Below are 115,343 nucleotides of genomic sequence, written 5' to 3'. Positions count from 1 at the left end.
TGTCAAATAAGTTATTATAAAAAGGTATCATCCAGTAAAAAATCTATATACATATGAAGAAAATATTACTCACTTTAATGTTTGTAAGTTTTTTAAATGCTAATTCGCAAAATCCGGTTCAGGAATTTAATTTCAACGGAAACTTAAGTAGTGCAGATAATACAATTTCCTTTTTAGGTACTCCTGTTTTTGTAAATGACAGAATGGGTACCGCTAAAGGAGCTTTGCGACTTTCTAATAAAGCTTTTCAGGCTGTGGTAGGCGATCTTCCTCAAGGCAATAAACCAAGAACAATATCTGTTTGGATTAAATTCAATGCTGTAGCTACTGCGAACAATGTATTGGGGTATGGTACCGCTGCAAATGCCCAATATTTTGGATTAGTGCAGCAAGCATCAGCCGGAGGCAATTCTGAGATAAGTCTTGAAGGATGGGGATCTGGGAATGATGTGGCTGTTTCTGCACCGCTTACAAAAGATATCTGGTACATGTACAGCATTACTTACGATGGCAGTACTTCAAAAATTTATCGTAATGGTGAATTGCTAAAATCTGTTGAGGGAATTTCACGTTTAACGAAAGGTTATATTTTGAGTATCGGAAAAGTAAATACAGCTACAAGTATCAATGCCGATATTGACGACATTAAATTGTATACTGTTGCCATGACAGACGAGCAGGTTATGGAATCTTATAACAGTTCAAAACCGGCTAAAACAGTAGCAGCTCCGCCTGTGCCAATTTCAAGTACAGAAAAAAAAGCTGCGCCTGCGCCTGTAAAATTACCAGTACCTGCATCTTCTGCAGAAGCTGCTAAAAGTGGTAAAAATGTTGAGGTTTTCTCTCAGGGGCAAAAAATAATAGGGGCAAATGCTTCTAATATTGGTGATTTGCCCGAAGGAACGTATTTAATCAAAGTAACAAACACGCCAAAAAAATAATTTTTTATATTTTCTCATAAAAAGAAAGCCTTCTGAATTTCAGAAGGCTTTTCGTTTTTTATCAGCTTATTACACTAAGCACTACAAATAAGATTACCAGAATAATTACGGCAAATCTTGTGTATTTTGATGTTTGCATATTTGTTTTTGTTTAAAGGAATTATGATCTGATTGCGACAAATATAATAGTTTATTTTGCTTTTTATAATATTTTACTTTCTTCTGTATGAATTTTAACAAAACAAAAAAGCCCTGAAAAATTCAGAGCTTTTAAATTTTATAAAGAGAAGAATATTATTCCTCTTTCATAGTATGATAAACGTTCATTACGTCATCATCTTCTTCAATTTTTTCGATTAGCTTTTCAACATCAGCGATTTGAGCTTCGGTTAATTCTTTTGTAATTTGAGGAATACGCTCAAAACCAGAAGATAAAATTTCTAAACCTCTGTTTTCTAATTCTTTTTGTAAAGCACCAAAACTTCCAAAAGGAGCATAGATCAAGATTCCGTCTTCGTCTTCAAAAACTTCCTCAGCACCAAAATCAATTAATTCCAGTTCTAATTCCTCAGCGTCAAGGCCATTATTTGCAATTCTGAAATTACAAGTATGATCAAACATAAATTCAACAGAACCCTGAGTTCCCATTGTGCCGTTACATTTATTGAAATAACTGCGAATGTTTGCTACCGTTCTATTGTTATTATCTGATGCAGTTTCAATCAAAATCGCAATTCCGTGAGGAGCATATCCTTCAAATAAAATTTCTTTATAGTTGGCAGTATCCTTATTACTAGCATTTTTAATCGCGCGCTCAACATTATCTTTTGGCATGTTGGCCGCTTTTGCGTTTTGTATAACAGCTCTTAATCTAGAATTGGCGTCAGGGTTAGGACCGCCTTCTTTAACAGCCATAACGATGTCTTTACCAATTCTGGTAAAAGTTTTGGCCATTGCAGACCAACGTTTCATTTTTCTTCCTTTTCTAAATTCGAACGCTCTTCCCATTTCTAATTTTTAGTTTTGTGATGCAAAAATAAAGGTTATTCCTTATTTATCCAAAATCAAAATTTAAGTTTTTTTTTATTTTGTTTCAAGTTTTAAATTTCATGTTTCAAGTTAACCGCAAAGTGCGCAAAGTTTTACGCAGAGTTCGCAAAGCTGAGTCAACTTGAAACATGAAACAAAAATCTATTTCGAAAAATTGAAGTCATTGATAATGTTGACCGCTTCGTTCAGGTATGGATTTGTTTTTAAATTATCCATTTGGTATTGATTAATCGTTTTATCATTAGGATAAGCACCTAATAAAAACTGATTTACAGAAGAGTTGTAAACATCCAGCGGATTATTTTCGTCATTAAAAGTATTAATTTCTGTCCAAAGAGAATTTACGATTTTCTTTTGTTTAAAAATCGCATCCAAAGTCATCGGAATTTCTGCTTTTGGCGTATTGACCAATTGATATATTTTTAGATTGATCTTTTTAATATCATTAAAATAAAAATTATCAGCCAATCTCAAAGAACTGTTTTTGGCCAATTTATCAATTAAAGCGCGTTTTACATACGGCCTGAATTTTAAGAAAGGTTCAATACTGTCATTTTTCATAGCAGTAGGAAAATCACTTTCTTTTTGATAAACATCTTCATAAAATTCAGGAAGAACAACATCTGGTGTCACACCTATATATTGATGGCTTTTTCCTGTAACTCTGTAGAATTTATTGATTGTAATTTTAAGGAAATCAGTATTTTTATTTTCGTCAAGCGAAAGAATAGTCTGCATAGTAGCTTTTCCAAGCGTATTGCTTCCTAATAAAAGCGCGCGATTGTAATCCTGCATAATCGAAGAGAAAAATTCACTTGCAGAAGCTGTATTGCTATTCACTAAAACTACAATTGGGCCTCTGTAAATCATGCCTTTATAAGGATCATTAATAACAGATTTCTCTTTTGTATGATCAATAACAACCGAAATTGGGCCATAATCAACAAACATTCCAGCCAGTTTTATCGCTTCTTCCATCGAACCGCCGCCATTGTCAATCAAGTCAATCACTAAGCCTTTGATATTATCTCTTTCAAGTTTAATAACTTCTCTGGCCACATCATCGGCACATCCTTTTCGACTGTTTCCATCTAAATCAGCATAGAAACTAGGAATTTTTATATAGCCAATTTTACTTTCCTTCCCAATAATGAAACTGAAAACCGAATTTTCTTCGTCTTTCATTACTTGTTTTTCGATGTAAACGTCAAAATTTTTGCCAGAGTTTCTTTTCAGCGTAAGCGTGAGACTTCTATTGGCTTCAGATAAAATCATTGTGGATATAGACTCTAACGAAGCGCAGGAAACCTGAAGTGTTTCTTTATGGTTTGAAACAGAAATTATCTGATCGCCTTTTTTAATCTGTCCTGTTTGAAACGCCGGACCATTTGGATCTATTTCGTGAACAATAATTTCATTTTTTTCATTAAGATTCACTGTCATTCCCAGTGATAAATGTTCTTTTGATAATGAAGCAACAAAACTCGATTTAGAATCGTCGCTAAAATAAGCAGTATGCGGATCAAAATAAGTACAAAAGAAATTATAAAGATTCTCGTCCTGTTTTGTTTTAGTTTCTAAAAGCGTACTGATGCGACAAATTTCATTTGAAAGAATCAATTTTCTGGATTTAGCTTCGATAGAAGCAAAATTAGCTTTAATAGAATCCAGATTGTCACTGGTTTCAGCAATATCATCCAGAATTTGATAACGCAGTTTTTTGCGCCATACTTTCTCTAAATCTTCTTTCTTTAAATAAAAAGGAAATGATTTTTTGTAGAATCTAATGGTATCTTTCTTTGTATAATCAAATGCAGTTGCCTGAATTTTTTCAAGAACTTCTTTAGTTCTTATCAATCCGTTAATATATTTTGCGGTAATATCAGTTAAAAAAGTACAATCGTTACTTAAAATTAAATCGTCTAAATTTAAACGATATTCTGCCGCCAATTGATCGTATTCACTCTTAAAGAAGATATTACGGGAAGGATCTAATTCATTTATAAGGTTATCAAAAACAAAAACAGATAAGCTGTCATCAACAGGTTTTGGATGTAAATGTTCCGTTTGAACAACGGTATTTATTTTGTTGAGAATTTGGCATGTCTCGGCGCTATTTTGACTAAATAGGAAAGAGGTAATCAGTAAAAATAACGGCAAAAATTTGTTCATAGGTGAAATCTCAACATTCTATATTAAAGTTACGCTAATTTTTCTAAAACAGTTTACATTTTTTCTAAAAAATCTTACATATAAATAATAAATAAATACCGCAGATTAAATGATTTTAAAGGATTACTCCCTACAATTATTTAATCTGCGGCAAAAAAAATGCATTACCACTACAGTAATGCATCTTACAATATTTATAACTTTAATTATTTCTTGTAAAAAGGCAATTTTACCACTTTAGCAAGAACATCATTTTTTCTAATTCTAATAAAAACATCACTGTCAACAGCACTATTTGCTACAGTTACGTATCCTAAACCAATTCCCTTATTCATAGAAGGAGACATAGTTCCAGAAGTTACGATTCCAATTACTTCGCCCGAAGCATCAACAATTTCATAATCGTGTCTTGGTACTGCGCGCTCCTGCATTTCAAAAGCAACTAATTTTTTGGTAACACCCGCTTCTTTTTGTTTTTTAAGAGCTTCAGAATTGGTAAAATCCTTTGTGAATTTAGTAATCCATCCTAAACCGGCTTCAAGTGGAGAGGTCGTGTCATTAATATCATTTCCGTAAAGGCAGAATCCCATTTCAAGACGTAAAGTATCGCGCGCTGCAAGACCAATTGGTTTAATTCCGAAAGCTGCACCAGCTTCAAAAACTTTGTTCCAAATAGCTTCAGCATCAGCATTTTTGCAGTAAATTTCGAATCCTCCCGAACCAGTATAACCCGTTGCAGAAATAATTACATCATTAAAACCAGCAAAATCTGCTACTTCAAAATGGTAATAGGCAATTGCAGATAAATCTATAGAAGATAAAGCCTGCATAGCCTCAACCGCTTTTGGTCCCTGAATTGCCAATAATGAATAATCATCAGAAAGGTTTTTCATCTCAACTCCCAAATCATTGTACGATGAAATCCAGCTCCAGTCTTTTTCAATATTCGAAGCATTTACAACAAGTAAATACTCTTCTTCTTTCATTTTATAAACAATCAAATCGTCTACAATTCCGCCTTCATTATTTGGAAGACAAGAATATTGCGCTCTTCCAATAGTCAAAGCCGAAGCATCATTTGAAGTCACTTTTTGAATCAAAGACAAAGCATTTGGCCCCGTTAGCAAAAATTCTCCCATATGCGAAACGTCAAAAACGCCCACACTATTACGAACTGTTTCATGTTCAGCATTTACACCTTCATATGTAATAGGCATGTTGTAACCCGCAAAAGGCAGCATTTTCGCTCCCAAACTCTCATGTATGTGCGTAAGCGCAGTATTTTTCATTGTGTTGTTTTATAAAATTGAGTCGCAAATTTATTCAAAAAATATCAAATTTTAGTAGTCTAAATTATAAATTTCGCAATGATTAGGAGCTATTTCCTGCTATCCGCTATATCTTTTGCTTTTTAAAGAAAAAAGCAAAAGGATGCCGCTTCTATCAGGGCTAAGACTTAAGGTAAACAATAAACATTTAGGCTTTCGATTTTTTATGTAACTTTAATATATAAAAAATGCCAGATGAAATCTCCATATTTAATCACAAAAGAAGAAATCTTAAAAATATACAAACCCGTAAATCCTCATACACATAAAGGAATTCAGGGGCACGCTGTGATTATCGCCGGAAGTTATGGCAAAATTGGTGCAGCTGTTCTAGCTTCAAAATCATGTTTAAAATCCGGCTGCGGACTCGTAACGACTTTTATACCAAAATGTGGTTATCAGATCCTTCAAATCTCAATTCCCGAAGTGATGACCGTTACCGATGAAAACACCAATTTCATTACTAATATTCATTTGCCATTGATTCCGCAGGCAGTTGGAATTGGACCCGGAATAGGAAAGGAACTTGGAACACAAAAAGCTTTATTTGAGTTTTTAAGAGTAAATAAAGCACCTTTGGTTATTGATGCTGATGCTCTAAACATTATTTCCGAAAATTTATCCTGGCTGGAAATGGTTCCTGAAGATACTATTTTGACACCTCATCCAAAAGAATTAGAACGCTTGATCGGAAAATGGAGTTCAGAATCTGAAAAGTTTCAAAAAACAATTGCCTTTTCAGAAAAATATAAAGTTATTGTGGTCATGAAAGGCGCACCAACATTCATTATAAACAGAAATTCGATCTATGAAAATACAACCGGAAACGCAGCTTTAGCAACAGCAGGAAGCGGCGATACCTTAACAGGAATCCTCATAAGTCTTCTAGCACAAGGCTATGAACCAAAATATGCTTCAAAATTCGGAGTCTATCTCCACGGATTAACTGCAGATATTGCTTTGCGAAAAACTGGTTACGAATCTTTTATAGCCTCAGATATAATTAAGAATTTAGGGAAAGCGTTTTTGAGTTTGGCTTAACCGCAAAGAGCGCAAAGGTTTACGTAAAGGGCGCAAGGATTTTTTATGTTAATACAGAATTTGCTCGCAAAGGCGCAGAGTCGCAAAGTTTTATATTTGCGACTCTGCGCCTTTGCGAGATTAAAAAACTCTGCGAACCTTGCGTAAACCTTTGCGCTCTTTGCGGTTAAATTACTAAGTTTGTATCTATGAAAAACAACTTCGATCTCAGAACGGTAAACGTCATGCGTTATATAACGCCGCTGCGCGAAGGCGGTTCTTTACCCGCTTTGGCAGAAGCCGATGACGATTTTAAATACGTATTAAAATTTAGAGGTGCCGGACACGGCGTAAAAGCCCTTATAGCCGAATTAGTTGGCGGACAAATAGCAAAAGCTTTAAAACTGCAATTACCAGAATTAGTTTTCGCGAATCTCGACGAAGCCTTTGGAAGAACCGAAGCCGATGAAGAAATTCAGGATTTACTGCAGGGAAGTCAGGGATTGAATCTGGCACTTCATTTTTTATCTGGTGCCATAACTTTTGATCCCGTTGTAACTACTGTCGATGCAAAATTAGCTTCGCAGATTGTTTGGCTGGATGCTTATATTACAAATGTTGACAGAACTTTCAAAAATACAAATATGCTGATCTGGCATAAAGAATTATGGCTGATTGATCATGGAGCGTGTTTATATTTTCATCATTCCTGGAATAATTGGGAACAGCATGCCAAAAGTCCGTTTGCGTTGATTAAGGATCACGTTTTACTGCCGCAAGCTTCACTTTTAAAAGAAGTCGATGCCGAATTTAAAGCGATTTTAATGCCGGAAATTTTAGAAGAAATTGTAAATACAATTCCGTTAGACTGGCTGCAATGGGAAGATGCAGATGAAACGCCGGAAGGTTTACGAAATGTATATTTACAGTTTTTGCAAACCAGATTAAATAATTCTGAAATCTTTGTAAATCAGGCTCAAAATGCAAGATAATCACTTATACGAATATGCTGTGATTCGTGTTGTGCCAAGGGTAGAACGCGAAGAATTCCTGAATATCGGAATCATTTTGTTTTGCAAAAAAGCCAAATTTATAAAAATGAAATTTTATTTTACAAATCATAAAGTTCATTCTTTCTCTCCAGATTTTGACACGGAACAATTGTATAAAAATTTAATTTCATTTCAAAAAATAGCCGATGGAGATAAAGACGGCGGTCCAATTGCTGGATTTGATATTCCGGAGCGTTTTCGCTGGTTAACGGCAATTAGAAGTTCTGCAATCCAAACTTCAAGACCTCATCCGGGTTTATGTCAGGATTTGGAGAAAACAATTAATCGTTTGTTTGAAGAGCTCGTGTTGTAACTATTTTGAACCATATAAGTTATATAAGATAATTTAAGGTTTGGCTTAAAAAATCTCGCAAAGTCGCGAAGACGCAAAGAAATATAAGAAAAACTTTGTGCCTCTGCGACTTTGCGAGATTAAAAAAACTTAGCGTCTTCGTGCCTTCATGGCAAACAAAAAAAGCAAAACCATATAAACAATATAATATAATTTAAGACTAAAACTTAAATACCTTATATCACTTATATGGTTTAAAAAATAAAAACTAAACTAACTCATATTTTTAAAACGATCCGCAGATATTACCGCCTAAAGTTGCTCCGGCATTAGCCGAAATATCAGCTTTAACAGCAGTTTTATTAAGTTTTGCAATAGAATATGGCGGAGTAAAAGCAGTACCGCTTCCGACTTGATTTCCGGTTGTATTAGTAAAAACGTTATCAGTTGCCGTAACAGCCGTATAACCACTCATTAAATCGATAGGCGTTTTTACACCTTCAAAAACGTTGCTTTCTACACGAAGATCAGCTTCAAAACCTGCTGCAATACATTTATTGCTTACCGTACTATTAAAGAAGCTGTTTACCAAATGAACTTTTCCAAAACGAACTCTCGGCATTCTTTCTTTACATCCAGGCGCCCACCAGCATCTTGCAAAAGTGATTCTCAATTTGCCGCGATCTGCGGTAGCACCATCGCTTGAACCAATTAAGTTTGAATACCTGTGATCGTCAGATCCTCCGGAACCTCCAGCTTTTGGTGGTTTTAGGTAATGGAATTTAGAATACGTAACCGAAATGTAATCGGATTTGTTTTTGATGTCGAAGTTTCCGTCAACACCATCTCTAAATTCGCAGTGATCCACCCAAACATTGGTACATTCGTCCAAAATTGCATTGTCCCAGCCATCAGTATCGTAAGCTCCGGGGCCTTCGAAAATTAGATTTCGGATGATTAAATTTTTACATCTTTTAATGTTGATAATACCGGAAGCATCTTTAGTCTGATTAGTCGAAACTAGTTTTGCACCGCTTGTCCCATAAATGGTTTTACCAGTCTGATCCTGAAATGATAATCGTGTTGTAACTGTAATAGTGCCGGAAACTTTGATCACTTTTACAGAGGTGTTTTCAATAGCCGATTTTAATTGAGCGTAAGTTGTAACAGTAGTTTCAGCCGAAGAACCGCCGCCTGTTGTGCTTCCGTTTTGAGAAGCCCAGCCCGGAACTTCAGAACAGTTTCCAATTTTTGCTGTTACATTCGTCGCAGCCGGCTGAACTGTTGTTTCAATACTTGCTTCTGTATTTGGTGAAGCAATTTCTTCAGTATTACATGCCGTAAAACCGAGAGTCAATGTTAGTAAAAACATTGAGAGTGTTGATTGTAATTTCATAATTTAAGTTTGGTTATTTATAAAAGTTTAACAGCACAAATCTGATTATAATTTGCAGGAAAAAAGTTGAACAAGTTCAAACTTTTGTAAAAATTTCTATCAAATTCGTTTTTTTAACAGTTGTTAATTTACAAAAATGTATAAATAGTGTACTTTTACGTAATCGATTACATTTTCTAAACCCCTAATAGATAATGAATTGAAAAAACAAATTTATTTCCAACAAAAACCACAAACATGTACAACCTACTAAGAAAAAACATTGAGCGAAAGATTCCGCTCACTGATGAAGAATGGAATATTATTGTTTCAAAAGCTGAACTTATTAAACTCAAAAAAAATCAGTTTCTTCAAATCCAGGATTCGAATAACAGTTATGAGGGGTTTATTTTAAAAGGTTCATTTAAAACTTATATCTTAAACGAAAACGGAACCGAAAGTGTTATTTTCTTTTCTTTCGAAAACGAATGGATGTGTGATTTGGAAAGTTTTTATCACCAAAAGCCAACGACTTATAATATTAAAGCCATAGAAGACAGCGAAATTCTGGTAATAAATAAAGCTCAAAAAACGCAGTTATTTGCAGAAGTTCCCAAAATTATTCAGTTTCATGTTTTAATGATTGAACGTGCAAATGTGGCAATCCAGCAAAGACTTTTAGATGTTCTAAATAAAACATCAAAACAACGTTATTTAGATTTTAAAGATCGTTATCCGCAAAAAGTTCAGACCATAAACAACAAAAATCTTTCATCTTATTTGGGAGTTTCACACGAGTTTTTGTCAAAGATTAAGAGGATAGTTTCTTAGGTTTAAAGAGGCAAAGGTTCAAAGGTGCAGGGGACAAAGGTTCAAAGGTTTTCTGTAGAGACGCACTGCAGTGCGCCTAACATAAAATTTTTAGCCACAGATTTAAAAGGATTAAAATGATTTTTGTTTCACGCAGATTAATTCGCAATCTTGTCATTTCGACGAAGGAGAAATCTTCGTAAGTAACTCCGCAATGAGATTCCAATCTTTGTAGAGCTTCTAGCGAAGATTTCTCCTTCGTCGAAATGACAAACTGTATGTAAACTTTGTCTAAAACCTTTTGGACTCTGCTCCCGATGGCTATCGGGATTGCGAGATTAAAAAAAACTTAGTGCCTTCGTGGCAAAACTTCTTTTAAAAATCCAGTACCCCAAAAAGGCATTCATTAGAAAAATGAAGCAATATATTTTCCTTTTCTTGATTTTCAATGACTAATAAATCATAAGGTTCCAGATAATAGGACTTCTCATTAATTTTAATAGATGTAGTATTTAAAGAAAATAAAATTATTATTTGAGCATTACAATTCTGATTGCTATTTGTTATTTCCAGTTTATGACGGGAAATTTTTTCAGAAATCATCCAATTAAAATCCATACCATTTGTATAAGAAGTTACTTCATCATCCGAATTAAATTCCATGATTTCATGCTTCTCATATACTTTTTTTTCTTTGTTTACCTCAATTTCTAAGCCGTTATCAAGCATAACCAAGTATCGGTAATAGCCTTTAAATTTGGTAAACACTGAAGGCACTTCCTCTATTGTAGCACTGCTTATTCTGAATACAAAATCTCTATCAGTATAGTTTGCTGTTTTCGGATATATCATATATTCATAGGTCAATCCGCCACTCCAAATAGAGGCTTTACTGTCTTTTTTAGGTAAAAGATGTATGTTCATTTTTTATTTTTAAAAAAAGGTTCAAAGGGACAAAGGGACAAAGCAACAAAGGTTCAAAAAATAATCTCGCAAAGGCGCAAAGTCGCAAAGTTTCTTTTTTATATTTCTTTGCGACTTTGCGAGATTAAAAAAACCTTGGCGAATCTTTGCGCAAAATCTTCGTGTATCTCTGTGGTAGAACCCTCTTAAATCCTTTTCTCCAAATAAATAAACTCCAAAGGCGCATCAGAAACTGTAATATGAATTTCGCTTTGAGGGAAAGCTTCTCTTTCACCCGTATCCACATAACCATGACGTTTGTACCATGCAATAAGTTCCTCACGAACCGAAATAACCGTCATAATAATACCAGACAAACCAAGAGATTTAGCATGAATTTCGGCTTCAGCCAAAAGCTTTTTCCCGATTCCGCTATTTTGAAGTTCAGGTGAAACGGTTAACATTCCTAAATACAATTGATGCCCTTTTTCAACCAATAAAACCGAACCAATAATTTTATTATTCTCTGTAAATTTCAGAATCGTATTTTTAGGATCAAGGAAAATTTGGGTCATTTCCTGTTCATCGGTTCTTTTTCCTTCTAGTAAATGTGCTTCGGTTGTCCAGCCTTTTTTAGAAGATTCTCCTCTGTATGCGGAGTTTATTAAGACTGTTAATGCTGGAATGTCTTCGAGTAATGCTTTTGTAATCATGTTATTTAATATAAAAATAAATTGCCTACAGCTTTAGCTGAAGGGCAAAGTTATATTAGAAAATGGCTTTAGCCTAATCTTTTAAGTTTTTTGGCTAAAGCCAATTTAGTCTGCAAAATCAAAACCTCCAGCTAAAGCTGGAGGCAATTGAAATTTTTATATATGCTGTCTTTAGTTTAGCTTAAATAATTTATTGTACAGTTTTAGATTTTTTATTAATCAGATAACAATAAATGAAGTGGGTTGATAAAACGAGTCCAATACCAATATTCCAATAAACCTCAAAATAATCAAATGCATTATATAAGCACAAAACAGAATCTTTGTTTTCATTTACTTGAAAATAAACTGGAAAGACAATTAAAAAAAGCAATAAAAAGATTGACAGAATAATAAAACGGCCATATTTTATTTTATAATAATCAACTATTCCGTAAGACAACATTTGTATAATAAGTATTATCAGAAAAAATCTTTCCATGTTTTTTGGTTTATTTCGTAAATAGATTATTGTCAATGTTGGCGGAGAGGTCGTTTATTTTTAATTAATAACTTGGAGTATTTTGTTTGACTTTTTCAAGCAATTGATTTTCTTTTTCAATCACCTTTTCAAAAGGAGATTTTTTTGGTAAATGATCATTTTGATATTGTTCAATAAGTGGAAGGGTCAAAACAATTTTCAAAGCTGTATGATAGTTGGTTATTTCGGTTCTTTTTTTATTAATAGTTGTTACCAGACTTTCTATGTCAGCTTTTTTAGAATCGTATTTATCGGAACTTTTGATGATTAAATTTAGAATTTTGTTTTTCAGTATACTATCTCTAATGCCTGCAGTATTACTTTTGGCAGAAATGTAATAATTGATGGATTTATTGTCGTAATGATGAAAAATAGAAACCGTGTCTTTGGCATTTACTTCGTTCAATTCATCTTCTAAGGTTTTTAGTTCGGGAGATTTATTTACAAGTTCCTGATACAAATCATCAACTAAATCTTCTCTGCCTTTAAATCTGCCTATGTCAATGCTTTTCTCTTGTAGTGCTTTTGGTTCTTCCTTGTTTTCATTGTTACTTTCACTTTTTTGGCAAGAAATTAGAAGGAAGAATAAAAATAATGGTAATAGTTTTTTCATGGTTTAATTTTTTGGTGGGACAGATCATTCAAATATTCCCCAAATATACCTATCGTCTACAATTGCATTTGGATTTTCACTTACTTTTTCTAAGAAATGACTAAAGTTGGTATAAGTTCTTAGCTTAAAAATTAATTGCTGCCCTGCATTGTCTATAATTATTTTCCAGACTCTTCTTTTGTTAATGGTAACCGCAGTTCTTCTAACTTCAATAATTGTGGAGAGAGGATATTTAATTAAAGGCTCATTTGAATTTATTAGGTATAAATTATTTTCATCGAAGTAAAAAATAGTACTGTTAAAGATGAATTTTTCTAAACCCCAGAAAAAGGGCGCAAGTTCTGATAATCTATAAAGAGACCACAAATCAAGACCTGTTCTTTTTTTAAATTCTATTGCTCTTTGTTCTTTATAATAATCAACCCAAGATTGAATTTTTGGGTAACAGAGAAGAGAAATAATAATTAATGCTAAAAATACCAGAACAATGTTTGTGCCCATATTGAATTTTATTGTTTTTTTAATGAAACATAATAAACTTATTTAAAACTCAAAAAAAATCTGTATTAATCCGCGTCTTCGTGATAACGAATCCGTTAAATCTGCGTTCAAATATAAAATTGAAAAGCGTATCTTACAAAAATACTTTTGTTTTTTACCTAAATTTATTTTCGTTTAAGAACTTTAAATATCTTTGAATTATGAGTACAGCAATAAAACCAAAACATATCGGCAGAAATATAAGCCGTATCAGAGAGCTTAAAGATATGAAACAGGAAGCACTGGCACAGGCTTTAGGTACAAGTCAGCAGACTATTTAGGCTATTGAAAACAGCGAAACTGTAGATGAAGAAAAACTAATTGAAATAGCAAAAGTTCTTGGTGTTTCTGTGGAAGCAATTAAAAACTTTTCGGAAGAAGCGGTTTTTAATATTATTGGAAATACTTTTCAAGATCATAGTGCAATTGCTTCAGGTGATTACAATTGCAATTGTACTTTTAATCCTTTAGATAAAGTTGTTGAACTTTACGAACGTTTGGTGCAAGCTGAAAAAGATAAAGTTGAATATTTAGAGAAATTATTGAACGGGAAATAACCGTTTTAAAGATATATTTAATTCTAGAAAGAGGTCTTGATTAGATCTCTTTTTTTATTTATTTCAATTGCTGGCGCGAGCGTCTCGCCATAAGTGTTCGAAACCTTGAAATTATTATATTTGAGTATAAAACAAACTTATGAAATTAGAAGAAGTTTTAGACTACATTCCAAAAGAAGAATTAGAAAAACTATCCCTTAATTATAATGTTGATCATCAGGTAAAAAAGCTTCATGGGCAAACGATGTTTCAATTATTACTTTTCTCAATGTTAAATATCAAGCAGAATAGTTTGAGGGTAATGGAAGAGTTTTATCATTCACTGGCATTCAAAAGTATTGCAAATACAAGTTTTGACGGGGTGAAATATAATTCAATAAGAGATCGATTGGTTACAATTAATTCAGATTATTTTGAAGCAATTTTTAATAGCTGCCTAAAAAAGTATCAAAATAAATATTTAAAGAAAAAGCATAATATTATTTCTTTTGATTCAACTCTAGTTAGTATTTCTTCAAAATTATTAAAAGAAGGAATGATCATTAATCAGAACAGCACTAAGAAATCAGTAAAATTCAGTATAGCATTTTCAAATATCCCGATTCACTCAAAAATTTTCACAGAACAGGCATTTGTCTCAGAGGATTTTGCTCTAAAAGAATTAATAAAAGAATGCCCTTTAAGTATTGACAATATTTTAGTTTTTGATAGAGGAATTCAATCCAGAGCAACATTTGAAGAGTTCAACAAAGATAATTTAACCTTTGTGACACGACTTAATAATTATACTCGTTTCGAAAAAGTCCGAGAATTTGAAATTGATAAAAATCAAACAGAAAGATTGTTTTTAGAAAAGGATCTGGAAGTAATATTATACGATAGACGAAATAAAAAGACTCAAAGATTTTTACGGCTAATTATTGCTAAAGAAAAAGAAAATGCAGAAGTGTTTTACTTTTTAACAAACAGCAAAACCCTGACAGCAAAAGAGGTAGCTGATATTTACAAGCAGCGTTGGGAGATCGAAGTGTTTTTTAAATTCATTAAACAGAACTTGAATTTTAGTCATTTGATAAGTAGAAACATTAACGGAGTAAAGGTTATTATGTACATGACCTTGATCACAGCTATTTTATTGATTGTATATAAAAAACTTAATGATCTCAAAGGGTATAAAATTCCAAAATTAAAATTTGCCCAAGAGCTAGAAGTTTTAATTATTAAAGATATTGTAAAAAAATGCGGAGGAGACCCTAATAAAATAAATCAAATTTTAAATACTGAATAAGGTTTCGAACACTTATGGCGAGACGCTCGCGCTAGCGGAGAAATTATTGAACGGGAAGTAAACGTTTTTTGAAGATATATTAATTGAAAAGAGACCTTTGATGGGTCTCTTTTTGTTTGTATTAGTCAGCTAGTATGAGTGTCTCGCTTATGCATTCCAATTGTTTTTTATTTCTTTGCATTCATATGAGGGACGCTTGTAATAGTAAAAAAAGTACGACGTTAAGAGTTAAAAGGTTAAAAATAAAAATCCCGCTCACATTGAGCGGGATTTTTATTTTACAGTTTGTATTCTGGAAAATAATTTGAAATGTCAACATCGTCTACAAAAACATTGCAGATAATTTTGGCATCTGTTATATTAGAACGATCTATTACCTGAGGATTTTTCAGAATCAATTCTTTGTTTGTTAATAATTTATTTAATTTATCTACCGCATAATTTTTATTAGAAGAATTTGATAAATTATATCCTCTTATCTTAAGTGTTTCACCTATTAATTTTGTTCCATCCTGAGTAGTTAATGACCATTTTGGTGCAACCTTAATAGTTTCACCGTCTACTATTTGTAAAATTTTAAATGCTGCCATGATGTTTATATTTTATTCTCTGGAGGCAATGCTTCTCCAATTTCTTCTTCTTTTTCTTGTTTAACAACCTTATCATTTTTATCCTTAATAAGAATTTGTTTCGCTTCTATTACCATGTTTAATATTTGCCAAAGAGCAAACAAACAATAACTAAAACAAATACCACTTATAATTATCGCTACACATTTTAAAACAATAATGAAAGGTAAGTCTAGTAAACAATAATTGGTACGTGCAAAGTAATATAAGCTTATAAAGAATAATGATAAAATCAGTGGTATAAAAACTCTCTTTATTTGTCTTTTTGGATTTAATAGATTTGATTCCTTAATAATTTGTTTTTTATGTTTTTTATTTTCTTTTATAATTTTTGTCATTTCTTCCTCGATGTTATCTTTATTTTTTACATACGCATCGTCATATAATGATTTAATTGTTTCTAGTTGTTGGTCATTTTTGATTCTAGCTTTTTCAATTGCATCAATAAAAATGGATATTAGCAACGTAAATGAAGGTCCAATAAACCCAAAAGTTGCAACAACTATTTTAGAATAAATTTCAATTATTTCTTTCATTAAAATTATGGATATCTTAATAACTGAAAATTTGACTTTACATATCAAATTTTCAGTAAATATAAATATTAAATCTTATTTACAAATAACCCTATTAATGAATATAATAATTGTAGCGTAAAAAATATTTTTTAAACGTCGATTTAATGTTAAAAAGATTTTACAATTTTATAAACTATAGATTGAAGAACAAATACTCTGCAAGACAAGTGAACACATGTGTTCGAAGTTAGGAAATGTTAATTTTAATTTCTTATAAAATTTTCATAAAACATTCAATAATAACAATACAAAGTGTGTATTTGGCATTTCGTACTAGCACGAGTGTTTCGCTCATACGTGCGAAGGGAAAGGAATTTTATTTGAACAAATGTTATTAGATATATAACTGTAAACTATTCCCATACTACTTGGATAACAAAATAATTTTGGATAAATATTTTTACATGTGTTGACTTTTTATTTTGAATTATACAATATTGATAAACTTCACTTTGAACATCTTCCCAAGTAGCATAAGGGACATCATCATAGAAATTTAAAATCATTGTTCCTCTACTTCCTACTTCAGGAGCTATTTCTAATTCTTTAGTTTTAAAGAAAGAGTTTATTTCTTGCTCTGACATTGATCCAATTGTTGTTATACCAATATGTGAAGGATTATCAAATTTCGGCTCACTAGTTTCAAATTTAATATGACCTTTAGCAAGTTTAGTTATTACATTTTTAAATCTATCTTCCTCATATTTAAAAACTTTTATATTGTCTCCATATATAAAAGAATTTTCAATCCGTTGTTGTAATTTTTTATTTTTTAAAAGAGTTTCTTTAATTTTTTTACGGTTCAATTTATCAATATCTGTAGTTCCATGAATTATGCATTCTAGGGAACAAGCAAAATATTGTTCATCTAATGAAAAACTTTGATTACAATTATCACAACAATAAACAATTGGTAGATTTTCGGGAAAAGGTTCGTTTAAGAGAATTTTAGAAGGCACATGATCCCGTGTTCCGTGTTTGTCTCCACAATATGTACACATTTTATCTAATCTTTCGTCATTAAATGTTCTTACAGCTCTCATACTATACAAGTTTAAAATGATGAAGTTTATTAATATTTAAATATACTAAAAAAGATATAACGGCACTTAAAATAATAAGTGCCGTTATATCTTTTGAAAGAAACAGTGAAACTCTTAATTCAAGAAATCCTTCAACTCCTCATAACTAGAAATCCTAACACTAACTTTCTCCTCATTAATAACACTCTCAATTTGAGTAGGAATAGGAAGCGTAATTCCTAAAGCAGGTTCAACAACATCTAAAAACTTAATTGGGTGTGCCGTTTCTAAGAAAATACCAATTGCATTACTATGTTTTTCCAATTCTTTTTTCAAACCTAAATAACCCACAGCGCCGTGAGGTTCTGCAATGTATCCGTCGGTTTTGTAAATTTTCTTTAGCGCTTCAAGCGTTTCTTCGTCGGTATAACTATAAGAAGAAAAGTCTTTTTCGAAAGCTTTTAAGTCATTATTGTATAATTCCTGAATTCTAATAAAGTTACTTGGGTTTCCAACATCCATTGCGTTAGAGATTGTTGCTTTAGAAGGTTTTGGATCGTATTTTCCGTTTTCTAAGAATCTTGGCACGGTGTCGTTTACGTTTGTAGACGCTACAAAATGCTCAATTGGCAAACCTAATTTCTTTGCCATAATTCCGGCACAGATATTTCCGAAGTTTCCGCTTGGGCAAGAGAAAACTAAAGGTTTGTTTTGGCTTTTCAATGCTTTGTAAGCAAAGAAGAAATAAAACATTTGCGGTAACCAGCGCGCAATATTAATAGAATTCGCCGAAGTCAGGTTTTTATGTGCTAAAGTTTCATCTAAAAACGCTTTTTTCACCATATCCTGACAATCATCAAAAACACCGTCAACTTCAAGCGCTTTAATGTTTTGACCTAAAGTAGTCAATTGTCTTTCCTGAATATCACTCACTTTTCCTGATGGATATAAAATCACAACATCAACGCCGTCAGCGCCTAAAAATCCGCTTGCAACGGCTCCGCCTGTATCTCCGGAAGTTGCTACTAAAACGGTGTTTTTAGCGTCTTTTTTATCTTTATTGAAATAGCCCAGACAACGTGACATAAAACGTGCTCCAACGTCTTTAAATGCCATTGTTGGGCCGTGAAATAATTCTAATGAATAAATTCCGTTTTCAACTTTCACAACAGGAAAATCAAAAACTAAAGTATCAGCGATGATTTCTTTTAGTTTTTCTGCCGGAATTTCATCGCCAACAAATTGTTTTATTGCTTCAAAAGCAATTTCTTCATTACTTAAACTTTCGATTTTATCAAAAAAAGAAGAATCAAGCTGTGTTATGCTTTCTGGGAAATATAATCCTTTGTCAGTTGCTAATCCTTGTATAACAGCTTCTTGAAAAGAAACTTTTGGGGCATTGTGGTTTAAACTGTAGTATTTCATTTTTTTGTGGCTTTAAGCTTTAGGCTTTAGGCATTAGGCTTTTTCTGAATGCGTTTAGCTTTTAGCTTTCATTTTTTTTCTTGATTTTATATTATGCGCAAAGTTTTAAGCTTATTGCCTAAAGCCTATTGCTTACAGCGTCCCATCCTAAAGGATGCGGACACCATCTGGATTAATTTTCGAAACGTGAATTTCATACGGCAAATTCATTTTTTCGTAAACGTCGCTCATGGCTTTTGCGATTTGGTCTGCTGTGTTTTTTCCTTTGCTTAAAGCGAAAATCGATGGGCCAGAACCTGAAATTCCAGAACCTAATGCACCGTTTTCAAGAGCGGTTTGTTTGATTTGATCGAATCCAGGAATTAAAACACTTCTTAAAGGTTCTACGATTTCATCATGAAGCGAACGTCCAATCAAATCGTAATCTTTTGTGTAAAGACCCGCTATAAGTCCGCCCACATTTCCCCATTGCATAATCGCGCTTTTTAGGGAAACGGTTTGTTTTAATACCGAACGTGCATCAGAAGTTTTTAATTCAATTTGTGGGTGAACCACCGTTGCAAACAATTCTTCCGGACTATCAATTCGGATAATATCAAGCGGCGCATAACTTCTTACCAAAGTAAATCCGCCTAAAAGGGCAGGAGCAACGTTGTCAGCATGCGCGTTGCCACTGGCTAATTTTTCGCCCTGCATCGCAAACTGTACCAAATCTTTACGAGAATACGGTCTTCCTAATAATTCATTAATTCCGAAAACAGCTCCGGCAGAACTTGCGGCGCTGCTTCCGATCCCGCTTCCGGCTTTGATGTTTTTGTAAATTTCGATTTCGAATCCAAAATCCAATTCGTCTAAAGTTTCAAGCATTGCCAAAGCAGCAACTCCAGAAACGTTTTTCTCCGTTTCTAAAGGTAAATCGGCACCCACAATTTTAGTGATTCGAACTCCTTTTTGATCGACTTTTCGAACAATCATTTCATCGCCCGCATTGTCTAAGCAAAGTCCCAATACGTCAAATCCGCAGGAGAGGTTTGCGATAGTTGCCGGGCAAAATAGTTTTATTTCCATTTTTAAGGTTCTGAGGTTTTAAGGTGCTAAGATTCTAAGGCTTCTTTTGCAGCTTTTTATTTTTAGTTCTAAGGTTTTGAGATTCTAAGATGCCAAGATTAGGTTTAAAAAAAACTCAGAACCTTAGCATCTTAGAACCTTAGAACCTTTATATATTCCCTATTCTAATAACGTCGGCAAAAATTCCTGAAGCCGTAACAGCAGCTCCGGCCCCGGCGCCTTTTATCAATAAAGGCTGATCTATGTAACGATCTGTGTAGAAAAGTACGATATTGTCTTTTCCTTCTAAATTATAAAAAGGATGATCTTTTGGGATGAATTGCAGGCCTACGCTTGCTTTTCCGTTTTCGAATTGTGCTACGTATTTCAATCTTGAATCTTTGGCTAAAGCTTCGTTGTAAATACCTTCAAAATGAGAAGCGTGTTTGATTAACGATGCAAAAAAGTCTTCGTTGTTTGTTGTTGCTAAACATTCTGCAGGTAAAAACGATTCGTTTGCAATGGCGTCAATATCCATTTCGTAACCGCTTTCGCGAATCAAAATCAGGATTTTACGAGCCACATCGATTCCGCTTAAGTCGATTTTTGGATCTGGTTCTGTAAATCCCTGAACTCCGGCTTCTTTCACCACATCGTGAAAAGAATTGTTTTTATCGAAATTGTTGAAAATGAAATTCAAACTTCCCGATAAAACCGCCTGGATTTTATGTACTTTATCACCAGAAGCAATAAGGTTTTTTACTGTATCGATAATTGGTAATCCCGCGCCAACATTCGTTTCAAACAAAAACGGAGCGTTGTATTGACGAGATAAACTTTTTAGTTTTTTATAATTGTCGTAAGCAGATGAACACGCAATTTTATTACAAGTTACAACGGCAATACTTTCTTTTAAGAATTTCTCATACATATCAGAAACGCTTGCATTTGCTGTAATATCTACAAAAATGCTGTTGCGTAAATTTAATTCTCTCGCACGAGCGATGAATTCTGTTGGAATTGCTGCTTCGCCTTTGTCTAAAGTCGACTGCCAGTCTTTTAAAGAAATTCCGTCTTCATCAAAAAGCATTTTTCTTGAGTTTGACAACGCAATTACGCGAACGTTAATCTTTAAATTATCTTTTAAGAACTTCTTTTGGCTGTGAATTTGTTCGATGAATTTTTCTCCCACATTCCCAACTCCCATCACAAATAAATTCAGCTGTTTTGTGTTTTCTTCAAAGAAATTTTCGTGTAAAGTATTCAACGCTTTTTTAACGTCTCTTTCGTTAATTACAGTCGAGATATTTCTTTCAGACGCACCTTGCGCAATGGCACGAATGTTTACGTTGTTTTTTCCCAAAGTACTGAACATTCTTCCGCTTAAGCCTTGGTGATTTTTCATGTTTTCACCAACCAAAGCAATAATGCAAAGGTCTTTTTCTACATAACAAGGATCGATTTTGTTTTGTGCAATTTCGATTTCAAAAGCTCTGTTGATCGCAGCTTCGGCATTATCAGCATCCGAATTTAGAATTCCGATGCAAATTGAATGTTCAGAAGAAGCCTGAGTAATGAAAATTACGTTGATTTTTTCCTGAGACAAAACTTCAAACAAACGTCTTGAAGAACCTGCAACTCCAATCATTCCCGGACCTTCAAGTGTAAGAAGCGAAATATGATCAATATGACTGATTCCTTTTACAACAGTATCTTTTGTTAAAACAGTATCAGAAATCAAAGTTCCTTCGGCTTCCGGTTCAAAAGTATTTTTGATTAAAATTGGAATGTTTTTTCTTAAAACGGGCTGAATTGTTGGCGGATACAAAACTTTGGCACCAAAATGCGACAATTCCATCGCTTCCTGATACGAAATGTTTGCAATTGGCTGCGCTTGTTTTACGATTTTTGGGTTAGCAGTAAACATTCCGTTTACGTCTGTCCAAATTTCTAATTGCGATGCGTCAAGTGCTCCGGCAATAATGGCCGCAGTATAATCAGATCCGCCGCGACCTAAAGTCGAAGTGATTCCGTCTAAAGTCTGTGCGATAAAACCTGGAAGAATATTGATTTTTGATTCATTCGAAGCAAAATATTCCTGAATTAATTGGTTGGAGATTTCGAAGTTAACAGCTGCTTTTCCGAAATCAGCATTAGTTTTAATCAATTCGCGACTATCTTTATAAACGGCATTTTTTTCTGTTTGCTGAAACGCCTGCGCGATGATATAGGACGAAAGCAATTCTCCAAAACTTAAAATAGTATCGGCAGTTCTTGGAGATAATTCACCCAAAAGGAAACAACCGTCTAATAAAGTTTCTAAATGATTAATGATTCTTTTTACATGACTTAACAAACTGCTTTGTTCACTAACCGGAATAAGTTCTTTAAGTGTGTCAAGGTGTTTTTTCTCGATTTCTGCAACGATATCTCTAAAGCCTTCATCGTTTGCTGCCGCTTTTGCCGCTGCTAATTGCAATAAATCAGTTACTTTACTAAGTGCAGAAACTACAACTACTAATTTATCCTGCTTCGCTTTTTGATTGACAATTTCGAGAACGAGTTTTATATTTTGAGCATTGGCAACCGAAGTTCCGCCAAATTTTAATACTTTCATTGTGATATTTTTTTTCTTTGAATGCAATAGTTTTTATGTACCCATTACCTTTCTTCTTTTGCGAAAAAAGTATAGATAATCTGGATTATATGTAAAAATGTATACCCCTAAGGGGTAGTAGTTGTTGTAGTAGAAATAATTGTAGCAGCAATTGCAACTCCTGTTTGAGTTGTCATTGTAGATTGATATTTTGTGCTGTTACTTTTCATTTTTGATTTTTCAAAAGTACAGATTTTTATACGAGTTAAAAATTTTGAAGGTCTTTTTACGAATATTTTAATAATTTAAACCCTTAGAATTCAATATTGAGCTTTTGTTAAAATTAAAGATGTTAAGTTAGCGTTTTAATATATTTCTGATAATATGAAACAGAAATACAGATCCTTTCCCGATGAGATTTTTACTAAAAAACGAGTAAAAGACCATGATAATCTACATTTTACTATTATCAAATAAATAAAAGTAAAGAATTCGTCTTATTGAAATTTTAATTATTGTGATAAAATGTTGCTTTTTAATATTGATTTGTTGAATTTTGACATCTTAAATTGAAAAACATCATGAGAGAGATCCATTATATAAGTACTGAAACGATAACGCTGGAAACTTTACAAGAAATTTTAATAAATGATAAAGCACTTGAGTTATCTGAGGAAGCTAAGGTAAATGTTCAAAAATGCCGTGATTATTTAGATAAAAAAATGGCATCACATACTGCACCAATTTACGGAATCAACACAGGTTTTGGCTCGCTTTATAGTGTGAAAATCTCGAATGAAAACTTATCCAAACTTCAGGAAAATTTAGTGAAATCTCACGCTTGCGGAACTGGTGAAGAAGTTCCTGCTGAAATTGTAAAAATGATGCTTTTGCTTAAAATCCAATCTTTAAGCTACGGACATTCTGGAATACAATTGATTACTTTAAGCCGTTTGGTTGATTTTTACAACAATGATATTTTACCTGTAATTTATACACAGGGTTCACTTGGGGCTTCTGGAGATTTAGCTCCTTTGGCGCATTTATCTTTGCCTTTATTAGGAGAAGGAGAAGTTTATTTTGAAGGTAAAAAAATGGCTTCTGCCGAAGTTTTAAAACATTTTAACTGGGAGCCAATTGTTTTACAGTCAAAAGAAGGTTTGGCTTTATTAAACGGAACTCAGTTTATGAGTGCTTATGGAGCTCATATTTTAATTAAAGCTTATAAATATTCTTATTTGGCAGATTTAATCGGAACTATTTCTTTAGAAGGTTTTGATGGAAGAATTGAGCCATTCAATGAATTGATACATTATATACGTCCGCATAAAGGACAAATCGTAACGGCGCAGCGTATTACTGAATTTTTAGATGGAAGCGAAATTATTGCTCAGGAAAAGAAACATGTTCAGGATCCGTATTCTTTCCGTTGTATGCCACAAGTTCATGGTGCTTCAAAAGATGCAATTGATTATGTTCGAAAAGTATTTAAAACCGAAATAAATTCGGTTACAGATAATCCAAATATATTTATAGAAGCGGATCAGATTATTTCGGGAGGAAATTTCCACGGACAGCCTTTAGCTTTGGCTTTAGATTTTATGGCAATTGCTTTGGCAGAATTAGGAAGTATTTCTGAGAGAAGAACATATCAGTTAATTTCTGGTTTACGTAATCTTCCGGCATTTTTGGTTGATAATCCGGGATTAAATTCAGGTTTCATGATTCCACAATATACTGCGGCAAGTATTGCCAGTCAAAACAAACAATTGGCGACTCCGTCTAGTGTTGACAGCATTGTTTCAAGCAATGGGCAAGAGGATCATGTGAGCATGGGAGCAAACGGAGCGACAAAAGCCTTACGTGTTTTAGATAATTTAGGGCGTATTTTGGCGATTGAATTGTTGAATGCATCTCAGGCAATTGCTTATAGAGAGCCTTTAAAATCAAGCGATTTCATCGAAATGTTCTTAAGCAGTTATAGAGAAGTTGTACCGTTGGTTAAGGAAGACAGAATCTTACATTATGATATTGAAAACACAGTTTCGTTTCTGGAGAGTTTCCAAATAGAAAACGATTTGTTAACAATGGCTTAACATTGTAAAATATTATTGAAGTAATTTTGCACTATCAAAAATATAAAAATGTCAATAAACAGTATTTTCCAATTTTTAGTGCCGAAAGACAAAAAATTCTTTCCACTTTTTGAAGAAGCTTCAAGCAATTTAATTGAATTAGCTTCTAACTTACACGAAGCGGTAAACCTTCCATTAAAAGAAAGAGAAGTTCTTTTTCAAAAAATTGACGAATTAGAACAAAAAGGGGAGGACATTACACGTCAAACCAATTTGGAATTAAGCAGAAACTTTATCACTCCATTTGACAGAGAGGATATTCATACATTAATTACTTCTATCGACAACGTTGCTGATTACCTTCATGGTGCAGCAAGCCGTATGAGATTGTATCAGGTTGATAAGATTACAAAATCTATCAGAAAGATGACAGAAATTAATCTTGAGGCTTGTCAAAATATCGACAGTGCTGTAAAAGAATTAAGAAATTTAAAGAATTTTAAAGTCATTAAAGATGCTTGTGCCAGAATTAATAAACTGGAAAACAAATCTGATAACGTTTATAATAAAGCAGTTTTTGAAATTTTTGAAAACGAAACAGACGCTAAAAATATTATTAAATATAAAGAAGTGTTATCTGTTTTAGAATCAGCAACAGACAAATGTAAGAGTGTTGCTAATATACTAGAATCTATTTCTGTAAAACATTCTTAATTCAATCTTTCATTCTGAAGTTATAATTTTATGACGCTACTTTTATTAATTATAGTATTAGCTTTAATTTTTGATTACATCAATGGTTTTCATGATGCGGCAAATGCTATAGCGACTGTTGTTGCCACAAAGGTTTTAACGCCTTTTCAGGCCGTTCTTTGGGCAGCATTTTTTAACTTTTTAGCTTATTGGGTTTTCGGATTTGGTGTTGCAGATACTGTTGCAAAAACAGCGCACACAATGGAAATTAATCTTGTTGTAATTCTTGCAGGGGTTATTGCGGCAATTTGCTGGAATTTGTTGACTTGGTGGTTAGGAATTCCGTCAAGTTCTTCTCATACATTAATTGGAGGTTTTGCCGGAGCAGCGGTTGCGCATGCTATTGCAGTTCATGGTTTTTCTGGTTATGTTGGAGAGGATGGAACGACACACTATTGGTATCAAATTGTAAGCTGGTATAAGGCCGGAAAAGATGGCGGAATGCCTTCGGGGGTTCTTATCATTATTGCGTTTATTGTTTTAGCGCCTTTATTAGGAGCCTTAGCATCGTATTTAATTTCTATTTGGTTATTAAATGCTTCTCGTAAAAGTATTTGGCCTAAAGTATTTACTGTAGCTTTAATGCTTGGAACTATTTGGTTTGTATATGCTCAAATGGTTTCTTATGAAGAAATTTTAGAGCATGGAAAACCTCGTTTCGATTCTCATTTTTGGAGTATAGCTTTTGATCCTCATAATATTAAATGGTTTTTAGTAGCCTTTATTATTTTAACTGTAAGTGCATTTTGTTTGATATTTAGCAGTTTAAATCTTCATCAGGCTGATGCTGCTTTGAAAAAAATGCAGTTATTATCTTCTGCGGCTTTCAGTTTAGGTCATGGAGGGAATGATTCTCAAAAAGTAATGGGTATCATCGCTGCTGCGGTAGCGGTATATATCAATACAAACCCTGGGGTTCACATGGCTTCTTGGTTAGATGTTGTTCTGCCAAATGATGATTTGGGAGTAAAAGGAGTAATGCCGGGATGGATTCCGTTAGCTTGTTATTCTGCAATTGCAGCGGGAACATTAAGTGGTGGATGGAAAATTGTAAAAACAATGGGTTCTAAAATCACAAAAGTAAGTTCATTTGAAGGAGTTGCTGCTGAAACTGCCGGAGCTTTAACGCTTTATTTTACAGAGCATTTAAAAATTCCGGTAAGTACAACGCATACTATTACAGGATCTATTATTGGTGTTGGATTAACAAAACGTGTTTCTGCAGTTCGCTGGGGAGTTACGGTAAGTTTAGTTTGGGCTTGGATTCTAACTATTCCAATTTCAGCAATATTAGCAGGTTTGGTTTATTTTATACTAAGTGTATTTATTAAATAAAATGATTGATGTGGAAATGTGAGATGTAAATGCATTTTGTCAACATAATAAAAAAAAGCCGATTTCAAATTTGAAATCGGCTTTTTTTTGTTTTGAATTTCCTTTGCAAGAATAAGAAAGTGATATATTTGAAGCTAATTTAGTAGGTATTTATGACAGATCAAAAAACTTTAAATCAAATAGAAAGAATAAAGGTAAAACTGATTTTAGCAAAAGAAATAGATAAAGATTTTGAAGTATTTGCTGCAGATAGTCATGAGTATGCGATAGGAGAGACGATTAGCAACGAAGAAATTTTAAAATTTGAAAACAGTTACGCTATTTCTCTTCCGGAATCTTATAAAGCGTTTTTACAGTATATTGGCAACAGTGGAATATCTTATGAAAAATCTGCTGCAGGGCCTGGGTATGGAATATTTCCTTTTTGGAAAAATACTGCAGAATTTGTTTATAGTAATCCTGAAAATTTTTTAAAACAAGATTGCAAAATTCATCCTGAAATGAGTGATGATTTTTGGAAGGAACTAAATAAGAAAATTGATGGAGATATTTCTGATGAGAATTTTGAAGACGAATTAGGTAAAATTTTCGCAGGGATTTTGCCTATTGGAACAGAAGGTTGTACTTACTATTATGGTTTTATTTTAAATGGGGAATTTAAGGGGAGGGTTGTTAATATTGATGTCGATCGACGTAAACCATACTTTGCTTTTGAATCTGATTTTTTAGAATGGTATGAACGCTGGCTTGATGAAATTACAGCAGAAAATGCAAATGATGATAATGATCTATTTAATCATACATTGGGTGGCGTTGTAACTCATATTTTAGAGGTGTACAAATCTGCGGATGATGAGGAAATTAAATTAGAATGTTTGTTTGCAATTTTAAAAAAGAAAAAGATAGCTTCGCAAACATTAGATATTTTAGAAAAAGAGTATAAATCAAGTAAAGATAAAATCCAGAAAAAGCTGCTTCAAATACTTACAAAATTTGATTATAGTAGGGCGTATCCCTATTTAATGGCTTTTGCTAAAGAGGATATTCTGTCTGTGTTTCAATTTGTATTTTGGTATGCAAAAGATAGAAGTACCGACTGGCTTGAATTTATACAAGAAAATATTGAAAGAATAAATGATGAAGAAACATTTCAATTCTGTACTTATCTGCTAAAAGAAATGAAGTTGGATTATGGAGTTTTGATTGTTCCATTTGCATTAAATGAAAATAAAGAAATAAGAAGACAGCTTTATTATTCGCTTGGACAATTAGAAAATAAAAGAGATTATCTTGATACGTTTATATTAGGGTTAAAAGATAAATCTAATTGGGTTGTGCATGCTGCATTACAGGCTTTAAATGGAATTAAAGAAGAAAAACTTTTGCAATATTATAAAATGATTGCGGAGCGATATCCAAAAGAAGAGGATTACATCTTATCAAATTTAAACCGCAATCTTGAAGTTTTCGGATTGTCTTCTACACAAATAAAAACTATCGATATAAATAAATTGAAAACGACTGTATTAAGTAGAAGAAAATGGTTCCAATTTTGGAAATAAGCAAAAAAGCCGATTTCAATTTGAAATCGGCTTTTTTTTTGTTTTTCTTTAATTAAAATTTTGAAGACTTTTATGATTGTGTTTTCGTTTATAATGCGTTTGTTTTAGTTTTTCCTGATCTTCAGAAATTATACTGATTGTACCGTCAATTTCCAGCATTGCTAATTTTACATTCTTAAAGAATTCGATTCCGTGCTCTCTCATGGCTTCTTTTAGTTCTTCATCTGAAATATCTAATTTGCTTAAAGCTTTAAAATCGAGTTTTCCATCGTGAATTAAGACTTCGGGTTTATCTAATAACAGATCACCGAAAATTTTATATTTATGGGTCAATTTTTTAATAATAAAATTGATTACAAATAAAACTAATGCAGCAACTAAACCTCCAACAAGACTTGTATCTGGTCCTACCATTGCATTTTGAACGGAGTTACTAATCAATAAGATTAAAATTATGTCAGCAGTATTTAATTGCGAAAGTTCTTTTTTACCAAAAATTCTAAGAGCAATTGTCATAAAAAAATAGACAGCAACACTTCTTAAAATAATATCTAAATAAGGGAAAAGCATGTTTTTTATTTTTAAAGTTAAAAAAAAGCTTTGACAAAGTTTTAAACTTTGACAAAGCTGCTAAATTATTTATTCAGTATTAAGTTTAAATGAACTTAACTAAGCTTAAAATTCTTTTCAATTGCTTTTATCATTTCTCCGGCAACATCTTTATTTGTTGCTCCTTCAATTCCTTCAAGTCCAGGAGAAGAGTTCACTTCAAGTAATAAAGGGCCTTTTGAAGAACGAATAATATCAACACCGGCAACTTTCAAATCCATTGCTTTTGCGGCCTTAATAGCAATCTTTTTTTCTTCGGAAGTTACTTTTATTACAGATGCTGTTCCGCCAAGGTGAATATTAGCTCTAAATTCGCCAGGCATAGCTTCACGCTGAATAGCGGCAACCACTTTTCCGTCAATTACAAAACAACGGATATCTTTTCCATTTGCTTCTTTAATAAATTCCTGAACTAATATATTGGCATTTAAACTTTTAAAAGCATTGATAACACTTTCTGCAGCTTTTTTGGTTTCGGCTAAAACAACCCCTTTTCCTTGCGTTCCTTCTAATAACTTGACAATTAAAGGAGAACCTCCAACCATCTTAATTAAATTGTCTGTATCCAGCGGAGAATTGGCAAAGCCAGTTGTTGGAATATCAATGCCGCTGTTTAAAAGCAATTGAAGTGAGTATAGTTTATCTCTTGATTGTGTTATAGCTGTAGCCGAGTTTAAAACGAAAACTTTTAATGCTTCAAACTGACGCGTTAACGCACATCCGTAAAAAGTAATGCTTGGTCGAATTCGGGGAATAATGGCGTCAAACTGATTTAAGATTTTCCCGCCTCTGTAATGAATCTCGGGAGTTTTGGCATCGAGTTTCATGTAACATTCTTTGATGTTCAAAAAATGCATTTCATGGCCTCGCATTTCGCCGGCTTCCATGATTCTTTTATTACTGTATAATTCCGGATTACTGGCTAAAAGACCAATTCGTAAACCAGAACTTGCTTTTTCTGAGTTTTGGTATAATTCTTTTAAAGCTTCACTTGTAGGCTGTCCAAGTAAGTATTTTTCTTCAGGATCAACCAATACACGCCCGCTCATGGCTTCACGTCCTAAAAGCATACGAAAACCCATTGAATCACGATTGGTTAAAGTCATTTCGATTGGCCATTTTGCATCGCCAATTTTTAAATGTGTCTGAATAACATAACGATGTTCTCTGTAACCGCTCGAACTTTTTACAATTCGTTTATCAACCAGTGGAGCTTCACAATGAATAATGGTTTTAATGTTATTCTGAATTGGATTAATATCAAACTTAACCCAATTAGCATCATTTTTTATAAAAGGAGCTATGTTGATAGCGTGCATTGCCGAAGTTTTGGCACCAGAATCGACACGAGCCTTAATTGTCGGGATCCCAAGTTCTGGAAATGAGCACCATTCTTCGCTGCCTAAAATGACTTTGTTTTGAAGCATACTTTATTTTTTTGTTATAAAATTTAAATTCAAAAATAGCTATTTGCTTTTACTAAAGATAGTAAATTATCCAAAAAAAATACCCGTTAAGTTATGAAAACGTAACGGGTAGATTATTTTTGTTATAAATTTTGACTAATTTATTGATTTGTCGGCTCTTCGGCTTTGTGAATTTCTACCGAAAGTTCTTGTGAATCATCTTTTAAATCCATCATGATTTCATCGCCCGAATGTATTTTCGAAGTAATGATTTCTTCGGCTAACAAATCTTCAACATATTTCTGAATTGCTCTTTTTAGAGGTCTTGCACCAAATTGTCTGTCAAAGCCTTTTTCTGCAATAAATGCTTTTGCTTTGTCTGTTAAGCTTAATTTGTAACCTAACTCAGCAATGCGAGAATAAAGTTTTTTCAATTCGATTTCGATAATCAAATCAATATCAGCTTTTTCTAAACTGTTGAATACAATTACGTCGTCAATTCTGTTTAAGAACTCAGGAGCAAAAGTTTTTTTCAATGCATTTTCGATAATGCTTTTTGAGTTTTCATCGGCCTGAGCCACTTTAGCAGCAGTTCCAAATCCTACACCTTGTCCGAAGTCTTTTAACTGACGCGCTCCAACGTTAGATGTCATGATAATAATAGTGTTTTTAAAGTCAATTTTGCGACCTAAACTATCTGTTAAGTATCCGTCATCTAAAACTTGCAGCATCATATTAAATACATCTGGATGCGCTTTTTCGATCTCATCTAAAAGTACAACGCAATATGGTTTTCTACGAACTTTTTCAGTCAATTGACCACCTTCTTCGTAACCTACGTATCCCGGAGGCGCTCCAACTAAACGAGAAATAGCAAATTTTTCCATGTATTCGCTCATATCGATACGAACTAATGCATCTTCAGAATCGAATAATTCTTTTGCTAAAACTTTTGCTAATTGTGTTTTACCAACTCCAGTCTGACCTAAGAAAATGAATGAACCAATTGGTTTATTCGGATCTTTAAGTCCGGCTCTGTTACGTTGAATAGAACGGGCAATTTTAAGAACGGCTTCATTTTGACCAATTACTTTATTCTGAATCAATTCAGGTAATTTTGCCAGTTTATTGCTTTCCGTCTGTGCAATCCTGTTAACAGGAATTCCGGTCATCATTGAAACAACATCGGCTACATTATCTTCTGTAACTTCAATTCGGTTGTTTTTAGAATCTTCTTCCCATTGTTCTTGTGCTACAGCTAGATCTTTTTCGATGCGTTTTTCATCGTCGCGAAGTTTGGCAGCTTCTTCATATTTTTGTTTTTTAACTACCATGTTTTTCATTTCGCGAACTTCTTCTAACTGACGCTCTAAATCCAAAATTTGTTTCGGAACATCAATATTAGTAATGTGAACGCGAGATCCGGCCTCATCCATAGCGTCAATAGCTTTGTCTGGTAAGAAACGCTCAGACATATATCTGTTTGTTAATTTAACACAAGCTTCAATTGCTTCCTGTGTATAAGTAACGTTGTGGTGGTCTTCATACTTGTCTTTTACGTTGTTTAAAATTGCGATTGTTTCCTCAACAGAAGTTGGTTCAACAATTACTTTTTGAAAACGTCTTTCTAAAGCACCATCTTTTTCAATATATTGTCTGTATTCGTCAAGAGTTGTAGCACCAATACATTGGATTTCTCCTCTTGCTAATGCAGGTTTGAACATGTTTGAAGCATCAAGTGAACCTGTTGCTCCTCCAGCTCCTACAATAGTATGGATTTCATCAATAAAAAGAATAATGTCATCGTTTTTTTCAAGCTCGTTCATTACGGCTTTCATTCTTTCTTCAAACTGGCCTCTGTATTTTGTTCCGGCAACTAAACTTGCCAAATCCAATGTTACAACACGTTTGTGAAAAAGAATACGTGACACTTTCTTCTGGATAATGCGTAGGGCAAGTCCTTCTGCAATAGCAGATTTACCAACTCCAGGCTCTCCAATAAGAAGCGGGTTGTTCTTTTTTCTTCGGCTTAAAATTTGAGAAACACGTTCAATTTCTTTTTCGCGTCCTACTACAGGATCTAGTTTTCCTTCTTCTGCCATTTCTGTTAAATCTCTCCCAAAATTATCTAAAACCGGCGTTTTAGATTTTTTGTTTGACTTATTGGCTGGATTATTGAAACTACTTTCCTTTAGACTGTCATCTTGTCCTGAATCGTCATTGTACGATTCGTTTCTTGGCAAGTTTTCTAAGAATTCTTCTTCGTTTGGCGTCATGTTTAAATATTGTTCTTTAGCTATGTCATAATCTATTTTTAGCTTATTCAACAGCTTGGTTGTTGGATCGTTTTCGTTTCGTAAGATACATAAAAGCAAGTGAGCTGTGCTAATCGACGAACTTTGAAATACTTTAGCTTCAAGAAAAGTGGTCTTCAGCGCCCTTTCGGCCTGTCGGGTCAGATGAAGGTTTTTCTTTTCGGCATTTACTTCAACGCTCTGGTTGGCTGGACTCAGTATTTCTACCTTCCTGCGTAAATGATCTAAATCGACTGCTAGGTTATTAAGTATATGAATAGCTTTTCCGTTACCATCTCTTAAAATGCCCAGCATTAGATGCTCAGTACCAATAAAGTCGTGTCCTAAACGAAGGGCTTCTTCCTTACTGTATGTAATAACATCTTTTACTCTTGGTGAAAAATTATCATCCATAATATATAATTGGTATTGTAAATTTAATGAATTACAGTTTGAAAAACAAAAACCATACCCATCGAGAACTACTGTCAGCTAATTGACAAAAAAAATAACAATAAAAGCGTTAAAAAACGCTTAATTTATTAACTAAAAACTAAAATAAAGTTGTTAATAAATCATTTAAATAAGTGTAAGGAAATAGCTGAAAAAATTTTAAAAAAACGTATCTTGGCACGCTTTGAAACTAAATAATTATTTAAACATAACAACTTATGTCTGAAGGAGAAAAGTTAATTCCTATTAACATTGAAGATGAAATGAAATCAGCTTACATCGATTATTCGATGTCAGTAATTGTATCGAGAGCGCTTCCTGATGTTAGAGATGGCTTGAAACCAGTACATCGAAGAGTTCTTTACGGAATGTATGATTTAGGTGTAACTTCAAGATCTGCCCACAAAAAATCTGCGAGAATCGTAGGAGAGGTTCTGGGTAAGTATCACCCACACGGAGATACTTCAGTTTATGATGCAATGGTGCGTATGGCTCAGGAGTGGAGTATGCGTTATTTATTAGTTGATGGTCAGGGTAACTTTGGTTCTGTTGATGGTGACAGTCCGGCAGCAATGCGTTATACTGAGGCGAGAATGCGCAAGATATCTGAAGATATTATGGCAGACATCGAAAAAGAAACAGTTGATTTTCAATTAAACTTTGACGATACTTTATATGAGCCAAAAGTAATGCCTACGAGAGTTCCTACCTTATTAGTTAATGGAGCAACTGGTATTGCAGTAGGTATGGCAACTAATATGCCGCCGCACAATTTAACAGAAGTTATCAACGGAACATTAGCGTATCTTGATAATAACGATATCGAAGTTGACGAATTAATGACACACATTAAAGCTCCGGATTTTCCAACCGGTGGGGTAATATATGGTTATGAAGGCGTTCGCGAAGCTTTTAAAACGGGTAGAGGACGTATTGTTATGCGTGCTAAAGTTGGTTTTGAAGAAGTTGACGGAAGAGAATGTATTATTGTTACCGAGATTCCATATCAGGTTAACAAAGCCGAAATGATCAAACGTACGGCTGATTTGGTTAACGATAAAAAAATTGAAGGTATTGCCAATATTCGTGACGAGTCTGATAGAAACGGTATGCGTATCGTTTATATCTTAAAACGTGATGCTACGCCAAATGTAGTTTTGAATACCTTATATAAATTCACATCATTACAATCCTCTTTTAGTGTAAACAATATTGCACTTGTAAAAGGACGTCCTCAAATGTTGAATCTAAAAGATATGATTCACTACTTTATTGAGCACCGTCATGATGTTGTAGTTCGTAGAACACAATTTGAATTACGTAAAGCTGAAGAAAGAGCGCATATCTTAGAAGGATTAATTATTGCTTCTGATAATATTGATGAAGTTATTGCTATCATCAGAGGCTCTAAAAATACAGAAGAAGCTCGTGAGAAATTAATCGAAAGATTCAAATTATCAGATATTCAGGCTCGTGCCATTGTTGAGATGCGTCTGCGTCAGTTAACAGGTCTGGAGCAGGATAAACTAAGAGCTGAGTTTGACGAATTGATGAAATTAATAGAGCACTTAAAAGCTTTATTAGCAGATGTTAATTTAAGAACTGCTTTAATAAAAGAAGAACTGGAAGAAATTCGTGAAAAATACGGAGATGCCCGCCGTTCTCAAATTGAATATTCTGGAGGAGATGTGAGTATCGAAGATTTAATTGCTGATGAAAATGTGGTTATTACAATTTCGCACGCAGGTTATATCAAACGTACAAACTTAACAGAATATAAAACTCAAAATAGAGGAGGAGTTGGACAAAAAAGCGCCGGAACAAGAGATCAGGATTTCCTTGAACATATGTTCGTTGCGACCAACCACCAATATATGATGTTCTTTACGCAAAAAGGAAAATGTTTCTGGATGCGTGTTTACGAAATTCCGGAAGGAAGTAAAACGGCTAAAGGTAGAGCAATTCAAAACTTGGTAAACATTGAAAGTGACGATAAAGTAAAAGCTTTCATTTGTACACAAGATTTAAAAGACAAAGATTATATCAATACACATAATCTTGTAATGGTTACGAAACAAGGACAGGTTAAGAAAACTTCATTGGAGAAATATTCTAAACCTCGTGTAAATGGAGTTGCTGCTATTACAATTAAAGAAGGTGATGAATTACTTGAAGCTAAATTAACTGACGGAGAAAGCCAAATTATTCTGGCAGTTAAGTCTGGTAAATTAGTTCGTTTTGAAGAAACCAAAACACGTCCGATGGGAAGAACAGCTTCTGGAGTTCGTGGAATTTCTTTAAAAGATGATACTGATGAAGTAATTGGTATGGTTACTGTTGGTAAAAATGATGTTGCAGATTCTCAGATATTAGTTGTGACTGAAAATGGATACGGAAAACGTACCAAATTAGTGGATGACGATGGAGAAGATGTATACAGAATTACAAACCGTGGAGGAAAAGGAGTTAAAACTCTTAATATCACGGAGAAAACAGGGAAATTAATTTCGATTAATGCCGTAACAGATTCTGATGATTTAATGATCATCAACAAATCTGGATTGACAATTAGAATGGCAATTGAGGATTTACGTGTTATGGGACGTGCTACTCAAGGAGTTAGATTGATTAACCTAAAAGGAAAAGATTCTATCGCTGCTGTTACAAAAGTTATGAAAGACGATGTAGAAGAAGTTGTTGTAGATGAAGATGGTAACGTTATAGAATCTGTTATTGAAAGAGTTAAGCCGGATTTAGAAGTTCTTGAAGATGACGGAACTGCTGAAGATGACGACGATGACGCTGATGATGTAGTGGAAGATGAAGACGACTCTGAAGAGGAAGAATCTGAAGAATAAAAATAAAACCACAAGAAAATTAATAAATATACAAATTGAACATTATGAAAAGTAAATATGTTATACTAGCGTCAGCATTACTGATTTCTGTAGCTACATTTGCTCAAAAAGATCAGATTAAAAATGCTGAAAAAGCATTAAAAAGCGGTGATGCACAAGGAGCACTTACTCAACTAAAAGATGCAGAGAATTTAATCGTGAATGCAAAAGATACTGAGCAGGCTCAATATTATTTTGTACAAGGAAATGCTTACTTAGACCTTGCAACTAAAAAAGTTGAAGAAAGTAAAAACCTAACTGCAGCTGCTGATAGTTACAAAAAATTAATTGATGTTGAAAATGCATCTGGAAAACAGAAATATTCAACTCAGGCAGCAGCTTCAATTACAAATATCAAAGGTTTGTTAATTAACTCAGCGATCGCAGATACTCAGGCAAATAAACATGCTGACGGTGCTAAAAAACTATATGATGCTTATCAGTTAGATAAAAAAGATACTATTAATCTTTACTATGCAGCATCTACAGCAGTAAATGCTCAGGATTTTGATACGGCACTTCCAATGTACGAAGAGTTAAAAAAATTAAACTTTTCTGGAAAAGGGACTTTATATTTAGCTACAAACAAAGCGAATAATAATGAAGATAACTTTGCTAATGCAAAAGAAAGAGATTTAGCTGTAAAATTAGGAACTCACGAAAAACCTAAAACAGAAGCTATTCCTTCAAAAAGAGGAGAAATCTACAAAAACTTAGCATTGATATTAGTTCAAAAAGGAAAAATTGAAGATGCTAAGAAAGCAATTGCAGATGCTAGAAAAACAAATCCGGATGATAGCTCTTTAATTCTTACAGAAGCTAACTTATACCTTGAAACAAAAGATTACGATCAGTACAAAAAATTAGTTGGAGAAGCATTACAAAAAGATCCAAACAATGCTGATTTAGTATTTAACTTAGGAGTATTAAGTGCAAATTCAAAAAATGCTGCTGATGCTGAGAAATACTATTTAAAAGCTATTGAAATTAATCCAAACTACACTAATGCATATCTTAACCTTGCTGCATTAAAATTAGATGCTGAAAAACCAATTATTGACGAAATGAATAAATTGGGTACTTCTGCAAAAGATATGAAACGTTACGATATTTTAAAAGCACAGAGAGAAGGTGTTTTTAAAGGTGTAATTCCTTACCTTAAAAAAGCAAATGAATTAGATCCTAAAAACGAAGATGTTGCTAAAACATTATTAGGAGTTTATAAAGCATTAGAAATGACTGCTGAAGCAAAAGCTTTAAAAGCGACAATGAACTAATATTAGTCATTTCATTATATAATAAAAAAGCCATCAGTTTTGAACTGATGGCTTTTTTATGCTTAAAAAAAATATTAACTTACTAATGATGCTGATAAAGTTATAGTTGTATTTAAAAGTTTTGAAATCGGGCAGATTTCTTTTGCTTTTGCAGCCGTTTTTTCAAATTCTTCTGCGGATATAGATGGTACTTTTCCTTTTAAATCTAAATGAATTAAAGTTATAGAACCATCCTCAAAAGTTACGGTAGCTTCTGTAGATAAATCATCTGCGGTAAAACCACCTTCGTTAAGTAAAAAACTTAACTGCATTGTAAAACAGCCAGAATGGGCCGCTGCGACTAATTCTTCAGGGTTTGTTCCAACTCCATCTGCAAATCTTGTTTTAAAAGACAATTGTGCGTTATCTAATGTTGTACTTTGTGTACTTATAGTTCCTTTTCCTTCCATGCCGGTTCCTTTCCAGTTGGCATTTGCTTTTCTTGTAAATTTCATGTTCTTCTTATTTAAAAATTAGTATTAAATGTTATTTGTTTGATTGTTAATTATAGTGGTAACTCAAATATAATCAATATTTTGCAGAATAGTTTTACGAAATTTAATGAGAATGTTAAGTTTTGGGTTCGTTATGATGATTTTACCGCAAAGCACGCAAAGGTTTATGTAAAGTTCGCAAAGTTTTTAAGTAAAGCTTTGCGAACTTTACGCTTTTATAAATCCTCTATAAATAAAATCTTTGCGTGCTTTGCGGTAAAAAAATAAGTACAAAAAAAAGATGCAATGAATTTCATTACACCTTTTGTATTAAATGGTTTTGACTTCGCTCAACCTGAGATTATTCCGGCTGATTTAAGTTTCTTAATTGTTTCAATTTGTCTTTCCATACATCAAGGCTTTCTTTGTGAATTGCAATGTTTTTGCGCACTTCCGTAACTATTGAATTCTCTTTTTTAGCATTTTTAGTATTGGCAAAGAACTGGATGTTATTTTCTAATTGGAAAATTTCATTCTGAACTTCTTCAATTTTACGCATAATGAAAATCTTTTCATTGTCTAACTTTCTTGTGTCGTTACTGTCTGATAACGAATCGATTCTATTAGAAAAACGCATCATTTCAGATTCTTTTTTGCTTAAACTTAGTTTTTCAAAAAGGGCATCTAAAATTTTATTGAATTTACCTTCAATATGACGTCTTGAAAAAGGCACTTTTCCGTAACTTTTCCAAATTTCAATATGCTGTTTTATAGCGTCAAGGTCTGTTTTGTGATCTCCTGTTAGCTGATAAGCTCTCAAAATATCCAGATACGCTTTTTTATTATCAAATGCAGCAACCTCATCAGCATTTTCTTCTGATTTGTGTTCTTTTAATTTATCAAAATAATGATTGCATGCATCTTTAAATTCTTTCCAAATCTTATCTGAGTATTTTTTAGGAACATGACCAATCTGTTTCCATTCTTCCTGAATTTGCTTCATGATTGGAGTAGTAGCACCAAAATCGGTACTTTCCTGTAATTCTTTGGCTTTGGCTACAAGAGCCATTTTTTTATTTAAATTATCGTTTTGATCTTTCTTGATGTCTTTGTAAAACGAATTTTTAAAGGCATTGAAATTTCTAACAGCTGTTTTAAACGAAGCCCAGGTTTCTTCATTTATTTCAGAAGGAACTTTTCCGGCAGCAAAAAACTCATTTCTTAAAGCCTCTACTTTTTGAATCTGAACAAGCCATTGCGAGTGCGAGTTTACTTTTTCAGTTCCTAAAACTTCAATTTTAGAAATAATTTCTTTTTTAGCTTCAAGATTTTGATGTTCATTTGCTCTTTGGCTTTCGAATAAAACTTCTCTTTTATCGTGAATTTTTTTAGTCAGTTCACTAAATTTATTCCAGATAGTATCACGGTGTTCTTTAGAAACGGGGCCGATATCTTCTTTCCAAAGGCGGTGTAAATCCTGTAATTCACGAAATGCTTTACTTATATCGCTTTCATTTACAAGCTCTTCAACTCTTGCTATAATTTTTTGCTTTTGCTCAAGATTATGTTTAAAATCTAAATCGCGTGCTTCACGATCTAAATGCAGATAATCATAAAAATTTTCTACATGAAAATGGTAGTTGTTCCAAACGTGATTGTATTTGTCTTTTGGAATTGCTCCGGCATTTTTCCATCTTTCTCTTAAATCATTAAAATGCTTAAGAGTGTCTTTTATATTTGCCTGCGGATTTATAAGTTCTTTTAATTCCTCAACTATTGCAAGTCGGTTTTCTAAATTAGATTTTAGATTAGTCTGCAAATGTTTAAAGTGAGCATTTCTTTTCTCTCTAAAAATATTATAATATTCATCAAACTTAGATTTTAGAGGAGAATGATATTCAAATTCTTCATTTGGATCTTCTTTTGAAGCATTAAATTCTTCTCTTTTCTCTTCTAAAAGATGGTTATATTGTAGTAAAAATGATTTTTTAATTTCCTCAATGTGATCTTTTACAGACATTGTTTTATCTGTATTAACCAATTTTTTAAGTTCGTCTACCAGTGCATCCAAAGAAAAAGTCTCATAATCCTTCATAGGAATGTCATGACGCTCTTTTAGCGTTTCATCTTCACTTTCTTCGGCGTTTGAATTTGTTATTGCATCTAATGCACTTTGATGATCAGTTTCTTCAATTTCAACCGTTTCTTCAACTTCATTTTCAGGACTTGAAACAGTACTTTCAGTTACCGTTTCAGTTTCTGCAGTTTCTACTGTATCATCAGGTGTAGAATCGCTAATATCGATTCCTAACTTTCCGTCTGCTTCTTGCAGGTTATCATTCTTTTCTTCTAACATTTTAAATGTATAAGGTTTTTACTTTAAACAGAGCGAAAGATAGTAAAGGTGTTCCTAACTACAAAATAAATCGTTTGTTTATGCTGTATTTTACGATGAAATTCTTATTCTTTATACTCTTTTACGCCTCTGATATGTTAATTTTTATAAATTACTTAAAGGAAATAAAAATTTCGATTTCTTATTATTTTTGAAAAAATGAAATTAAACTAATGATTTTAAATAGAAATTTTTGTCGATTTCTGATTAAAATAATATCAGCATTCCAACTTCAAGCCCCCAATTATAAGACTTATGATTTCCAAAAGCAACACTTGGATGTATGTATGCCATATCATTTGCTGTTATTTTACGTCCAAATTCTACAAAAGCATTATTTGGGAAACCTTTATTTGTAGCATTATATCTAAAAGCAGCGTCGGCAGCAACCCAGTTTTTCCCAAAAATATACATAAAGTAATTTTCAAAAGATGTTGTATTGATGTCGCTTCTGTTACTTGATCCGGCAAAACTAACTTGATTTTCCAGCGAACTTATCCATAAAAATTTATTCATGACCAAATATTTTCCATAGAAAACTGCAGGAGCAAAGACCCATTTTCCTGATCCCAAAGCAGGATCAACGGCTGAATTTGATATGATTCGAGCGCGAAAAGCGACTCCTCCGTTTTTATGTTCTAAATAGGGTATATAGCTGATTCCAATACCAATATCTCCAATTCCGGTTTTATTTATAGAAGAGGTATTAGTAGAAATTAATGGCAGATCAACTCTTAAATTCCAAGCCTTATTAGCAATGGGATGTAAAAATCTAAGCTGTGTTGTATTAAAGGAGCCAGAATCAGTATCTAAATATTCATTAAAAAGTAAAATAGTTTTTAGGTAATAATGATATCGGGCTTCTGTATATGGATTCTTCGAAGTCTCATTTGCATTTTGAGAATCCTGCTGCGCTGTGGAAGCAAGTGAAATAAAAAATAAAATACAGATGTAAAGTATTGATTTTTTCATAACTATCTACAAATGAGTAGACTAATTTACGAAATTTACTTTTATTTCCTACATTCTAAGGTTTTTATTTGTTCCAGATTTTCCAGGCTTTCTCTGCCTGAAAAATAAGCATATCATATCCGTTTTTAATTACTGCACCTCTTTCTTTAGCATTTTTAAGAAATTGAGTTTCTGCAGGATTGTAAATCAAATCGTATGCGATATGTTTTTCTGTAAAAAACTCATAAGGAAGATCAGGGCAAGCCTCTATGTTAGGACTTGTTCCAACTGGTGTACAATTGATTATGATTTGGTAATTATCAAAAGTAGTGGCATTAATCAAGTTGTAATCAATGATGTTTTCTTTTGCTTCTCTTGAAACAAAAGTGTAAAGGATGCCAAGTTCATCTAGAGCAAAAGCCACACCTTTTGAAGCGCCGCCGGTACCAAGAATCAATGCCTTTTTATGATGTGGTTCTAATAAAGGTTTTAATGATTTTTTAAAGCCGTAATAATCGGTGTTGTAGCCTTTTAATTTACCATTTTTGGTAAACTTAATAGTATTTACAGCACCAATTAAAGCTGCTTTTTTTGATAGTTTATCTAAAAAAGGAATTACCTGTTCTTTATAAGGAATCGTAACGTTTAAACCTTTCAAATCCGGATTGTTTTTCAATAATCCTGTAAAATGGTTAATTTCAGCAATGTCGAAGTTTTCGTAGCTGTTGCCTGCGAAAATTTCGTCGTTAAATTTTTCTGTAAAATAACCTTTTGAAAATGAGTAACTAATATTACGGCCCAATAAGCCAAAACGCCTTTTTAAAATATCAATCATTATTATTTTCTGTGTTTTTCGATATAATTTCTAACTGTTTTCTTTGTCCAGACTACCGGAAATAAATCTTCGATAAGAATATAATTATCAAAGTTTAAACGAAGTCCATTGCTTAAGTGGAATTTTGCCTTCGTATTGTCCTGAATCATAAAGTATAATCCAGCCAGACGATATTCGATTTCGTTTTCTTCCGGAAAATATTCTGATGCCTGAAGCAAGGTTTGAATTGCACTTTCAAATTCTCCTAGAAATTGAAGAATATCAACCCAATATAACCAGGTATCAAGAGCATAATCTCCAAATTCTACCGCTTTTCTGTATCCAAATTCAGCTTCTTCAAAAAAGTTCATTTGTTTGTTTATCGTTGCGTAACGTTTCCAGTACAAACGATTTTGATTGTCAATTGCTAACGCTTTATTGACAAAAAACAATGCTTTTTGAAAATTCTTCTGACGAACATGAAAATCTGTAATCGCTATCCAGCCTTTATCTAAAAGAGGATCTTCGTGCACAGTTTGGTTGTAATATTGAAGTGCTTTTACAGCATTTCCTAATTTTTCATAACATTTACCAATACGTAATAAAGCATACGATGTTGCGTCGTCTAATTCAATTGTACGATTATAGCTTTCAATCGCTTCATTGTACTTTTTAAGACGTTCGTAAGCTTTTGCTTTTTCCATAAATGCACCTAAAAACTCATCGTCAATTAGGGTTGCATAATCAAAAGCACGAATTGCATTTTCGTATTCTTTTACACCATAATGCAGTCTTCCAAGCTGGTGCCATGCAATTTCGCTGTATGGATTTTTGTTAATGTAGTCGTTCAAATACACAATAGCTTCCTGATTTTGATCTAAAAATTCAAAACAGTAAACCACGTTATATAAGGCAGATTGATCTTCTAAATCTTCTTCAAGACATTTAATGAAGCTTTCTTTTGCCAGTTCAAGATTATCCATAAAAAGATATTCCATTCCAATCAAGTTGTACACATCGGCATAATCATCAGTATATTGCAGGGCAATTTTAAGTAATTCTACCGCTTTTTCGTGTTGATCTCTTTTAGAACAAATATTTGCTTTTTGGATATAGATTTCCTCATTGTTTGGTTCGATTGCATACAACTCGTTTAAAAGCTTCTCAGCGATTTCCAGTTTGTCTTCGTAAACCAGCATTTCTACTTGTACTAATTTTAAGCCTGTAGATTTTGGATGTTGGTCTAATGCAAGTTTTAAGGCCTTTTTTGCTAAATTAGCCTTGCCTATATCTAAATAATGAAGAATAATTTCTTCAAATTCTTCAGAATCAAAAAAGAGTACTTTGTTAGTTTTTAACATCGACTCAAATTTTGATAAGGATAGGTTATAATCTTCTTCTTCGTTGCTTAATTGCATACTTTGTTTTATTTGAAATTAGCCTGTTATAAATTTAGGCAACCATATAATTGATGTGGGGAAGGAAAATTAATTGTTTTGAACAATTTAATTAACAATGAATTTAGAACTTATGTTCCAAATTTAATTATAATCTTCTGATTTTTAAAAGATTATTTAGTTGTTGCCCGCTTTTAATATTTCATCCATAACGCTTAAAATTATGGAACAGCCTTCTCTTATTTCTTCTTCAGAAATGGTAAGCGGCGGTGTTATTCGGATAGCACATCCTTCAAACAAAAGCCAGAACAGTATTAATCCTTTGTCCTGACAGTTTAAAATGACCTGATTCGTTATATCTGCCGTTTCAGTCATTGCTGCAAGCATTAATCCCTTTCCTCTAACTTCCTTTATCAAAGGATGTACCAAAAGCGATCTGAACAGTTTTTCCTTTTCTAACGCTTCCTGTATTAAATTTGTTTCAGTTAATTCCTGCAAAGTAGCTAAACAAGCTGACGCAATGACAGGATGGCCTCCAAATGTTGTGATATGTCCCAGTTTAGGATTTTCGGTTAAAAGATCCATTTTTTCAGCCGAAGCGGTAAAAGCACCTACAGGCATTCCGCCTCCCATACCTTTTCCCATAACAACAATATCCGGAACGACATCGTAGTTTTGAAACCCAAAAAGCTTCCCGGTTCTTCCAAAACCCGGCTGAATTTCATCTACAATCATCATGGCACCAACTTCATCACATCGCTTACGGACTTTTTGCAGAAAGTTATTTTCGGGCTGAATAAATCCGGCACCGCCTTGTATCGTTTCCAGAAGAATTGCTGCGGTTCTGGTTGTTATTTTTTCTAAATCGGCTTCGTTATTAAACGTTATAAAATCAACATCAGGAAGCAGTGGACGAAAAGCCCGTTTGCGTTCTTCAAATCCCATAACACTCATAGAACCCATTGTGTTTCCGTGATAGGCATTATGACAAGAAATAAGCTGACTGCGGCCTGTTGTTCTTTTGGCTAATTTTAGTGCACCTTCAATTGCTTCTGTACCTGAATTTACTAAATAGGTTTTATTTAGAGATTCTGGCAGGAGTGAGGCCATCAATTTGCAATACTGAACTGCAGGACTCTGTGAATATTCTCCATAAACCATTACGTGCGAATATTTGTCCAGTTGATCTTTTATTGCCTGATTTACTCTCGGATGCTGATGCCCAAGTGTACAAGCCGAAACTCCGGCAACAAAGTCTAAATATTTTTTATCGTTTGTATCGTATATGTATGAGCCAATGGCGTGCGAAACTTCCATTCCTAAAGGATAAGGAGAAGTTTGTGCCTGGTATTTTATAAAATCTGGGTTCATTTCTTTTTAAGGGTCTAAGTTGCTGAGATGCTAAGGTTCTTAGGTTTTTGTTTCATTTGCTGAAAACTGACACTGAAAACTGCGACTAATTTTTAGCGCAAAGATCGCAAAGATTTACGCAAAGTTTGTAAGCTTAAAATTAAGATTACATTTTAATGTAAAGATCTCAAAGTTTTGAAAAACTGAGATCGAATACTGCGACAAACTTCACTGAAAAACCTGTAAACTGAAAACTGCGACTGAAAACTATTTAACTTTAGGTTTCGTTTCCGCTTTTACGGCTGGTTTTTTCTTATCGTAATTTAAAGTCTCTTTCCTGACTTTCATTGGAACATTTTTATCTTTTTCTTCCTGTTCTTTTCCTTCCTTGACTAATTTGTCGTTCATTTCATTTTCTTCGGCGGTAAAGATATCATCTTTTGATTTTATTCTTTCGTCTCCTCGCCAGACAAAACCACGCAATTTACGTGCATTTTCAGGCAAATCTTCTTCGGGGAAAATATCCCCGTCAACACGATTAAAAAATGTAATCGTTTCTACGGCATTATTCTCAAGAATCAGGTTTATTTTACTGCTGACATTTTTATTAATTCCGATTAACTCATTGGCGTCATTCCGCATAAAATAGACGACTTCGGTATTTTTGACGACATCAACATCGTGGAGTTTTCCCTCTTTAAACTTTCCAAATAAATTGAGTCCCTTGACCTGATTATATCCCGTTCCTAAAGTGTCCTTGGAGATGAGGAAAGTGTTATTAATAACTTTTAATGAATCTAACTTTTTGGTATTGTTATCGCCAATTAAATGCATTAAATCACCAGTTATCTGGCTGTCGCCGTTCCATAAAATCGGACTTCCGATTAATTTTGTTAAAGCTGTTTTAGAATTTGAATGAATCGAATCACATTTTCCGCTCATGTCGGTTTTGTAAAAACGAACATTTTTAAACGCTCTCAAAATTCGTTCGCCTTCTTTTCCGGTAACCATTAGTTTTTGTCCGTGAATATAAACCGAATCGTTTTCGACTAAATTGATAGCAACAGCTCTTTTGGTTACAAACATCGAATCTTTTAGTTTGTAAATCTCGGCATAATGCCCTTTTACAAGTCCTTTATTAATTGAATCCGTGATTTTTACATTCCGCGTTGCCGATGCAAATTCGGTATTTCGATTATAAAATAAACTGTCTCCTTCAATGAGTCGGTCGTCGTATTTTATGTATGATTTCCGTAAAAAGTGAGCGAGGTTTTTCTTGGTGTCGTAAAACCCTTTTTCGGTATAAATATAATTGGCTTTACTGGTAATTGTCGACGGACCAAGTAAATACGTATGTCCTGAATTACTGTAATAATCTAAATGATTTGATTTTATAACATACTTAGGGTTCGTAATAGTGACTTCTGTCAAAAACTGAAATTTTTTCTGGGCTACAAAATATCTACCTGATTTACTAATCAAAGTATTGTCTTTGTTGATAATCGTTCCCTTTGTATTATAAAAAACTTCTTGGGTATTTCGGTCAAAATTAATAGTGTCCGTTTGCAGGGTTGCATCTGGTGAAGTCATTACAGCATCTCCAGTTGCAAAAGCTTTTTTCATATTTCCGTTATATTCGGCATATTTACTATTTAAAAACAAAGTATCACCTTGTACTAATTGTACATTTCCAAAGGCTTTAAGATAATTTTCTTTCTGAAAGTAATACGCTTTATTACAAGTAAGAACTACTCCGTCATGGTTTACTTTTACATTTCCTGTAAGCAAGACTGCATCAGGTGCTGTAGCTTGATCCACATCTAAATAATCAGAATGTTCTATGTTGATTTTTTTTGGTGCCTGCGCTTTTTTTGGTGCTTGCGCAGAAATGATTTGAACACTTAATAAAAGCAGACAAGATATAAAAAAGAGTAATTTCTTCAAGTGATTAAATTTTTGTCAAATTTATAAAAAAGGATACAACCTTAGATTGTTATTAGCATTAATTTATCTTTTTAGGTTCAGAGGTTCAAAGAGGCAAAGGTTCAAAGTTTGAATTTGAAATTTTTAATGACATTTCAGAACCTTTGTACCTTATATACCTCTGAACCTTTGTACCTCTAATTTATTAACAAAATAAAGAACTCTTACGTTGTAGTTGATGATTTTATTGTTGTGAAAAAACAAATCGGACTTGGTTTCTTTTGAGCTTTAAAAAATAAACTAAATTTAGAAATTGGATTTAGATTTCTATTTCAAAAAAAAACAGATACGTTTAGATTTAAAAAACTATGATAAAAAGTAAATTTATTGTTGTGGGAATGGCCGCAGCAATGTTGTTTTCGGGTTGTAAAACAAAAGATTTAAAAATGAGTGAAGAAAAACAAGAAAATTCAAAAGATCATAAAATTGTTGTATACCAGGTTTTTACCCGTTTATTCGGGAATAAAAACAAAACTAATAAGCCGTGGGGAACTATTGAAGAAAACGGAGTTGGAAAGTTTAATGATTTTACAGATAAAGCGCTTCACGAAATAAAGGATTTAGGTGTAACTTATATTTGGTATACCGGAGTTCCGCATCACGCTTTAGTAAATGATTACACCGCTTACGGAATCTCAAATGACGATCCTGAAGTGGTAAAAGGCCGTGCAGGCTCACCGTATGCCGTAAAAGATTATTATAATGTAAATCCTGACTTAGCTGTAAATCCGGCAAACAGATTACAAGAATTTGAAGATTTAATTGCACGGACTCATAAAGCAGGGTTAAAATTAATTATTGATATAGTTCCGAATCATATTGCTAGAAAATACGAAGGAAAAAATAATCCTGAAGGAGTAAGAGATTTTGGTGCTGATGATGATGTAACTGCCGAATATAAACGAAACAATAATTTCTACTATATTCCAAATATACACTTCGAAATTCCCGATGGAGATATTCCGTTAAATGGAGAAAAAAATGCTCTTATTGATGGTGTCTTTGATGAAAATCCTGCAAAATGGACAGGAAATGGTTCGCGTAAAGTAAAACCAGATCAAAATGATTGGTACGAAACGGTAAAAGTAAATTATGGCGTTCGACCTGACGGTTCAAAAGATTTTCCTGAACTTCCTGCTGGTTTTGATCACAAATCGTATCCCGAACATTTTGCTTTTTGGCAGGATAAAGAGGTGCCGGATTCATGGAAAAAATTTAAATCAATAGCTTTATACTGGACAGCAAAAGGTGTTGACGGTTTCCGTTATGATATGGCCGAAATGGTTCCTTATGAATTTTGGAGTTATATGAACTCTGCAATCAAAATGAAAAATCCAAATGCTTTTTTATTGGCAGAAGTTTATAACCCAAATGAATACAGAAATTATATTCGTTTAGGAAAAATGGATTATTTGTATGATAAAGTAGAAACGTATGATAAACTGAAAGATGTTATTCGAGGAAAATCATCTCCGGATGGATTATCTGATATTCAAAAAGGAATGACAGATATCGAACATCATATGCTTCACTTTTTAGACAATCATGACGAACAGCGTTTAGCTTCTCCGGAATTTGCCGGAACTCCGGAAAGAGGAAAACCTTTAATGGTAGTTTCAACTACTTTAAGTACTTCGCCAACTATGGTTTATTTTGGACAGGAAGTAGGAGAGGCAGGCAATGAAGATGCTGGTTTTGGAAAACGTTCTCGAACTTCTATTTTCGATTATATAGGGGTTCCGAATCATCAAAAATGGATGAATGAAGGAAAATTTGATGGCGGACAATTGTCTGATTCTGAAAAGCAATTACGAGATTTTTACAAACGATTATTAAATTTCTCCATAAAAAGCCCGGCATTGATGGGAAGTTTTCAGGACATACAATCGGTAAACCGCCAAAATACATCTAATTATGATGAATTGATTTATTCGTTTGTTCGCTGGTCTGAAACTCAAAAATTGATTATTTTGGCAAACTTCTCTTCTGAAAAAACAAGTACGTTTAATTTGAAAATCCCATCTGATGTTATTTTGAAATGGGATTTAAAAGATGGTGAATACGTACTTACAGATCAATTATATTCGAGTAACAAAAATATTTTAGTTGTAAAGAATGGAGAAGGAACTGTTATAGTAGAAATAGCGCCTTCAGAATCATTTATTTATGAATTGAAATAGTGTGCGCATAGATTAAACCGACAGGTTTTAAAAACTTGTCGGGTTTACTTGAAAAACTAATTTTTGTAAATAATAAAACTATTTGGTTTTAGTTCTTTTTGACCTAATAATATTTTTGCATTGCCGGGTAATGTTATTATTTTTTTAATACCAAAATTAATGACAACGGTAATTTTTTCATTTTCAAAAGATCGTGTAAATGAAACTTGATCTCCCTGAAGTTCCAGATTGTCATAAGTGCCATATTGCAAAACTTTTTCTTTATTTCTTAAAGCGGTCAATTTTTTATAGCTGTTAAGAATAGATTTTTTTTGCATTTTTAAAGCATCAACATTTATTTCTTTATAATCAGGATTGATTTTAATCCAACTTTTTTCTGTTGAAAATCCTGCAAACGCTTCTTCGTTCCATTGCATCGGACTTCGTGATTTATCACGATTGTGTTCGTTTCCTTCAATAAGTGCTTCTTTGTCGTTTTTATCTTTTGCTATTGCTGTTTGATAATGGGTTTTACCTTGTATATCGACCATTTCGTTTATGTTTTGGGCGATAATGTTATGCATGCCAATCTCCTCGCCATAGTAGATAAACGGAACTCCTTTTGCTGTAAGTATTAAAGCAGCAAGAGCTGTCGCTCTGTCCGTATTTCCGCCTGCCAGTCTGTCGATCATTCTGGGCATATCATGGCTTCCAAAAAACAAAGTGGGATAATTGCTCATGTTCTTCTCCATGCTTTGCAATTCGTCAAAAATACGCTGAGTCGAAAATTCTTTTATGCTTCCAAAATTGAAATTAAAAACAACATCCAATAATTCCTGCGATTGATATTGCTTTAAAACCTCGATTTTATCGCTCCCAATTTCTCCCACAATAAAGCGGTTATTGTATTCATTTACTGTAGATTTTATAATTTTCATGGCATTTTTTACACCTTCCTGATTTATATCGTTTAGGTGTTCCTGCTGTCCGTTTTTTATCGGATTATCTTTCGTGATACCATTAGTAGTCAAGAAGTTTATTACATCTAACCTGAAACCATCTACACCGGCATCAAGCCAAAAACGAAGTATATTTTGAACCTCATCGACTACTTTTGGATTTGACCAGTTAAGATCGGCCATTTTTTTGTCAAACTTATGATAGTAGTATTGACTGGTCGCCGCATCTTTTTCCCATGCAGTACCTCCAAAAAAAGATTCCCAATTATTTGGTTCATCTTCCCATATATAATAATCCCGATACCGATTGTCTTTTGATTTTCTCGATTCCTGAAACCATTTACAATCTGTAGACGTATGATTTAAAACCATATCGATGATTACTTTTATTCCTCTTTTATGAGCTTCATTCAAAAAAGTATCAAAATCGGCTTTAGTACCATACGTAGGATCTACTTCGTAATAATTGGCAATATCATAACCATTATCAACTTTTGGTGAAGTAAGAAAAGGCGTAAGCCAAATGCCTTTTATACCTAATTCTTTTAGATAATCTAATTTTTGGGTCATTCCCTTAAAATCACCATATCCATCTCCATTACTATCGGCATAACTGGGCATATAGATTTGATAAAAAACAGTTTCTTTCCACCATTTTTTGTCAATTGCTGTTTTTTGAGCGATCGCTGGATTTATATTTAGAATTATCAGAAAAGTGAATATATAATTCAAGGTATTAGATTTCATAGTATTATTGTCCCATTAAATTATTCCCATTTTTGTCATCCCGAGGAACGAGGGATGTTCGCAAGAAATTCCATAAAGAAATTTAGACAATCGTTGTCGAGCTACAAACAAAGATCCCTCGTTCCTCGGGATGACAAGATTGTGTATCAAAGTAGATCGAAAACAGTTTTTATTTTTTGTCTTGCCATTTATAATCTACAACTATCCCATCAACTAGCATTTTTGAGCCTTCATAGCTTACTTTTCCACCAGAAGGAACTTGAACAATCACAGCGGCACTTAATGGATCCATTTTTATTTTGGCAGATGAAGAAACATTCTTGGCTATAAAGCTTCCTGAAACAGTATTGTATAAATCTACTTTCTTGCCTTTTTTAACTTTTATAGTTACTGTTTTACTTCCTGAATATGGATTATAATATAGATAAGAAGGATAGGCTTTATCACTATAAAAATCGGTTGCTAATAAATTTAATTGTAATATTCCGGTAACATTGGTTTCATGGATAATACTTCCAAAAATACCAACGTGGCCGCTGCCGTAAACACTAAATTGAGATTCTTTAGGATTTTTTCCAAGTACCCAAAGCGGACCATCACCTTGTGCTACAGGGCCTTTTAGATTTTCATATTCTTTATAACTTGATTGACGTATGATGCCTTCGTAACCAATAACGCCTTTTGAAACTTGAGCAAGTTCCGGTATTGTTTCATGTTCATCAGGCATATACTGCGGATAAAAAAAACGAGAAGCATTGGCGGCATTCAGCATCCATTTTCCTATTGCTGCTGCATACGATTGATCGTATCTTACCATTGGTATAAGCGGCCAGGCAGCATCATAAGTATTCATTAAAAAACCATAGCCGCCATGATCTACCGTACTTCCAAAAACACCCGAAATATCGATACCGTTCCAGTTTCCTACCAAAGAGCCCCAGCCTTCACGACAAATAGGTGTTCCGTCAAAAGTCCAGTCCAGCATTTTGTTTGTATCGTATTTTGTGCCTTGTTCTGCATTAATTCTTGCTGCTAAATAAGCTCCAAAAGGCATTAATACTTCATAAGTAGGGTTTTTAGACTGCGATTCTAATGCTGCTAATGCGCTTCGGGCTCCTTTTAAGTACTTGGCATCGCCAAATTTTTTATAAGCCATATATAATACCCATGCATGTCCTGCTGCGGCATCGGGCTGGGCACAAATATGGTTTGTCATGGGCGTCATTTTATTGTAATCAAAATAGGAGTATTCGTAGTTTCCATTTAAAACCACATCGGCCTCATAAAATTTGTCTGCAATACTTCTGGCTATTTCTGTAAAACCGGGTTCATTCGGGTATTTATCATAAATGGCATAAAACAGAAGATTTGGATATACATCATACCACCAATCGCGGCCATAACCTCCGCCCAGTAAAGCAACTTCCGGGCAGGTATTATTCATCATAATATTCCAGTTGGTTTCTTTGTTGAAATAGTTTTTCAACATCGCAACATAGTTCAGGTTTTGCTGGTTGTTTTTGTCTATGCCTACTAATGTAGCTCCTAATGTTGCACCCATTGTTGCCAAGGCTTCATGAAACATTCCTTTATTGTGATTCGGACCTTGTCTTACATCTGCTACAGCAGTATATAATCCAACAACTGTCTGCGGGTAATTTTTTTTGCTGTCATCCATCCAGACCATTGGCCAAAATTTACCTTTTGCGTTAAAATCATAAACTGTTTTATCAAAATCTAAAGCCAGTTTTTTATAGTCAATAATTTTTAATGGCTGTGGTAAATCCGGCATTTGTGCTACACGGGGTATATTTTGTTGTTTTACTTGTGCGGCTGCTGTTAAACTTAAAACTAACAGACACGAAGTGCTTATTTTTATAAATGTATTCATTTTGTTCTTTTTAATTTAAAGAAGTCCTGCGGCTGTTTCTTCTAATACTTTAGCTTCTATTTCTTCATCTGGTGAAAGTTCAAGACCTTGTTTGATAATTTTTTTGCTGATATAAATGGAGCATAACTGCAATAGTGCGATAATACCAATGGCATATCTTAAAGCAAAATCTTCAGATACAACAAAATATAAGGTTAAGAAAGTTCCGGCACCCAAAAGTCTTCCAATGTACAAGCCGGCTTCATGATTTAAAATATAGGCAAACTCGCCTCTTTTTTCGATTCTGGAAACAATGTCAATTACCTTTAACTGAATAGGGAAGTAGGCTAAATCCATCAAAGGCTTTGCTATAAGCAGCAATAATAAAAAGATTATTACTCCCATTTTGTTAAAAAGAAAACCATTTAAACAAGCGCCTAAAGCAAATAAAATTAACCCTACAGAAAAAGTTTTAATCCTGTCTGATGGTTTAGAAAAACGACCTATGAAATAAATAATAATTGCGGCTAAAACTGCCCCAATCGATTGTGCTTTTCCTAATGCGCCTTCTTCTCCCAATATTTTAAAAATAAGCATGGCAGGAGCGGTAACCAAAAATCCTTGTGCCAAACCTTTGAAGGCTGCCAATGACAGCAGTTTATACCAAAGCGGATGAAATTTGAAAAATATATATTGCTTTTGTACAGGATTTATAAATTTACCTCTATAACAAACTATTGAAGCTATAATAGTAATTAAAAAAACAACTGCGGTAATGATTTCATAAGCTCGATGTTTTTCGTCTTCGCCTATTTTTGACTGAATAAACAAGCCAATAGCCGCAGGTATTGCAATGGCAATTATGGTATAAATAAAGGTTTCTAATCCATAATAATAATTTCGATTGTTGTCATTTGTTATAGACAAAGCCAGATAATCGCGATTTGACCAGTACAACCCAAAAGAAAGCCCCATAGTAATCCCGGCAACACCAATTCCGATTAAATCAAGTGTTTTTAAGGACATCATTATAATCATCGAAACACCGCTGAGCATCATTCCAATTGAATATAATTTTTTGATATTGATATGTTTCAGCAGGAAGCCATTTAATAAAAAAGTAAGCGGAATCCCGGTATAAATTGCCAATTGGTATATAACTACTTTTGAGGTATCATTTGAGTTTCGCATAATATAAGCGGCAACAAATATATCGATAACCGGCAGTACTAATGCGTAGACTAAGTTGGTGAAAATAAGAATACGAAAATTATGGGTCTGACTTTTAAAATGATCAATTTCTGATATAAGTTTTTTAAACATTAGTTATTTTTTAAAAGTAAAAGGATTTCTTTAATCGAAAATTGAGCACCACACACAAATTCATCAGATGCACCATAATACATAGTAAGTGTATCTCCATCAGGCTCTACAATGTGGCCATTGGTGAATACTACGTTTCCGAAAAATCCACTTAATTCATATTCTTCAACAGGGACCATAATAGGATCTATTGTTCTTGCAATTACTTTTGTGGGATCTTCAAGATCCATTAAAAAAGCGCCTAAGCAATACATATGATTTTCATTGGCACCATGATAAATTTCGAGCCATCCTTTATCTGTTTTTATGGGAGCTGCTCCGGCACCAACCCTTTTACTGTCCCAGAGTCCTTTTCTTGTTTTTATGATACAGTGATGATTTCCCCAATGTATACCATCAGGAGATGAAGCAATCCAGATGTAATTACCGCCAATATCTACGCTGCTCGGACGATGCAAAGCATAAAATAATCCGTTTATTTTTTCTTCAAAAATGGCACAGTCCTTATTATGTGCGGGTAATATCATACCGTGTTTGGTAAAGTTTTTCCAATCGGTTGTAGTACGCAAACCAACACCAACACCATTGTCTGATACAGAAGTGAAGGTTAGGTAATATGTTCCTTCAATCTGGGCGACGCGGCAGTCTTCTATTCCAAAAGTTTCGAGCATACCTTCGCCAACCAAATGCGGATAGTTTTCGGGTTCATAAAAATTATGTCCATCTTCACTGCATAATAGTCTAAGATGGGAAAGCGTGGTTAAATAATCAACTCCTTTATAATTGATAACGCGTGCATCTGTTGCAATAAGTTCCGGATCGTTTTTTTCTATTTCAATAATGTGAATTTCACCTGTTTGAGTCAGTATGGGAAACGAAATAACAGTATCCTTTTGTTTTGGTCTTTCGGCAACACGCACTATCAGCCATGTTTTATTATCATATTGAAATACACCCGGATTTAATAAGCATGTAATTTCTAATCCTTCTCTGCTTGCAGGAATGTCTACAGGCGATAATAATGGGTTGTCTGCAAAACGTTTCGCTATATCTTTCATGATTTTTAGTTTTATTTTTTATCGTTTTTAATTACCTCCAGCTTTAGCTGGAGGTTGAAGAATTGATAATAAATTCGGCTTTAGCCAAAATAATTAAGTGTTTTGGCTAAAGCCTAGTTCTCATTCCCTTTTTGATCCCCAGCTAAAGCTGGAGGCAATTTAAAAGTTGGAAATAGATTTATCTTAATATCCAGGATTTTGTGTTAAAAGTCCTGCTGAGGCATCTACTTCTGCCTGAGGAATTGGATACAGCATATGTTTGTCTAAGAAAACTTTTCCGTGCGCTGTCATTACATCCTTAGCAATTCCCCATCTTTTTAAATCGGGCATTCTTTGATTTTCAAAACCAAGTTCAGCTCTTCTTTCAGAAATCAGCCAAGTTTTTACAACAGCTTTATCTCCAGAATTTGGTCTGTCTGGCAATGTTCCTGCGGGTGGAGGAGGGCCAACAGAAGTTACCGGAATAGTTTTACTTGGGTCAGCTGGAAAAGCCGGATCCTGTACTCTAACCGTTACAGTTGTAACTGTATTTCTGGCTCTTGCTCTAATTTGGTTTATAATGTCAATCGCGCCTGAATAATTACCTGTTTCATTAAGTGCTTCTGCTTTCCAAAGTAAAACATCAGCATAACGAATGAAAACTTTATTGTTTGGAGCGTCATCATCGCCTTTGTTTCCGCCGTCTGTAGTTCCTAAAAGTTTATTAACCCATTGTTCAGGAGCATTTACAGTATATAATTTTCTAGGATCATTAGGTTCAAATGAAGCTAAAAAATCAGTGCTTGGAGCAAAAAATCCCCACCCAAGAGGTGCACAAATTCCGTTTCCTTTTCTCGGATCAGCTTGTTTAACATGGTTATAAGAGAAAATCACTTCATTGTCTGCATATTCCTTGTTCATATTAAAGTTATCAAAATAATTTGCATCAAGGCTATAAAAACCTGTTGTTTCTAATTCTGATACTAAAGTGTTTACAGCCGCCCAATCTTTATTGTATAGCGCGGTTTTGGCCAAAAGTGCAATAACGGCCCCTTTTGAAACTCTCCATTTTTCTGTACTTGAAGAATATTTCGAATTTGGTAAAAGTGATTTTGCTGTTTCTAAATCGGTTTTAATCTGACTCCATACTGTTTCTTTTGGAGCTCTTACGGCTTTATCAAAAGCTTCTTGATATGTTTTTATTGGAGCCAGAATCAAAGGCACATCGCCAAAATTGGTTACCAATGAAAAATAATAGTACGAGCGTAAAAAATAAGCTTCGCCCAGTAATTGGTTTTTTCTTTGGGTCGAAATTCCAGTAAGGGATTCAATCTCCGGATTTAATAGAAAATTCAATGCAATGTTGGTTCTTTTGATACCTTCATAATTGTATTTCCACAATCCGTTTGGACCGCCATTTGTTGAAGTAAAAGTAAAATTATTGATTTCATCCATCCAGGATTGATCGCCGTCCGGAGACCATTTTTTTTCCATATCATCAGATGCGATATCATCTATAATAATATCATTTTGAAATACTAAACCTCCGTTCCAGTCCCATTCAGCAAGCTGATTTAATCTGTTGGATAACATATCGTAAGAAGAAGTGACAGAACTTTCTACTGAAGCTAAGGTTGGTTTAGAATTTGCCTGTTCCAGAGTTTGCGCTCCGATAGGATCTGTAGTAAGTTCATCTTCGCAGCTTGTTAAGGCCAGCGCAATTAGTATTACTGTTATATATTTATATTTCATGGCTCGATTATTAAATTTTAAATTTTAGACCTATTAGTATTGTACTAGATTGAGGATAAGTACCCTGATCTATAAAAGAAGTCGATTCTGGATCTAAACCAGTATATTTCGTAAAAGTCAATAAGTTTTGTCCAGAGACATACATTCTTAAATACGTATCGCCAATTATTTTAGGATTGAACGTATATCCAATTTCAAGGTTTTTTAATCGCAGATAAGAAGCATCTTCTACAAAAACACTTGAAACCTGACTTCCACCATTGTCATTAAGTGTGTTACGAGGAATTGTATTGCTTGTGCCTTCGCCATTCCATGCATTTAATACCGAAGTGGTAGAATTAAAAGGGCGGCTGTCGTAATCTAAAATCTGTTTTAAATCATTGTATCGATCTACACCCGAAACGCCTTGGAAAAGAAATGACATGTCAAATCTTTTATATTCGGCATTAAATGAAAATCCGTACGTTATTTTTGGAATTGAACTTCCTATAAATGTTCTGTCATTGGCATTAATTTGTCCGTCTCCGTTTAAGTCTTTAAACTTAATATCTCCAGGTTTTGCACCGTTTGAATTAGAATATAAAACAGTATTTATTTCTGCCTGATTTTGATAAATACCATCAAATTTTAATCCGTAATAAGAACTAATTGGCTGTCCAACTACAGTTTTGGTATGCGTTTTATCATCATTAATTTCTGAAACATATTGCTGAAGTTGCTCAACATTATTTTTTAACGTCGCAATGTTTCCGTTGATGCCATATTTAAATTCGTGGTCGTTGTTTTGAAAGTTAGCTCCAAATTCAAAACCTTTATTGGTTACAACACCGGCATTAACATAGGTTTTGTTGATCTGGCCGACCGTCGCAGACGGAAGCCCTACGGCTAATAAAATATCATCGGTTGTTTTATCAAAATAGTCGACAGAGAAAGTCAGTTTATTTTCTAATACACTTAAATCAAGACCAAAGTTGGTTTGCGTAGTCGTTTCCCATTTTAGGTCAGGATTACCGTAACGAACCACATTTATGATTCCGCCAGTTTCTGTAACAAGAGTTTCATAGGCATTATTAGGGATTTCCTGATTACCAGATTGTCCCCAGCTGGCTCTCCATTTTAGGTTAGAGATCCATTTTGCGTTTTCCATGAATTTTTCTTTAGACATTACCCAGCCTCCGGAAACCGAAGGAAAATAACCCCATTTGTTATTTGGTCCAAAACGAGAAGAACCGTCTGCTCTTATAGTACCTGAAGCAAAATATTTATTGTCGTATCCATAATTTGCAGAGGCAAAAAAGGAGATAAGGTTCCAGATTTGTGCAGAACCGGAACTGTTTTTATTAACATCGCTTCCATAGTCAAGATAACGGAAAGGATCAGTTGTATTATTATAATTCGTTCTGCTTCCGCCTACAGCAGATTGGTCGTAACCAATCGTTTCTTCGCCTAATAATGCATTGATACTATGTTTCTCTGCAAGGGTTTTAGTATAGTTTAAAGTATTTGTAAAGGTAAAAGTTGTGGCTTCTCCTCTGTTTTCGTTTAAGTTTGAAGGTCTGTTTTGTCTGCCTTGTCCCGGATATAATTCATTTGGATCATTGTCATTGTCATCTCCAAAATTTTCTCCAAAAGCTTTATTATGATCAAAAGTGATTTCGGCACCAAAATTACTTCTGAATTTTAATGATTTATCAGCCAGAAAAGCATATTCTGCATATACATTTCCAAAGGTTTTAAATGCAGATCGTACATCATCGGTATAATTCACTATCGCAATAGGATTAGATGTCAGCTCATAATTACGGCTCCATCCGCCATTAGGATTGTTATTTAAATAGAAGGGCAAATCAGTATAAGGATCATTTGCTTTATACGTTGGATCGTTTGCATCTTTATAAACTCCTAAAACAGAAGGGCGTAATAAAGCATGTCTAATTACTCCCGGTGCATCTCCGCTAGAAGACATTTTATCCTGTTTACTGCTAGTAATTTGAAAGTTTGTACCCACTTTAAGGCGTTCTGTAATTTCCGTATTGATATTTGCTCTAAAATTGATACGTCTATAAGTATCCTTGTCACCCACGACAATACCATTCTGTCCAAAATAACCACCGGATATTAAATATTGTGTTTTATCAGTACCTCCACTAGCCGAAATCTGGAAATTGTCTGTTCTTCCTGCACCAAATAATTCGTTTAACCAGTTTGTGTTTGATAAAGGAATACCGTTAACCTGTCCGTTAGTTCTATCGGTTTGATAAGGGCTTATAGCATTAGCAGGATTATTGTTAGAATTATGCCAAGCCTGGTCCATTACAGTCAAATACTGATCTGCGTTTAGCATTTTCGGAAGATTAGTGGCATAACTTGTTCCGCCAAAATATTCTACATCAATATTTGCTTTTCCTTTTGCACCGCTTTTGGTAGTAAGAATAACAACGCCTCCAGAAGATCTGGATCCATATATGGCAGTTGCAGCAGCATCTTTTAATACTGTCATCGATTTTACATCAGACATGTTCAGGAATGAAATGTCGCGGGTTGCCACCCCATCTACAACATAAAGTACTTCGTTATTGCCAAGTGTGCCTTCACCTCTAATACGTATTTTGAGTCCATCACCGGGAGCACCAGTATTAGCCGAAACCGAAACACCGGCAACTTGCCCTTGTAAAGCCTGTCCAACATCGGCTACTTTTGTTTTAGACAATTCGCTCATATCTACAGTTGCGACGGCACCTGTTATGGCGGATTTTTTTTCACTTGTATACCCCACAATAACAACCTCATTCAAGGCATTAGAATCTGCTGTTAGCGTAACATTTATCTCTTTTCTGCCAGATACAGCTACTTCTTGGGTTTGATATCCTACATAACTAAAAATAAGGACAGCATTAGGGTCTGCATTTGTAATGATATAGTTACCATCAAGATCTGTGACAGCGTAGTTAGAAGTTCCTTTTATATTGACATTGGCTTGCGGCATCGGGCCATCAACATCTGAAACTACACCTTTTATGGTCTGAGCATTCATAATGCTTCCCACCATAATTACTCCAAATAGGAATAACTTGTAAATATATTTTTTCATCATGATAAGGAAGTGTTAATTGGGTTAGTGGTTTGATTGTTTTTTTTCATGGTTTAAAAGGGTTAGATATGTTTTAAAGTCTTACGATAACGATTGAATTAATTATCGTTTATAAAATTAGCTGGTGTATACAAGAAACAGTGTACACTATTTCTTCAAAAGTGTACACTAGTATTTATTATATTGATATTTAAAGCGTTGTGATTTTTTTAGCCCTTGGTTTTGTATTTGAGCTGGTAATTTTTGGGCGTAGTATTATATAGTTTTTTAAACTCTCGATAAAAATAAGAACGATTATTAAAGCCAGAACTGTAGCAAACTTCAGATACTGTTAAAATATTCTTTCGCAATAATTCTGCAGCATATTTTAATCTGATAGTCCGAATCAAGTCGCCTGGTGTAAAACCAAATATTTGTTTAATTTTTCTATACAATTGCGAATTGCTGATGCCTAATTCTTTTTCGATATATAAACTTTGAAGATTTTCATTATCAATATTGCGGCGAATTAGTTCTATTACTTTTTTGATAAAATCTTTTTCGTCATTATTTATGGGTAGAGATGCCAAATTTTCGATAGGTGTATCTTGCATAAAATGCTTTGATATCAACTCTTTTTCTTCAAGAAGTTTTTGAACTCTTATCAGTAAATGATCTGGATAAAATGGTTTTGCGATATAGGAATTGGCACCGCTTTCTATTCCTTCAATTCGATGCAGAACAGAATCTTTTGCAGTGAGCATAATAACCGGAATATGACAGGTTTTAAGATCATTCTTGACTATTTTGCAAAATTCAATTCCATCCAGAAAAGGCATCATAACATCGCTGATAATGAGATCAGGAATTTCATTTTCGATAATCTTTAAAGCTTCTAAACCATTGTAAGCTATAATAAGCTTATATTTTTGGTCTAATAAATCATTAAGAAGCAGATGAATTTCTTTTTCATCTTCAACAATTAATATGGTTTTTCGATCATCTGTAATATGGCTTAAAGATGAAATTTTGTCTGGAGTACCTTCATCTTTAACCGGAGTTTCTTCAAGTATGTTTTTTAAATGATTTGAAATTAAAACAGCACTTACGGTACTATCCAGTTCTTTTTCGTCAAATGAGCCTTTATTGCAAGGCAGCAAAACAGTAAATGTTGTTTCGATATTTTCCTGACTTGAAACAGAGATTTCGCCTCTTAATGCGGTAATTAATTTTTTTACATATGCCAGACCAATACCGGTTCTGAACATCGTATTATCAGTTTCTGTATTTAATTTAGCTAAGAAAAACTGATCAAACAGAGAATCTGATTCTTCTTTCGAAATTCCTTTTCCTGTATTGGTTATCGTAATATTTAATTTTTCTGCACCAATGTCCTGAATACTAAATTTCAAGGTTATTTTTCCGTTTTCAGGCGTATATTTAAAAGCATTCGACATTAAATTAAAAACTATTTTTTCGATTTTATCTTTGTCGAACCAGCCCAATAACACAGGCGGAATATCTAGTGAATAACTAATGTTTTTTTCGATTGCCCATTCATCAAATAATTCGGCAATTTGTTCGATCAAATTTACCAAATCAAAATTTTTCACATTTACTTCTATGTGATCAAATTCAGCTTTTCTAAATTCTAATAATTGCTGTGTTAGAAACAACAAACGCGAAGAATTTCGCTGAATCATATGTATAAATTTTGTGTTTCTTTCGCTGAGGTTTGTTACTTCAGAAAGTTTTTGAATTGGGCCAACAATTAAAGTAAGCGGCGTTTGAAATTCATGGGCTATTTCTGTAAAAAAAGTAAGCCTGTTTTCATGTATTTCCATTTCCCTTTTCCTAAATAATATATTTTGGTTTAAGGATTGACGTTTTTTGTAATAACTATGAATAAAAAATACAAAAGCCAGTAGGAGCAGGACATAGATTAAAAAAGCAATGTTCGACTGCCAGTATACCGGTTTAACGCGTATATCAACAGCATGAACCGGTTTAGTCCAGATACCATCACTATTTGACCATTTTATCCATAAAGAATAATTTCCTTTAGGAACATTTGTAAAAGAAATAATTCGTCGATTATCAATAACATTCCAATCCTTATCAAAATTCTTTAACTGATAAGCATATTGACATTTTTCGGTATTGATAAAAGTCAGGGCCGTCAATTCAATGTCGAAGAAATTTTGATTATGATTTAAAACAATAGAAGGATGAGAAGTAGAATTGGGAGCAATAACCAATGCTTGATAATAAGGCAGCGGCTGATTCTGCCCGCTTATTTTATCAATAAAAAGATCTGGAATTACATTTGACTCTTTTATGTTTTGGGGCAAAAAATAATTAAACCCTTTTATACCGCCCATAAAAATAAAATCAGATTTTAAATTTTGATAATAGGCCCCATCAGCAAATTCATTGTTTTGAAGTCCTTCATTTTTAGTATAATTAGTAAAGTTTAATTTCTTGACATTAAAATTAGAAAGGCCAAAATTGGTGCTTAACCAGAGATTATTTTTTTTATCACAAACAATTCCATGAATAGTATTATTAGGAAGACCATTTTTTACCGTAAAATTTTTAAATACAGGCTTGCCATTTTTTGATTCCAGTAAGTTTAAACCAAGACTGGTTCCAATCCAGAGCCTGTTTTTAGCATCGGTTACTAAACATAAAATATCATTATTAGATAAACTTTCAGGATCATTTTTATGATTTCTGTAAGTATAAAACCGCTCTGATTTGACATCAAATAAATTTAATCCGCCTAAACGAGTTCCAATCCAGAGCTGATTTTTATTTTTTGGAATTATCGAGAAGACGATATTACTGCTCAATGCATTGCTTTGATTATTATTGGCAGCATAATTTTTAAAATCAGAAACTTTTAGATTATTTCCTAAATGCTCAATCTTAAAACGAAACATCCCATATCCGTTTGTTCCAGCCCAGATAAATCCATTATCATCCTGATAAATAGAATAAACAGATTTAAAGTATGAACAGTCATTGCTGCCTATTATTTCTTTCCAAGTAACCAATTTTGATTTTTTTGAATCATAAACTGTAATACCATCGCCATCTGTACCAATAAAAATCAGATCATTTTGTCCTTTGTATAAAGAAAACACAGCATTATTTATGGCACTGTTACTCTCATTATAATTTTTGTATTCTAATGGTTTTTCAGGATTTAAATAAAAATCTGGAGAAAATTTAAACAAACCCTTTCCTTTTGTACCAACCAGAAATGAATTGTTTTCTAGCTCCAAAAATGACCTCACAATTGCGCCATCCAGTTCTGGAAGCTGTATTTTAGAAATCAGATTGAAAGGTTTTTTAAGCGGACTTATTTTAAAAATTCCGTCGCCATCTGTTCCTGCCCAAAATATGTTTTCGTTTCCTTGAATTAGAACGGTGGTTTTGTTTTTTAAATGTTTTAGCCAATCCTTCTTTACCTCAACACCATTTTGATCTAATACAGAATATCCTGACTTGTCCAGAACGATAATGCCGTCAGCAGTTTTTCCTATAATTTTTTCAATATGATTTTTATGGAAAGAAGTAATTTCATTGTTTAAAGAATATAAATTGCTGTTTCCGGTTAGCGATACAGTAACGATTTTTTGGTTCGAAATTTCATCAAATGATTGAATATTTTTTGAAATTAGTTTTATTGCTGAAATTGTTTTTTTACCGCTTTTGTCAGTTTCAATTGATATTTTGTAGAGATCACTATTCTCAAATAAAACCAGCAATTCACCATTTTGTGTAAACTGCATTTTTTTTACTGCTTTTTTAGGGAGATTTTTTGAATTTAATAATTGAAAACTATCGCCTTCAAAATAGCCAATTCCCCAATTTTTTGCAGCACAAAACACTCTTTTAGAAGAGTCAAGAGCCATGTTAAACTCAGATTCAGATAATGGCGAGATATCTTTTCTCGAAAAATAATACCGTTGAAAAGTGCCCGTTTTTTTATTGAATCGATTTATCCCGTGTATGGTAACAATCCAAATATTTCCATTGCTGTCTTCATCTATTTTTAAAATAACCTGATTGCTTAGACTGTTTTCATTATTAGGTTCAGGTCTGTAAATTTTAAAATTGCTGCCATCATATCGGTTTAAACCATCCCAGGTTCCTATCCAGAGTAAATTGTCAGAATCCTGAAAAATAGCATTAATAGAACTATTCGAAAGTCCTTTGTTATTATCTAATTGCTCAGACGAATACTCTATATTAATTGTTTTAGTTGAATCTTTTGATTTAGAGTTTTGATCATGGAAATTTAAAACAGAAGTTTTTAAAAGCAGATTTCCATGTTTATTCACAAAATCGCTTTTTTCTCCATCAACGCATGAAAATATAATCATGAGGGCAAAATACAAGAGAATAGTTTTAATCTTCATGTTATTTTTTCTAATAGGTCGGCTGGACATAATTCTTAAAATATTGTTTGACTAAAAATGTCTACACATTTTTAGTTATACTGCAAGAGATTTCACAGTGTTTAAGATATATAAATATAGACAGATGAATATGCTTTATCGTATTTTTTTACTTTTTATTATAAGGTGTACTTCTTTAAATTTAAAATTAAGCAAAAAAAAAAGCTGATATACTATCAGCTTTTGTGTTTTTATACTTTCTTGACCTTTTTGAGGGCCTCGACATAATATTCGTTTACTTTTTCCCAGTTTATATGTTCGTAAAAAGCATCGATATAACTTCCTTTTCTGTTTTGGTAATCCAGATAATAAGCATGTTCCCATAAATCAATACCTAAAATTGGCGTTCCGGGAATTAATGCATTTTTCATTAACGGATTATCCTGATCCTCTGTAGTAGTAATTTGTAACTTTCCGTATCTATCAACAACCAGCCAAACCCAGCCAGAACCAAATTGTTTCTCAGCCTGACCTTTAAACTGATTTGTAAGATTATTAAAAGATCCAAATTCTTTATTAATTGAACCCGCAAGAGTATCTTTTGGAGTCTGTTCTTTTGGAGTTAAAATATTAAAATAAAGTGTGTGATTGTAATATCCGCCAGCATTTTGACGAAGTTTTGCATTGTTAAGATCCATCTTTTTTAAAATATCCTCAATTGGCATATTTTCATACTCAGTCGAAACAATTTCTTTATTAAAATTGTTTGTATACGATAAATAGTGCTTAGAATAATGCGTTTCTAAAGTTAAAGAACGTAACGCAGGACTTAATCCGTCATAAGCAAAAGGCAGTTTTGTAAGTTCAAATGAACCTGGATCTGCTTTTACATCATTTGGAGAACCAATCGTTATTTTTTCTTCTTTAGTTGGCAGCGGAACTTCTACAACTTCGGTAAGCTTATTGTTATCATTACAAGAAAATAATAGAAAAAATGAAGCTAAAATGCTGAAACGAACAATGTTATTCTTCATAATATTAATTTATTTTGATGTTAGTGAATTAATGATTTCGATGTAACATTCCTTAGCTTCATCAATCGATAAATGACTAATCTGCATCCAGGCATTTGTTTTAAAAGCATTTCGTAAATCAAAATTCTCAGACTGATTGTAAACAGCGGTTCCAAAAGTAGCCTGTTTGTAAAATGCATAAAGTCTTAACTGCACATCTTGCGGCAGTGAGGCCTGAGTCATTTTCAATGCAATTTCTACAGCCTCATTGAAGCGTGTATCTAAATCTTTTTCTGCCATTTACGCTTTTGTAGCAATAATAGTTTTTCCTCCAATTGCTTTTTGGTCTAAAACCACATTGATTGGTGTACCTAAAGGTAAAAATAAATCTACTCTCGATCCAAATTTAATAAACCCGGCATCAGTTCCCTGAATAACCTGCATTCCTTCCTGAGCGTAGTTTACAATTCTACGTGCCAAAGCACCAGCAATTTGTCTGTAAAGAATCGCACCAAAAGTATCATTTTCGATTACTACAGTTGTTCTTTCATTTTCCTCGCTAGCTTTTGGATGCCATGCAACCAAAAATTTTCCAGGGTGGTATTTACTAAATTTTATAATTCCGTCCATCGCATAGCGAGTAACGTGAACATTGATAGGTGACATAAAAATAGAAACCTGTAAACGTTTATCTTTAAAATATTCGCCTTCGTAAACTTCTTCAATAACCACAACTTTTCCATCAACAGGAGCAAGGATGTGATCACTGTTTCTAACAGCAATTCTTTTAGGATTTCTAAAAAATTGTAAAATAATAATCAAAATCAATAACGCTGCTATTTGAACTAGCATTCTAAGCCAATTGATATCAATAAATCTATCAGCAATTACAAGTACGGCAACAGTAAAAACTGTTCCTAATAAAATAGATGGGGCTCCTTCTTTATGAAACATAATATAAAATTTGATAAAATAAAAATATAATTGGTGCTACAAATATAACACTATCTAATCGATCTAAGATGCCTCCGTGTCCTGGCATTATGGAACCGCTGTCTTTAATACCGGCAATTCTTTTAAATTTCGATTCGATCAAATCACCGATCGTTCCAAAAATACTCACGATTAAAGCAATAATTGTCCATATAAGGATCGATTTACCGCTAAAAGCCGGATTAGGCTGTATGTATAATTTTGAAATTAAGAACCCTGCAAAAGCCGCAAAAACCATTCCGCCCAGAAAACCTTCAATTGTTTTTTTAGGAGAAACACGTTCAAATAATTTATGTTTTCCTATTGATTTTCCAACCAAATACGCAAAAGTGTCATTTGTCCAGATTAATACAAACAAACCTATGATAATCTTTGGATTGTAATCATTTGTTCCAAAGGAAATTTTCACGATAAAAATAAAGGGTAATGCAATGTATCCTAAAAGATATAAATATTTTGAAGAAGTGCTTACTTTTTGAACAGAGTCATAAAATAAAAAGATAATACATTTAATAGATACAACCAGTGTAATAGCCAGAAGAACAAGATCTAATTGCTGGATATTGGTTTCTAAATCGAGATTTGATTTAAAAGTATTATTTAAATAAGCAGACGTTTGTTTATTGTAATGGCTAATTAATATTACGATTGTATACAGTAAAGTTCCGAATAAAATCGAAAAGACTTTATTAAGGTTTACAATATTTGAAAATTCATAAATGGTAATAATTAGAAAAATACCAAAGAGAATGATAAAGCTTTCGGTAGAAAACAAGATTGAAGCTAACAACAGAGCAATATAAACAGCACCAGAAATGGTTCTTTTAAGCGTTTCGTTCATCTTAAAGATCTTCTAAGAGCAATAAATAAAGATTTTTGGCAACACTTCCGTATTGGGTAAAATCTTCTTCTTTTGCTTTTTCGAAATATTTTATTGTGGTGATATTAGTCGGAATGTCTCTTTCATATTTACGTTTAATGGCGCTTAAACCATCACTTTTCATTGGGAGAATTTGACTTGTTGTTGCAAGAATTACAATATTTGCTGGTAAATCGTTCGGTTTGTTTTGTCTAATTTGCTTTGAAGAGAAAAGGATAGAACCTTCATCTGCAATTAGATTTTCGCAGCTTGCTAATAGAAATTTTGGTTTTGCTGGGGCAATATAGAATAATTTATTTTCATCCAGCAAATTAAAAAGAGCCGGTTCATAACATAATACTTCACTTTCAAACCAGTCATTTTCTTCTAAAATATTTTCGAATTGTTCTGCCACTTCCTGACTGTTTTCACAATACAAAAATTTTCCGCCATTTTTCTTAAAGTTGAATATGAATTGTTCGTCTATAGACAAATGACTATTTGGGGCAGGAGTTCCTGCGTATTCACTTTCGTGTTCTTCGTCAGAAGCAGATTCGCCGGAACCAAATATTTTTTTGAAAAAATTCATTTTTTATATGAAATACTTTACATGTTAATTGAAAACGTTCAAAGATAAAAAAATCTTAATTCAAAAGGGTATTTTGAATTAAGATTTTAAAAAATATTGTGTATTTAATGAATAATTTACGAAACGACTTCTTCTAAATTTTTGTCAAAAGTACGTTTTCCGAAAATTGCTTCTAAGTCATCTTTAAAAATAACTTCTTTTTCAATTAATATATCAGCAAGCTGATTTAACTTGTCTTTATTTTCTTTAAGTATTTCAATAGCTCTCTGGTATTGACCTTCAATTAATTCTGAAATTTCAGCATCAATAATTTTTGCTGTTTCATCAGAATATGGTTTTGAGAAGTTGTATTCACTTTGTCCAGATGAATCGTAATAAGTAACATTTCCAATTTTATCATTCAAACCATAAATCGTTACCATTGCACGAGCCTGACGTGTTACTTTTTCTAAATCGCTTAATGCACCGGTTGAAATTCTGTCAAAAGTTACTTTTTCAGCAGCTCTTCCGCCCATGGTAGCACACATTTCGTCTAACATTTGATCTGTTCTTACGATTTGTCTCTCTTCTGGTAAGTACCATGCAGCACCTAAACTTTGTCCGCGAGGAACAATAGTTACTTTAATAAGCGGAGCAGCATGTTCCAGCATCCAGCTTACTGTAGCGTGACCAGCTTCGTGAATTGCAATTGCTCTTTTCTCTTCTGGAGTAATAATTTTATTTTTCTTTTCAAGACCGCCAATAATTCTGTCAACAGCATCTAAGAAATCTTGTCTGTCAACCGCAGTTTTGTTATTACGGGCAGCAATTAAGGCAGCTTCGTTACAAACGTTTGCAATATCAGCACCAGAGAAACCCGGAGTTTGTTTTGCTAAGAAATCAAGATCAAGACCTTCAACTTTTTTGATAGGAGCTAAGTGAACTTTAAAAATTTCAGCTCTTTCGCGAATGTCCGGTAAGTCAACAAATATTTGTCTGTCAAAACGTCCTGCACGCATTAAAGCTTTATCAAGAACGTCAGCTCTGTTTGTTGCAGCCAAAACAATTACGTTAGAGTTTGTACCAAAACCATCCATTTCTGTCAATAACTGGTTTAAAGTGTTTTCTCTTTCGTCGTTTCCGCCAGACATATTGCTTTTTCCACGGGCTCTACCTACGGCATCAATCTCATCTATGAAGATAATTGCCGGAGATTTTTCTTTGGCCTGCTTAAACAAATCACGTACACGAGATGCACCAACTCCCACAAACATTTCAACGAAATCAGAACCTGATAAAGAGAAAAACGGAACTTGTGCTTCACCGGCAACGGCTTTTGCTAATAAGGTTTTACCAGTTCCCGGAGGTCCTACAAGTAAAGCTCCTTTAGGAATTTTACCTCCAAGATTAGTATATTTTTCAGGGTTTTTAAGGAACTCTACAATTTCTTGTATTTCTTCTTTTGCACCTTCTAAACCTGCAACATCTTTAAATGTAGTTTTGATATCTGTTTTTTCATCAAAAAGTTTAGCTTTAGATTTTCCAATATTGAAAATCTGTCCACCTCCGCCAGCGCCTCCGCCAGACATTTTACGCATAATGAAAATCCATACACCAATAATAATGATGATAGGAAGTAAGCTGATTAAAATATCGCTCCAGTTATTTTTTTGAAGGAAATTAAAATCTTTTAGTTTGCCTTCGCCAACTGCTTTTTCAAGTTTTGTTTGAAATATTTGATCGTTACCAATTTCTAAGGTATAGTGCGGCCCTTTGTTAGGGTTTTTAAAAATATCTTTAGAAACCTTTTCATTAGCTGGGTCTTTAAGAGCAGCAGCAGTTAGGTATACTTCAGCTTCAGCTTTATTATAAACGATAACTTTTTCAATTTGGCCTTTTTCTAATAAAGTATTGAATTTAGAAGAGGTCAATTGTGCAGGTTCGCTTAAGTTAGATCCACCGGTTGCAAAACTTATAAATAAAAAAACTAGAAGTATTGCGGTATATATTAACCAGGGACTTATTTTAAATTTACTCGGATTTGGATTATTATCTTTAGCCATTTAGAAAAATTTTTCTTTTAGTATTTGTTTTCGATTGTAGTTATTTTGGCGTCACCCCAAAGGCTTTCGATATTATAGTATTCACGAATGTGTTTTTGGAAAACATGTACCACGATATGCACATAATCCATAAGAACCCATTCTGCATTATCGGTTCCTTCTACGTGCCAGGGTTTGTCTTTTAAGTCTTTTGAAACTGTTTTTTGAATTGAGTTTACAATGGCGTTAACTTGGGTATTTGAGCTACCGTTGCAAATGACAAAATAGTCACAAACTGCTGTGTCTATATCTCTTAAGTCAAGAATGTCGATATCATTTCCTTTTACTTCCTCAATCCCTTTGATTATGTTCGCCAATAGAACATCATTATTAATAGTCTTTTTCGCCATGAATTATTTTATATGAATTTGTAAAGTTACCAAATTTTGTGATTATTTTTGAACCTTAACAAAATATTAAATTAAGATATTTAAATTATTTAATGAAACTAATCAAACTCGATGCCATAGATTCCACAAATGATTTCTTAAAATCATTGTCAAGTCAGGATGAACTGGAGAATTTTACGGTGGTAACGGCTGAAAATCAGACAAAAGGCAAGGGGCAAATGGGGGCAAAGTGGAGCTCTGAGACGGGTAAAAACTTAATTATGAGCGTCTTGGTGAAAGATTTTCTGTTTGATAATGAGCAGGTTTTCAATTTGAGTATTGTAGTTTCCTTAGCTGTTTTAGATACGTTGAAATCGTTAAATATTCCTGATTTATGTATAAAATGGCCAAACGACATAATGTCATACAATAAAAAAATTGGTGGCATTTTGATAGAAAATACTCTAAAAAGCGATGGCAGGATCGTGTCAGTTGTCGGAATCGGAATAAATGTCAATCAAACCAATTATGAAGATCTGCCTCGTGGTTCTTCTTTGGCAGTCATCTTCGGAAAAACTTTTGACAAAGAGAATCTGGCAATTTTAATTACTGAAAAAATACAAGAGAAAATTGAATTATGGATTACCTCATCATCTCTTTTTTGGATAGATTATTTTAATTCGCTGTTCAAAAAAGGAGTTCCAATGCCTTTTAAAAATCTTCAGGATAAAAATTTTATGGGAATTATCCAAGGCGTTTCTCCTATTGGAAAATTGCAGGTTTTATTGGAAGATGATTCTGTTTCAGAATTTGAGATAAAAGAGATTCAGATGCTTTATTAGGAGGTTTAAAGGTGCAGAGAGGCAAAGGTCTAAAGGTTTTTTGTTTAAAATAAATCTGCGGAATCTGCAAGATCTGCTAGAGAAAAAAATCATTTTAATCTTTTTAATCTGTGGCAAAAAAAAAGCCCAATCTATCAGATCAGGCTTTCATTTATAATTCACAATTAATAATTTACCATTATTAAAGTTTGTTCATATTGTTTGCTAAAGTTTCAATAAACTTACTGATTGGTCCTTTAACCATCATCGCCATCATAGCGTTGAATTCGCCTTCAAAAAATAATTGAACAGCACTTTCTGAATCAGAAATAGAGTCAATATTTGAAGTTAAAGTAAACGGAAGTTTATCACTTGCAGCACCTAGAACAATTTTGTTTGGCGCTGATTTATCTTTCATTTTTAATTTGATTTCCGGCATACCTTTCAATCCAAAAATAAAAGCATCTTCGCCAATTACTTCAAATTTAGCGATGTTATCCGGCATTAGTTTTTCAAAATTCTTAACATCAGTCAGTTGGTCGAATAAATCCTGAGCTGATTTCTGAACAGTAACTTTTGGACTTTCTAAGTTCATATAATATTTTTTTTTATTTGTATGTAGCAATCAAAATAAATTCCAATTTTTAAATTCCAAATTCCAAAAAAGAGCGAAGCGATTTTTAAAATCTAAAATCTAAAATCTAAAATCTAAAATCTAAAATCTAAAATCTAAAATTACTCTTCCTGTCCCCAAGTCGATGGGCTCACGCTCCATTCTTGTAACGTAGATTGCTGGTCTTCTGTTATATATTGTTTTTGAACTGCTAAATCTAAAAGATTTTCGTAATTGCTTAATGTGAATAAATCAACATTAGCACTTTTGAAATTATCTTCGGCAACATTAAAACCGTAGGTAAAAATAGCTGCCATTCCTTTAATATTAGCACCTTCGTTACGTAAAGCCTCTACAGCAAGCAAACTGCTGTTTCCTGTGCTGATTAAATCTTCAACAACTACAACATTTTGACCTTTTTGAAAAAAACCTTCAACCTGGTTTTGTCTGCCGTGTTTTTTAGGTTCAGGACGAACATATACAAACGGAAGTCCAAGGCTTTCGGCAACTAAAATTCCAATTCCAATGGCTCCAGTGGCCACTCCGGCAATCACATCAGGTTTTCCAAATTGTTTTTCGATGTTCTTGGCAAACTCATCACGAACATAGTTTCTGATGCTCGGAAATGAAAGAATTAACCTATTATCACAATAAATAGGAGATTTCCAACCAGAAGCCCATGTAAAAGGATTTTCGGGATTCAATTTAATTGCATTTATTTGCAAAAGCAATTCGGCTGTTTTTTCGGCAGTATCTTTATTAAAAATCATAGTACAAATGTATAAAGTTTTTGTGAACGACAAACCACTTTTTTTGACAAATGAAATCTCCCGCGAGACAGATTTTCAATTGTTCTTGTTAGAAAGTATTGATATCGAACAGCTTATCATAAAAATTTTTCAAAATAAAATTCAAAAAGCCATTTTATATCATCCTGACGAAAGTGAGATAATGAAAACCCTTAAAGCCAAAATTCCTGTAAATAAAGCCGGCGGAGGTTTTGTGTACAATAAAAAAGGTGAGGTTTTATTCATTTTTAGAAATGGAAAATGGGATTTACCAAAGGGTGGAATCGAGAAAGGCGAGGACATTGAAGCCACAGCCATGCGTGAAGTTGAGGAAGAAACCGGTGTAAACCAACTCCGTATCGTTCAAAAACTTCAAAAAACCTATCATATCTTCAAACGCAACGGAAAATATAAACTCAAAATCACGCATTGGTTCGAAATGCATTCTGATTTTGAAGGAACTCCACAAGGGCAAATTGAAGAAGGAATTGAAAAAGTGGCGTGGTTAAACCCGGAACAAATCAAAGAAGCACTTAAAAACTCTTACGAGAACATTAAATTATTATTTGCAGAGGAAATAAAAGTCAAGGCAGATTAAAATAAATTATAAAAAAGCCTCAATAGATGTTTTGGACTTTTTTTTATAATTTATTCAGATCATCAATATTAATCCATCCTTTGATTATCTTTTTTCCTTTGTAACTACAAAATGCTTTTCCGTTTTCAATTTTTTCGACATACACGATATCATTTTTAATTAGATACATTTTTGTTTTACTAAGATTAGAGTTTTCTTTAAAAAAGAAAGATTTGTTTTTATCCAAATATCTAACCTGTATCCAATTGCTTTTCTTTTCCAGCTCAAATTGTTCCGGCTTATCTGCAAAATGCTGTACATTCCAGCACCCGCCATGCTCTTCGGGAAGTTTTATTTTAATTGTTTTGTTATTAGTTATCTCAATTGTTCCTAAAATTATATCATCTTCTTTATCTTCCGGGTAATAGGTCTTTATGCTAAATTTTTCCCCCGTAACTTTTCCTTCAATATAAAAAATGCATGAAAATTTTGAATTTTGAGTCTGTTCATCTAATCCTGTATAATTTTCAAAATAACCAGTCAGCATCTTAGACGATTCATCATAAGAAAGGTTTAGCCCAAAATCATATTCCCCCGAAACTAATTTTTGTGCAGACACTATATTTGATAGTGATATAAATAAAAAAAATAACAAAAAGTTTTTCATATAGATTCTGTAATAACAATTATTGAAAAGAGAGAATTAATTTAGCCGGTCTAATTTTTTTATTTCCTGTTTTAATTTTTCAGGAGTAACTTCTTCAAAAGCCAAATTATTCAATTTTTGTCGTGATGTTTCAGTTTCCTGAGTTGCTAAATAAGGCTTGTCGTCAACATATTTAATTGCGAAAATAGTAATCTTTTCTCCTGATGGAATATTGTTAAACGAGACATTATCAGCATTTGAATATCCTGTCATTACAGATTTTATACTATGAAATATGATGCTTACAGAAGTATTACTGTCATTTTTGAAATTAATCACATAATCGATTTTAGACGATTCGTCATAATCCAAAAATCTGTCACAGTTTATAAAACCTAGTTTCGCACTTTTAAATAAGTAAGAACTAAATTCCTCTGCTTTTGTTTTTTTTGCTTCATAATTAGTAGATCTGCTGTTGCTAGAAGTAGAACTTAAATAGCCATTAGTACCATCTTCTTCATCGGAGTGAATATTAACGGGAAGAGAATATTGAACATTTACAGGAATGCCATTTACTTTGCCCGGAATAAACTTTGAAAGTTTTTTAAAAGCCTTAACCACAGCTTCATCAACCTCTTTGCTTAAGCCTTTTATTATTTTAATATTCGTTACATTTCCTTCTTTATCTACAACAAAAGTACTTGTAACTTTGCCTGAGATAATTTCTTCCGGCAAAACTATATTGTTGCCAAGAGTTTTATATAACACTTGATTGCCACCAGGGTAAACAGGCATTTCATCTACTTTATTATAAACCTTATTTAAATTGATTGAAACTTCAGCCAGCTGCCAATTAACCTGATCATTTGTTCTCTTTCCGTTAAAAAGTTGCATTCCTTCTTTTTCGCCCTTTTTAAGCATTTCGATTTCAATACTTTTTCCTTTTTTTAAATCACATTTTTCCTGACCCGAAACAGCATTAATATCCAGCATTCCGCCAGTTTCCAGTAACTTTCCGTTTGAGGTTGTAGAAAGTCTTCCTAAAAGAATATCCGAAATACTATAGTATTCTTTTACCGATATTTTAATTTGTCCCGAAACCTCTTTTTGCGTTTTTGAAACAATAAAGCTATTGGCTGTAATCGTTATTTTGGTTTTTTCGGCGCAGACAATCGTAGTATCTTTATTGTTGTTAATTAAAAAATATTGTGTTTTTTTGTCATTTTTAAGATAAAAATCCAACAATAATTTTTTGTTTTCTGCCAAATTATTGCTTGAAGAATTCACCGCAGCCGAATCACTTTTTATGCTGTCAGATTCAGTCGCATTTGCGTTCGATTTTTGAGGTTCTGCAATTGAATTACTTTTTTTAGTTTCATTTTTACAAGAAAAAATAATGAAAACCAACACGAATAACGAAATTAATTTGTGTTTCATCAGCAGGAATTTTGATTGGGGTTTGGTTAGATTTATTTCAAATATAAAATATTATAATCAACCATTTTTACGGAAAGCCACATTTCCTCTTCTTTATCAGATAATTTGTTCGTGTAGTCTTTCATCTTGGGTAAAGATACAATACTGGGTTTTGAATAATCAAAACCTATTTCTTTCAGCCAGTAAGTTAATCTTGAATGTCCAATATTATATTTATTCTCAATTTCTCTTTTTGTCAAAGTTCCGGTTAAAAAGTCATTGCAGACAAATCGTTTAAATTCTTCGCTATACTGAGACTGCCATTTTGAAGGTGATGTTTTTGAATATCTTTCCATATTTTTACACTTTTGTGTAAACCTATTTTAGCACAAGACATGCATTATCATAATTTAGATTGCGTTCACGAGAGGAATTGTCTATTTTTTTTAAAATAGAAATGTAAGATTTATTTAGTAAAAATTGAAGGAACTTGTGGTAAACCGCACCATTCAGCAATTTTATTATATTTACCTGCTAAGCTTCTGATTAAATCAATTCCACCTTCAACAGATTTGACAGCTTTGGATATTTCTGATTTGCCTTCTTCAAATGATTCAAAAATTTTTTTAAATTTTTGCATTGCAGATGATTTTTTAACAACTTCTGGATTTTGCTCTTTTTCAATCTCAAAAAGTGATGTTTCTAGTTCTTGAATTTCAGTATATTCAGGGCTTATATTAGGTAATAATTCTTTAAATTCATTCAGTGATGAAAGAGCACTAGAAATATCATGATTAATATTTGTCTGGCTAAGATTAATGATGGGACTGACTTCAATATTTATTGTAGGTTTAGCAGTTAATCCATTTGAAATAATGCTAAATAAATTTTCAATTTGACCTTTTTGTACTTGAATAATATCTTGTTGTGTTTCGATACGATATTTTGCAATTCGAAGTTCACTATTTAACTCTAATATTAACTTCTGATTTGAGGTTATTTCGGCGGGAAGCTTTTGACCAGAGACAACAAGTTGATATTCTTCAAGTGCCTTTTCTATGATTTCTTTTTCACCATCAATTGTTTCTATAATTAAACGAACTATTTTTCCGTTTTGTTCGATTTTTACTTTAGCATCCTCATCTGGATATTGTTCTCTTAAATATGTTCCAAAGTAATTCAATATGTTAAGACCGGCTTGATAGTATTCACTTGGGAATTCTATACTACGATCGATTACAATATTTTTATCATCTATTGATGGATCTATTTCTAATTCTATAATTTCAGGTTCAAATAAGTCTTCTTGATCATTGAATCCTAATATTAAAAAAGGGTATGGGTGCGTTAGAGGAGTTATAACTTGAATTTGGCGAAAGCACATTTCAAGTGTTAAACGTAGTGCAGAACGATCGTCCATTCTTCTTGAGAATTCTTCTACAGGCACTATTAAAATAGGTATTTCTGATATTTGATATTTTGCAGCAAATACTGTTTGTTGAAAAAGCCAACGATTTAAAAAATCACTGTGTCCGAATGTAATATAAGCGCTTATATGGTTTTTAATAGGGCCTAAATTTCCAAAAAATATTCTCTGTCCATAATCACTGTAAAAAGGTTCGTTATTTATGGACCAACCTTTATCAGATAATTTATCATTCCAGATTTGTCTAGGAGGAGTAAATTTATTTTTGTCTCGATTATTATATATGTTGAAAAAATCAGGTATCGTCTGGAGTATATCATTAAGTTCTTCTTTGTGATTTTGTTGTAGATTAATCCATGAATTTTGATAACTAATTACTTTTGTTATTTTCATTTTTAATATTTTAATTGATTGTGATTATGACTTTAAATTTGATTTGTAATTTCCAAATATAAAAAGTGATAATAAATTTATTTTACGTAAAAGCCATAATTCAGATTTGCTAATCGAAATTTGTCATTTTTAAAGTAAAGGGTTTTAAAATCATAGAAATTAACCACTTATAAAACACGATAAACAGGATACTGCATATGAGCCTTTTCATAATAAACAGAATGCTTATAAATCCAATCTAACTGTGCTTCAGGATTTTTAGCAAATTCAGCATTCGTTTGTTTTTTAGATTCTAGTTCCGCTTTTAGAGCAGGATTTTCTTTTAAAAGATTTGCCGCAGTATCTTCAAAAATATATTCAGAATAATGTTCTTTTTGCTGTAAAATAGGATCAAAGAAATTCCAGTTAAAGAAAGAATCAACACCTTCTGGTTCAAAAGCTTCTACAAGATATTTTACACCTTTTTGGTTGGTTGGAACAATGTAATCACCTTTGGCGAAAGCCATTTTAACGATTTTAGAAGTTACGGTTGTATTTCGATGTGCATAATGTCCTTCGTAAGCAGAGGGAACGGTTTTAAAATTGGCAATTCTGTAACTTTCAACTTCAATAATCGTATCGTTTTTAAGCTGAGTAAGCTTGATATTATTGTTTTTCAAAAGATCGATAATATTCCAATATCCTCTCGGAATAATATAAGCCGTAGGAATCACAACTTCCTTAACCGATTTAAATTCTTTGATATATGGAACGTCTTTTTTATACGGTTTGCTTCGGTCGTAATACAAACGATTTCCTGTTGTGGCGTCACTTTTTTTGTAGTCTGCTTCATATCCTAAAAATGAAAAAGTTGTCGCTTTTGTGCTGTCTAATTCCCATTTTAAAGTATACGATTTTTTAGGCAGATATTGCTCTAAGTTTTTTACTCGAAGCTCTTTGATTTTCTGATAATTCGCATCGGTAAAATCCAAAGTCGATTTCATGTATTCGTATGTCATTTTTACACGTTCGGCATATTTTTTCAGCATGTGTGTTTCGACCACAAAACCAATCGTATTAAATAGGGAAGTGTAACCCGTTGTATATCGCGGACTATCGACAAACTGCCCGAAACCTTTGTCTGGGGTATCTTTAAAAGAATCGACATAAGGCGTTGTTTCGATTTTCTTTTTCTGTAAATCTTTTACCAAGGCGGGCATCATTTCGTTGTTCATAAAATCGCCCAAAACAGTTCCGAGTTTATTATGCTGTGTCATAATATAAGTCAGTTTGTATTGGTAATCAGATCCGTTGCTTACGTGATTATCGATAAAAACATCGGCATTTATTTTCTGGAAAATCTCAACAAAACTTTTTGTATTTCGGGTATCGGATTTCATTAAATCACGATTCAAATCGTAGTTTCTGGCATTTCCTCTAAAACCATAAATTTCAGGCCCGTCCTGATTGGCGCGCGTTGTCGAATTACGATTTAGAGCGCCGCCAATATTATAAACCGGAATGCAGACTAAAACGGTATTTTTTGGAGCTTTCAGCTTTCCAATCGCTAAATCTCTGTAGAATTGCATTGTTGCGTCGATTCCGTCCGGTTCTCCGGCATGGATTCCATTATTGACAAAAAGAACCGTTTTTGTTTTTTGGATTTTATCAAAATCAAATTCCTTGTCTGGATTAAAAGTTACCATGTGCAAAGGTTCACCAGAATCTGTTAAACCCATTTCTTTAATTTGAATCGTTGGAAAATTATTGGCTAAAAGCTTAAAATAAGCAATAGTTTCGGGATAAGAAGCGGATTGATTTCCGTTTCCTTTTTCAAAAAAAGTATCGTATTTTTTATTGTTTTGAGCGAAAAGAGTGATTGTGAAAAGAGAAATGATAAGGGTAAAAAGTTTCATGGTTTTGGTTTTAATCGAAATCAAATATATAGTTTTTTGTTTCAGGTTTCAAGTTTCAGGTTGATCAACTTTGCAGTTTTGGTTTCACGCAGATTTTGCAGATTTAGGCAGATCAAAAAAGATTTTTAAAATAAAATCTGCTTAAATCTGCAAAATCTGCGTAAAATAAAATCTTTGTACACTTTGCGATAAAAAACTTGAAACAAAAGAAAACCTGAAACTTGAAACCTTTTAATTACTTTTGCAAAATGAATAAAAATCACCATTCCAACAATATACTTTTGAATTTAGGCATTGAGAGTCTGAACGAAATGCAGGAAACTGCACAGGATACAATCCTGAATGATAATAATGTTTTACTTCTTTCTCCAACGGGATCTGGAAAAACATTGGCGTTTTTGCTTCCGGTTTTAGAATTATTGCAGCCTGAAATTCTTTCTGTTCAATGTTTAATTTTAGTTCCGTCCCGCGAACTTGGACTGCAGATTGAGCAGGTTTGGAAAAAAATGGGAACGCAGTACAAAGTGAATATTTGCTACGGCGGACATTCAATCGATACTGAAATAAAGAATTTAAGTAATCCTCCGGCAGTTTTAATTGGAACGCCTGGAAGAATTGCTGATCATATTGACAGAGAAACTTTTAGAACAGATAAAATTCAAACGTTGATTTTAGATGAGTTTGATAAATCACTTCAACTTGGGTTTCACGAGCAAATGTCTTTTATTATTGCAAGATTACCGAAAGTGAACAAAAGAGTTTTGGTGTCTGCAACGTCTGACATTGAGATTCCGAAATATACACGAGTTGTAAATCCTACGGTTTTAGATTTTATTGTAGAAGAAGAGGAAAAAGCAAATCTTTCTATGAAAATGATTGTTTCTCCTTCTAAAGATAAATTAGAAAGTTTGTTCAATTTAATTTGTTCTTTAAAATCACAATCGGCTATTATTTTTTGTAACCATCGTGATGCTGCAGAACGTATCAGCGACACTTTAAACGAAAAAGGAATTTATGCTACTTATTATCATGGCGGAATGGATCAGGACGAACGTGAGCGTGCTTTGATTCAGTTTAGAAACGGAAGTATTAGCTACCTTATCACGACAGATCTTGCTGCGCGTGGATTAGATATTCCGGAAATGAAACACGTAATTCATTATCATTTACCTTTAAAAGAAGACGAATTTACACACCGTAACGGGCGTACAGCGCGTATGCAGGCAACGGGAACAGCGTATATTATCGTTCACGAGAGTGAGAAAAAACTAGACTATATCGATTATGATATGCAGGTTCTGAATGTGAAAAACGTGACTTCTCTGCCAAAACCACCAGAATTTCAAACTATTTACATCAGCGGCGGAAAAAAGACGAAGCTGAATAAGTTTGATATTGTAGGTTTCTTTTCCCAAAAAGGAAAAATGGAAAAAGATGATTTAGGACTTATTGAAGTAAAAGATTTTGTTTCGTTTGCGGCAGTAAAATTTGGAAAAGTAAAAGAGCTTCTGAAAAATATAAAAGACGAAAAAATGAAGGGTAAAAAGTTTAAAATTGAAGTTGCCCGAAATGTCATAAAGAAAGAAGAAGAGAAAAATAAGAAATTTTAGTGTTTTTAAGCCGATATAGCAGAGTTTTTGTTATTTTATGTTGCTGTATATCAGTTTTTTATCGTTTATTGAACAAGATTAACAATTTTGTGTTAAAAAAATAATGAATTGATAGGTGTTTTTTCAATATTTCTGTGTTTTTTTGTTGCAGTAAAATTGTAAACCCCAAATCCACTATGAAAAAGATTATTACCATTGCCATTTTGTTCTTTAGTTTTGTATCATTTGCACAAATCAAAGTTCTTGAGACAGTTCCTGTTGAGAAATTAGGAAAAGTAAATAACAACTACATTCAGAAAATTGGAGACGAATACACAGTTTATTACACAAGTATTCAAAACGAAGATGACGCTTCAAGTTTGAGAAAATTTACATTTAAAAATGTTGATAATGATTACACAAATCTTTACAACATTATTATAGGAGGTTTTACGGCTTCTCCTTTGTATGATATTAAATTAGAATTACCAAACAACTACATTTGGTTACACTATACAGGAAATGTTGTTCCAGACAAAGCTACAGTTCAGTTTATGGTTTCTAGTAAAGACAGAGATGCCGCTACAAACAGTGTATCTGAACCATTTGTAAAAGATCAAATCAGCAAATTATTCCAAAAGTAATTTGTTGTCAAAAACAATATATTGAAAAGGCCGTTCAGTTTTTGAACGGCCTTTTTTTGTTTTAGGTTTTCTTTGTTTCAGGTTTCAGGTTGCTTACCGTTGCTTTGATTTTAACGCAAAGCACGCTAAGTTTTTTTTAATTTAAAGCTTTTATAAAAGAGCAAAGTCTGCAAAGCTTTGTGAATAAAACTTTGCGAACTTTGCGTTAACTTTTTCGTGCTTTGCGGTTAGACATTCAGTATTATAAAAAAAACTTAGAATCTTAGAACCTCAGCACCTTTAAAAAAAACTATATCTTTTTCACGTATTGTGTAATAATAACAATCTGCTGTCCATCAACTTTTCCTTCGATGTATTCAGCGTTTTCGTGATCCAGACGAATGTTTCTTACGGCAGTTCCTTGTTTAGCCACCATACTTGATCCTTTAACTTTAAGATCTTTAATTAAAACAACAGAATCTCCGTGTTGTAAAACAACGCCATTACTATCGCGGTGAACCAGTTTATTTTCGTCATCTTCGCCTTCGCCAGTTGCTTGTGCCCACGCCAGTGTATCTTCGTCTAAATACATCATATCTAATAATTCCTGAGGCCAGCCGGCAGAACGTAAACGGCTTAACATTCTCCAGGCAACTACCTGAACCGGAATATTTTCATTCCACATACTGTCGTTAAGGCATCTCCAGTGATTTAAATCGACATTATCAGGATTTTCAATCTGGTCAATACAGGTATTACAAGCTAATATAGCTTCGTCAATCCCACCTTTTTGAGTTGGTAATACTTGGTATACTTTTAGGTTTTCTTCGGCGCCGCAAAGTTCACATTTAGATCCGCTTCGTTTGCTTAATTCTCTTTCGATGCTCATTATTTATTGTTTGTTTTAAAAATGCGAAATTACTTATAATTTGCTTGGCTTGCAAGTTTATCGTTTTTGGTCATTGCGAGGAACGAAGCAATCTCACTTGCTTAATTTTAGCTGAGCAAAAACATAGTGTGCGTTTGCTTCGTTTCTCTCAATGACTTTGCATGTGTTTTATTTCTTGATTCTAACCGCATCCGGAACCAATAATTCATATTCACCGCCATTTCGTAATACATCACGAACAATACTTGAACTGATATAAGATGTTTTTGCTGCAGTTAATAAAAATACTGTTTCGATTTTAGAAAGACGTCTGTTGGTGTGTGCAATAGCTTTTTCAAATTCGAAATCGGCAGGGTTGCGTAAGCCTCTTAAAATGAAATTTGCTTTTAGTTTTTTGGCTAAATCTATGGTTAATCCTTCGTAAGTAATAACCGAAATTTTTGGTTCATCTTTAAAGGTTTCTTCAATAAAGCGTTTTCTTTCTTCTAGTGAAAACATGTATTTTTTTTCGGCGTTGACACCAATGGCAATTACGATTTCATCAAATAAAGAAATCCCTCTTTTGATGATATCTTCGTGTCCAAGTGTAATAGGGTCAAAAGAGCCCGGAAATATTGCTTTTCTCATTTTTTTTTGAGGTTCAGAGGTTCAAAGTTGCAAAGGTTCAAAGTTTTTAATAATTGTGTTGAAGCTTTGCTTTGGAATTTGGAATTTATCCCGAAACTTCGGGATTGTAATTTATTTTATGTTATTCTAAGTGTTTTTATTGCCGAAACCCATTCGTCTTTTTTACAGATTTCGCAGTTTGTGGTTTCTTTTTTAACTTCTTGTGTATGACCGCAGAAAGTACAGGCGTAAATTCCGTCTGTTGAAATTATTTTACTTTTTTTATTGAACAAAGCTGGTAAAATAGGTAAGCCGTATTTTACATCTTTTTCTTCATAGAAAAATACACTTATTTCGCCGCTTGGTTCAATAAAGGCATGTTTTACCTGTCCTAAATGTTCGATTGATTTTACGCGAAGTTCTGAGAAAAATTCGTCTTGTGCCAAAGTTTCTTTTTTAAAACTCGTTATAGAAAATTTCCCGTCGTTAATTAAACATTCGGTTTTGCCTTCTATAAACTCTTCAAATTTTTTGCTTTTTCCGGTAAGCCATGTTACAGAACGATACAAAATGATAATAACTAAAAAAACAATGGCTGCAGGAGCAATTCCAACATCTTCATAAAACATTGGGTCGCCGGCAGCAGAACCTAATGCAATGATGATTACGGTTTCGAAAATCGATAATTGTTTTACACCTCTTTTGCCTGCCAGTTTTAACGTTAGCAGTAAAATAGTAAACATTACTGTTGAACGAAATATTACTTCCAAAAGGAAAACTTGTGGCAGTTCATTAAAAAATAGTCTATTCCATTCGAAGATTTCTTTCATTTTTTTAGGTGCTAAGGTTCTGTTTTATGAGCTTAATTAAATAATAATTAGAAGGTAAAGTTTTTGTTTTTAGTTGCTTAAATTTAAGTTATTTAATTTTCGACGAACTTTGATAATATCTCCTTCATCATAAAGCTTTAGAATATCTTTTCTCGAATAATTTACTTTTTTGTTCGTATAGTTTTGAGATTTATCTAAATCATCAATTTCGTATGGCATGTAGGCATCAAAGTTATTATGAGTTGTATATATACTATCATTGTTCACTTTGTCAATTCGCATATTTGAATAATAACCGTTTGAAAATTTTAAATTGTATATGTCTCCTTCAATTGGATTTTTTATTAATCTGTCTGTTTCATTATCATTAAAATAATTATTAATTGTAAAAATAAGGAAGAATACTAAAATAATAGATCCAGTAAACATCCAAAGTGAATTCTTTACTTTCTCATTTTTTAATTTAAACTGAGCACTTTCTGGTAAATCTTCATAATCAAAATTTTCACCACAATGTATACAGTTTATAAAAACAGATTTTCCAACAGGAAATAAAGGAATTAAAGTCACATGAGTGTACCTTTTGTAAATGCTAAAATGCAATGAATCTACCGTTTCACATTTTGGACATTTTTCATTTAACAGGATTCCATTTTTTACATTTGAATCTTTCGTTCCAATCAGAAATAGCATATTCCTTTTAGTGTGTTTAAATTTTGTTATTTTTTTGATTTTATTATAAAAAAATAAGGTTCTGAAATCTTAGAATCTCAGAACCTTAGTATCTTAGGAACTATGCCAAAGCTAATTCAATCGCATTTGTAAATAATTCTTCCAGAGAAATTCCGGCTGCTTTTGCTTGCTGTGGAATCAAACTTTCGGTTGTTAAACCTGGAATGGTGTTCATTTCAAGCATATATGGCTCGTTGTCTACAATGATGAATTCACTTCTGGAGAATCCTTTCATTTTTAAGACTTCGTAAGCACGTTTTGCTGTTTCGCCTACTTTTTTTGTCAGTTCGTCAGAGATTCTGGCTGGGGTGATTTCTTGTGATTTTCCTTCGTATTTGGCTTCATAATCAAAGAAATCATTGTCAGATACAATTTCGGTAATTGGTAAAACGATAACTTCTCCTTTGTAATTAATCACGCCGACAGAAACTTCAGTTCCGTCAAGGAAACTTTCAATAATAATTTCATTGTCTTCTTTATAAGCCACTTCAATCGCGATTGGAAGTTCAGCTTCGGTTTTTACTTTTGAAATTCCAAAACTTGAACCCGCTTTGTTTGGTTTTACGAAACATGGCAAACCTACTTTTTTAACGATTTCCTGCGTATTGATTTCGTCACCTTTGTTTAAGTAATAAGAAATAGCGGTTTTGATTCCGTATGGTTTTAAAACAGATAATAAATCTCTTTTATTGAAAGTCAATGCTGATTGGTAATAATCACAAGAAGATTGCGGAATGCCTAATAATTCAAAATAAGCCTGCATTAGTCCGTCTTCGCCCGGAGTTCCGTGAATGGCATTGAAAACGCAGTCGAAAGTGATTTTTTCGCCATTTACCGTTACAGAAAAATCGTTTCTGTCAATTGGGAATTCGGCGTCGTTTGCGTCTACATAAACCCATTTTTCTTTAAAAATATGAATTCGAAATCCGTTGTATTTTGTTTTGTCAAGATATTGGAACACAACGTTTCCGCTGATTAGCGAAATTTTATATTCGCTTGAATATCCGCCCATGATGATGGCAATGTTTTTCATTTATATGATTTGTTTTATATTTTTTTTCAGGTTTAAGGTATTCTTTGTTTCAGGTTTTTGCCACGAATTGCACAAATTGTCACGAATTTTTTTTTGAAATCTGTTTGAATCTGTAAAATCTGTGTGCCATTTACATCCAGTATTCACTAGGCTTGTGTACCCAATTTAGGACTTTCTTGTTTTAAACAAAATTATCATTTTTTTTGAAATGAAATACTTTATCTTTGCGACAACTAAAAATAAATTTATGAGTTTACGTAAGTATTTAACTAGCCGAGTGTTTTTTTTGCAAGTATTAAGTGCGGCTGCTATTGTTGCGGTTTTGGTTTATTTGTTTATGCATTGGTTGACTTTTACAACTGATCACGGACACGAAATTGCTGTTCCTAATTTAGCAAGACTGACTGAAGAACAAGTTGAAGAAAAACTGGATGAACTGGACTTAGATTATGTACTTTTGGATAGTGTTGATTACCGAAGTGAATTTCCGAAATATAGTGTTGTAGAGCAGGATCCGCTGCCGGGAACTAAAGTGAAAGTAGGAAGAAAAATATATATCAAAATTAATTCTTCGGGATTTTCGTCTGTGAAAATTCCTGATTTAATTGAAAAAACGTATCGTGAAGCGGTTCCAACTTTAAAGGCTTTAGGACTTGAGCCGGGAACGATTACTTATATTCCGAATCTTGGAAAAGATATGGTTTTGGAAATGCGTTTAAAAGGCAGAAATTTAAAAGTAGGAGACCGTGTTTTGAAAGCGTCTAAAATTGATTTGGTTTTAGGTGACGGAAAAGCGAGTTATGTAGATGACAGTCAGGCAGCAGATAGTACAGCTGTACCGGCAGAAACCCCAAAAGATGAACAATAATATTGAAAATTTAGATCTGGAAGACGAATTATTCGAGCATTACAGATTTGAAGTCCCAAAAGGTCAGGCGTTTTTACGTATTGACAAATATTTACTGAATTTGATTCAGAATGCTACGCGTAACAAAATTCAAAACGCAGCAACTGACGGAAATATTTTTGTAAATGATATTCCGGTAAAATCAAACTATAAAGTAAAACCTCTTGATGTGATTACAGTTATGTTATCGCATCCGCCATTTGAAAACCATATTTTGCCGGAAGACCTTCCGATTAATATTGTGTATGAAGATGATGCCTTTTTATTAATCAATAAAGAGCCGGGAATGGTTGTGCATCCGGGTCACGGAAATTATACGGGAACTTTGGTAAATGCTTTGGCACATCATTTTGATAATCTGCCAATGAACAGCAGCGAGCGCCCTGGTTTGGTTCACAGAATTGATAAAGATACTTCCGGACTTTTAGTTGTTGCCAAAACAGAAGCGGCAATGACACATTTGGCAAAACAATTTGAAGCTAAAACAACTGAACGTGAATATATTGCCCTTGTTTGGGGAAATGTTGTAAATGAAGAAGGAACGATTGAAGGAAACCTTGCCAGACATTTAAAAGACCGCATGCAAATGGCTGTTTTTGCTGATCCTGAAATTGGTAAACCGGCAATAACACATTATAAAGTTTTAGAGCGTTTTGGTTACGTAACTTTGATTTCCTGCAAATTGGAAACCGGAAGAACACACCAAATTCGTGCGCACATGAAGCATATCGGGCATCCGTTGTTTAATGACGAACGTTACGGCGGGCACTTGATTTTGAAAGGAACTACGTTTACAAAATACAAACAGTTTATAGAGAATTGTTTTAAAGCTTTGCCACGTCAGGCGCTGCATGCTAAAACGCTTGGATTCGTTCATCCTAATACGGGAGAAATGATGCGTTTTGATACAGAGTTACCGCAGGATTTTCAGGATTGTATTGAAAAATGGCGTACTTATGTGAAATCACATAATACGGAAGATGACGAGAATTAATTAGATAATTTGTCAATTAGAAAATTAGATAATTTTTTATAGAACACCAATTCCACTAATTTACACACATTAATTTTCGTGTAAATTAGTGGAATTCGTGTTTTAATTTAATTCTGAATGCTATTTTATTTTACCGAGTGATCCTGTTGGATTTGGCAGAAGTTCGAAAATAGAAGTAGGAGCGAGGCCGGATTCTATGCGGTGTGAAACATACAAAATCGTAACATTTGTTTCCTGTTTAATTGTGTTGATTAGCTGAATTACTAAATCTACATTTTCGTCGTCCAGACCTTCTACCGGTTCATCTAAAATTAATAAGGGAGGATGTTTTAAAACAGCACGGACAATTAACGCCACTCTTTGCTGACCGATGGAAAGATCAATGAAACGTTTTTTTCTTAAATGCGTCATTTCGATTACTTCGAGCCATTGCGATACGATTTGCTTTTGATGCGTTGTCGGTTCAATATAAAGTCCGATAGAATCGAAAAATCCGGAAAGAATCATTTCTTCTAAAGTATGTCCTTTTTGAAATAAATCGGTCATTGAAGTTGCAAAAATTCCGATTTGTTTTTTGATATCCCAAACACTTTCTCCACTTCCTTTTTTTCTTCCGAATAAAAATAAATCCTGACCAAATCCTTTCGGATTATCGCCTGTAATTAAAGATAAAATGGTGCTTTTTCCCGAGCCGTTTGGTCCAATTAACTGCCAGAATTCACCTTGTTTAATTGTCCACGAAATGTTGTCGAGAATTTTTCTTTCGTCATAACTAACCGAAACATTTTCCAGTTTTATTAATACAATTTCGTGGAAGGAATGCGGCTCAATTGCTTTTGGAATTGTAGCTGTATTTAAGGTTTTAAAATGACTCTCGGTTTTTGAAATTGGATGTAATTCAAATGTATTATCGTTTATCTGTGCCTTGTTGGGAACAAATTCAAGAACATCAACAACACGATTTAGCAGCTGGATTATAGCAATTTCATTCGTTAAATCTTTTAATGAATCGGCTAAAATTACTCTTGAAGCCTGATCTAAATGATCAAACGGATTATCGAAAATGATAAAATCCGGTTTTTGATTAATACAGTATTTTAAAAATTCTTTTTTACGTTCGCCAGATGAAAACGTTCGTAATTGCCTGTGTGATTCAGGAGATGCTTCTACGCTGTCGTATTGGTATTCTTTTTCTATAAATTTTTCGATTGCAATGTCTGAGAATAAAATTCCTTTTTGAGTATTAAAAACGGCTAATTCTCCTTTTGCTTCTCCGTTAAGTAAACTGTCTATAAATGCTTTTTTATTTACCTGATTCGATAAAAGTATATCCCAATGCTGCATTATTTTTATATTGTGTATTAATAGCTATATATTTTTTTGCTAAAGATTGAAGGATTAATCTCTTTAATCTGTGATCCCGATAGCTATTGGGAGTGGCAAAAAAAAAGTTTATTCTGATTTTTTAGCTGCCATTTCTCGGTCATTTCTTGACCATTCGCTCCAGGAGCCTACATAAAGTTTTGGAATTTCTATTCCTGCATAATCCAAAGCCAATAAAGTATGACAAGCCGTAACGCCGGAACCGCAATGTACGATTACATTTGCTGAAGTTTTATTATTTAAAACTTCAGCATATTTTTTGGATAAAACTTCAGGAGATTTGAAAAGACCATTATCGTCCAGATTTTCACTAAACGGAACATTTACAGCACCCGGAATATGTCCGGCAATTAAATCTAAAGGTTCTGTAAGTCCGTCAAAACGATTTTTGTCTCTTACGTCAATTACAATATTTTCGCTGTTATTTCGGGCTTTTTCAACTTCTTCAATAGCTGCGGTTTTTAAATTCCATTCTGAAATTGGATAGTTTTCAGTTGTTTCAAAATTTTCTATTTCTGAACTTAGAGGAAAACCGGCTTTTACAGCTTCTTGCAAACCTCCATTTAAAACCTGAACTTTTTCATGTTTTGCGGCTTTTAGCATCCACCAAAATCTTGCGGCGGCATTTGAGCCATTTTTATCATCATAAATTACAACATGATAAGAAGGAGTAATTCCGAGTTTCGAGAGCACTTCAGAAAATTTTGAAAAAGAAGGCAAAGGATGTCTTCCGCCATTTGCAGGATCATTTTCTACCGTTGCTAGATCTTTGTTTAAATCAACATAACGAGCACCTCTTAAATGTTCAGTTTTGAAATTTTCCTCGGCATTCATTCCTGCTCTGGCGTCGATTAAAATGATTTCTGAGGAATTAAGGTTTAATAATTCTTCAGTGTTTATAATGGGTGAAAGTTTGGAAGCCATTTTTAATGAATTTATTTTTTAGATGTTCCTAACCAAAGCAACGCATCAAGAATGAATTTGCTTTCTGTTTTATTTTCAAAAGTATACGAAAGCGTTTTGTTGGTTCCGCCTTCATAATCAATATCATTATGCCCCATGTTAACATAAAGCATTTTGTAGTTTTTGTTTGTCCAAACTACAGGATAATATCCTTCATGCCAAATTTCATGTGCTTTTGGCCCGGTTCCTAGAGGAAAACTGCTTTCGTCAATTGCCAGAAGAATTTTTATATCCGGATTTTTTCTAAGATCGTTGCTCCATCTGTACCATTCGTTTGGTGCAGAAGTAAAAGTTTTAGGCAGATTTTTGACTGCCGGATGCTGATTTTCGACTCTTAAAACTGCTGATGTCGGCCTCCAGGTATTGCTTCCGTATTCACCAGAACCTAAAAAGGTATTATGATACCAATCCCAGTTTTGAGGATAACTTGAATCGTTTAAAGCAAAGGCCGAAAAATGAAAGCCCATGAAACCGCCGCCGTTTTCCATATATTTTTGAAAAGCTTCGCGCTGTTCAGGAGTTTCCGGTCTTGTGTCTAAAAATAGAACAACTTGATAATTGGCTAAAAATTTTGCGTTTAGATTATTCCAATTATCTGTAGAGTCGTAGACAAAATGATTCTCTTCGGCTATTTTTGGAAACCATTTGTTGGCTTCATGCACAAAACTTATGTGCGCCTGATCATTTTTTGCTGTATAAAAAGCAATTACTTTAAACTTTGATTTTTCTTTTTTGTGCTGAGAAAAACCTGAAAAACTTGCTAAAAAAAACAGAACTAAAACAGCTTTTTTAGTCAGCGAATAAATTGGATTAAAATTTGCCATCGATTTTTTAGATTAACCTGGAATTTTTTCAATTAATATTTCGTTTTCTGCGCTGTCAAAATAAGTGCAGGTCATTTCAATAATGTCAACTCTCCATTTTGCAATTCCGCATTGTCCGGCATGGCTGCAAAAAGTAAGATAATCTGTTTCTCCTTGCTGGTGTTTTACCAAAAATTCGATAAAAAGTTCTTTATTGACGCTTACGGCAATCGAAATTGGATTATATTTTTCATCAGATGTAACAGAATAACCATTTACACCATAATATTCAACGTGTCCGTCATTCACGAAAGTGTCATAACCTTTTACGCCCAGAATGATTAAGTCTTGTATATAATTTGGAAAATCAGCTCCGCTTTTTACTTTAGCATGTGCTTCTTTGATTTGATCGATTGTAAACATATTATTTTAATTTTTAGATTAGTTATAGTTAAAGTCTGCCACGAATTTCAAGAATTTTCACGAATTAATTTTTCAGCTTTATTTAAATAAAAAATTAGTGTAATTCGTGGCGAACAAAAAATTATTATTTCAAAAATACGATTAATGGTTTTATAAATTGATCGAAAGATTCGATATGAGGTAAATGTCCTGTATTTGGGACTTCTACCAATTTAGAATTGGGAATCGCTTTTTGAGTTTTTTTGCCTAATTCAGCATAATTACCCATTGTTTTCCGAATTTCTTCAGAAACTAAAGGTTTTCCAATTGCGGTTTTATCTCTTGTTCCGATGATTAAAAGCGTTTGACTTTTGATGTTTTTGAATTCGTATAAAACAGGCTGTGTAAAAATCATATCATACATTAGAGCAGAATTCCAGGCAACTTTGTTATAATCCGGAGCAGATGTCCAGCCAGCGGCAAGTTCAGCCCATTTTTGGTAATCTGCATTCCATTTTCCATCGTAATAATTTTCCATTTGGTATTTTTTGATGGCCTGATAATTTTGTTTTAACTCAGATTCAAACCACCAATCGACAGGTTTATAGGGAACTACAAGTTTCCAGTCTTCTAAACCAATTGGGTTTTCCAGAACTAATTTTTCGGCAGTTTCAGGATACATCAAAGTAAATCTCGTGGCTAACATTCCGCCCATAGAATGTCCTAGAATCGTTGTTTTTGTAATGCCTAGATGATCGAGTAATTTTTTAGTATTCTCAGCAAATTGCTGAAATGAATACTGAAAATTATCTGGTTTTGATGATTTTCCAAAACCAATTTGATCCGGAACAATTACACGAAATCCTTCTTTTGTTAAAGCTTTTATTGTAGTTTCCCAATAGGCTCCGTTGAAATTTTTTCCGTGAAGTAAAACAATATTTTTATTATTGTAATTGTCTGGTTTAATATCCATATAGGCCATTTTTAAATTTTGGCGCTGATTATTCAATTCTAAAAACTGAACTGGAAATGGATATTCATAATTACTTAAATTAATATCTAGCTGCCTTATTTTTTCTTCCTGCGAAAAACAAAATAAGGGTAATACTAATAGGATGAGTTTTATAATTTTCATTGTGATGCAGTTTTTTAAGGATTATAAATTTACCGCTATGCATTTTGAAAACCAAAAGTTAAACTCTTAAAATTATCAGAAAAAAGCGATTAAGATATAATTATGCCATTACGGCTACAATATTTAAAGCTGTTTCGGCAAGTAGTTTATCACCAATAATTTCTATTTTTTCCTTTGCATCTGCCGGAGTCATTCCTTTAGAAAATAAAAGCCATGCATCGTTTGGGTCTATTTTGATGATTGCATCAGGCTGATCTGGATCATCAATAAATTTCCAAATTTCATCTTCTTTCATAATATTCCATTGCCCGCCAATTTCTGTAGTAATGATCAGGCTTACAATTGTGCCGTTTTTTGCATTTGTATTTTTATATGCATTTGGCAAAGCCTGCATAAAAATATGAATGAACGGATAAAATAATTCTTTGGTTAAAAGTCCCGGTTTTCCCACGGCTTCTCTTATCTGCTGTTGATGCAGAAATTTTTCTGTATATTCTCTCGCAATATGAAACCAGTTCAGCGACGTTTCTTCGCCCGCCCACGCAACCGAAAATATGGCATTTTCAAAAGGATTTAATGTTTGCAAATGCTCGTGATATTCTTTTCCTGTAGTTTCTAATAAATTGATAATGACATTTGGACTCAGCCTTTTCGTAGCATTTGTCCACGTCATATTAAGCTGATTTAGAAAATTAACCAAATCGCTGTATGAATTAATGTTTTCTGGTTTTTCTCCAAAATATTGGTCTCTGGATATCGATAAACCTCTTAAATTTCCATCTAATAAATGAGAAGCAATATCTTTTACTGTCCATTTTTTAGCAACCGTTTTTGCATTCCATTCTTCTTCGCTTAATGATTTTAAAAGATCAATTAATAAACGATCGAGAATAGGAAAGAGGTGCAGGGTTTCGATTGGTTTACTTTCCGAAGGTTTCATTAGTGCTATTTTTAAACGTAATAACTCTTTGCGGATACGGAATATCAATTTCAGCTTCATCAAAACGTTTCTTGATGCTTTGCAGTAAATCGCAATACATTACAAAACCGTCTGTAGAGTTTTTTGCCCACGCCCACGCTTTTAATGTTACGCTCGAATCGGCTAGAGCCACAACTCTTGCCACGACCAAAGGCGTTTTTTGTTTTTTATTTTCGGCAGTTCTGGTATCAATAAAAAGCGGATGTTTGGCGATTTCATCCTGCATTATTTCTAATGCTTTTTCGATATTTGATTCGTAGCCAATTCCTATTTCGATTATTTTACAGCATTTGGTATCGTGCATATTGGTATTGACAATAATCTGATTGCTGATAACAGAGTTTGGAATTATAATTCTGTTGTTTTCGGCATCTTTTAAAACTACCTGCCTTAGATTGATGTCTTCAACTGTACCCACAAAATTATTGATTGTGATTTTGTCATTGATTCTGAATGGTTTAAAAATCACTAGAAATATTCCGCTGACAATATTGCTCAAAGCCTGCTGTGAAGCTAAACCTGCAACCAGCGAAATAACACCCGCACCTGCTAAAAAGGAATGTCCGATTATTTTAAATTCCGGAATTTGGATTAATGCAAAAGCTAATCCCAGAATATAAATTACCGTTATAATTAAATGTTTTAGAAACTTAAATCCGGTTGCATCATATTCTTTATCACTTAATTTTCGATATAAAAAATAGCGAAGCACTTTTTCTGTTATCGAGCCTAAAACTATTGTTGTAACGGCTATAATAGCAATGAAAATTCCTATTCTAAAGTCTTTTACAAAATCGATCATAGTTTTGAGAATTTTTGCATTAATGTAAAATTACAGATTCGATTAACCATTTTTTGTTTAATTTTTTCAGGTTGAATTCTATAGGCATAGCAATATCCTGATTTGGCGAAACAATTATCTGGGCAGTCGAATCTGTAATTTCTTTTTCGAAATAGTTAACGTTTTTTTCCATATCCAGAAATCTGGCTTTTTGATCATCCGGCATGCTTTTTTCCATCTTTTTAAGGGTTTCTAAATTTATTAAATTACCCTTATTAAGAATCACGAATTCTTTTGCCGTTTCAAAATCAAAATGATTCGTTGCAGCTAAATAAGCTGTAACAATTTCTTTTGGAGTTTTAGGCGATTCGTTCGTGTTTTCCTTTTTAGATTTAGGCGATTCACAGTTTGTAAAAACTACCAGAAAAATTAAAAACGCTATAGAATACTTCATTTGTTTTGTGTTTTACAATCCAACAAAATCATCACTTTTTGGGAAAATACTTAGTGCCTGAATTGCAATTTCGGGAGTTGGAGAAGCCAGTTTTCTAAGTTTGGTATCCATCCATGCGCCGTCGACTGTAATGGTAGCGCAAAGTGTATCATCTTCTCGTCTAAATTCGTGAATGATGGACCAGCGCGAAGCATCGGCTTTCATTTTTGATGTTTTGGTATGAATAAATATTTTGTCTGAAAGTTTTAATTCTTTTCTAAAAACACATTCTTCCCTAAATAAAACGGGACCAAAACCCTGTGTCTGCATTACTCTTAATGTTAAACCGAGTTCTTCGAGAATTTCGATACGATGCTGTGCACCAAAATCGTAATAAGCACTATGACGAACGTGAAAATTTGGGTCAAGATCGGACCAGCGAAAAGAGATTTCTTTAATAAATGAAGCCATTTTTGTATTTGTATTTTAATAATTTTTTAAATGCTGCTCTAAGATTGTTTTTTGAACATACATTTTAAGAAATCTAAATTACAAATAAAAACTGAATGGAACTGACAAAGTAAATTGGAGATTGAACTATATTTTCAGTATATCGATGTTTTGTTTTATGATGTTTTTGTCAGAAATGGAACTAGCCAGCTGTAGAGCTTTTTCGAAATGTTCGAGTGCTTTTTTATTGTCAATATCAGTATATAAGTTTCCTAATAAGGAATAATAAAAATGATTTTCGTTTAGGTTTAATTTCTCTGCTTCAATAATGGCAGTTTGTTTTCCGTTTGTTTTGGCTAAAGCAAATGTGCGGTTGAGCGCTGCAATTGGGGAATATTCAAGAATTAATAATTGGTTGTAAAGCTGTAATATATTTTCCCATTTCTGGGTAGAATCTTCTTTTTGTGTGTGCCAATAAGCAATTCCGGCTTCGAGATGGTATTTCGTAAGAGTGTTTCCGGTTGATGCTTTGCCAAGAAAATAAGTGCCTTTTTCAATAAGTTCCCGGTTCCAGAGTGTTTCATCCTGATTTTGATATAAGATCGTTTCTCCGTCACTGTTTGTTCTTGCGTCAAATCTTGAAGAATGAAAACACATTAATGAAAGCAATGCATTTACTGGCGGCAGATTTGTAGCTGGATTTTCGATTAATAAAAAAGTTAAACGCATCGCTTCGGCACAAACATCTTTTCGCAAAATAGTGTTTTGAGAAGTCGAATAATAACCTTCTGAAAATAATAAATACAGGGTTGTTAAGACATTTTCTAGTCTGCTGTTAATTTCAGAATTGTTGGGCTGTTCAATTTTTACATTGGCTTCTTTCAGTTTTTCTTTAGCGCGGTTAATTCGTTTATAAATAACTTCTTTATTGGTTAAAAAACCGTCTGCAATTTCCTGAATTCCAAAACCGCATAATAGATTTAGTGCTAATGCAATTTGCGCTTCGGCAGAATTTACAGGGTTGCAAACTGTAAAAATCATGGCTAACTGACTGTCGAAAATATTTTTATTTGATAAATCAATTTCAATTTCCTCCCATTTATTGGCATTGTGTTTTACTTCAACAGCAATTTTTTGTTCGAAGAGCGTATCGCGTTTTAAGTAATTTTTTGTTTTGTTTTTTGCAACGGTATAAAGCCATGCCGTTGGATTTTCAGGAATTCCTTTTACGCTCCATAATTCTGTTGCAGCAAGAAATGTATCGCTGGTAATATCTTCGGCGATTTCGATATTTTCAATTCCGAATAAATAACAGAGTACCGAAACTATTTTTCGGTACTCTGTTCTAAATAAATTGGGTAAAAGCTGGCTTTCTTCCATTTTATAAAATTTCTTTTTAAGAGAATATGAAGTTTTTTAAAAGATTATTAAACTCCGGCCACGGCCATTCTAATCTCAACATTTCCGCCCAATTCTAAAATCGGACATCCGTTTGCAATGCTTACGGCTTCATCATAATCTGCTGCTTTTATCATAATCAAACCGCCAATTGCTTCTTTAATTTCGGCATACGGCCCGTTGATTACACTTTTGTTTGATTTTACAATTTTACCTTCACCATCCCATCGCTGTAATGGTTTTGCTAGCTTGTCCTGAGCAGCGATTCCGCCCAGCCAATCCTGCCAAAGCTTAAGTGAATCCTGTAATTCCTGCGGAGAAGGCTGTGTTTCTTTAGTAATATAATCTCTTCTGAATATTAATACAAATTCGTTCATGATATTATTTTTTTAATGTCAATATTTTTATGTGATAATTATTTTGATTAACCGAATTGTCCAACTTTGTAAGTTCCAGGCTCGTTAGGAAATGCAAGATTAATACGGTTCCAGGTGTTAATATTTGTAACAGCCAAAGTCAAATCGATTAATTCCTGTTCGTTAAATTCGCTTGCAGCTTCTTTATAAACTGAATCTGGTACGTTACATTTTGTAACAGCTTCGGCCCAGGCAAAAGCAGCTCTTTCACGATTTGTGTAATATGAGGTTTCTCTCCATGCACTTAATCCGTATAAACGTTGTTCGGTTTCGCCTTTGGCACGTGCATCTTTATAATGCATATCTAAGCAATAGGCACAGCTGTTGATTTGTGAAACTCTAAATAAAACTAATTCTAAAAGAGCTAATTCTATAGTTGATTTTTTTAAATAGCCGCCAATTCCGTAAAGTGTTTTTAAAGCGTCTTGTCCTTTTTCGTGAATGTTAATTCTTGTTTCCATTTTGTATAAAGTTTTAATGTTATACTCTAATAACAATCGAACTTCTGGAATTGGACAAATTATTTTATTTTAAATAAAATTCAATATAATTCAAAGCCCTTGTATTTACAGGGTTTTTTGAACTTTTTTTTAATGAGAAATTATAAATGAGATTCTTCTATAGCCGAAATTGTGATGTCATCCTCATTTAAAGACTTTAAAAAATCAGCGGCGTCGAAAATTTCACCAATAACAGTAACGCCAGTTTTTGCTGTTTTGCCAGATACTATTCTGTTTACAGTTTCTACAACTAAAGGAGAAGTTACAGCATAAATATCCTGACCTTGCGCTGTAATTGCTCTTTTGAGATTATCTTTTATCGCGACAACTTCTACAGAAAAATGCTGTGATGATCTGTTCTTTTCGTCAATAGGCTCGGGTTCCGGAGTATCTTTATTTCTAAGATCGTCTAAAGAATTTTGACTCAAATATGTATTGATTGTATTTACATTTAAATGACGTGAAATAGTAATAATTTCAGAAAGAGGTAAACTTACAACTTGTTTAATTCCAATTGGGTTTTGAAAATTCCAGTTTATTGGAGTACCAGGTTCCAGTTCTTGTAAGCGGTTGTTCTTTAATGTTAATCTGGTATAATGATTTCTGTCGCCCGTTAATCTGGTTCCTTTTGTGGGATACCATGAATCGAGGCCAATATAAATGTTTATTTTATCAATTTTGTCCCAATCGTGCGTTAATGCCGTACTCAATAAATCGCCTAAACCACCATAGAATGCAACAGCAGGAATTATTAAAATTTTGCCTTTGGCTTTTTCAGAATAATTTTCAAATACATCTAAAACTGCTTTTTGTTCGGCACTCAAATCAATATAATGAATTCCTAATCTCAAAGCAGATTCAATTATTGGTTCTGCAGTATCTAAAAATGGACCTGCGCAGTTTATAATAATTTCAGATTCAGAAAAAGCATTGTCTAAACTTCCGGCGTCACTAATATCTGCGGCTTTTATTGTCGAATTCGGATATTGTTTTTTCAATTGCTGCAGTTTATCTTCATCTCTTCCGGAAAGAATTAATTTGTATCCTTTTCTTGAAAGTTCAGCTATAATAAATTTTCCGGTGTGTCCGTAAGCGCCATAAATTGCAATACTTTTTTTCATAGTGTAAGTTTTAAAGAAACTTTAAATAGTTTCTAAATTATCCCATTCATATTCAATTTTATTTATTTTAATGTAATAAGGAATAAGCAGAAGAATTTCTAATCTAAGAGAAATATGCCCATCTCCAGTCGTAAATGGAATGATAAACATTGATACTATACAAATTGCAATTCCAACAATAGCATCAATTTTAGCAATTGTTATGGCATTTGCTTTTTCAAACCATAATGAATAAGCGGCAAAACCTTTAAATGCCATAGTTGCAATGATAAAAACTCCGACTCCTGAATAGGCTGTATTGCTTGAGAAACCATAAAGTGATAAATTAATATTCTCTGTAAAGACATTTCCAATTAATGATGCTAAACCCAAAGCCCCCATAAGCATAAAAATCCAGCAAAAAGTTTTAATCCACCATGGTAAAAGTTTTCTTCTAATGATGGATGGTTTTTCAAATTCTTCAAACTGGCTTTGTAATTCCTGATTCATTTTTTTGTTTAATAATTTAATTTTTATAGTACTTGATAAGTAATTCCAAACCTGAATATTTTTGAATAAGCTTCGTTTGTCCCGCCAACATATCCGTCCAGATAATTTCTTAATCCGAAAGAGTATCCCAGATAAACACCAAATTTTTGATAATCTGTTGAGATTTGAATTCGTGGGCGAAAATCTGTACTGATTGTTTTTCTGTCTCTAGACGTAGTATATTTATTTCCAGAAGCATCAGTAGCGTCTCCCTTTTCTTTGGTACTTAAGATATTTGCAATATCAAAACCGGCGGCTAAGTCAATAGGAAATTTGTCTGCATTAAAACGGTATCCTGCAAATGGGTTTACGTTGATGGTATTAACATTCATAAAGGTTTCGCCAGAAACAGGTATGGCTTCGGATCCATCATTAAATACATTTGTTAAAGAAGTTTTACTTCGCAGATCTTCGTAACCAACTCCTATGCCATATATAAAATTAACTTTGGTTACTCTTTTTAGATTTAACGAAACTCCATAAGAAAGCGCATTTTTTGATCCATACGGATTATTGGTATATCCAGAACCAGTAAAATTTGAAAAGGACATATATGAGGATGATTCTGCACTTTGTCCGCTAAAAGCAGAAAGACCAGAATCTAAAGAAACTCTTAATTCGGTTTTTTGAGCGTAAGAATTTGAAAAGAAAATAAAGGCAATGGCCAATAATACTACTTTTTTCATTAGAAGTTTTAGGTTAAAGTTAATGAAGCTAATGTAGGTAAAATAGTATTGTATTTTGAGGCGGTATTTTAAAATTTATTCTATTTTTTGTTCTTTTTCACTTTTAGCATTTAATCGTTTAACGATCCACGGAAGCGTAAGTCCCTGCCCGATAAGCGTAAAAAGCACGACTGCAACAGAAATAAAAATGATTGTATTTCTTTCGGGAAACGGAGTGCTGTCTTCAAGGAATTTTGGAAGTCCAATAGCAATGGCAAGAGATACGATACCGCGCATTCCAGACCAGCCTAGAATAATACTATTGTTAAAGTCTAAAAGAGCATCTTCACTAACTTTTCTTTTTCCGCCGCGATTTTTTTTAAAGGCTTTTTGAAGATTTATTTTTTGAAGAAATACTCTAACCATTCTAATTAATAAAGCTACAATTGTAATAATAAAAGCGTATCCTATATAAGGGAGAATCATGTGGTTATCAATATCTTTTAATATGTATCTAAAATTAAGACCAATTAAAATAAAGATTAATCCGTTTAATAAAAAGATGATAATGTCCCAAAGACTTCTGGAACTATTTTTTAAGTTTTCGGGAAATATTTTTTTGCTGAAACGGGCAATTGCCAGCCCAGAAACTACTACCGCAATTACTCCTGAAACGTGAAATTGTTCTGCTACTAAGTAGGCTATAAAAGGCATCAATAACATGAAACTAATGGTAACATTGGTGTTTTTATGTACTTTACTTAATATAAAAGCTAAAATTTTTGCAATAACCATCCCAACAAGAAAACCTCCTCCTAATAAAAAAACAAACTGAAGGGTTGCTTTCCAAATTACAAAAGCAGATCCCATTACGGCTGCAACGGCAAAACGATAGGCAACAAGTGCCGAAGCATCGTTTATAAGACTTTCGCCTTCAAGAATCGTAATGGTTTTATGAGATATTCCAAGTCCTTTTGTAATGCTTACAGCGGCGACGGCATCGGTTGCAGAAAGTATGGCGCCAAGTACAAATGCCAGCGGCCAGGTTATATTTGGAATCATATAATGAGCTACCACGGCAATCCAAAAGGTAGTTAGGAAAACTAAAGTTATCGCCAGCGTACTGATTGTATTGAGATTGGTTTTGAAATCCTTTGGTGATATATTAAACGAAGCATCATATAATAAAGGCGGCAAAAATATCAAAAAGATAATTTCGGGATTGATCTGAATTTCGGTCATGGTTGGAATAAAACCAATCGCAATTCCCACAATTACCAGAAGAATAGGGTAGGGAAGTTTTGCTTTATCAGCAAAGGCAGATAAACCTATAACAATGGCGAGTATAAATATAATGATGCTGTAATTTTCCATTTTTTGGATTTAGAAAAATGCTAATGTACTTAATTCAGTATTTAATTAAAAATTATTCTGATTTGATAATAATGAAAAGTTCTAATAAAAATGAGTGTCCTAGCCCCGATAGAAGCGACATCCTTTTATGGTCTCGTTTCTTTAACGAGGCCATAAAAGATATAGCGGATAGCGGGAATAAGCTCCTTAATTATGACATATTTATATCCTTATGCCACAGTTGTCAGTCTTTAAAAATGTCATGTTGTCAGATGATTATTGTCGTGCCAATATTAAAACTGACAATTTACTTTGGTTTTTTATCTTGGCACAAAGATTGACTTATGCCACCTGAGTTATAAAAAATAAATCAAAATTAAATATATAAAAAATGGGTAAAATAATCGGAATTGACTTAGGTACGACGAACTCTTGTGTTTCTGTAATGGAAGGTAACGAAGCAGTTGTTATCCCTAACGCAGAAGGAAAAAGAACTACACCATCTATCATCGCTTTTGTTGAAGGTGGAGAGATTAAAGTAGGTGATCCTGCAAAAAGACAAGCAGTAACGAATCCTACAAAAACGATTGCTTCTATTAAACGTTTTATGGGACATACTTTTGCTGAAACTCAAGAAGAGGCAAAAAGAGTTCCTTACAGTGTTGTAAAAGGTGACAACAATACGCCACGTGTGGATATTGACGGTCGTTTATACACTGCTCAAGAATTGTCTGCAATGACACTTCAAAAAATGAAAAAAACTGCTGAAGACTATTTAGGTCAAACTGTAACTGAAGCGGTTATTACTGTTCCTGCTTACTTTAACGATGCACAACGTCAGGCTACTAAAGAAGCTGGTGAAATCGCTGGTCTTAAAGTTATGCGTATCATCAATGAGCCAACTGCTGCTGCACTTGCTTACGGATTAGATAAAAAAGGAACTGATCAAAAAATTGCTGTTTACGATTTAGGTGGAGGTACTTTTGATATCTCTGTTCTTGAATTAGGAGACGGTGTATTTGAAGTATTGTCTACAAATGGTGATACTCACTTAGGTGGAGATGATTTTGACCAGGTTATTATTGACTGGTTAGCTGACGAATTCAAATCTGAAGAAGGTATTGACTTACGTTTAGATCCAATGTCATTACAGCGTTTGAAAGAGGCTGCAGAGAAAGCTAAGATTGAATTATCATCTTCTGCTGAAACAGAAATCAACTTACCATACGTAACGGCTACTGCTTCTGGACCAAAACACTTAGTGAAAAAATTATCAAGAGCTAAATTTGAGCAATTATCTGATACTTTAGTAAAACGTTCTATGGAGCCAGTTGCTAAAGCATTAAAAGATGCAGGTTTATCTACATCTGATATCGACGAAGTTATCCTTGTAGGAGGTTCTACTCGTATGCCAAGAATCGCTGACGAAGTTGAAAAATTCTTCGGTAAAAAAGCTTCTAAAGGTGTTAACCCTGATGAGGTTGTTGCTATTGGAGCTGCTATTCAAGGTGGAGTTTTATCTGGAGATGTAAAAGATGTATTGTTACTTGACGTAACACCTCTTTCTTTAGGTATCGAAACTATGGGTGGTGTATTGACTAAATTAATCGAGTCTAACACAACTATTCCAACTAAAAAATCTCAAGTATTCTCTACTGCTGCTGATTCTCAACCATCTGTTGAAATCCACGTATTACAAGGAGAAAGAGCTATGGCAGTTGATAACAAAACTATCGGTCGTTTCCACTTAGATGGTATTCCACCAGCACCAAGAGGAGTTCCTCAAATCGAAGTAACTTTCGATATCGATGCTAATGGTATCATCAAAGTTTCTGCAACTGATAAAGGAACTGGAAAATCTCACGATATCCGTATCGAAGCTTCTTCTGGATTAACAGCTGAAGAAATCGAAAAAATGAAAAAAGATGCTGAAGCTAATGCTGATGCTGACAGAATTGCAAAAGAAAGAGCTGAGAAATTGAACGAAGCTGATAGTACTATTTTCCAAACTGAAAGTCAATTGAAAGAATTGGGAGATAAATTAACAGATGATCAAAAAACAGCTATCGAATTTGCTTTAACTGAATTAAGATTTGCTCACCAATCTCAAGATCTTGAGGCAATCCAAAAAGGATTAGACAATGTAAATGCAGCTTGGAAAACAGCTACAGAAGCAATGTACGCTCAAGGTGGTGAAGGTCAACAAGCTGCTCCACAACAAGAGCAATCTGGAGACAATGTTGAAGACGTTGAATTCGAAGAAGTAAAATAAGTATTAAGTAATTAGTACTAAGTATTAAGAAACCGAGTCAGAAATGACTCGGTTTTTTTTATCTATATGTGTTAAATCGCTGTGTTTCAGTGTTAAGTAAATTAAGGCCGATTTAATAAAAAAAAACTTCGCAAAATGAGGTTTCCCGCAATTTAATTATTGGATTTTAGCTTAGTTTTGGGAAAAATAACCTAAAACAAAAAATGCCATGAAAAAAATCTTAAGCCTTGGGCTTATCTTCTTGACTGTTCTATTTACGGGATGCAGCAGTGACAACGATGATAATGCTGTTGATAATGAAAACTCAGTTTCTGCTGTTATAAATGGAGCAGACTGGAAACCTACAAAAATCAATAGTGTGACTTTAATTAAAATACCAGGAATGGGTCAGCGTTTTGATATTAACATTCAAGACGATTCAAAAATGCTTATGCTAGCATGCGAAAGTGCTATTACTACTGAAGACGCAATGCCATTAAAAGAATATAATTTTTATGAAGAGATAGACGAAGAAGATAAACAATTACAGACTAGCGATGCGTTATTCATAAATTCGTATCTAATTGAGGGAAATACTTATACAGAACACATTCCTGTTTCTGGAAAAATAACAATTACCGCTATGGATCCAAATAAAAAGACAGTTTCTGGCACATTTAGTTTTAAAGCTGTAAAAGGAGATGCATTACAAACTAAAATTGTAACTCCAGAAGTTTTTGAAGTAAAAAACGGAGTATTTACGAACTTGTCATATACGGTTTACGCACAATAAATAATATCGAAAGTTTATATCAAACCGATTCAGAAATGACTCGGTTTTTTTGTTTTATTGATCATCATCTATTTTTGTAATGATTACAACTCCCGGAGTTGGTATTCGCTCCATTTTGAGCATGATTTTAGGTTTTTTTTTAAGCTTAAATTCTTCGATTTCATAACTTATGAACTTGAATATTAAAATATTACTTTTTTTTGCTTTAATCGTGAATTCGCCATTAATATCAGTTATAGTTATAATTATAGTTCCTTTTATAATTATTTGAACACCTGGTATTGGTTCGTCAGTATCCTTGTCAATAACAATTCCTTTGTATTCTATGATATCATTGCTCAATTTTGTTTTTATACTGTCTTGGTGTTGTTGTGTAATCGTTTGTTTGACTTGTGCTTTTGTAGATTGAATTCCTAACCCAAAAAAAGCAATTATTAAGAAAGTAGTAATTATTTGTATAGGATTCTTTTTTTCTGATTCAGGAATTGAGATTATTATTTTTTAATAATTTTTAGCTCATCATCATAATAAAATATTAGAGACAATTTAATTTTAAATAAATGTAATTATTATTTTGAATTACCCCACAATTCCTATCAAAAATGACAATTGTCATTTCCTGTTCGGATTCTTTTTCGTAATATTACTATTGTAAATTTTTTTGAATGAGAAAGATTAAATACAAAAAGGGACGCAAGCTCCAACACATTACTTTAGAATATACAGGCTCACATAAAGAACATGAAACCGAAATGCAGCTTTTTGTTTATGATGATGCCGATGTCGTTGAATATGATAAATTTACAGTTCTGGCCTTGAATTCTTGTTTTGATTATTCTAAAAATAACTGGCTGAATATTCACGGTTTAAATGACATCAATCTTATTAAAACAATTGGTGCACATTTTAAACTGGATGATTTTTTACTTGCCGATATTTTAAACACAACCAAAAGAACCAAGTTAGAACAACAGCAAAATGTTTTATTCTTTAATATAAAATCACTTTTGCCTTCTGAATATTCAGATAATATTAGCGTAGAACAAATTAGCTTTATTTTAAAAGACGGAATTTTAATTTCATTTCAGGAAAAACGAAGTGATTTTTTTACCCATATTCGCGAACGTCTTCGCACGCATGCGGGAATTGTTAGAACCAAAAAAGTAGATTATCTTTTGTATTTACTTTTAGATGCCGTAATGGAAAACTTCTATATTACCATTGAAGATGAAGAAGATAAGATCGAAGAATTAATCAATTTAACTAAAAAGGGTGCTGATCCTGTTATTTTAGAGAAAATTGAGAATCATAGGGATAATTTTAATTTTTTAAAACGCTCAATTGTTCCGCTTCGGGATTCGTTATATTATCTAAAAACGATTAAAGATGATGATGAAAATAACGGCCTGATTAAAAAAGACACATTTAATTTCTTTATCAGACTTCATCAAAAGAGTCTAGAACTTTTAGAACAGATTGAATCAGATATGAGTGCGCTCGAAAGTGCCTCTAATTTTTATTTTTCGGAACAAAGTCGAAAAATGAATGAAATCATGAAAACTTTGACTATCATTTCAGCCATATTTATTCCGCTGACATTTATAGTTGGAGTGTACGGAATGAACTTCGAAAACATGCCGGAACTTAAAACAGAAAATGGCTATTTTGTAGTGATGGGCATCATGTTTATGCTGGTATTGGGATTAATCATTTATTTCAAGAAAAGACGTTGGTTTTAACGTTTATTTCTACTAAGAAAATTTGATTTTGTTTAAATTACTATTTAGAATAAAATATAAATAATTATGAGTAAAGCGATATATATAGCCACAAGCGATCAAAACAGCGGAAAGTCGATAATTACACTCGGCTTAATGAGTATTTTGATTGGTAAAACGGCTAAAGTGGGTTATTTCAGGCCTATAATCGAAGATTTTGTTGATGGTGAAGTAGATAATCATATCGAAACAGTTTTGTCTTATTTTAACCTTGATATTGATTTTGAAGATGCGTATGCCATTACAAAAAGCAAACTGATTAAAAAGAAAAACAAAGGAAAGATAGGAGAGGTTCTGGATTTAATTATTGAGAAATATAAAAAACTGGAAGAACGATTTGATTTTGTTTTAGTTGAAGGAACGAGTTTTACAGGCGAAGGAACTTCTATCGAATTAGATTTGAACGTTTTAATTGCAAAAAATCTCGGAATTCCAACCATAATTATTGGCTCAGGAATAGGAAAAACTTTAGAAGAACTAGTGGATAGTTTATATTTGGTTTACGATTCTTTCAAAGTAAAAGAGGTTGAAGTTTTATCTGTTTTTGCCAATAAAGTACAGCCCGAAAATATTGAATTAGTTACAAAAAGCCTTCAAAAAAGCCTTCCTCCAAATGTTTTGGTAAATACAATTCCGCTGGTTTCAAGTTTAAATAACCCTACAATGCAGGAAATTGTAAATGAGCTTGATGCAAAAGTTTTGTTTGGAGAAAATTACCTAAATAATGAAATTGGGCATTTTAGTGTTGGAGCTATGCAATTGCATAACTATTTAGTTCATTTACACAACAATGCACTTGTGATTACACCAGGAGATCGTTCAGATATTATTTTGGGAGCTTTACAGGCAAATGAATCAGCAAATTATCCAACTATTTCAGGAATAATTCTAACAGGAAATATAGTTCCGGAGGAAAGTATTTTAAAGCTGATTGAAGGACTTTCGGCCATTGTTCCAATTATTGCTGTTGATGGCGGTACTTACCATATTACAAACAAAATAGGATCTATTAAATCTGAAATCTACGCTAACAATACGCACAAGATTGAAACTTCAATTACTACATTTGAAAAATATGTAGATAACGACGCTTTATCTGAAAGATTAATCACTTTTGAAGCAGAAGGTATGACACCAAAAATGTTTCAATACAACATGGTTAAAAGAGCCAGACAGCATCGAAAACATATTGTTCTTCCGGAAGGAAATGATGACAGGATTATTATCGCGGCTTCAAGGCTTTTAGCTATGGATGTAGTTGATATTTCAATTATTGGTGATAAAAAACAAATTGAAAGCAAAGTTACTGAATTAGGAATTTCACTTGATTTTTCGAAAGTAAAAATCATTAATCCAACAGAATCTGAACTTTACGAAGATTACGCTAATACCTATTACGAGCTTAGAAAAGCTAAAAACGTAAGTATTACAATGGCAAGGGATTTAATGGAAGATGTTTCGTATTTCGGAACGATGATGGTATATAAAGGCCACGCAGACGGAATGGTTTCGGGCGCAGCACATACAACGCAGCATACTATTTTACCGGCACTTCAATTCATCAAAACAAAACCAAATTCATCTGTAGTTTCATCCGTATTTTTTATGTGTTTAGAAGACAGGGTTTCTGTTTTTGGAGATTGTGCCATTAATCCAAACCCAACTGCTGAACAATTAGCGGAAATTGCCATTTCATCGGCAGAATCTAGCTCAGCTTTCGGGATTGAACCCAAAATTGCCATGCTTTCTTATTCTTCCGGTGCTTCAGGAAAAGGAGATGAAGTTGATAAAGTGAGAACCGCAACCGAAATTGTAAAACAAAAACGTCCTGATTTAAAAATTGAAGGCCCAATTCAATACGATGCTGCGGTTGACCGTGAAGTAGGAAAAAGCAAAATGCCGGATTCTGAAGTAGCAGGACAAGCGAGCGTACTTATTTTCCCTGATTTAAATACCGGAAATAACACATATAAAGCCGTACAAAGAGAAACAGGAGCTTTGGCAATAGGGCCAATGTTACAAGGTCTAAATAAACCTGTAAATGATTTAAGCCGCGGCTGTACAGTTGATGATATCATCAATACAGTTGTAATTACGGCAATTCAGGCACAGGGATTATAATTAATTATAAATTTACAAGCATACTGTATAAAATAAATTAAAAAAAATATGTCAGGCTGAGCGAAGTCGAAGCCCTTTTTTGTTTGACGAGCCCCTCGATTTCGCTCAGGATTACAATATAGTTTAAAATAAAAATAACTCAGCACCTTTAGCGACTTAGCATCTTAGCACCTTTAAAAAAATGAAAATATTAATTATAAACTCAGGAAGTTCATCAATAAAATATCAATTAATGGTTATGCCGGCAAACGAAGTAATTTGTACCGGAATGATCGATAGAATTGGTTTAGAAACGTCAAATATTACTTTTAAAACAGCTGCAACTTCCTATGAAGAAATATTGCCTATTCAAACGCATAAAATTGGTTTGCAAAAGGTTGCGGATATGCTTTTAGATACTGAAAAAGGGGTTATAAAAACGACTTCAGAAATTACCGCAGTTGGTCATAGAGTAGTGCATGGCGGGAGTTATTTCTCAAATACAACTATAATTACCGAAGAAGTTAAGGAGAAAATAAAAGAGCTTTCAGAGCTGGCCCCGCTTCATAATCCTGCTCATTTAGTAGGGATAAATGTAGCCGAAGAAATTTTTTCCGGCGCTAAACAAGTAGCCGTTTTTGATACTGCTTTTCATCAGACAATTCCGGTTGAAGCTTATAAATATGCCATTCCAAATTTCCTTTTAACAGAACATAAAGTTCGTGTATATGGTTTTCACGGAACAAGTCATAAATATGTTTCAGAAAAAGCCACAGGTTATTTAGAAAAAGGTTCAAGAATAATTACAATCCATTTAGGAAACGGCTGCAGTATGACCGCTGTAAAAGATGGAAAAAGCATCGATACGACAATGGGATTTTCTCCGGCAAATGGTTTGGTTATGGGAACTCGTGCGGGTGACATAGATCAATCTGTTATTTTTTATATGGTTAAAAATTTAGGATATACACCAGATGAAGTAAATTCTATTTTGCTGAAACAAAGCGGTATGCTTGGTCTAACGGGTTATAGCGACCTTCGTGATATTGAATCTAAAGCCGAAGAAGGAAATAAAGACTGTCAATTGGCTTTATTAATGAATGCCTACAGAATCAGGAAAACTATAGGTTCCTATACAGCAGCTTTAAACGGATTAGACGCTATTATTTTTACTGCAGGAATTGGCGAAAATTCTTCATACATGCGTAAACTGATTTGTACCGATATGGATTATTTTGGAATTGAAATTGACAATGAAAAGAATCAGATTCGCTCTAAAGAAATAAGAGAAATCAACACACCAAATTCAAAAACTAAAGTTTTGGTTGTACCAACTGATGAAGAATATGAAATCGCAAACCAGGTTTATTTATTATTAGAAAATTAGAAAAATAAATTTTGTTATAAAAAAAGCCTCTCGATTGAGAGGCTTTTTTGCGCCAAAAAATCAATATTTGTCAGTATCTTTGAATTTAAAACCGAATATCTTGAAATCGATACTTTTAAAATCAATTTTCTTGTTTTTCGCTGCTTTTCAAATCCAAGCACAAGAATTACTTCCTTTCGTAGAAAATTATAATAAATCAGATTATCAGGGCGACAATCAAATATGGAATGTTGCTCAGGGTAAGGATAAAGCCATGTATTTTGCTAATAACCATTATTTATTGCGTTATGATGGCGTTATTTGGGAAAAATATGCTCTGCCAAACAAAACTATTATTCGTTCTATTTTAATAGAAGGAGATCGAATTTACTCGGGTTCCTATAAAGAGTTTGGATATTGGCACAGGGAAAATGGTAAAATGCGTTATGTTTCAATTACCAAAAATCTTCGCTTATTTGCTGAAAAAGACAATGAAGAAATCTGGAAAATTTTCAGGTTTAATGGTTCGTTATATTTTCAGTCTTTCAATGATGTTTTCATTTACGATGGAAAACACATCCAAAAAATTAAATTTCCCTTTTTAATATCCTATTGTTTTGTAGTCGATAATGATCTTTATGTGGCTTCGGTCAATAAAGGACTTTTTAAAATGAAAGGTTTCAAAATTGCAAGTCCAAAAGGCTGGGATGTTTTAAAAAATACGGTTGTTCATGCGATAGAAAAGGACAAAAACAAAACCTATATTTTTACACAAAAGAAAGGCATTTTTATAGTTGAAAACGGAGGCTTAAAACCCTGGAATAATCCATTAAATGAAACTTTAAAATCAAACGGAATTAATGTTGCTAAGTTTATTAAAAATAATAAACTGGTTATCGGTACCGGAAACAAAGGTGTTTTTATTTACGATTTCAATAATAATACTTTTAAAAATATTGACCGGAATAATGTTCTAATGAACAATTCGGTTTTAAGTATTGGTTTTGATAAAGAAGAAGATTTGTGGTTGGGTCTCGATAACGGACTAGCTCATGTTGAGGTTAATTCTCCTATTTCATTCTTTTACGATAATTCTGGAATTCTGGGATCTGTATATTCTGTTGCTACTATTGATAAAGGTTATTTGATTGCTTCAAATCACGGAATTTTTGAATTTGATTCGGGTAATTTTAAAATGCTGCCAAACACACAAGGGCAGGGCTGGAATATTACTAAAATTGGCAGTAAATATGTTATAGGTCATAATGATGGAACTTTTTGCTATGAAAATGGAGCTTTGGCAAAAATAAATAATGTAAGCGGAGGCTGGAACTTATCAAAAAGTACTATTAATGACACTTATTTTCAGTCAACCTACAGCGGGGTTTTAGTTTACGATGATGCATTAAAACTATCGCAGAATATAAGAATAAATGATCTTTCGAAACCCATTAAATATGTAGCCCAAAATAAAAAAAATGAAATTTGGGCAGCTGATAATTACCGCGGATTATATCGGGTTTTTCTGGATGATAATTTTAAAACGATAAAAGTTGAAAATATCACGCAGCAAAGTAAAATCAAAAACGATTTTGGTGTTAAGATTTTTGAATTTAGAAATGAAATCCTTTTTCTGATTAATAATGTTTGGTATACGTTTAATTCTATTTCCAATAAATTAGAAGAAAATGAATTGTTCAATACCAATTTCAAAAATATCTCTGACGTTGTAGCAATCGACAAGGATCACTTTATGGTGCTTCAGGACGGAATTTTATATCATATCTATTCGCACGGCAATAAGTTTATCTGGAATATTATTCAGGAGAAATATTATAAAGGAAAGCTCATTAACGAAAATCTGAGAATTTTCAGAAGTCAAAACCATTATTTGCTAAATCTTGATGACGGTTTTATTTCACTTCAGTTGGGATATCAAAATGAACAAAATAAAGGCGTTAAAGTTGAAGCTTACAATGATAATGAACTGCTGGAGAACGATGGAAAAATAAAACACAACACAGAACTTAGGATAAATGTCATTTCTGGAATTTACGGTGCAAGCAAACCAAATTTATTTTATCAGATCAATAAAGGCAGAAATTATATTCCAGTTTCAAACGGAGCTATAGTTTTAAATAATTTAAGTAGTGGTTCACATTCAATAGTGATTTTTAAACATGACGGAGCCAATTATGATAAAGTTGCCAGTTTTGATTTTAAAGTTGCACAGCCTTGGTATTTCTCCTTTTGGATGATTCTTCTTTATCTGTTATTAATAGGAGCAGTATTGTTTTTCTATTATAAATGGAATAAACTTCGTTATACACAAAAATTAAAATTGCAGGCTGAAGAATTAAAACACCAGCGTGAAATTCTTGAAATGGAATTAAAAAAGGAAAATGAATTAAATATTCAGGAATATGAGAAACATATTTTAGAATTGGAATTGCAGACAAAATCTTCTGAGGTTGCCGGAAAATCGCTTTCTATTGCCAAACAGAGCGAAATGATTGATAATATCCAAAGTATTTTAGATTCTGAAAAAGATTTCAATAAACTTAAAAGTGAAATTAAAAAAGCAATCAAAATAAATGAAGTTAATAAACACGAATGGGAAATATTTGAGACCAATTTAAATCAAATCCATAATGAGTTTATTATAAATCTTTCTAAAAAATATCCACACTTAACTCCAAAGGATATAAAACTCTGTGTTTACCTTAAAATGAACCTTTCTTCAAAGGAAATTGCACCTATGATGAACATCTCTTTTAGAGGTGTAGAACTGCACAGATATCGTCTTAGAAAGAAATTAAATCTAACTCAGGACGAAAACCTGTCAAAGTTTTTATTAACTGTGTAAGAATTGAGTTTGTTTTTTACGGAATTTATATTTTTATACATCAAAATTTACATAATTGCAATACATCATTACTACATCATAAGGGAATGTTAATGAAATTAATTTAACATTTATAATATTGATAATCATTAGTATATGCTTAATTTTTAACATAATGATGTAGCTATGCTGTAGTGGTATTTGATGTACTACAACGTTGTAATTGCTTAATTTGGCTCTACTAACTTAAACGATTACAAACTGTATGAAAAATTTTATTTTTAGCTTATTTGTGCTCTTATTGTTGCCAGCTTATATGTCTGGACAAGCACAAGCAATTAAAGGGAAAGTAGTTGACAGCAGCGGAATGGGAATTCCCGGAGCAGTTATTGCTTCATCTGATGCCAGAGCAACTGCTGATGCAGATTTCGACGGAAACTTTACAATCAATGCAAAGCCAGGAGACATTTTAAAAATCTCTATGTTAGGTTTTGATCCAGTTTCTGTACCGGCAACTGCCGCACCAATGACAATTACTTTAAAAGAAGCAGCTGATACTGCTTTAAAGGAAGTTGTTGTAATTGGATACGGTACTAGAAAAAAGATTGATAATACTACAGCGATTTCTTCATTAAAAGGAGAAGAAGTAGCAAAAACAAAGGTTCTAAACGCATCTCAGGCTATTCAGGGTAAAGCGGCTGGTGTACAAGTGACTTCTTCTGATTTACCAGGAAGTACACCTTCTGTAGTAATTAGAGGTTTGGGTACGGCAATAGGTGGGAGATCACCTTTGTATATTGTAGATGGTATGGCAACAGAAAACATCAACAATATCAATACAAATGATATTACTTCGTATGACATTTTAAAAGATGCTTCTGCACTAGCTATTTATGGTACAAGAGCCGCAAATGGAGTTATCATTATTACTACTAAAAAAGGTAAAGGTGATAAAGTTTCTGTTGAAATTGAAAGTTTTGGAGGTGTAAGAACTCCACTTAAAAAAGTAAAAATGGCGGGTAGTAATAAATACGCGCACTATACTAATTCGGCTTTGCAATCTACTAACTATTCTCAGGATCAGCCTGTTAATACAGATTGGTTTGATGAAATTACAAGAACAGGAAGTTATACTCAAAACAACATATCTGTTTCAGGGGCTACTGAAAATATTAAGTACTTTTTCAGTTTAGGAAATTATGAAGAAAAAGCAATATTGAACGGTTTAGATTATGGTCGTACTACTTTTAGAAATAACAATGAATATAAAATTTCTAAGAAACTGACTTTAACTCAAAACTTTAGTTTAACCTCTACTAAATCTACTCCAAAACCATTATCAGCTTTTACAGCTGCTTACAAACAATCACCTATTGTACCTGTATATTTTGCTGATGGCAAATATGGAGTTGCTCGTTATGGAGAAGATGGTTTTGCAAGTGAAACTGGGAACTCAATTAATAATGTTGGAAATCCAGTCGCGCAATTAAATTTTTATGATGAACAACAACGTAGTATTACTTTACAAGGTGGATTGAAATTAGATTATGAAATCTTTAAATCATTAAAATTTACCTCACAATTTAATGGTGAATATTATACTTGGAAACAATATAATTATGATGATACAAAAAATATTTGGTTAGCTGCAAACCCTAATAAAGTATCAAGTGATTATGAAAAAGAGTTTCCAACATCTAATATAAATGCATTAACAAAAGGAAGAGAACAATACTATAACTGGAGTTTGTCTAACTACTTAACTTATAATAAAGTATTTAATGAAATACATGATATAGAAGTAACTGCAGGTATTGAAACCTATGTTAAAGGAGCTAGAGAGAAATTAACTATAGTAAGAAAAAATGTAAATCCAGATTCGAACTATTGGTCATTAAAAGATGTTGAATATGCAACAAACGTAACAAGTTATAAAGATGAAGTTTTTAACGAAACTAAATTAGCATCTTATCTAGGTCGTTTTCAATATAAATTATTAGATAGATATTTACTGACAGGAACAGTTAGACGTGATGGATCTTCAAACTTTGGACAAGACAATCGTTGGGGAACTTTCCCAGCCTTTGGGGCAGGGTGGATCATTACCAAAGAAAGTTTTATGGCTGATGTTAAAGGACTTAATTTATTAAAATTAAGAGGAAGCTGGGGTAAATTAGGTAATCAAAATGTTCCTCTTAACAATCAGTCTTACGTTTCTGGAAAAACTGCTTATTTAGGAGGCTCTATTCTAAATGAAGGTACTACAATTAGTTCTCAGATTGACCCTAGCTTATCTTGGGAGGTTACAGAGGAATCTTCTGCCGGTTTAGATTTTGAATTTTTAGACAGCAGATTAAAAGGAACTTTTGATGTGTATGACAAAAATACGTCAAATGTAATTTTATATACAAAACCTTATATTACCTCAGGTCTTACAGACCAATCACCAGCACACGTTGGAGAAGTGTCTAACAAAGGTTATGAAATCTCTTTACGCTGGGATGATAAGGTTGGTGAAAATTTCAGCTATTATATTGGAGGTAACTTTTCTAACAATAAAAATGAGCTTACAAGCTTAAAGAGTGTCATCTTATCTCAAACGATTGGAGGAGGATTAGGAAACGGTCAAAATACTAAATTACTTGATAATAGTACTATTGGTCAGCCATTAGGAAGCTTTTATGTCTATGAGTACGCTGGTTTTGATCCTGCAAACGGAAAAATGCTTTACTACAATGCTGCAGGAAATGCAGTAGCGCAAGATGCTTTGGCTGAAACTGATAAAAAATATGTTGGTTCTAGTTTACCAAAATCTAATTATGGAGTTTCTTTAGGATTCAACTACAAAAACTTTGATTTTTCGGTTGATGGTTATGGTACTGCTGGTGCAAAAGTATACAACGGGAAAAAAGCACAGCGTTTTTTTGGAGAAAACATAGAAAACTCAATCGCTACTGATTTTTGGACACCAAATAATGTAACAGCTTCAAATCCTGCACCTTTTAATCAGGTACCGGTGGCTTCTACTTATTACTTAGAATCAGGTGACTTTTTTAGAATCAATAACATTACCCTAGGATACAAATTACCATTGCAAGAAGGTAGTTTCATAAGTGCATGTAGAATTTATGTAAATGCAATTAATCCATTTATTACGCAAAAATTCTCAGGATTCTCTCCAGAATTAAACGGAGATGGAAATCCTTATGGAAATCAAGGTGTTGAGCTGGATGCTTACCCAACTTTAAGATCATTTGTACTTGGTGCTAATTTAAAATTTTAATATTATGAAAAAGATATATATAACAACGTTTGTATTATCAGCGTTCTTTTTTACAGCATGTGCAGACGATTATTTAGATGTAGATCAAACAGAATCTATTTTGACAAGCGATGTAGAGTTATTTAATAATGATGCAGGAGCAGCTCAGTTCGTGACAGCAATTTATAACAAGTTTTTAAATTGGGATATGACTTCATTCGGCTGGATCGGGTTATCAAGTATCACATCTGATGATGCTGATAAAGGATCTTCTGCCGGAGATACAGGAACAGATAAAGATGTATTGGATGCGTTGACTTATAATGCTTCTAATCCTTCTGCCGAAAGTACTTTTATTGCTAATTATGATGGAATAAACAGATGTAACCAGGCCTTAAATATACTTCCAAAATTAGATAAAGTAAATGTTACCTTAAGAAACAGATTAGCTGGTGAGGCTAAGTTTTTAAGAGCTTTCATGTATTTTACTTTGGTAAAATGTTATGGTGGAGTGCCAATTGTAGATCATTTACCAGTTCCGGGTTCAGACTCAGACAGAATTATGCAGTTAACACGTAAAACAAGTGCTGAAGTATATGCTTTTATTGAAGCTGATTTAAATGATGCTATTGCAGCATTACCTGAAAAAACAGCTTATGGGGCTAATGAAAAATCAAGAGCTTCAAAGGGTGCGGCATATGCACTTTTAGCAAAAGTGAGTTTGTACCAAAAGAAATGGCAGCAAGTAATCGATAATGCTAATAAAGTTACAGGTTATTCTATTGTTAGCGATTATGCATCAATGTACAGAGCGTCAGGAAAATTTGATTCAGAATCAATTTTTGAAATTTATGCACAAGGAGCTGTTCCGGCTAAAGGAATAGAAGGTTATTCTAACACACAAGGAGCTCGTGGTACTGGTGGTTGGGGCTGGGGTTTTAATACACCATCTCAAAGTTTAGTAAATGCTTATGAACCAGGCGACGTTAGAAAAGCTGCAACTATCATTTTTAGAGGACAAACTTTATATGATGGAAGACTAATTCCAACAACAGTTGAAAACGAAAGATATAACTACAAAGCTTACTCATCATTATATACTAGTGCTTGGGAAACAGATGTCGATATTAAATACTTAAGATACGCTGAGGTTTTATTAATGAAAGCAGAAGCATTAA

94 protein-coding genes and 1 pseudogene (1 of these 95 only partly in view) are annotated in these 115,343 nt (G+C 33.2%); 28 read left to right on the top strand and 67 right to left on the bottom strand.

Translation table 11 applies throughout. The features are described from left to right. Positions 1–53: 53 nt before the first annotated feature. Entirely contained in the window at positions 54–941 is an 888-nt protein-coding gene (locus ASD98_RS16040) for a LamG domain-containing protein (RefSeq protein ID WP_056206160.1), read from the top strand. 294 nt (positions 942–1,235) lie between these two features. On the opposite strand, the gene ASD98_RS16035 is transcribed toward ASD98_RS16040, so the two are convergent. The 3 genes from ASD98_RS16035 to gcvT all read right to left on the bottom strand — a co-directional run bounded on the left by ASD98_RS16035 (position 1,236) and on the right by gcvT (position 5,452). After that, positions 1,236–1,949, bottom strand: a complete 714-nt coding sequence (locus tag ASD98_RS16035; protein ID WP_026729302.1) for a YebC/PmpR family DNA-binding transcriptional regulator — start codon at positions 1,947–1,949, stop codon at positions 1,236–1,238. A gap of 183 nt (positions 1,950–2,132) precedes the next feature. Then, on the bottom strand, positions 2,133–4,163 hold the full coding sequence (locus ASD98_RS16030) for a S41 family peptidase (RefSeq protein ID WP_056206158.1): 2,031 nt from the start codon (positions 4,161–4,163) through the stop codon (positions 2,133–2,135). A gap of 206 nt (positions 4,164–4,369) precedes the next feature. Next, positions 4,370–5,452: a glycine cleavage system aminomethyltransferase GcvT gene (gcvT, locus tag ASD98_RS16025; RefSeq protein WP_056206156.1), complete on the bottom strand. Its 1,083-nt coding sequence runs from the start codon at positions 5,450–5,452 to the stop codon at positions 4,370–4,372. Positions 5,453–5,686: 234 nt separating this feature from the next. Here gcvT and ASD98_RS16020 point away from each other — a divergent pair, with 234 nt between their 5' ends. The 3 genes from ASD98_RS16020 (at position 5,687) to ASD98_RS16010 (ending at position 7,876) form a co-directional block, all read left to right on the top strand. Further along, a complete protein-coding gene (locus tag ASD98_RS16020; protein ID WP_056206153.1) occupies positions 5,687–6,532 on the top strand; it encodes an NAD(P)H-hydrate dehydratase in 846 nt (281 codons plus the stop codon). Between the two features lie 188 nt (positions 6,533–6,720). After that, positions 6,721–7,503: a HipA family kinase gene (locus ASD98_RS16015; RefSeq protein ID WP_056206151.1), complete on the top strand. Its 783-nt coding sequence runs from the start codon at positions 6,721–6,723 to the stop codon at positions 7,501–7,503. Further along, the gene (locus ASD98_RS16010; RefSeq protein ID WP_056206149.1) at positions 7,493–7,876 is read left to right on the top strand and encodes a DUF3037 domain-containing protein; all 384 of its coding nucleotides are present in this window, start codon (positions 7,493–7,495) and stop codon (positions 7,874–7,876) included. The genes ASD98_RS16015 and ASD98_RS16010 overlap by 11 nt, the downstream gene beginning before the upstream one ends. Before the next feature lie 265 nt (positions 7,877–8,141). Here ASD98_RS16010 and ASD98_RS16005 read toward each other — a convergent pair whose 3' ends face one another. Then, the gene (locus ASD98_RS16005; protein WP_056206146.1) at positions 8,142–9,251 is read right to left on the bottom strand and encodes a polysaccharide lyase family 1 protein; all 1,110 of its coding nucleotides are present in this window, start codon (positions 9,249–9,251) and stop codon (positions 8,142–8,144) included. Positions 9,252–9,488: 237 nt separating this feature from the next. Here ASD98_RS16005 and ASD98_RS16000 point away from each other — a divergent pair, with 237 nt between their 5' ends. Continuing rightward, on the top strand, positions 9,489–10,061 hold the full coding sequence (locus tag ASD98_RS16000) for a Crp/Fnr family transcriptional regulator (protein WP_056206145.1): 573 nt from the start codon (positions 9,489–9,491) through the stop codon (positions 10,059–10,061). 354 nt (positions 10,062–10,415) lie between these two features. On the opposite strand, the gene ASD98_RS15995 is transcribed toward ASD98_RS16000, so the two are convergent. The 4 genes from ASD98_RS15995 to ASD98_RS15975 form a co-directional block, all read right to left on the bottom strand. Then, positions 10,416–10,964, bottom strand: a complete 549-nt coding sequence (locus ASD98_RS15995; RefSeq protein ID WP_056206143.1) for a HutD family protein — start codon at positions 10,962–10,964, stop codon at positions 10,416–10,418. 185 nt (positions 10,965–11,149) lie between these two features. Then, positions 11,150–11,656: a GNAT family N-acetyltransferase gene (locus ASD98_RS15990; protein WP_056206141.1), complete on the bottom strand. Its 507-nt coding sequence runs from the start codon at positions 11,654–11,656 to the stop codon at positions 11,150–11,152. Between the two features lie 545 nt (positions 11,657–12,201). After that, complete coding sequence (locus tag ASD98_RS15980) at positions 12,202–12,789, bottom strand: hypothetical protein (RefSeq protein WP_056206137.1); 588 nt, start codon at positions 12,787–12,789, stop codon at positions 12,202–12,204. Positions 12,790–12,813: 24 nt separating this feature from the next. Next, on the bottom strand, positions 12,814–13,290 hold the full coding sequence (locus ASD98_RS15975; protein WP_056206135.1) for a hypothetical protein: 477 nt from the start codon (positions 13,288–13,290) through the stop codon (positions 12,814–12,816). Positions 13,291–13,490: 200 nt separating this feature from the next. On the opposite strand from ASD98_RS15975, the pseudogene ASD98_RS15970 reads away from it, so the two are divergent. Both ASD98_RS15970 and ASD98_RS15965 read left to right on the top strand, forming a co-directional pair. Then, positions 13,491–13,886: pseudogene (locus tag ASD98_RS15970) on the top strand (helix-turn-helix transcriptional regulator). 139 nt (positions 13,887–14,025) lie between these two features. Beyond that, entirely contained in the window at positions 14,026–15,174 is a 1,149-nt protein-coding gene (locus ASD98_RS15965) for an IS4 family transposase (protein ID WP_056206133.1), read from the top strand. 278 nt (positions 15,175–15,452) lie between these two features. On the opposite strand, the gene ASD98_RS15960 is transcribed toward ASD98_RS15965, so the two are convergent. The 6 genes from ASD98_RS15960 to thrA all read right to left on the bottom strand — a co-directional run bounded on the left by ASD98_RS15960 (position 15,453) and on the right by thrA (position 22,492). Beyond that, on the bottom strand, positions 15,453–15,764 hold the full coding sequence (locus ASD98_RS15960) for a hypothetical protein (RefSeq protein WP_056206131.1): 312 nt from the start codon (positions 15,762–15,764) through the stop codon (positions 15,453–15,455). Positions 15,765–15,769: 5 nt separating this feature from the next. Further along, the gene (locus ASD98_RS15955) at positions 15,770–16,339 is read right to left on the bottom strand and encodes a hypothetical protein (protein ID WP_056206129.1); all 570 of its coding nucleotides are present in this window, start codon (positions 16,337–16,339) and stop codon (positions 15,770–15,772) included. A gap of 395 nt (positions 16,340–16,734) precedes the next feature. Then, positions 16,735–17,424, bottom strand: coding sequence for a hypothetical protein (locus tag ASD98_RS15950; RefSeq protein ID WP_056206127.1), 690 nt, complete (start codon positions 17,422–17,424; stop codon positions 16,735–16,737). A gap of 114 nt (positions 17,425–17,538) precedes the next feature. After that, positions 17,539–18,828 carry a threonine synthase gene (thrC, locus tag ASD98_RS15945; RefSeq protein ID WP_056206125.1) on the bottom strand — a complete coding sequence of 430 codons (1,290 nt, stop codon included), beginning with the start codon at positions 18,826–18,828 and terminating at the stop codon, positions 17,539–17,541. A gap of 147 nt (positions 18,829–18,975) precedes the next feature. After that, positions 18,976–19,896: a homoserine kinase gene (locus ASD98_RS15940; RefSeq protein ID WP_056206122.1), complete on the bottom strand. Its 921-nt coding sequence runs from the start codon at positions 19,894–19,896 to the stop codon at positions 18,976–18,978. A 148-nt stretch (positions 19,897–20,044) separates the two neighbouring features. Then, positions 20,045–22,492: a bifunctional aspartate kinase/homoserine dehydrogenase I gene (thrA, locus tag ASD98_RS15935; protein ID WP_056206119.1), complete on the bottom strand. Its 2,448-nt coding sequence runs from the start codon at positions 22,490–22,492 to the stop codon at positions 20,045–20,047. A gap of 560 nt (positions 22,493–23,052) precedes the next feature. Between thrA and hutH the strand changes: the two genes are divergently transcribed. The 4 genes from hutH (at position 23,053) to ASD98_RS15915 (ending at position 28,196) form a co-directional block, all read left to right on the top strand. Further along, the gene (gene hutH / locus ASD98_RS15930) at positions 23,053–24,567 is read left to right on the top strand and encodes a histidine ammonia-lyase (protein WP_056206117.1); all 1,515 of its coding nucleotides are present in this window, start codon (positions 23,053–23,055) and stop codon (positions 24,565–24,567) included. Positions 24,568–24,615: 48 nt separating this feature from the next. After that, on the top strand, positions 24,616–25,260 hold the full coding sequence (locus tag ASD98_RS15925; RefSeq protein WP_007810732.1) for a DUF47 domain-containing protein: 645 nt from the start codon (positions 24,616–24,618) through the stop codon (positions 25,258–25,260). Positions 25,261–25,290: 30 nt separating this feature from the next. Then, positions 25,291–26,634 carry an inorganic phosphate transporter gene (locus tag ASD98_RS15920; RefSeq protein WP_056206115.1) on the top strand — a complete coding sequence of 448 codons (1,344 nt, stop codon included), beginning with the start codon at positions 25,291–25,293 and terminating at the stop codon, positions 26,632–26,634. A gap of 152 nt (positions 26,635–26,786) precedes the next feature. Continuing rightward, positions 26,787–28,196 (top strand): SMI1/KNR4 family protein, encoded by a 1,410-nt coding sequence (locus tag ASD98_RS15915; RefSeq protein WP_056206113.1) that lies wholly within the window; start codon positions 26,787–26,789, stop codon positions 28,194–28,196. A gap of 48 nt (positions 28,197–28,244) precedes the next feature. On the opposite strand, the gene ASD98_RS15910 is transcribed toward ASD98_RS15915, so the two are convergent. The 3 genes from ASD98_RS15910 to ASD98_RS15900 all read right to left on the bottom strand — a co-directional run bounded on the left by ASD98_RS15910 (position 28,245) and on the right by ASD98_RS15900 (position 32,919). Next, the gene (locus ASD98_RS15910; RefSeq protein ID WP_056206112.1) at positions 28,245–28,766 is read right to left on the bottom strand and encodes a DUF421 domain-containing protein; all 522 of its coding nucleotides are present in this window, start codon (positions 28,764–28,766) and stop codon (positions 28,245–28,247) included. Between the two features lie 95 nt (positions 28,767–28,861). Continuing rightward, entirely contained in the window at positions 28,862–30,232 is a 1,371-nt protein-coding gene (gene rimK / locus ASD98_RS15905) for a 30S ribosomal protein S6--L-glutamate ligase (protein ID WP_056206110.1), read from the bottom strand. Positions 30,233–30,372: 140 nt separating this feature from the next. Beyond that, positions 30,373–32,919 carry an ATP-dependent Clp protease ATP-binding subunit gene (locus ASD98_RS15900; RefSeq protein ID WP_056206108.1) on the bottom strand — a complete coding sequence of 849 codons (2,547 nt, stop codon included), beginning with the start codon at positions 32,917–32,919 and terminating at the stop codon, positions 30,373–30,375. A 257-nt stretch (positions 32,920–33,176) separates the two neighbouring features. On the opposite strand from ASD98_RS15900, the gene gyrA reads away from it, so the two are divergent. After that, positions 33,177–35,816, top strand: a complete 2,640-nt coding sequence (gene gyrA, locus ASD98_RS15895; RefSeq protein WP_056206105.1) for a DNA gyrase subunit A — start codon at positions 33,177–33,179, stop codon at positions 35,814–35,816. A 44-nt stretch (positions 35,817–35,860) separates the two neighbouring features. After that, the gene (locus ASD98_RS15890; protein ID WP_056206104.1) at positions 35,861–37,132 is read left to right on the top strand and encodes a tetratricopeptide repeat protein; all 1,272 of its coding nucleotides are present in this window, start codon (positions 35,861–35,863) and stop codon (positions 37,130–37,132) included. 74 nt (positions 37,133–37,206) lie between these two features. Here the strand turns inward: ASD98_RS15890 and ASD98_RS15885 are convergent, their stop codons facing one another. The 7 genes from ASD98_RS15885 to ASD98_RS15855 form a co-directional block, all read right to left on the bottom strand. Beyond that, positions 37,207–37,626: an OsmC family protein gene (locus tag ASD98_RS15885; protein ID WP_056206102.1), complete on the bottom strand. Its 420-nt coding sequence runs from the start codon at positions 37,624–37,626 to the stop codon at positions 37,207–37,209. Between the two features lie 340 nt (positions 37,627–37,966). After that, on the bottom strand, positions 37,967–39,961 hold the full coding sequence (locus tag ASD98_RS15880; protein WP_056206101.1) for a DUF349 domain-containing protein: 1,995 nt from the start codon (positions 39,959–39,961) through the stop codon (positions 37,967–37,969). A 246-nt stretch (positions 39,962–40,207) separates the two neighbouring features. Further along, positions 40,208–40,972 carry a hypothetical protein gene (locus ASD98_RS15875; protein WP_056206099.1) on the bottom strand — a complete coding sequence of 255 codons (765 nt, stop codon included), beginning with the start codon at positions 40,970–40,972 and terminating at the stop codon, positions 40,208–40,210. A gap of 64 nt (positions 40,973–41,036) precedes the next feature. Continuing rightward, the gene (locus ASD98_RS15870; RefSeq protein WP_056206098.1) at positions 41,037–41,786 is read right to left on the bottom strand and encodes a shikimate dehydrogenase; all 750 of its coding nucleotides are present in this window, start codon (positions 41,784–41,786) and stop codon (positions 41,037–41,039) included. A gap of 2 nt (positions 41,787–41,788) precedes the next feature. Beyond that, positions 41,789–43,183, bottom strand: a complete 1,395-nt coding sequence (locus tag ASD98_RS15865; protein WP_056206095.1) for a tetratricopeptide repeat protein — start codon at positions 43,181–43,183, stop codon at positions 41,789–41,791. Positions 43,184–43,339: 156 nt separating this feature from the next. Beyond that, the gene (locus ASD98_RS15860) at positions 43,340–44,533 is read right to left on the bottom strand and encodes an aspartate aminotransferase family protein (protein WP_056206093.1); all 1,194 of its coding nucleotides are present in this window, start codon (positions 44,531–44,533) and stop codon (positions 43,340–43,342) included. Between the two features lie 246 nt (positions 44,534–44,779). Continuing rightward, positions 44,780–46,456 carry an OstA-like protein gene (locus tag ASD98_RS15855; RefSeq protein ID WP_082577876.1) on the bottom strand — a complete coding sequence of 559 codons (1,677 nt, stop codon included), beginning with the start codon at positions 46,454–46,456 and terminating at the stop codon, positions 44,780–44,782. Between the two features lie 347 nt (positions 46,457–46,803). Between ASD98_RS15855 and ASD98_RS15850 the strand changes: the two genes are divergently transcribed. Next, positions 46,804–48,675 (top strand): alpha-amylase family protein, encoded by a 1,872-nt coding sequence (locus ASD98_RS15850; protein ID WP_056206090.1) that lies wholly within the window; start codon positions 46,804–46,806, stop codon positions 48,673–48,675. Positions 48,676–48,731: 56 nt separating this feature from the next. Here ASD98_RS15850 and ASD98_RS15845 read toward each other — a convergent pair whose 3' ends face one another. The 14 genes from ASD98_RS15845 to rsfS all read right to left on the bottom strand — a co-directional run bounded on the left by ASD98_RS15845 (position 48,732) and on the right by rsfS (position 69,703). After that, entirely contained in the window at positions 48,732–50,360 is a 1,629-nt protein-coding gene (locus tag ASD98_RS15845; RefSeq protein ID WP_082577875.1) for an alpha-glucosidase, read from the bottom strand. Positions 50,361–50,529: 169 nt separating this feature from the next. Beyond that, positions 50,530–52,251, bottom strand: a complete 1,722-nt coding sequence (locus tag ASD98_RS15840; protein WP_082577874.1) for a hypothetical protein — start codon at positions 52,249–52,251, stop codon at positions 50,530–50,532. Between the two features lie 15 nt (positions 52,252–52,266). Then, positions 52,267–53,553 carry an MFS transporter gene (locus ASD98_RS15835; RefSeq protein ID WP_082577873.1) on the bottom strand — a complete coding sequence of 429 codons (1,287 nt, stop codon included), beginning with the start codon at positions 53,551–53,553 and terminating at the stop codon, positions 52,267–52,269. Then, positions 53,553–54,611: a glycoside hydrolase family 130 protein gene (locus ASD98_RS15830; RefSeq protein WP_056206088.1), complete on the bottom strand. Its 1,059-nt coding sequence runs from the start codon at positions 54,609–54,611 to the stop codon at positions 53,553–53,555. The genes ASD98_RS15835 and ASD98_RS15830 overlap by 1 nt, the downstream gene beginning before the upstream one ends. A gap of 183 nt (positions 54,612–54,794) precedes the next feature. Further along, positions 54,795–56,342 (bottom strand): RagB/SusD family nutrient uptake outer membrane protein, encoded by a 1,548-nt coding sequence (locus ASD98_RS15825; protein ID WP_056206087.1) that lies wholly within the window; start codon positions 56,340–56,342, stop codon positions 54,795–54,797. A gap of 10 nt (positions 56,343–56,352) precedes the next feature. Beyond that, entirely contained in the window at positions 56,353–59,436 is a 3,084-nt protein-coding gene (locus tag ASD98_RS15820; protein ID WP_056206086.1) for a TonB-dependent receptor, read from the bottom strand. Positions 59,437–59,642: 206 nt separating this feature from the next. Beyond that, positions 59,643–63,839 carry a hybrid sensor histidine kinase/response regulator transcription factor gene (locus tag ASD98_RS15815; RefSeq protein WP_056206085.1) on the bottom strand — a complete coding sequence of 1,399 codons (4,197 nt, stop codon included), beginning with the start codon at positions 63,837–63,839 and terminating at the stop codon, positions 59,643–59,645. A gap of 230 nt (positions 63,840–64,069) precedes the next feature. Further along, positions 64,070–64,852 carry a superoxide dismutase gene (locus tag ASD98_RS15810; protein WP_056206082.1) on the bottom strand — a complete coding sequence of 261 codons (783 nt, stop codon included), beginning with the start codon at positions 64,850–64,852 and terminating at the stop codon, positions 64,070–64,072. A gap of 9 nt (positions 64,853–64,861) precedes the next feature. Further along, a complete protein-coding gene (locus ASD98_RS15805; protein ID WP_056206080.1) occupies positions 64,862–65,131 on the bottom strand; it encodes an acyl-CoA-binding protein in 270 nt (89 codons plus the stop codon). Continuing rightward, complete coding sequence (locus ASD98_RS15800) at positions 65,132–65,785, bottom strand: phosphatidylserine decarboxylase family protein (protein WP_053473543.1); 654 nt, start codon at positions 65,783–65,785, stop codon at positions 65,132–65,134. It lies immediately after the preceding gene. Further along, positions 65,775–66,665, bottom strand: a complete 891-nt coding sequence (locus ASD98_RS15795; RefSeq protein WP_056206078.1) for a phosphatidate cytidylyltransferase — start codon at positions 66,663–66,665, stop codon at positions 65,775–65,777. Before ASD98_RS15795 ends, ASD98_RS15800 begins: the two co-directional genes overlap by 11 nt. 1 nt (position 66,666) lies before the next feature. Next, on the bottom strand, positions 66,667–67,272 hold the full coding sequence (locus ASD98_RS15790; RefSeq protein ID WP_056206075.1) for a lactate utilization protein B/C: 606 nt from the start codon (positions 67,270–67,272) through the stop codon (positions 66,667–66,669). Between the two features lie 116 nt (positions 67,273–67,388). Next, a complete protein-coding gene (gene ftsH / locus ASD98_RS15785; protein WP_056206073.1) occupies positions 67,389–69,314 on the bottom strand; it encodes an ATP-dependent zinc metalloprotease FtsH in 1,926 nt (641 codons plus the stop codon). A 17-nt stretch (positions 69,315–69,331) separates the two neighbouring features. Further along, positions 69,332–69,703 (bottom strand): ribosome silencing factor, encoded by a 372-nt coding sequence (gene rsfS / locus ASD98_RS15780; RefSeq protein WP_012024667.1) that lies wholly within the window; start codon positions 69,701–69,703, stop codon positions 69,332–69,334. A 92-nt stretch (positions 69,704–69,795) separates the two neighbouring features. Here rsfS and ASD98_RS15775 point away from each other — a divergent pair, with 92 nt between their 5' ends. Beyond that, positions 69,796–70,524, top strand: coding sequence for a biotin--[acetyl-CoA-carboxylase] ligase (locus ASD98_RS15775; RefSeq protein WP_056206070.1), 729 nt, complete (start codon positions 69,796–69,798; stop codon positions 70,522–70,524). 181 nt (positions 70,525–70,705) lie between these two features. On the opposite strand, the gene ASD98_RS15770 is transcribed toward ASD98_RS15775, so the two are convergent. Next, complete coding sequence (locus ASD98_RS15770) at positions 70,706–71,098, bottom strand: hypothetical protein (RefSeq protein WP_056206068.1); 393 nt, start codon at positions 71,096–71,098, stop codon at positions 70,706–70,708. 140 nt (positions 71,099–71,238) lie between these two features. Next, a complete protein-coding gene (gene pyrE, locus ASD98_RS15765) occupies positions 71,239–71,886 on the bottom strand; it encodes an orotate phosphoribosyltransferase (protein WP_056206067.1) in 648 nt (215 codons plus the stop codon). Positions 71,887–71,893: 7 nt separating this feature from the next. Between pyrE and ASD98_RS15760 the strand changes: the two genes are divergently transcribed. Then, positions 71,894–72,502 carry an NUDIX hydrolase gene (locus tag ASD98_RS15760; RefSeq protein WP_056206065.1) on the top strand — a complete coding sequence of 203 codons (609 nt, stop codon included), beginning with the start codon at positions 71,894–71,896 and terminating at the stop codon, positions 72,500–72,502. A 43-nt stretch (positions 72,503–72,545) separates the two neighbouring features. Here the strand turns inward: ASD98_RS15760 and ASD98_RS15755 are convergent, their stop codons facing one another. The 5 genes from ASD98_RS15755 to ASD98_RS15735 all read right to left on the bottom strand — a co-directional run bounded on the left by ASD98_RS15755 (position 72,546) and on the right by ASD98_RS15735 (position 78,257). Then, positions 72,546–73,100, bottom strand: coding sequence for a hypothetical protein (locus ASD98_RS15755; RefSeq protein ID WP_128414849.1), 555 nt, complete (start codon positions 73,098–73,100; stop codon positions 72,546–72,548). Positions 73,101–73,184: 84 nt separating this feature from the next. Beyond that, positions 73,185–74,564 carry an energy transducer TonB gene (locus ASD98_RS15750; RefSeq protein WP_056206061.1) on the bottom strand — a complete coding sequence of 460 codons (1,380 nt, stop codon included), beginning with the start codon at positions 74,562–74,564 and terminating at the stop codon, positions 73,185–73,187. A gap of 32 nt (positions 74,565–74,596) precedes the next feature. Further along, positions 74,597–74,899: a hypothetical protein gene (locus tag ASD98_RS15745; protein ID WP_056206059.1), complete on the bottom strand. Its 303-nt coding sequence runs from the start codon at positions 74,897–74,899 to the stop codon at positions 74,597–74,599. Between the two features lie 110 nt (positions 74,900–75,009). Continuing rightward, the gene (locus tag ASD98_RS15740; RefSeq protein ID WP_056206057.1) at positions 75,010–76,362 is read right to left on the bottom strand and encodes a hypothetical protein; all 1,353 of its coding nucleotides are present in this window, start codon (positions 76,360–76,362) and stop codon (positions 75,010–75,012) included. Between the two features lie 167 nt (positions 76,363–76,529). Then, positions 76,530–78,257: a M14 family metallopeptidase gene (locus tag ASD98_RS15735; protein WP_056206055.1), complete on the bottom strand. Its 1,728-nt coding sequence runs from the start codon at positions 78,255–78,257 to the stop codon at positions 76,530–76,532. A 248-nt stretch (positions 78,258–78,505) separates the two neighbouring features. Between ASD98_RS15735 and ASD98_RS15730 the strand changes: the two genes are divergently transcribed. Then, positions 78,506–79,867 (top strand): DEAD/DEAH box helicase, encoded by a 1,362-nt coding sequence (locus ASD98_RS15730; RefSeq protein ID WP_056206053.1) that lies wholly within the window; start codon positions 78,506–78,508, stop codon positions 79,865–79,867. Positions 79,868–80,043: 176 nt separating this feature from the next. Then, complete coding sequence (locus ASD98_RS15725; RefSeq protein WP_056206050.1) at positions 80,044–80,490, top strand: hypothetical protein; 447 nt, start codon at positions 80,044–80,046, stop codon at positions 80,488–80,490. Between the two features lie 289 nt (positions 80,491–80,779). On the opposite strand, the gene ASD98_RS15720 is transcribed toward ASD98_RS15725, so the two are convergent. The 5 genes from ASD98_RS15720 to ASD98_RS15700 all read right to left on the bottom strand — a co-directional run bounded on the left by ASD98_RS15720 (position 80,780) and on the right by ASD98_RS15700 (position 84,559). After that, the gene (locus ASD98_RS15720; RefSeq protein WP_056206048.1) at positions 80,780–81,358 is read right to left on the bottom strand and encodes an alkylphosphonate utilization protein; all 579 of its coding nucleotides are present in this window, start codon (positions 81,356–81,358) and stop codon (positions 80,780–80,782) included. Positions 81,359–81,526: 168 nt separating this feature from the next. Next, positions 81,527–81,985 carry a pantetheine-phosphate adenylyltransferase gene (gene coaD, locus ASD98_RS15715; protein WP_056206047.1) on the bottom strand — a complete coding sequence of 153 codons (459 nt, stop codon included), beginning with the start codon at positions 81,983–81,985 and terminating at the stop codon, positions 81,527–81,529. Between the two features lie 116 nt (positions 81,986–82,101). Beyond that, positions 82,102–82,794, bottom strand: a complete 693-nt coding sequence (locus tag ASD98_RS15710) for a DUF421 domain-containing protein (RefSeq protein ID WP_056206045.1) — start codon at positions 82,792–82,794, stop codon at positions 82,102–82,104. A 69-nt stretch (positions 82,795–82,863) separates the two neighbouring features. After that, a complete protein-coding gene (locus ASD98_RS15705; protein ID WP_056206043.1) occupies positions 82,864–83,487 on the bottom strand; it encodes a hypothetical protein in 624 nt (207 codons plus the stop codon). 100 nt (positions 83,488–83,587) lie between these two features. Further along, entirely contained in the window at positions 83,588–84,559 is a 972-nt protein-coding gene (locus tag ASD98_RS15700; RefSeq protein ID WP_056206041.1) for a D-alanine--D-alanine ligase, read from the bottom strand. A gap of 247 nt (positions 84,560–84,806) precedes the next feature. Here ASD98_RS15700 and ASD98_RS15695 point away from each other — a divergent pair, with 247 nt between their 5' ends. Together ASD98_RS15695 and ASD98_RS15690 are read left to right on the top strand one after the other, a co-directional pair. Continuing rightward, positions 84,807–85,427, top strand: a complete 621-nt coding sequence (locus ASD98_RS15695; protein ID WP_056206039.1) for a PASTA domain-containing protein — start codon at positions 84,807–84,809, stop codon at positions 85,425–85,427. Continuing rightward, positions 85,417–86,460: an RluA family pseudouridine synthase gene (locus ASD98_RS15690; RefSeq protein ID WP_056206038.1), complete on the top strand. Its 1,044-nt coding sequence runs from the start codon at positions 85,417–85,419 to the stop codon at positions 86,458–86,460. The genes ASD98_RS15695 and ASD98_RS15690 overlap by 11 nt, the downstream gene beginning before the upstream one ends. Before the next feature lie 120 nt (positions 86,461–86,580). On the opposite strand, the gene ASD98_RS15685 is transcribed toward ASD98_RS15690, so the two are convergent. The 16 genes from ASD98_RS15685 to ASD98_RS15610 all read right to left on the bottom strand — a co-directional run bounded on the left by ASD98_RS15685 (position 86,581) and on the right by ASD98_RS15610 (position 99,791). Next, complete coding sequence (locus ASD98_RS15685; protein ID WP_056206036.1) at positions 86,581–87,804, bottom strand: ATP-binding cassette domain-containing protein; 1,224 nt, start codon at positions 87,802–87,804, stop codon at positions 86,581–86,583. A gap of 108 nt (positions 87,805–87,912) precedes the next feature. After that, the gene (locus ASD98_RS15680; RefSeq protein ID WP_056206034.1) at positions 87,913–88,767 is read right to left on the bottom strand and encodes a sulfurtransferase; all 855 of its coding nucleotides are present in this window, start codon (positions 88,765–88,767) and stop codon (positions 87,913–87,915) included. Between the two features lie 11 nt (positions 88,768–88,778). Continuing rightward, positions 88,779–89,630 (bottom strand): ThuA domain-containing protein, encoded by an 852-nt coding sequence (locus ASD98_RS15675; protein WP_056206033.1) that lies wholly within the window; start codon positions 89,628–89,630, stop codon positions 88,779–88,781. A gap of 12 nt (positions 89,631–89,642) precedes the next feature. Then, complete coding sequence (locus tag ASD98_RS15670) at positions 89,643–90,032, bottom strand: DUF1398 domain-containing protein (RefSeq protein ID WP_056206031.1); 390 nt, start codon at positions 90,030–90,032, stop codon at positions 89,643–89,645. Positions 90,033–90,156: 124 nt separating this feature from the next. Continuing rightward, positions 90,157–91,146, bottom strand: a complete 990-nt coding sequence (locus tag ASD98_RS15665; protein WP_056206029.1) for an alpha/beta fold hydrolase — start codon at positions 91,144–91,146, stop codon at positions 90,157–90,159. A 100-nt stretch (positions 91,147–91,246) separates the two neighbouring features. Then, the gene (locus ASD98_RS15660; protein WP_056206028.1) at positions 91,247–92,086 is read right to left on the bottom strand and encodes a maleylpyruvate isomerase N-terminal domain-containing protein; all 840 of its coding nucleotides are present in this window, start codon (positions 92,084–92,086) and stop codon (positions 91,247–91,249) included. Beyond that, the gene (locus ASD98_RS15655; protein WP_056206025.1) at positions 92,067–92,927 is read right to left on the bottom strand and encodes a mechanosensitive ion channel family protein; all 861 of its coding nucleotides are present in this window, start codon (positions 92,925–92,927) and stop codon (positions 92,067–92,069) included. The genes ASD98_RS15660 and ASD98_RS15655 overlap by 20 nt, the downstream gene beginning before the upstream one ends. Positions 92,928–92,946: 19 nt before the next feature. After that, positions 92,947–93,360 carry a hypothetical protein gene (locus ASD98_RS15650; protein ID WP_056206023.1) on the bottom strand — a complete coding sequence of 138 codons (414 nt, stop codon included), beginning with the start codon at positions 93,358–93,360 and terminating at the stop codon, positions 92,947–92,949. A gap of 12 nt (positions 93,361–93,372) precedes the next feature. After that, on the bottom strand, positions 93,373–93,810 hold the full coding sequence (locus tag ASD98_RS15645) for a thioesterase family protein (RefSeq protein WP_053473514.1): 438 nt from the start codon (positions 93,808–93,810) through the stop codon (positions 93,373–93,375). A gap of 126 nt (positions 93,811–93,936) precedes the next feature. Then, on the bottom strand, positions 93,937–95,169 hold the full coding sequence (locus ASD98_RS15640) for an RNA polymerase sigma factor (protein WP_056206021.1): 1,233 nt from the start codon (positions 95,167–95,169) through the stop codon (positions 93,937–93,939). Between the two features lie 47 nt (positions 95,170–95,216). After that, on the bottom strand, positions 95,217–95,564 hold the full coding sequence (locus ASD98_RS15635; protein ID WP_056206019.1) for a YciI family protein: 348 nt from the start codon (positions 95,562–95,564) through the stop codon (positions 95,217–95,219). Between the two features lie 47 nt (positions 95,565–95,611). Then, on the bottom strand, positions 95,612–96,064 hold the full coding sequence (locus ASD98_RS15630) for a carboxymuconolactone decarboxylase family protein (protein WP_056206018.1): 453 nt from the start codon (positions 96,062–96,064) through the stop codon (positions 95,612–95,614). Positions 96,065–96,204: 140 nt separating this feature from the next. Then, positions 96,205–97,224 carry a trans-acting enoyl reductase family protein gene (locus ASD98_RS15625; RefSeq protein ID WP_056206016.1) on the bottom strand — a complete coding sequence of 340 codons (1,020 nt, stop codon included), beginning with the start codon at positions 97,222–97,224 and terminating at the stop codon, positions 96,205–96,207. A gap of 21 nt (positions 97,225–97,245) precedes the next feature. Continuing rightward, a complete protein-coding gene (locus ASD98_RS15620; RefSeq protein WP_056206014.1) occupies positions 97,246–97,713 on the bottom strand; it encodes a hypothetical protein in 468 nt (155 codons plus the stop codon). Between the two features lie 23 nt (positions 97,714–97,736). Beyond that, a complete protein-coding gene (locus ASD98_RS15615) occupies positions 97,737–98,438 on the bottom strand; it encodes an outer membrane beta-barrel protein (protein WP_056206013.1) in 702 nt (233 codons plus the stop codon). Between the two features lie 75 nt (positions 98,439–98,513). Then, positions 98,514–99,791 carry a Na+/H+ antiporter gene (locus ASD98_RS15610; protein ID WP_056206010.1) on the bottom strand — a complete coding sequence of 426 codons (1,278 nt, stop codon included), beginning with the start codon at positions 99,789–99,791 and terminating at the stop codon, positions 98,514–98,516. 370 nt (positions 99,792–100,161) lie between these two features. On the opposite strand from ASD98_RS15610, the gene dnaK reads away from it, so the two are divergent. Both dnaK and ASD98_RS15600 read left to right on the top strand, forming a co-directional pair. Beyond that, a complete protein-coding gene (gene dnaK / locus ASD98_RS15605; RefSeq protein ID WP_056206005.1) occupies positions 100,162–102,042 on the top strand; it encodes a molecular chaperone DnaK in 1,881 nt (626 codons plus the stop codon). A 208-nt stretch (positions 102,043–102,250) separates the two neighbouring features. Then, on the top strand, positions 102,251–102,814 hold the full coding sequence (locus ASD98_RS15600) for a DUF6252 family protein (protein WP_056206003.1): 564 nt from the start codon (positions 102,251–102,253) through the stop codon (positions 102,812–102,814). 54 nt (positions 102,815–102,868) lie between these two features. Here the strand turns inward: ASD98_RS15600 and ASD98_RS24045 are convergent, their stop codons facing one another. Continuing rightward, on the bottom strand, positions 102,869–103,156 hold the full coding sequence (locus tag ASD98_RS24045) for a carboxypeptidase-like regulatory domain-containing protein (RefSeq protein WP_056206002.1): 288 nt from the start codon (positions 103,154–103,156) through the stop codon (positions 102,869–102,871). A gap of 323 nt (positions 103,157–103,479) precedes the next feature. On the opposite strand from ASD98_RS24045, the gene corA reads away from it, so the two are divergent. The 6 genes from corA to ASD98_RS15565 all read left to right on the top strand — a co-directional run. Continuing rightward, the gene (gene corA, locus ASD98_RS15590; protein ID WP_056205999.1) at positions 103,480–104,553 is read left to right on the top strand and encodes a magnesium/cobalt transporter CorA; all 1,074 of its coding nucleotides are present in this window, start codon (positions 103,480–103,482) and stop codon (positions 104,551–104,553) included. A gap of 66 nt (positions 104,554–104,619) precedes the next feature. Continuing rightward, a complete protein-coding gene (gene pta / locus ASD98_RS15585) occupies positions 104,620–106,713 on the top strand; it encodes a phosphate acetyltransferase (RefSeq protein ID WP_056205998.1) in 2,094 nt (697 codons plus the stop codon). Between the two features lie 181 nt (positions 106,714–106,894). Beyond that, on the top strand, positions 106,895–108,079 hold the full coding sequence (locus ASD98_RS15580; protein ID WP_056205996.1) for an acetate/propionate family kinase: 1,185 nt from the start codon (positions 106,895–106,897) through the stop codon (positions 108,077–108,079). A gap of 100 nt (positions 108,080–108,179) precedes the next feature. After that, entirely contained in the window at positions 108,180–110,924 is a 2,745-nt protein-coding gene (locus tag ASD98_RS15575; protein WP_056206546.1) for a histidine kinase, read from the top strand. Between the two features lie 244 nt (positions 110,925–111,168). After that, positions 111,169–114,186: a SusC/RagA family TonB-linked outer membrane protein gene (locus ASD98_RS15570; protein ID WP_056205994.1), complete on the top strand. Its 3,018-nt coding sequence runs from the start codon at positions 111,169–111,171 to the stop codon at positions 114,184–114,186. Between the two features lie 4 nt (positions 114,187–114,190). Further along, a protein-coding gene (locus tag ASD98_RS15565; RefSeq protein ID WP_056205993.1) for a RagB/SusD family nutrient uptake outer membrane protein crosses the window boundary here: on the top strand, positions 114,191–115,343 show its 5' portion. Its footprint extends 302 nt past the window's final position; only the first 1,153 of its 1,455 coding nucleotides appear in the window; it begins with the start codon at positions 114,191–114,193; its stop codon lies beyond the right edge, outside the window.

It is taken from the genome of Flavobacterium sp. Root186, assembly GCF_001428525.1.
Lineage (GTDB): Bacteria > Bacteroidota > Bacteroidia > Flavobacteriales > Flavobacteriaceae > Flavobacterium.
Note: the sequence above shows the minus strand (reverse complement) of the source record. Positions and strands in the feature narration are given on the sequence as shown.

Bases quoted from the DNA above. Each gene is read 5' to 3' on its own strand.
- ASD98_RS16040 (WP_056206160.1), top strand. From the start codon at position 54: ATGAAGAAAATATTACTCACTTTAATGTTTGTAAGTTTTTTAAATGCT.
- ASD98_RS16035 (WP_026729302.1), bottom strand. From the start codon at position 1,949: ATGGGAAGAGCGTTCGAATTTAGAAAAGGAAGAAAAATGAAACGTTGG.
- ASD98_RS16030 (WP_056206158.1), bottom strand. From the start codon at position 4,163: ATGAACAAATTTTTGCCGTTATTTTTACTGATTACCTCTTTCCTATTT.
- gcvT (WP_056206156.1), bottom strand. From the start codon at position 5,452: ATGAAAAATACTGCGCTTACGCACATACATGAGAGTTTGGGAGCGAAA.
- ASD98_RS16020 (WP_056206153.1), top strand. From the start codon at position 5,687: ATGAAATCTCCATATTTAATCACAAAAGAAGAAATCTTAAAAATATAC.
- ASD98_RS16015 (WP_056206151.1), top strand. From the start codon at position 6,721: ATGAAAAACAACTTCGATCTCAGAACGGTAAACGTCATGCGTTATATA.
- ASD98_RS16010 (WP_056206149.1), top strand. From the start codon at position 7,493: ATGCAAGATAATCACTTATACGAATATGCTGTGATTCGTGTTGTGCCA.
- ASD98_RS16005 (WP_056206146.1), bottom strand. From the start codon at position 9,251: ATGAAATTACAATCAACACTCTCAATGTTTTTACTAACATTGACTCTC.
- ASD98_RS16000 (WP_056206145.1), top strand. From the start codon at position 9,489: ATGTACAACCTACTAAGAAAAAACATTGAGCGAAAGATTCCGCTCACT.
- ASD98_RS15995 (WP_056206143.1), bottom strand. From the start codon at position 10,964: ATGAACATACATCTTTTACCTAAAAAAGACAGTAAAGCCTCTATTTGG.
- ASD98_RS15990 (WP_056206141.1), bottom strand. From the start codon at position 11,656: ATGATTACAAAAGCATTACTCGAAGACATTCCAGCATTAACAGTCTTA.
- ASD98_RS15980 (WP_056206137.1), bottom strand. From the start codon at position 12,789: ATGAAAAAACTATTACCATTATTTTTATTCTTCCTTCTAATTTCTTGC.
- ASD98_RS15975 (WP_056206135.1), bottom strand. From the start codon at position 13,290: ATGGGCACAAACATTGTTCTGGTATTTTTAGCATTAATTATTATTTCT.
- ASD98_RS15965 (WP_056206133.1), top strand. From the start codon at position 14,026: ATGAAATTAGAAGAAGTTTTAGACTACATTCCAAAAGAAGAATTAGAA.
- ASD98_RS15960 (WP_056206131.1), bottom strand. From the start codon at position 15,764: ATGGCAGCATTTAAAATTTTACAAATAGTAGACGGTGAAACTATTAAG.
- ASD98_RS15955 (WP_056206129.1), bottom strand. From the start codon at position 16,339: ATGAAAGAAATAATTGAAATTTATTCTAAAATAGTTGTTGCAACTTTT.
- ASD98_RS15950 (WP_056206127.1), bottom strand. From the start codon at position 17,424: ATGAGAGCTGTAAGAACATTTAATGACGAAAGATTAGATAAAATGTGT.
- thrC (WP_056206125.1), bottom strand. From the start codon at position 18,828: ATGAAATACTACAGTTTAAACCACAATGCCCCAAAAGTTTCTTTTCAA.
- ASD98_RS15940 (WP_056206122.1), bottom strand. From the start codon at position 19,896: ATGGAAATAAAACTATTTTGCCCGGCAACTATCGCAAACCTCTCCTGC.
- thrA (WP_056206119.1), bottom strand. From the start codon at position 22,492: ATGAAAGTATTAAAATTTGGCGGAACTTCGGTTGCCAATGCTCAAAAT.
- hutH (WP_056206117.1), top strand. From the start codon at position 23,053: ATGAGAGAGATCCATTATATAAGTACTGAAACGATAACGCTGGAAACT.
- ASD98_RS15925 (WP_007810732.1), top strand. From the start codon at position 24,616: ATGTCAATAAACAGTATTTTCCAATTTTTAGTGCCGAAAGACAAAAAA.
- ASD98_RS15920 (WP_056206115.1), top strand. From the start codon at position 25,291: ATGACGCTACTTTTATTAATTATAGTATTAGCTTTAATTTTTGATTAC.
- ASD98_RS15915 (WP_056206113.1), top strand. From the start codon at position 26,787: ATGACAGATCAAAAAACTTTAAATCAAATAGAAAGAATAAAGGTAAAA.
- ASD98_RS15910 (WP_056206112.1), bottom strand. From the start codon at position 28,766: ATGCTTTTCCCTTATTTAGATATTATTTTAAGAAGTGTTGCTGTCTAT.
- rimK (WP_056206110.1), bottom strand. From the start codon at position 30,232: ATGCTTCAAAACAAAGTCATTTTAGGCAGCGAAGAATGGTGCTCATTT.
- ASD98_RS15900 (WP_056206108.1), bottom strand. From the start codon at position 32,919: ATGGATGATAATTTTTCACCAAGAGTAAAAGATGTTATTACATACAGT.
- gyrA (WP_056206105.1), top strand. From the start codon at position 33,177: ATGTCTGAAGGAGAAAAGTTAATTCCTATTAACATTGAAGATGAAATG.
- ASD98_RS15890 (WP_056206104.1), top strand. From the start codon at position 35,861: ATGAAAAGTAAATATGTTATACTAGCGTCAGCATTACTGATTTCTGTA.
- ASD98_RS15885 (WP_056206102.1), bottom strand. From the start codon at position 37,626: ATGAAATTTACAAGAAAAGCAAATGCCAACTGGAAAGGAACCGGCATG.
- ASD98_RS15880 (WP_056206101.1), bottom strand. From the start codon at position 39,961: ATGTTAGAAGAAAAGAATGATAACCTGCAAGAAGCAGACGGAAAGTTA.
- ASD98_RS15875 (WP_056206099.1), bottom strand. From the start codon at position 40,972: ATGAAAAAATCAATACTTTACATCTGTATTTTATTTTTTATTTCACTT.
- ASD98_RS15870 (WP_056206098.1), bottom strand. From the start codon at position 41,786: ATGATTGATATTTTAAAAAGGCGTTTTGGCTTATTGGGCCGTAATATT.
- ASD98_RS15865 (WP_056206095.1), bottom strand. From the start codon at position 43,183: ATGCAATTAAGCAACGAAGAAGAAGATTATAACCTATCCTTATCAAAA.
- ASD98_RS15860 (WP_056206093.1), bottom strand. From the start codon at position 44,533: ATGAACCCAGATTTTATAAAATACCAGGCACAAACTTCTCCTTATCCT.
- ASD98_RS15850 (WP_056206090.1), top strand. From the start codon at position 46,804: ATGATAAAAAGTAAATTTATTGTTGTGGGAATGGCCGCAGCAATGTTG.
- ASD98_RS15845 (WP_082577875.1), bottom strand. From the start codon at position 50,360: ATGAAATCTAATACCTTGAATTATATATTCACTTTTCTGATAATTCTA.
- ASD98_RS15840 (WP_082577874.1), bottom strand. From the start codon at position 52,251: ATGAATACATTTATAAAAATAAGCACTTCGTGTCTGTTAGTTTTAAGT.
- ASD98_RS15835 (WP_082577873.1), bottom strand. From the start codon at position 53,553: ATGTTTAAAAAACTTATATCAGAAATTGATCATTTTAAAAGTCAGACC.
- ASD98_RS15830 (WP_056206088.1), bottom strand. From the start codon at position 54,611: ATGAAAGATATAGCGAAACGTTTTGCAGACAACCCATTATTATCGCCT.
- ASD98_RS15825 (WP_056206087.1), bottom strand. From the start codon at position 56,342: ATGAAATATAAATATATAACAGTAATACTAATTGCGCTGGCCTTAACA.
- ASD98_RS15820 (WP_056206086.1), bottom strand. From the start codon at position 59,436: ATGATGAAAAAATATATTTACAAGTTATTCCTATTTGGAGTAATTATG.
- ASD98_RS15815 (WP_056206085.1), bottom strand. From the start codon at position 63,839: ATGAAGATTAAAACTATTCTCTTGTATTTTGCCCTCATGATTATATTT.
- ASD98_RS15810 (WP_056206082.1), bottom strand. From the start codon at position 64,852: ATGAAGAATAACATTGTTCGTTTCAGCATTTTAGCTTCATTTTTTCTA.
- ASD98_RS15805 (WP_056206080.1), bottom strand. From the start codon at position 65,131: ATGGCAGAAAAAGATTTAGATACACGCTTCAATGAGGCTGTAGAAATT.
- ASD98_RS15800 (WP_053473543.1), bottom strand. From the start codon at position 65,785: ATGTTTCATAAAGAAGGAGCCCCATCTATTTTATTAGGAACAGTTTTT.
- ASD98_RS15795 (WP_056206078.1), bottom strand. From the start codon at position 66,665: ATGAACGAAACGCTTAAAAGAACCATTTCTGGTGCTGTTTATATTGCT.
- ASD98_RS15790 (WP_056206075.1), bottom strand. From the start codon at position 67,272: ATGAATTTTTTCAAAAAAATATTTGGTTCCGGCGAATCTGCTTCTGAC.
- ftsH (WP_056206073.1), bottom strand. From the start codon at position 69,314: ATGGCTAAAGATAATAATCCAAATCCGAGTAAATTTAAAATAAGTCCC.
- rsfS (WP_012024667.1), bottom strand. From the start codon at position 69,703: ATGGCGAAAAAGACTATTAATAATGATGTTCTATTGGCGAACATAATC.
- ASD98_RS15775 (WP_056206070.1), top strand. From the start codon at position 69,796: ATGAAACTAATCAAACTCGATGCCATAGATTCCACAAATGATTTCTTA.
- ASD98_RS15770 (WP_056206068.1), bottom strand. From the start codon at position 71,098: ATGAACTTAGAAAGTCCAAAAGTTACTGTTCAGAAATCAGCTCAGGAT.
- pyrE (WP_056206067.1), bottom strand. From the start codon at position 71,886: ATGATTTTTAATAAAGATACTGCCGAAAAAACAGCCGAATTGCTTTTG.
- ASD98_RS15760 (WP_056206065.1), top strand. From the start codon at position 71,894: ATGTATAAAGTTTTTGTGAACGACAAACCACTTTTTTTGACAAATGAA.
- ASD98_RS15750 (WP_056206061.1), bottom strand. From the start codon at position 74,564: ATGAAACACAAATTAATTTCGTTATTCGTGTTGGTTTTCATTATTTTT.
- ASD98_RS15745 (WP_056206059.1), bottom strand. From the start codon at position 74,899: ATGGAAAGATATTCAAAAACATCACCTTCAAAATGGCAGTCTCAGTAT.
- ASD98_RS15740 (WP_056206057.1), bottom strand. From the start codon at position 76,362: ATGAAAATAACAAAAGTAATTAGTTATCAAAATTCATGGATTAATCTA.
- ASD98_RS15735 (WP_056206055.1), bottom strand. From the start codon at position 78,257: ATGAAACTTTTTACCCTTATCATTTCTCTTTTCACAATCACTCTTTTC.
- ASD98_RS15730 (WP_056206053.1), top strand. From the start codon at position 78,506: ATGAATAAAAATCACCATTCCAACAATATACTTTTGAATTTAGGCATT.
- ASD98_RS15725 (WP_056206050.1), top strand. From the start codon at position 80,044: ATGAAAAAGATTATTACCATTGCCATTTTGTTCTTTAGTTTTGTATCA.
- ASD98_RS15720 (WP_056206048.1), bottom strand. From the start codon at position 81,358: ATGAGCATCGAAAGAGAATTAAGCAAACGAAGCGGATCTAAATGTGAA.
- coaD (WP_056206047.1), bottom strand. From the start codon at position 81,985: ATGAGAAAAGCAATATTTCCGGGCTCTTTTGACCCTATTACACTTGGA.
- ASD98_RS15710 (WP_056206045.1), bottom strand. From the start codon at position 82,794: ATGAAAGAAATCTTCGAATGGAATAGACTATTTTTTAATGAACTGCCA.
- ASD98_RS15705 (WP_056206043.1), bottom strand. From the start codon at position 83,487: ATGCTATTTCTGATTGGAACGAAAGATTCAAATGTAAAAAATGGAATC.
- ASD98_RS15700 (WP_056206041.1), bottom strand. From the start codon at position 84,559: ATGAAAAACATTGCCATCATCATGGGCGGATATTCAAGCGAATATAAA.
- ASD98_RS15695 (WP_056206039.1), top strand. From the start codon at position 84,807: ATGAGTTTACGTAAGTATTTAACTAGCCGAGTGTTTTTTTTGCAAGTA.
- ASD98_RS15690 (WP_056206038.1), top strand. From the start codon at position 85,417: ATGAACAATAATATTGAAAATTTAGATCTGGAAGACGAATTATTCGAG.
- ASD98_RS15685 (WP_056206036.1), bottom strand. From the start codon at position 87,804: ATGCAGCATTGGGATATACTTTTATCGAATCAGGTAAATAAAAAAGCA.
- ASD98_RS15680 (WP_056206034.1), bottom strand. From the start codon at position 88,767: ATGGCTTCCAAACTTTCACCCATTATAAACACTGAAGAATTATTAAAC.
- ASD98_RS15675 (WP_056206033.1), bottom strand. From the start codon at position 89,630: ATGGCAAATTTTAATCCAATTTATTCGCTGACTAAAAAAGCTGTTTTA.
- ASD98_RS15670 (WP_056206031.1), bottom strand. From the start codon at position 90,032: ATGTTTACAATCGATCAAATCAAAGAAGCACATGCTAAAGTAAAAAGC.
- ASD98_RS15665 (WP_056206029.1), bottom strand. From the start codon at position 91,146: ATGAAAATTATAAAACTCATCCTATTAGTATTACCCTTATTTTGTTTT.
- ASD98_RS15660 (WP_056206028.1), bottom strand. From the start codon at position 92,086: ATGAAACCTTCGGAAAGTAAACCAATCGAAACCCTGCACCTCTTTCCT.
- ASD98_RS15655 (WP_056206025.1), bottom strand. From the start codon at position 92,927: ATGATCGATTTTGTAAAAGACTTTAGAATAGGAATTTTCATTGCTATT.
- ASD98_RS15650 (WP_056206023.1), bottom strand. From the start codon at position 93,360: ATGAAGTATTCTATAGCGTTTTTAATTTTTCTGGTAGTTTTTACAAAC.
- ASD98_RS15645 (WP_053473514.1), bottom strand. From the start codon at position 93,810: ATGGCTTCATTTATTAAAGAAATCTCTTTTCGCTGGTCCGATCTTGAC.
- ASD98_RS15640 (WP_056206021.1), bottom strand. From the start codon at position 95,169: ATGGAAGAAAGCCAGCTTTTACCCAATTTATTTAGAACAGAGTACCGA.
- ASD98_RS15635 (WP_056206019.1), bottom strand. From the start codon at position 95,564: ATGAACGAATTTGTATTAATATTCAGAAGAGATTATATTACTAAAGAA.
- ASD98_RS15630 (WP_056206018.1), bottom strand. From the start codon at position 96,064: ATGGAAACAAGAATTAACATTCACGAAAAAGGACAAGACGCTTTAAAA.
- ASD98_RS15625 (WP_056206016.1), bottom strand. From the start codon at position 97,224: ATGAAAAAAAGTATTGCAATTTATGGCGCTTACGGACACACCGGAAAA.
- ASD98_RS15620 (WP_056206014.1), bottom strand. From the start codon at position 97,713: ATGAATCAGGAATTACAAAGCCAGTTTGAAGAATTTGAAAAACCATCC.
- ASD98_RS15615 (WP_056206013.1), bottom strand. From the start codon at position 98,438: ATGAAAAAAGTAGTATTATTGGCCATTGCCTTTATTTTCTTTTCAAAT.
- ASD98_RS15610 (WP_056206010.1), bottom strand. From the start codon at position 99,791: ATGGAAAATTACAGCATCATTATATTTATACTCGCCATTGTTATAGGT.
- dnaK (WP_056206005.1), top strand. From the start codon at position 100,162: ATGGGTAAAATAATCGGAATTGACTTAGGTACGACGAACTCTTGTGTT.
- ASD98_RS15600 (WP_056206003.1), top strand. From the start codon at position 102,251: ATGAAAAAAATCTTAAGCCTTGGGCTTATCTTCTTGACTGTTCTATTT.
- corA (WP_056205999.1), top strand. From the start codon at position 103,480: ATGAGAAAGATTAAATACAAAAAGGGACGCAAGCTCCAACACATTACT.
- pta (WP_056205998.1), top strand. From the start codon at position 104,620: ATGAGTAAAGCGATATATATAGCCACAAGCGATCAAAACAGCGGAAAG.
- ASD98_RS15580 (WP_056205996.1), top strand. From the start codon at position 106,895: ATGAAAATATTAATTATAAACTCAGGAAGTTCATCAATAAAATATCAA.
- ASD98_RS15570 (WP_056205994.1), top strand. From the start codon at position 111,169: ATGAAAAATTTTATTTTTAGCTTATTTGTGCTCTTATTGTTGCCAGCT.